Below are 114,631 nucleotides of genomic sequence, written 5' to 3'. Positions count from 1 at the left end.
TTTGAACTCACCCGCGAAGGCCCTCAGGCCCCGCCTGTCCTAAAAGACGGCTTTTCTAATTTCATCAATCATCGGGCGCCATTGGCGGCATGTTTGCCGGGTTGCGCGCTCCCTCAAGTTCAGGAGAGGCGTGCCCGGCGCGCCTTGTGCACGTTATGACGCGCAAGACAAAAGGCGTGGATTCAACCCGCGCCGTTCTCGCTTTCATGTTCCGGCATTGGCGCGGTTATCCGGGCTATGTCGCTACCATTTCGCTCGCGATGATGGCATCGACGCTGGCCGATGTGTTCATGCCGCTGTTCGCTGGGCGACTCGTCGACGCCATCGCGAATGGGGGAGCGGATCGTGAAGCCGCTCTTCATGCGGCGCTTGTCGCCTTCGCGGCGATGACGGCACTCGGCCTTGGCATGGTGACGGTCCGCCACATCGCGTTCAACACCATCATCGAGCTCTCCTTGCGCGTCATGGCCGAAGTCGCTCAGGAAGCTTTCGCGCGGGTGCAGCGGTTCTCCACCGATTGGCATGCCAACAGTTTTGCCGGCTCGACCGTGCGCAAGATCACGCGCGGCATGTGGGCGCTCGATCTCCTGCACGACACGATCCTGCTCGCGCTTCTGCCGTCCCTCGTCGTGCTGGCGGGTTCGATGGTTCTGCTTGGCCTGCACTGGCCCGTGATGGGGCTTGTCGTTGGGTTGGGAAGTGTCGTCTACATCGTCATGATCGCCCTGGTCTCGACGCTCTACGTTGCGCCAGCCGCGCGGCTTTCCAACGCATGGGACACCCGGGTCGGCGGAACGCTCGCGGACGCCATGAGCTGCAACGCGGTCGTGAAGGCATTTGGCGCGGAGGTGCGAGAAGATGAGCGCCTGCTGCATGTCCTGACCAGGTGGCGGCGGCGCACACGTCGCCTGTGGCGGCGCGGCACCCAAAATGGAACGCTCCAGATCGTTGCGCTCGTTCTCATCCGCGCGGCGATTGTCGGCACGGCCCTGTGGCTCTGGTGGCATGGCCGCGCGACGCCGGGCGATCTCACCTATGTGCTGACGACCTATTTCGTCATTCACGGGTATCTGCGCGATGTCGGCATGCACATCAACAACATGCGCCGCTCCGTGAACGACATGGAGGAACTGGTCGCGATGAATCGCGAGCCGGTGGACGTTGCGGATCGTCACGATGCGCAACCGATCCGCATCGGTGAGGGCGAGATTAGGTTCGAGCGCGTGCGCTTCCACTACGCGGGGCACACAAGCGCGCTTTATGATGATCTTTCGCTTACCGTCCGAGCGGGCGAGCGCGTGGGGCTCGTCGGTCCTTCGGGCTCCGGCAAGACGACGCTCGTCAAGCTCATCCAGCGTCTTTACGATGTGACGGGCGGGCGCATTCTCATTGATGGGCAGAACATCGCCGAGGCGCGGCAATCGTCCCTGCGGTCGCAGATCGCCATTGTGCAACAGGAGCCGGTGCTGTTCCATCGCACGCTCGCCGACAACATTGCCTATGGCCGCCCCGGCGCGTCGATGGCAGAGATCATGCGCGCGGCAGAACTCGCCAACGCGCACGACTTCATCATGCGTCTGCCGAAGGGCTATGCGACGCTGGTGGGCGAGCGGGGCGTCAAGCTCTCCGGCGGCGAGCGGCAGCGCGTAGCGATTGCGCGCGCGTTCCTGGCGGATGCACCCGTGCTCATTCTCGACGAGGCGACATCGGCGCTCGACTCGGAATCCGAGACGCTGATTCAGGAGGCGATGGAGCGTCTGATGGAAGGCCGCACCTCCATCGTCATCGCGCATCGGCTCTCGACCGTGCGTGCGCTCGACCGCATCCTGGTCTTCGATAACGGCAGCATCGTCGAGGAGGGAACGCACGCTAGCCTCTATCGCAAGGACGGCCTCTATCGGCGTCTATGCGATCATCAGGGCCTCGAATTCGCGCGGGTGAACGAGCCGGAGCCCGTGCTCTAGGGTGCGCATTGGATGGGAACGAGCGCGGGGGCGATGCCCGCGGCGAGATCGGCGGCGCGCTTTTGCGTCGCCGGCTCGGCCGCTTTCGCCGCAAGCGTTGGCGCGACATCGGTAAATTTTGCGGGGAGAAGCATCGGGTAGCGCGCGACAGGCATGATGCCGGCGATCCTGCGCCCATCGCTGGAGACATTGCCGACGAGGCCGATGAGTGAACCGGAAGGATCGAGCACCGGAGCACCGCTCGCACCTGGTTGAAGGGGGGCCGCGAGTGAGGCCTCGTCCAGGGCGCTCGCCGGGGTGGCGTTCAGGCTGATCTGTCCATTGTCCGAAGCGAAGGAAACGACGAGGAGAGAAGCACCCGCCATTGTGCTCCCCGCAGAGAGACTGGCCGGTGTGGCCTTGAGATTTTCGGCGAAGGTCAGCACCCACGGACCATTGCCGGCAACCTGCTGCGGCTTGAGGCCTCCCGCGCGCGGATCCTTGCAGGAGGCGAGGGGCGCGGCGGTGAGCACCTGCCGTGGTCCGATCGCGATGCCGGTGCCGATGAGGCTGCCGTTGTTCGCAGCCACGCTCTTGCCTTGTGCCGTAGGCGTGGGAGCAGGCGTTGCGCTTGATGCGGTTGCGGGGGAGGTCATCGGGAAGGGCGTGAACGAATTCGCGATGGCGACCACGAGCCGATCCACCTTCGGTGCAAGCGTCTTGTCGTAGCCGATGGAGAACGCGCGGATGCCGGAGGGGCTGGCGGCGTAGCGCGTGTAGAATTTCCCCGTCGGGGTTTCCCCGGCGATGACGAAGAAGTCGGGCCGTAACACCTTGTAGCTAAGGACGCGGCCTGGCGTCTGGATCGCGAGGTTGCGCTCGTAGAGCGATTGCAAGGTCTGGTCCGGTGGCGCGATGCGGGTGTCGAGGGTGATCTTGCCGTCGGCGCTTTGCCAGCGGCTGCCGCCATTGGCGTTCACATCCTGCTTTGGAAGAACTTGCGCGGGAACACCGATCCGCACGCCGCTTTTCGGGTCGTCAATGACGGAGAACCCGGCAATCGTGCGGGCCTGCTGCGCTGCCGCCAGCAGGGAAGTTCGGGCCGATGGCGTCAAGATTCCATTCGGAACCGTGTTGCCACGCTGCTGGTAGACCGCAAGAGCATCGAAGGTGCCTCGGCCAAAGGTTCCATCCGCCGCGCCGCTGTAGTCGCCGGTCCAGATCAGCGCTTCCTGAATGGCCTTGCGGTCGGCTTCCGGCAGGGCCTCGAACGCTGCGCGAGCAGCCTCGATGAGTGGGGCCGCGGCCGCGCGGGTCGCAGGGGGGGCGCCTTGGGCTAAAGCGCGAGAGGACGGTCCTGAAAGGCACAGGGCCGACACAATCGCGAGGGGAACGGAAAGGGTGTGCTTGCTGATGGCGCTCATCGGGCTCTCCCGGTTTTCGCCACTCTCCCAAACTCCAAGCCGTGATGCCAGGACTTTTCGGCCCCAACAAGCCTTGTAATGGCTTTGACACCCGCAAGAGCCCGTGACACATCACCGGCAATCATCCGATGTCTCGATCCGGGTCAGCGTCCGCAATGCGCATGCCGCACCTTCCCCGCCTTCCGCGCCTTCAGATCGTCGTTCGCCGGCGCGAGGCGGCCTTTGTCGTTCTTGCGGCACTTATCGGGGTGTTGGCGGGCCTTGCGGTCAGCGCGATGGGCTTTCTCACGCAACTCCTCCACAGCATCCTCTACGATGTGGGGCTGATGGATCGCCTGAGCGCGATCGGCGAGATCACCCGGGAACAGGCGCTTATCCCTGCCGTTGGTGGGCTTCTCGTGGGGTTGAGCGCGTGGCTCATCGCGCGCTTTCGCACGAGCCATCTTGTCGACCCCATCGAAGCCAATGCGCTGCATGGCGGGAGGCTCTCGCTCAGCGACAGCCTCATCGTCGCCGGTCAGACGATTCTCTCCAACGGGTTCGGCGCGTCGGTCGGCATGGAAGCCGGCTACACGCAAATGGGCTCGGGCATCGCCTCCCGCCTGGCGCGCCTGCTCAACCTGCGCCGCAACGATGTGCGTGTGCTTGTCGGCTGCGGCGCGGCGGGTGCGATTTCCGCAGCCTTCAATGCGCCCTTCACGGGGGCTTTCTACGGCTTCGAGCTGATCATCGGCGTCTATTCCATCGCGACCGTCGCGCCGGTGATGGCATCCGCGCTTGCCGCCATGCTCGTCACGCGCCTCCTCGGCACCGCGCCGAACATGATCGAGGTGCCGCCGATCCCCAATCTTTCCGCTGCCGACTACTTTCCGTTCCTCATTCTCGGCCTCGTCGCCGGCATTATGTCGGTGGGCATCATGCGTCTCGTCACGCTGGTTGAGAGAGGTTTTGCGACAACGCGCTGCCCGCCCGTCATCCGTCCCGCGCTCGGTGGTCTCGCCGTGGGCGCAATCGCGCTGTTCGTGCCACAGGTGCTTTCCGCCGGGCACGGTGCGTTGCATGTGGAACTCGAAGGCGGATCGACGCTTGCGGCCCTCGGTCTTCTGTTCGGCGCGAAGGTCGTGGCGGCAGCCTTGTCCCTCGGCTCGGGCTTTCGCGGCGGCCTCTTCTTCGCCTCCCTGTTCCTGGGGGTCCTGCTCGGCAAGATCTTCGCCATCGCGATGAACCCGGTCATGCCGCTCGCGGTCGACCTCACCGTGTCCGCCGTCGTGGGCATGGCCTCGCTCGCGGTCGGCATCGTCGGCGGGCCGCTGACCGTGACGTTCCTTGCCCTTGAGGCGACGGGCGATCTCACCATCAGCGGCATTGTGCTCACCGCTTCGATCATGGCCGCCATCTTCGTGCGCCAGACCTTCGGCTATTCCTTCTCCACCTGGCGCATGCATGTGCGGGGAGAAACCATCCGCAGTGCACAGGATGTGGGGTGGCTGCGCTCCCTCACCGTGGGCCGCATGATGCGCGGCGACGTGAAGACCGTTCCGGTGTCGCTCTCTCTTGCCGAATTCCGCAAGCGTTATCCCCTCGGCTCCGCGCAGCGGGTCGTCGCTGTCGATGAATCCGAGCGTTACGCGGGCATCGTCCTGGTGCCCGAGGCCTTCGCGCCGGAGGCGGATGCGAAAGCGAACATCGCCTCCATCCTACGTTACAAGGACGACATGCTGCTTCCGGCCATGAACGTGAAACATGCCGCGAGCATCTTCGACCAAACGCAGAGCGAAGAGCTGGCGGTTGTCGATAATCGCCTCAGCCGCAAGGTTGTGGGCCTGTTGACGGAAAGCCACCTGTTGCGCCGTTACAGCGAGGAGCTCGACAAGGCCCATCGCGGGGCTCTTGGCGAAGAACCTGCGGAGGAGTGAAGGCCGCACGCTCCCGTCCTGGTTCGTTTCCAACTCATTGTGATATGTTATATTGGATAATATGAATCCATCGGATCGCTAATGGTCCCGCATGGCAAGCAAAGGCAAGGAAGAGAGAAAAATGAAACGAGTGATTTCCTTCAGGGCGCTGATGCTTGGCACGACAATGGCGCTTGCAGTCGCCGGCTACGGCGTCTCGGCGGAGCTCAAGCCTTACCAGAAGGAAGCGCTGCAGCAATTGCAGACGGCCTTTGGAGGCATGTGGCCGATGGTGAAGAAGCAGTACGAGGAGGTCATCTCAACCGCGTCAGAAGCCGATGTGAAGGCCATTGTGAATGCGACCGTTCAGGCGCGCGCAAAGGCTGGTGCCGGCGGCCCGCAGGGCCAAGTGCCGGCGGAGGCGGACGATGCCGATGATGGCGACGACGGTGCCTATGAGAAAGCTCAAGCTGCTCGCGAGGATATCGAGCGACAAATCGACAAGCCCTTTGAGGCTTTCAGTGAAGCGGCGATCAAACTCGGCGTTGCACGCGGCATAACGATTGCCGATGTGACGCGCGAGATCTTTCAGGCCGAGAAGGGTTGCCGCCTCAAAGGCGTGAAGGACTATGTGAGCACTCCGTCCATCTTCCTCGACAGCAAGTCCCAGGTAAATGGAATTGCCGCCGTGAACGATGCGCGAAGCGCCCTGATGACCAGCGGAAAATACTACAAAATCACCTATCCCGCCGGTTCTCCGCCGGCGGTGAGCGCTCCCGTGGACAAGCTTATCCGCGACGCTGGCGAGGCGATCAAGGCTCTCAATGCGAAGTTCGGCGTCGTCTGTGCCGACATCAAGAAGCGCATGGACGCGATCCCCTACGGTGGCGGTGTCAATGTCAACAAGGCCATGGGTGCCCTCATCGCCGAGCGGGACGTCAAGGACCGTGCCTTGAGTGTCGAGGTAAAGACCGTTGTCGACGAGATGAACCGTAAGATTGCGGAGCTCGATGCGCCATTCTTCGAATGGGGATTGCGTCCCCTGAAGAACGCACAGCCACAGACGGGGCCCGTTACGAAATAGCGGGCGGTCTCAAAAGGGTCCGTTGCCTTGGTGCTCCGACTGTGCGGTGATAGATGAGATGACCACTGTCGCAGTTTTGGTGAGACCGATGATCCGTCATTTTTTGAGTGTGGCCCTTCTCGCTCTGGGGATCCTCTCAGCGGATCTGTCCGCGCAAGCCCAGGCGCAGAAAGCCTTTGTGCGTGAGGACCTGGCAAGCCAGGTGGTTCGCCTGGAGCAGGCCTTCAAGACAGAGAATTCCCAGGCCATCGCGGGCCGCAGCGCTGCTCAGCTGCGGGCTGAAGGGAGTGCGAACCTCTCTGCAGGTCAAGCACGCAACGCCATGAAGGCCTACATGGCTGCCGTCGGTGCAACCCCTTCCGATTGGGCAAACTGGATTGGCTTCGTCAAGGCGGCCCTGGCGATAGAGCCGAAGGATTGGAGCGAGCGCTACAAGCTGCGGGAGATGATGACCGCCGGCGCTTATGCCGCCTATCAGCGCGCGACGACGCCCGCCAACGAGGCGGCGGCGCTGGCGCTGCTCGGAGAGGTCTATGCCGCACAGGAGGCGTGGCGGCCTTCGCTCAACGCCTATGCCGCGAGCCTCAAGCTCAAGGACGATCCCGCCGTTCGCGACACTTATGAAACCCTGCGCGCCGAGCACGGCTTCCGTGTCACGGGCTTCAAGGTGGATTCCGATGCCGCCGCGCCGCGCGTGTGCTTCCAGTTCTCGGATCCGCTCGCGGCGGGCAAGGTCGATTTCACGCCCTTCGTGACGATGTCCTCGAATTCCGGCACCGCCGTTTCCGCCGAGGATCGACAGCTTTGCGTCGATGGGCTCAAGCACAGCGAGCGCTATTCCATCGTTCTGCGTCAGGGACTTCCGTCAGCGGTCGGGGAAACGTTGCTCAAGGCGGCGGATTACGAAATCTACGTGCGGGACCGCTCACCGCAGGCGCGCTTTACCGGGCGCAATTATGTGCTCCCCAGCACGGGGCAGGAGGGCATTCCGGTCGTCTCCGTGAACACCGCCAAGGTGGATGTCGAGGTCTACCGCATCGGCGATCGCAGCCTTCTGCCGACGATCCGCTCCGACGACTTTCTCTCGCAGCTCTCGCGCTATTCCGCTCGCCAGATCGCTACGGAGAAGGGCTTCAAGATCTGGAGCGGCACGCTCGACACGGCATCCGATCTCAATCGCGATGTGGTCACTGCCTTCCCTGTTCTCGAAGCCGCCGGAAAGCTCGAGCCTGGTGTCTATGTGATGACAGCGCGGCCTTACACCGGCCCCGCAAGCGATACGGTTTTGGGTTACGACGATAACTATTACGACAGCGTTTCCACGCAATGGTTCGTCGTGTCCGATCTCGGCCTGACGGCCTTTACCGGTCGCGGCGGCGTGCAGGTTTTCGTGCGCTCGCTTGCCAGTGCCGATCCGCTGGCCGATGTCGAGATCCGCCTTGTCGCGCGCAACAACGAAATTCTCGCGACGAAGAAAACCGACAAGAGCGGTGTCGCGGTGTTCGATCCTGGCCTTGCGCGCGGCGAGGGTGGTCTCGCGCCGGGGCTTGTCGTTGCGACGGCGAGTGCGGATTACGGCTTCCTCGATTTGGGTTCGGCGGCGTTCGACTTGACGGATCGCGGCGTCAAAGGCCGCGAGATCACGAGCGCCGTCGATGCCTATCTTTACACGGAACGCGGTGTCTATCGCACGGGCGAGACGGTGGCGCTGACGGCCCTGCTGCGCGATGCGAAGGGCGTTGCCGTGCCGGGCGTGCCACTCACCCTTGTCTTCCATCGCCCGGATGGCGTCGAATATCGTCGCGTCTCGGTGGAGGATCAGGGGCTTGGCGGGCGCGCCTTCTCGCTGCCGATCCTCCCCGGCTCCATGCGCGGCACGTGGCGGGTTTCGGCCTATACGGACCCGAAGGGCTCCGCTGTCGGCGAAGCGAGCTTCCTCGTTGAAGATTATGTGCCCGAACGGCTGGAGGTGAACCTGACGCCGAAGATCGAGGCACTGCATCCCGGCCAGCCTGCGCCCATCGATCTTTCGGCACGCTATCTCTATGGCGCGCCGGGTTCGGGGCTCGATGTCACCGGCGAGGTTGCCGTTGTCGAAGCGCAGAACAGCGGCATCAAGGGGCTCGATGGTTTTTCCATTGGTCTCGACGATGAGAGCATCGAGGCGTCCTCCGTCGAAATCGAAGAACCCGCGACGACGGATGCGCAAGGCCGTGCGAGCCTGCAGATCCCGATCCAGGACGTCGCCGCGCCACGTCCGACGGCGGCGCGCATCACCTTGCGCGTTGCCGAACCCGGTGGGCGCGCGGTGGAGCGCAGCGTCACATTGCCGATCCTGCCGAAAGGCCCGGTCGTCGGCGTGCGCAAGACCTTCGACAATCTTGCCGAGGGTGCGAACGCGACCTTCGATGTGGTCATTGCCGATCCTGACGGGAAACGGCTTGCGAAAGCAGGCGTAACCTGGAGCCTCGTCAAGATCGAGCAGCGCTATCAATGGTACAATTCCGACGGGCGCTGGAGCTACGAGCCGGTGAAAAACACACGGCGCGTGGCGAGCGCTACGCTCGATGTGAAAGCGGACGCGCCGTCGCGCATTTCCGCCCCGGTGGACTGGGGCAGCTACCGGCTCGATGTGAATGCGCCGGGGTTGAGCGATACCGCCCAGACGAGCGTTTCCTTCACGGTCGGCTGGTCCGGCGCGGCAACGGCGACGCGTCCGGATCTTCTCGACATGACGCTCGACAAGGCGAGCTATCGCGCCGGCGACACCATGCAGGTGCGGCTCAACCCGCGCTTTGCCGGCAAGGCGACATTGGCTGTGGTGAGCGACAAGGTTCATGATATCCGCGTCGTCGATGTCGCGGCATCCGGAACGGATGTGAGCGTTCCTGTGCGCGCCGAATGGGGTCCGGGCGCTTATCTCGTCGCGCTTGCCCATCGCCCGCTCGATCAGGCGGCGAAGCGCATGCCGGGCCGCGCGCTCGGAACCGCATGGTTCGAGATTGATCGCGATGCGCGTGCTCTCGAGGTGAATCTCAACGCGCCGGACAAGATCAGGCCGCGCGGCACGCTGAAACTTCCGGTGAAGGTCGCGGGGTTGAAAGCGGGCGAAGAAGCGCGCATCACGGTGGCGGCGGTCGATGTCGGCATTCTCAACCTCACCCGCTACGAAGCGCCGAACCCAGCCTCATACTTCTTCGGGCAGAAACAGCTCTCGTCCGAGATCCGCGATCTTTATGCCTATCTCATCGACGGCATGCAGGGCACGCGCGGCGCAATCCGCTCCGGCGGCGACATGGAGCCCAAAGCCCTCGACGGCATTCCCCCGACACAGGAGCCCCTCGCGCGCTATTCCGGCGTGGTGAAGGTGGAGGCCGATGGCAGCGCCAATATCGAATTCGACATTCCGGCTTTCAACGGCACCGCGCGCGTCATGGCGGTGGCCTGGACGAAGGACCGCGTCGGCAGCGCGTCCGCCGATGTCATCATCCGCGATCCGGTCGTGCTGACGGGAACGCTCCCGCGCTTCCTTTCCGTCGGCGATCGTTCGCGGTTCTTCGTGCAGCTCGACAATGTGGAGGGGCCCGCCGGAAACTACACGGTGGATCTCGATATCCGCGGCCCCATCGTCGTTCCTGCCGATGCGCTGCGTTCCACCATCAGGCTCGATGCGAAAGCGAAGGGCAGCATCGCAATTCCCGTCACGGCGGGAGGAGGGGGCCTCGCTCAGGTCGAGGCGATCTTGCGAGGGCCTGATCTGGAAGTGGCGCAGAGCTTCAAGGTGGCGGTTCAGCCGGGGACCGGAGCTCTCGCGCGCCGCACGATCCGCCCGCTAGAGCCGGGTGCGAGCCTTTCCCTGTCGAGCGATCTCGTGAGCGACATCCTCAATGGCACCGGAGCGGTGTCCATTTCCGTCTCGCCCCTCGCCAGTCTCGACGTGCCGGGGCTGCTGCACTCGCTCGACCGTTATCCGTATGGCTGCACGGAGCAGACCGTGAGCCGCGCTCTGCCGCTTCTTTATGTCAACAAGCTCGCGGAGGAGGAAAGCCTTTCGCTGGATGACAAGGCCGACGAGCGCGTGCGCGGAGCCATCGAAAGAATCCTCGCGCGTCAGTCGTCCAACGGATCGTTCGGCCTGTGGTCGGTCGGCGGTGACGATATGTGGCTCGATGCCTATGCGACCGACTTCCTGACGCGCGCCCGTGAGCGCGGCTTTGCCGTGCCGCCGGTTGCGTTCAACATCGCCCTCGACCGGCTGCGCAACTTCGTCGCGAACACCACGCAGATCGGAGAAAACGCGGAGAGCCTTGCCTATGCGGCATATGTGCTCGCCCGTAACGGGCGTCCTGTCATGGGCGACTTGCGCTATCTCGCGGACACCAAGATCGACGACTTCAAATCGCCTCTGGCGCGCGGGCAGATCGCCGCCGCGCTGGCGCTTCTCGGCGACCGAGGCCGCGCGCAGAAGATCTTTACGTCGGCCGTGGATCGCCTGAAGGGCGACCGCGATACCGGCAATTTCCGCGCCGATTATGGTTCTCGCCTGCGTGACGGCGCCGGCCTTCTCACGCTGGCCTACGAGACGGACAACGTGCCCGCCGTCATTCAACCGGTGGCACAGGTCATCGATGCGGAGCGCGGAACGCGCCGCACGAGCACGCAGGAAGAGGCGTGGCTGGTTCTCGCCGCGCAGGCCGTTGCGCGGCAGGCCGATGCGATGGCGCTCACCGTGGATGGCGCGGCGCATAAGGGCGCGCTCTATCGCTCCTATCGCGATGCCGCCTTGCAGCGCGGCGCCGTCACCATCGTCAATGCGGGGCAGGAACCCGTTCAAGCTGTCATCACCGTCACGGGCAATGCCATCGAACCGGAGCCTGCGGTGTCGCGCGGCTACACGATCGAGCGCAGCTATTACAAGCTCGATGGCACGCAGATGCAGCCGTCTCAAGTGAAGCAGAACGAGCGCATGGTGGTCGTTCTGAAAGTCACGGAGGCGCAGGCGCGGCAGGCGCGTGTTCTTCTCGTCGATCGCCTTCCCGCGGGCTTCGAGATCGACAACCCGAAACTCGTCGACAGCGACAGTGTCGCCGGCCTCTCCTGGCTCAAGCGGGATGTGGAACCCGCGCACACGGAATACCGCGACGACCGTTTCGTAGCTGCTTACGACCGCGAGCCGAGCCAACCGGCGTTCTTCACCGTGGCCTACATGGTGCGCGCGGTCTCGCCGGGGCGCTATGTGCATCCACCGGCGCAGGTGGAAGACATGTATCGGCCTGAGCGCTACGGCCGCACCGCCTATGGCGAGGCCGAGGTGACGGCGGCAAGGCCGTGATGGGCACGCGCGGCACAGGCGCGCGACGCCGCGTTCTCGCAGCCCTCGCCGTATGCGCCGTTCTTGTTCCCGCTGTCGCGCTGTGGCGCTTCGTCGATGGTTTGGGACCTCTGGACGTCACTCTTACCGAAACGCGCTCGACGGTTGTTCTCGACCGCAGCGGAAAACTCCTGCGGCCCTTCGTGACGGGCGAGGGGCGATGGCGTTTGCCCATCGAGACGGACGATGTGGACCCGCGCTATCTCGCCATACTCAAGGCTTATGAGGATGCCCGGTTCGAGCATCATTCCGGCATCGATGCCCTGGCCTTTTTGCGCGCGGCGGCGCAACTCGTCACCCATCGGCAAGTAGTGTCCGGCGCATCGACCCTGACGATGCAGGTGGCGCGCCTTCTCGAACCGCGGGAGGAGCGCACGCTTTCTGCGAAGCTGCGGCAGGCCGTGCGCGCCGTGCAGCTGGAGCGCCGTTTCTCGAAAGATGAGATCCTGCGTCTTTACCTCACGCTTGCCCCTTATGGCGGAAATCTCGAAGGCGTTCGCGCGGCGAGCCTTTCCTATTTCGACCGTGAACCGAAGCGCCTGACCTTTGCCGAAGCGGCATTACTCGTCGCGTTGCCGCAATCGCCGGAAACGAGACGCCCTGACCGCTTTCCTGAAGCTGCGCGCAAAGCGCGCGACCGCGTGCTCGAGCGCGCCCGCGAGCGCGGCGTGATTACGGCCGCGGAGGCGGAAGTCGCCAGGGCGGAGCGCGTTCCCAAGGCTCGTCATGCCTTTCCGATGCTGGCCGCCCACGCGGCAGAGCAGGCGGCTTTGAGGCGCCCTTCCGAAACCATTCAACGCCTTGCCATCGATGGACGGCTGCAGGCGAGTCTTGAGCAACTCGCGCGGGAGCGCGCCGAGCGCATCGGTCCCAAGATCTCGCTCGCCATTCTCGTCATCGACAACGCCACCGGCGAAGTGCGCGCGCAGGTGGGCAGCCCCGATCCCATGAACAGGGAGCGCGCGGGCGCCATCGACATGACGCAGGCCATGCGCTCGCCGGGGTCGGCGCTCAAGCCTTTCATCTACGCGCTGGCCTTCGAGAGCGGGCTTGCTCATCCCGAAACGCTCGTGGACGACAGGCCCTCGCGTTATGGCGCGTATCAGCCGGAGAATTTCGATCTCGCCTTTCAGGGCACCGTCACGGCGCGCAAGGCCTTGCAGCTTTCCCTCAACCTGCCGGCGGTCGAACTTCTCAACGGTGTCGGGCCCGCTCGCCTTCTCGCGCGGCTGCGGGAGGCCGATACGGCAATCGCGATGCCGAAGGAGGCCGCGCCCGGCCTTGCCATCGGCCTCGGCGGCCTTGGCATCACGCTCACCGATCTCACGCGCCTTTACGCGGGGCTTGCACGGGGCGGCTCCATGCCGACCCTCGTGCGCAATTTAGGTGAGCGCGCGTCCGATGCCGCCGAGCGGCGCATCGCCGATCCTGTCGCGGCCTGGTACATCTTCGATATCCTGCGCGGCGCACCTCCACCGGAGAACGCGCTCGCCGGGCGCCTCGCCTTCAAGACCGGCACGTCCTATGGCTACCGCGATGCCTGGGCGGTGGGGTACGACAAACACTTCACCATCGGCGTGTGGGTCGGCCGCCCGGATGGCAGCGCCGTGCCGGGACTCGTCGGGCGTCTCGTGGCCGCGCCCATTCTGTTCGATGCCTATGGTAGGTTGGGGCAGGAGCCGGAAGCCCTCGCCGTTCCGCCTTTCGCGCTTCAGGCCTCCACTGCGGCCCTCCCACCGCCCTTGCGCCATGTGCGTCAGGACGTGCCGAAGACAATCGCCTCGACGGTTCAGGCGCCTCTCAAGATCGCCTTTCCACTGGATGGTTCGCGCGTCGATCTTGGACTCTCGCGAGTGAGCGAAGAGCGAAACGCGCTTCAGTTGAAAGCCTCCGGCGGCGTGCCGCCTCTGACCTGGATGGTCGATGGCGCACCTGTGGTGATGGCCGTTCTTCGCCGTGAAGCCGCATGGCAGCCGGAAGGGGCCGGCTTTCTGAGACTCTCCGTCATCGACGCCCGAGGCGCAACGGATAGCGTTCTGGTGAGGATCGAATAGCCTGACGCATATACTGTGGGGGTTCTATTGCCTGGACGATGAAGTGCGAAATAGTATCCCGCCACGAACGTCGATACGGATGTCGGCGCGAATTGCGAAACGAGTAAGGAGCCTTTGGCATGAAAACAGGTCTGGAAGGACGGCGCGCCCTCGTCTTGGGCGCGAGCAAGGGCTTGGGCTTCGGCATTGCGCGCGGACTGGCGGAAGAAGGCGCGCGCGTGGCAGTCGCCAGTCGGACGCTCGAGGGCTCGAAGGCCGCCGCCGACAAGATTGGCCACAACGCGCTCGCCTATGCCTGCGACACCGGCAAATCGGCGGATGTGGATGCGCTTGCAGCAGATGCGATGACAGGGCTGGGTGGAATCGACATTCTCGTTCTCAACAGCGGCGGACCGCCGCCCAGCAAGGCGCAAGGCGTATCATCCGAGCAGTGGCGCACGTCGTTCGAGGCCATGTTCGTCAATCTCGTGCGCTTGGCGGATCATCTCCTGCCCGGCATGATCGAGCGCAAGTTCGGCCGCATCATTTCGGTGATCTCATCCGGGGTCATCCAGCCCATTCCGAACCTTGCCATTTCCAACGCCATCCGCCCCGCTCTCGTCGGGTGGGGCAAGACCCTCGCGTCGGAAGTCGCGTCCTCGGGCGTGACCGTCAATGCCATCGCCCCGGGGCGCATCGCGACGGACAGGCTCAAGCAGCTCGACGCCGCCAATGCGGAACGCACGAAACGGGATATTGCCGAGGTTCAGGCGGCGGCTCTCGCAGCCATTCCGGCGGGCCGCTATGGTGACATCGACGAGTTCGCCGCCGCCGCCGTGTTCCTCGCCAGCGACAAGGCCTCCTTCATGACGGGCTCGATCCTGCGGGTCGATGGCGGGCAGATCTCGGCGACCTGAGGCTGAGAGCCCGGAATTTTGCGGCCTCTTGCGGGCATGTTATTGATGGGCGCGCGTGGCCAGACCTCGCGCCCCTTTTTCGATGTAACGGCTTGGATATTGGAGATGCCTCCGATTGCCTTGAGCAGAACGCCTTTCTTCGCCATGGCCCGCACGGGGGTGTGTCGTGAAGCAAAGTGACGGCTCGGGCCGGCTCTGGAGCCTGCAGGCTGTCGTTGCGATTGTCTTCACCGTCATCGTTCTTGCGATTTCCGGCAGTCTGATCGGGTTCAACCATGCGCAGCTGACGAAGCTGACATTGCGGGATGCGGAGGAAGACTTCCGCCGGATCGTGGACAATGTCAGGGGAGAGGTTTCCGGCGGCTTCCGCATCGCGGGTTCGGTTTTGGACACCATTTCGCTGACCGTCGATCCGAACCAGCCTCTCGACGCTCTGGCGCCGCGGCTTCTCACCATTCTCACCGACCTCGAAAGGTCCTTGCCCGCAGCGGTGGGTCTTTTCGTCGGGCGTGGGGATGGGTCGCATGTCTTGGTGCAAAGCCTTTCAGGGGGCATTCCGCCCGAGATCGGAAAGCCCGTAGCAGGCGCCGCCTACGCCTATAAGCTCGTCGAGCAACAACCAGCAGGAGCAATCGCGCGCTGGATCGTGGTCGACAGAACGGGGCACGAATTGCAGCGCATTCCGCCCCAGCCCACGACATTCGACCCGCGCCAGCGCCCCTGGTACGAGCCGAGCGTGGCAAGCGACGGATCAATCGTGACACCACCCTACCGGTTCGCCAGTGTGCCGGAAGCCGGCATTACGATGGCGCACCGGGCCGAGCAGAGGGACGATGCGGTGTTCGGCATCGACATGACTCTGGCAAGTCTCGATCAATATCTCGAAAGGCTCCGCTTTCCGCCCGAGTTGGAGTTGTTGATCTTCGACGACACGGGCACGTTGATCGCTCACCCGCACGGTAATTCCTATCGGCAGATCCTGCAGGCCGACAAAGAGGCGAGGCTGCTCAAGGTCACGGATCTTAATGCGCCGCTCCTGCGCAGCATGTATGCCAATTTCCAGGGACTCGGCGGGCGTGTAGAGAACGTTTCGTTCGATGTCGGTGACCAGAATTACTTCGGCCGCACGGAGCGTGTGGGCGATGGTTTCGGCAATCTCTTCATCAGTCTTGCCGTTCCTTATGAAACGTTGCTGGGGCCCGCCGAGCAGCTGCGCTCGCAACTTCTTCTCATCAGCGCGGCTTCCGTCGCGCTTGCCCTTCTCGTCGTCGTTCTCACGGCGCGGCGGCTTTCAAGGCCGCTCCAGGTCGCGGCGGAGGACATTCGCCGGATCATGCGTTTCGAGTTCGGCCATCCCGCAAGGCCGCAGCCGCGCGTCTTCGAAATTCAGCAACTGAGGCGCGCCATCGACACGCTTGAACTCGCGCTGAGCACGTTCATGCGCTATGTCCCGCGCGCATTGGTGCAGGGCATCATCGGGCGCACGTTCTCGTCCGAACTTGGTGGCAAGCGCCAGCCGATCACCGTTCTGTTCTCGGACATCGCCGGGTTTACGACGCTTGCGGAAGAGCTCGATCCCGAGGATGTGATGATGCGGACATCGCGCTACTTCAGCGATGTCGGCAGTGAGCTTTTGCGCTCGGGCGCGACCATCGACAAATACATCGGCGACAGCATCATGGCGTTCTGGAACGCGCCTGAGGAACGAGAGGACCATGTGTCCCTCGGGTGCCTCGGCGCGCTTCGCGCAGCCCGCAGGCTTGACCGGTTGAACGAGCAGTTCATCGCCGAAGGAAGCCTGCCCATGCGGACGCGCTTCGGCCTTCATACGGGAGAGGCGGTCGTCGGTAATGTCGGTTCCGTCGACCGCGTGAACTACACGGCGCTCGGTCACACGGTGAACATGGCGTCCCGGCTGGAGAAGCTGAACAAGCGATACGGCACCATCATCCTGGTGAGCGAGACGGTGCGCGCCGCTGCGGGCGAACACTATGTGTTCCGCTTCGTCGACAACGTCGTGCCGGAAGGCGCACACAAGGCGATGGCCGTATTCGAGCTTCTCGGCGTAGCGCATGAGGGCGAGCCGGAGCTTCAGCCTTCCGATGAACGCCTGCGCACCTTGAAGGCATGGGAGGCAGCGTGTGCGAGCTACGATTCCGGCGATCTGGAGAAAGCCGCCGCGCAGCTCGATGCCCTGATCGAGAGCGCGCCCGACGATCTTCTGTTCAGGATTTACCTGGAACGGTGCCGCGCCACTCTGCGCGAAGAGGAAAAGCGCTCTTGACGGGAGTGTGCAAGGCGCGCCAATCCTGCCTGTAACACGTCAACATCCATCGGGCGCCATGACCGCGACTTACATCGATACTTTCTACAAGCGTACACTTAGCGGTGCGGAGAACTATCCTGCCGCGCAGGGGCGCATGGCGGCGGATGTGTGCATCGTCGGCGGTGGATTCGCTGGCGTGACGGCGGCGCTCAATCTGGTGCGGGCAGGCCGGTCGGTTGTTCTTCTTGAAGCGCAGCGCATCGCCTGGGGTGCTTCCGGCCGCAATGGCGGTTTCGTCTCGGCGGGCTACGCCACGTCGTTGTCCGCCATCGAGCGCATGGCGGGGAAGGCGAGGGCGAAGGATCTCTTTCGCCTGTCGATGGAAGGTGTCGAGCTCATCCGCGCCAACATCGCCGACCTCAGGCTTGACGACGCGGCCCCCGTGCCGGGCATCATCAAGGCCGTGCGCTACAATCCCGGCGATGCCTTGTGGAAAGCGCGCGAGCGCATGGAGCGCGAATTCGGCCTCAAGCAGCGCCACCTGCCGCGCGAGGAAATCCGCGGCATTCTGCGTTCGCCCAAGTATCATGAGGCTCTTCTCGACGAAGACGCATTCCACTTTCACCCTCTCAATTACACGCAGGGCCTTGCCCGTGAAGCCGCGCGCCTGGGCGTGAAGATCTTCGAGGGATCGCCTGTGATCTCCGTCGATCTCGACGCTCCGAAAAAGTGCATCAGAACGGCGCAGGCGGAAGTTGAGGCCGAGCATGTCCTGTTCGCGACGGGCGGCTACACGGGCGGCGTTCTGCCTGCGTTGAAGCGCTCCTACCTTCCCATCGCCACGTATGTGCTGCTGACGGAGGAAGCGCCGGATCTCGTGCAATCGGCTATCGGCACTTCCGCCGCCGTGCTCGATGATCGCAGGGCCGGGGATTATTACCGCACCGTCGATGGTGGAAAACGCATTCTCTGGGGCGGGCGTATCACGACCCGCACGACGGATCCGCGCGACATCGCCGCCCTTCTTGAGCACGAGATGAAGACGACTTACCCGCAGCTCGCCGGGTTGAAGACGGAAGTCGCCTGGTCGGGTCTCATGTCCTACGCGCGGCATCTCATGCCGCAGATCGGGCAGCTCACGCCGGGGGTGTGGTACTGCACGGCCTTCGGCGGGCACGGCACGAACACCACCACCATCGGCGGAACGGTGATCGCCGAGGGAATTCTGGGGGAAAGCGACCGTTATCGCCTGTTCGAACCCTTCGGCCTTACGTGGAGCGGCGGCCCCTTCGGCCGCGCTGCCGCGCAACTGACCTACTGGTCCTACCAGATTGCGGATTACGCGCGGGAGTTCCGCTCCCGCTAGGGCATGATCAGAACAAGTGGAAACCGGGTGTTGCCCGGGTCAGCTAGTGGATCGCTATCAGAAATTGGTCAGAACTGAGCCAGGTAAAAATCCCGAGGGAGAGCCCCGCGAGAATGAGCGCGGTGGCGACGAGCAGGCGATTATCGATCTCCGAATCCGGCCTGCCCGATCGGCTGGCGCTGTAGCTGGCGCGAAAGGCTGAATATTTCGAGCTCATGATCATCCGTCCCGGCTTGAGGGAGCTTGAAGCCTAGTTCTTTACGAAAGAAGGGAAGTGCCCTGGCGCACGGGGCTGTCTTTCGCCATTGCCGGTTGGCTGCGCGGTCATGGCCCTGTTGAGGGCGGGGTTGCCCCAAACGCATGCGGATTGTATTGCGCGCCAGACCACACGGGATGTGACGATGAACGAGATCTGGGCTGCCTTTCTGAATTCCTGGCGCGGGATCCGTGTCGCCGCCGCCACGGAACGGGCCGTGAGGCAGGAGTTCATCCTGCTCGCCATTGCCGTCCCCCTCTCGTTCCTGATTGGGACGACGGCCTGGGTCCGGGTGGCGCTCGTGAGCACGATCCTCCTGCTCCTCGTTGCCGAATTCCTCAACACCGCGGTCGAAAAGCTCTGCGACCACGTCAACCCCGACCACCACCCCGCCATCGGCCGCGTGAAGGACTTCGGCTCCGCTGCCGTCTTCTGCGCCCTCGTGATCGCGGGACTCGTCTGGGGCACGGCTCTCTTTGAGCGGGTGGGTGTCCTCTAAGGCGCGTCAAAACGCAGCCGGGTAAACGGGCCAGTTTTCTCAAAGACCGGGAAGAAGCTGATTTTCAGGAAATGGTGTGCCAGAGAGGATTGATCTCTCGGCGTTTCCTAACGTGAAGTTCAAGGTAGCGACCGGGTTTGTCGATCTCGGTAAGGACGCTATCACGGCACTAGCGATGGCGGTCGCCTCACACGTTCAGGCCTGCTTCGCAAAGGAAGCTGGCGTTCTGGCCGCCATCGACTCCGATGGCAGTTGATGTTGCCTTTGAGGAGATCTGATTACCCTGCGAGATATCGACCTTCAGCGCCAACGGGGCTGAAGAACGTCTCATGGTATCGGTTGTATCCGTGAATATCCTTCCAGGTCGTCATCCACTTGCGCATCTCGGCAACCTGATCGGGGATCCACGGTTCGCGCAAAAGCGGCTGCTGGTCGGGGTTAAGGAGATCCAGGCCAGCAGATGCCCCCTTGTGAAGGAAGGTGAACCAGGCGAGGCCCATCGCAACCAAGGCCGCCGAATAGCGGTTCTCATTTCGGGCGATCTCATCGGCGAGAACGGCGCACCGGTCTTCAAAGCTCATACCATCGGAGCGACATTGCTTGAGGACGTGGCGCGGCGGGCGCTCTCGAAGGAACTGCACTCGCGACCCCTCCTGATCGCAGATGAAGTCGGAGTATGGCCGCAAGGCGTTCGCAGTCCAGTGGACCCAAGGAAGCCATGCATGATTGTAATCCTGATGGATGACAATCGCTCCGCTCTTTAGGGTTCGTGAGAGGAAGTTGTCGAGGATGAAGTCGTTGAGGTCTACGGTTTTTGCGACGTCAATGAAGAGGATCTCGAGATCGCGTCCCTCGTACTTCTGCTCTAGGAGGTCACCAGCGTAAGTTCTGACGAGATGACTATGTTGGCCGACGTTCGCTTCATAGAGATCGAGGACGGAATCGCCCGGGCGCTTCGTGTCTCCAATAAGGTCTTCGGTATACGGGTCCTGAGGGCAGACGAACATATCGAACGAATGGATGATCCTTCGCCCGAAGGGGCCGCGAGGATTATCGGCAAGGCCCTGAGCCAGTGACACTGTCGAACCGCCAAGGAAACATCCGAGATCGGCGATATCACCTCGCCCCGTATAGGCGCGAGATGCGAACCAATGGAGCATCCGGCGCTCATATTCGCTCAACATGGTCGGAACATTGGGGTTGAAGGACCTGGAGGGCTCTTCAGTATGCCAACGATGCGCCCGAAGGTCGCCCACAGAGATCCCTTCTGGCTTCGTAAAGAGGGACCGGATTTTCTGAAGCATTGAGGGTCGCCACCTAAAATTGCGGCATCTAAGTAGCAAATCCCTAGCGTAGTTGTGAAGGCCAGCGCCTCGACTCGCCCAGTGGTGATGGCATGATCACCGTAACAATCGCGGATGATTTCGCGTCTGTGCGCCGCCTCATTCAGGGGCGAAGCGTCTCGACGATATCGACCTTCCGCACACCGGCCATCGGATCGGCGTCGGCGAGGATGAAATCCATGCTTTTATGGATTTGGAGTGCCGGTGGCGATACGGGCAGAGGCAAGCTTATTGGGGCGGACAGGCGCTCGGCAGAGAGGCGCGGCTATGCGCGTTCACGGGCCGCTAAAATTCTTACTTTCCAAAGAAAAATGGTGCTGCCAGAGAGGATTGAACTCTCGACCTCTCCCTTACCAAGGGAGTGCTCTACCACTGAGCTACGGCAGCGCGCTTTGTTTCGAAGCGGGCCGGTTAGTGCCACAGGGTGGCGGCCGGCGCAAGTTTGAAAGTGAAAAATATTGGGTGTTTCGTGGCTTGGGGCCGAAAGGGGGTCCCAAGCCCCCGTTTCCCGGTCAGGCGGCTTGTGTCCCTGCGTCCGATTCGGCTTGCCGTTGCGGATTCAAGGGAAGCTTGAGCGTAGTCCACACCTCCACCAGCGCCTTGGTGAGCGCGGCGATATGCGCCTCCGAGTGGAGTGGGGTGGGGGTGATCCGCAGGCGCTCGGTGCCGCGCGGCACCGTGGGGTAGTTGATCGGCTGGATGTAGATGCCGTGGACGTCCAGAAGCCGGTCGGACGCGGCCTTGCAGGCCTCCGCATTGCCCACCATCACCGGAACGATATGGGTTTCGGTCGCGAGCACCGGCAGGCCGGCGCGGGCCAGCGCCGCCTTGGTGCGGGCGACCTGGAGGTGCTGCCGGGTGCGCTCCTCGGAAGATGCCTTGAGATGGCGCACCGAGGCGGTGGCGGCGGCCGCGACCGCCGGGGGCAGGGCGGTGGTGAAGATGAAGCCAGGCGCGAAGCTGCGCACGGCATCGATGACGGCGCGGGAGGCCGTGATATAGCCGCCCATGACGCCGAAAGCCTTGCCCAGCGTGCCCTCGATCACGTCGACCCGGTGCATCGCCTCCTCGCGCTCGGCGATGCCGCCGCCGCGCGGGCCGTACATGCCGACCGCGTGGACCTCGTCCAGATAGGTCATGGCGTTGTAGCGCTCGGCGAGGTCGCAGATCGCATGGATTGGGGAAACATCCCCATCCATCGAATAGACGCTCTCGAAAACGATGAGCTTCGGCCTGTCGCCGGCGGTCTGAAGCAGCTCTTCGAGGTGGGCGAGGTCGTTGTGGCGGAAAATCGTCTTCTCGCAGCCGGACTGGCGCACGCCCTCGATCATGGAATTGTGGTTGAGGGCGTCCGAGAGAATGAGGCAGTTCGGAATGAGCTTCGCGATGGTCGCGATGCCGGTCTGATTCGAGACGTAGCCGGAGGTGAAGACGAGGCCCGCCTCCTTGCCGTGAAGGTCGGCCAGCTCGGCCTCCAGCTCCACGATGGGGTGGCTGTTGCCGGAAATGTTGCGGGTGCCGCCCGCGCCCGTGCCGGCGCGCCAGGCGGTTTCGACCATCGCCCGCATCACGCCTTTGTTCTGCCCCATGCCGAGGTAATCGTTGGAGCACCACACGGTGATGTCGCGGGGGCCTTGAGGGCTGTGCCAGGTCGCGGAAGGAAAGCGGCCTGCCTGCCTCTCGATATCGGCAAAAACGCGATAACGCCTTTCTTCCTTGAGGCGATCGAGAGCGGAGGCAAAGAAGTCTTGATAGTCCATCATCTCACCGGATGCGGTAACGCAACGCCCCGGGAAAATAGGGAGCCGCGCCAGGATCGGCATTGATCTCGGTCAAAGCCTGCGACACTGATTAAGCGGGTTGAGGCCCGTTTGCGAAGCCTTTATCTGAAAAGGCGACGATGGGTCGCGTGAAACATGTCTGACGGAAAATCGCAAGAAAAAGCCGACCGCCTGAAGGCGGCTTTGAAAGAGAATCTTAAGCGTCGCAAGGCTCAAGCTCGTGGCCGGCAGGCCGTGAAGCCGGAGGCTGCGGACGGGCCGGAGCCGAAGCGGACGGACGACAAGCCTGCGTGACTTTTATTTCATGAGGCCGCACGCGGCCCATTGCTGCAAGGGACATTTCATGGATCGCATTCGCATTCGTGGTGGGGCGCCTCTCAACGGCACGATTCCGATCTCCGGCGCCAAGAACGCGGCGCTGCCCCTGATGATCGCGAGTCTGCTCACCGAGGAAACGCTGGAGCTCGGCAACGTGCCGCGCCTTGCCGACATTTCCTCGCTCCTGCGGATTTTGAGCAATTTCGGCGTCGATCACATGATCGCGGGCCGCCGTCCGGGCGAAACCTCGGAGACGGGGCAGACCATCCGCCTCACCGCCCGCTCGGTCATTGATACCTGCGCGCCTTATGAGCTGGTCTCGACCATGCGGGCGAGTTTCTGGGTCATCGCCCCCCTCGTTGCCCGCCTCGGCGAGGCGCGGGTGTCGATGCCCGGCGGCTGCGCCATCGGCACGCGGCCGGTCGATCTTCTCATCATGGCGCTGGAAAAGCTCGGTGCGGAGATCGAAATCGACGGCGGCTATGTGGTTGCAAAGGCTCCCAAGGGGCTCACCGGCGCGACCATTGAGTTCCCGAAGGTGACCGTCGGCGGCACCCATGTGGCGCTCATGGCGGCGACCCTTGCCAAGGGCACGACCGTCATCAAGAACGCCGCCCGCGAGCCGGAGGTGGTGGATCTTGCTGATTGCCTCATCAAGATGGGCGCGAAGATCCGCGGCGCGGGCGAGAGCGAGATCGTCGTGGAGGGCGTGGAGCGCCTGCACGGCGCGTCCCACGACGTCCTGCCCGACCGGATCGAGACAGGCACCTACGCGATGGCGGTCGCCATGACGGGGGGCGATGTCACGCTGGAGAATACCCGGCCCGAACTTTTGGCATTCGCCCTCGACGTGCTGAAACAAGCCGGGGCGGAAATCACCTCTACGGACAACTCGATCCGCGTCCGCCGCAACGGCAACGGCATCAAGGCCGTGGATATGACGACGGACCCGTTCCCCGGCTTCCCGACCGACTTGCAGGCGCAGTTCATGGCCCTGATGACCAAGGCCAGCGGTACCTCGCGCATCCGCGAGACGATTTTCGAGAACCGGTTCATGCATGTGCAGGAGCTGGCCCGCCTCGGCGCGAAGATCCGCCTCGACGGCGACAGCGCCTATGTGGAGGGTGTTCCGACTCTCAAGGGTGCGCCGGTCATGGCGACAGACCTTCGCGCGTCGGTGTCGCTGGTCATCGCGGGCCTTGCCGCCGAGGGCGAAACCACGATCAACCGGGTCTACCATCTGGACCGGGGCTTCGAGGCGCTCGAGGCCAAGCTCGTGCGCTGCGGGGCCGAGATCGAGCGCATCAAGGGATAAAGAGATCGGAGGCTCCAACGCCTCCGATCTTTTTCAGGATCAATAGCCGATCGCGCCACGCTTCGTGCCGAAGCCGGGGATGTCGCAGCGGCAGGGCGTGTTGCGCGGGAAATATTGCGGATATTCGCAGCTTCCGCGCGAGGTGACGCACACATTACCCATCTGACGGCGCTGCTGCTGCTGCCTCCAGCGTTGACCGGGCGGCGGTCCCCATCCGGGTTGAGGCGGGGGAGGCGGCCTCCAGCCGGGCGGTGGCGGAGGCGGGCGGTTCCAGCCGGGGCCGGGGCCGTAATAGGGATCGTAGTATTGAGCAAAGCTCGGGCCCGCGAGCGCCACGAGGGCGAAGAGGGCCAGGGCGAGGTGTTTCATCGACTTTTTTCTCCAGACGTAGCCATGATGCGGTTTGAAAGGTGAACCTTCCGTGAGCGCAAAGGTTGCGCTAGCCGCAAGCCGTCTCTAGGTAGCTCTCAAAGCTCAAGAAGAGGTTGCCGCCCGATGGATCTCTTGAAACTCGTCGCTCTCGATCCGGAAGATCTCACGGTCGTCTCGGCCTATCTTCAGGATGCCCTCATCCGCGTCGGCGATATGGCCTACCTTCCCGGCGAGCGGCGCTTTGCTGTTCTCGCCAAGCGGTTCGCCTGGGAGGAGGGCTCGAAGGCCCCGCCGCAGCGCCGCCTCGCGGGCCTGCATTTCGAGCGCGTAAAGGCCGTGCGCCTGCGCGGCATCGACCCCAGAAACCAGGATGCGGTGCTCAATCTTCTTGCCATCTCCTTCGAGGAGAAGGATACGCCATCCGGAACCGCGACTTTGATTTTCGCCGATGGCGGTGCGATTCAGGTCGATGTGGAGTGCATCGAGATGCAGATGAAGGACATGGGCCCCGTCTGGGCGGCCGAGAGCCGCCCCTCGCACGGCGACACATCGGCGGAGCGCTCCTGATGGCGCAGCGGCTCGATGCCCGGGACGCCGGGTTCCCGAAAGCCTTCGCGGATCTTCTGTCGGCCAAGCGCGAAGTGTCGGAGGACGTGGACCAGGCGGTCCGCACAATCATCGAGGATGTGGTCGCGCGGGGCGATGAGGCCCTCATCGATTACACGCGCCGCTTCGACGCTCTCGATTTGACGCCGCAGACCCTGCGCATCTCTGATGAGGAGATCGACGCCGCCGAGGCGCAATGCGCGAAGGAGGAGCTTGATGCTCTCCGGCTCGCGAAGGAGCGCATCGAGGTCTATCACCGCGCCCAGCGCCCGCAGGATTCCCTCACCACGGACGCGCTCGGCGTCACGCTCGGCTGGCGCTGGACGGCGCTTGAATCGGTCGGCATCTACGTGCCGGGCGGACGGGCGAGCTATCCCTCTTCCGTTCTCATGAATGCGGTTCCGGCGAAGGTCGCTGGCGTGCCGCGCATCGCGATGGCGGTGCCGACCCCGCGCGGCGAGACGAACCCGCTCGTGCTCGTCGCCGCGCGGCTGGCCGGTGTCGATGAGATCGTGCGCGTTGGCGGCGCGCAGGCCGTCGCCGCTCTCGCCTATGGTACTGAGGTCGTGCAGTCGGTGGCCAAGATCGTCGGCCCCGGCAACGCCTATGTGGCCGCCGCCAAGCGCCGGGTGTTCGGGCAGGTCGGCATCGACATGATCGCCGGGCCCTCCGAAGTGCTCGTCGTTGCTGATCGTCATGCGAATCCCGATTGGATCGCCGCCGATCTTCTGGCGCAGGCCGAGCACGATCCGGTGGCGCAGGCGATCCTGATCACGGATAGCGCGAGCCTTGCCGACGCGGTTGAGAAAGCCGTGGCGCGCCAGCTCACGACGCTGCCGAAGGCCGAGATCGCCGGTGCGAGCTGGCGCGATTATGGCGCGATCATTCTGGTTGAAAAACTGGACGATGCGATTTCCCTCATCGATCGCCTCGCGCCGGAGCATCTCGAGATCGAAACCGAGAACGCGGAGGCTCTTGCCGCAAAGGTCCGCAATGCGGGCGCGATCTTTCTCGGTAGCCATACGCCGGAAGCCATCGGCGATTATGTCGGCGGCCCGAACCATGTTCTGCCGACCGCGCGTTCCGCACGGTTCTCGTCCGGCCTCGGCGTGCTTGACTTCATGAAGCGAACCTCGATCCTGAAATGCGATGCGAATGCGCTGCGCGCGATCGGCCCCGCCGCCATCGCGCTGGGGCGTTCGGAGGGTCTCGAAGGTCATGCGCGATCCGTGGCGATCCGCCTGAACATGTGACGGATGGGAGCGGGGATGGCGAGCGGAGGAAAGGAACGGTGCCGTCTTGTCGCCGTCACGCTCGATGAGGGCTCCATCGGTCGCGGCAATCCCGACCAGGAGCATGAGCGCGCCATCGCCATTTACGACATCATCGAAGAGAACTCCTTCGCGCTGCCGAACTATGAAGGCGGGCCTTATGCGCTGCATATCGCGCTGATCGAGAAGCGGCTTTGCTTCGAGGTGCGCACGCAAGGCGGCGAAACGCTCGTCACGCATCATCTGTCGCTCACGCCGCTTCGCAGGGTGATCCGCGATTACGAGATGATCTGCGACAGCTACTACAAGGCCATCCGCTCCGGCTCACCCTCGCAGATCGAGGCCATCGACATGGGGCGGCGCGGCCTGCACAACGAGGCGGCGGATCTTCTGATGAAGCGTCTTGAAGGCAAGATCGTTGTCGATTTCGACACGGCCCGTCGCATCTTCACGCTCATCTTCGCATTGCACTGGCGGGGTTGACGCTTGGACGTAGCGCAGAGCCCGAAAAAGATACATTCGGTGCTGTTCGTATGCGCCATGAACGCGGTTCGCTCCCCTATGGCCGAAGCCATCGCGCGTTACTACTTCGGCAAGTCGTTCTATGTGCAGTCGGCGGGCGTGCGCAAAAGCGAAACAGATCCGTTCGCGGTTCAGGTGCTCGACGAGATCGGCATCGATGCCTCGAAGCACAAGCCGCGCACACTTGAAGAACTGGAGGAGTGGGAGGGGCTCAACTTCGACCTCATCATCTCCCTCTCACCGGAAGCGCACCACGCTGCTCTCGAGCTGACGCGCACGCTCGCGGCGGATGTCGAATACTGGCCGACGCCCGATCCGACACTCGTGCAAGGCTCGCGCGAGCAGATGCTCGAGGCCTATCGCCAGGTGCGCGACGGCCTCGCTGGACGCATCAAGCAGCGGCTGGCGCCCGCTTTAGAAACCTAGTGCTCTGAGAATCGTCAGCGTGCCAAGGCCGGCGGCGAGGCCCGCGAGCTCCTTGCGGGTGAACGCCATGACGATGATCGTCGCCGCGATGCCGATGAACGCGGTCGGCCCCTTGTCGATGAGGATCGGCAGGATCGTTGCAAGAATGATGGAGCCGGGCAGGGCGCGCAGACCTCGCTCGATCCGGGGCGTGATCGTCACGCGCGTCATCACGAGCGCCCCCGCGATGCGGCACAGGAAAGTCGCGACCGTCATGGCTGCGATGGCGATCGTGCCGCCCCAGGGACCCGCGATGAATTGTTCCACGCCGCTCATTCGATCAGCATCCCCGCGATGACGCCGGAGACAGCGCCGAGAATGAGGTAAAGATAGCCCGGCACGAAGGCATGGACGAGAAGGGCGACGGCGCCCGCAACCAGCCAGGGCAGGGCGGGCTTTGCGCCCTTCCAGAGCGGCACCAGCATGGAGCCGAAGAACACCGGCATCACGAGATCGAGCCCGAAACGCTCGGGCGCGGGCACGAGTGCTCCGGCGAAATAGCCGGCGACAGTCGCCACGAACCACACGATCCACAAAAGCACGCTCAGCCCGAACAGAACGCCGACATCGCGGCCGCCTTCCTGGTGATAGTGCGTGCCGATGAGCCAGGTGGCTTCCGTGACGAGAAAGAGATTGATAGCCGAACGCCAGAGAGGCTCCTTCGCGAGCCAGGGCTGCAGCGCCGCGCCGAGGAGGATCATGCGCGCATTCACCACCGCCGTGACCGCCATGAGCGTCAAAAGCGTGCTGAGCGTCCACGACACCTGCCACATGCCGAGGGAGACCATCTGCGAGGCTCCGGCATAGACGAAGCCGCTGAGGCCCATTGCCTGCGTCAGAGGCAGCCCCTTCTGCGAGGCGGCGGTGCCGAAGGCCATTGCGAAGACGATGTAGCCCGGAAAGACGGGCAGGGCCATCTTCGCCCCAAGGCGGCAGCCGGCGAGTGTGAAGTGACTTCGGGAGGGTGCGGACATGACGGCTTTCTGCCGATCCGCACCCTTTCCGTCAACGATGTCCGCGCTCATACTTTCGCGCGGGCGGTCAGGCGCTGGCGCCTTCCTTGCCCTTGCGCGAGAGAACCCACCCGCCGACGATGACCAGGGCCGCGCCGATGACGGCGGCGCTGTAGAGCACCTGCGGAACGGGCTTCAGGTCGAGCGGCGGATGACCGGGATCCGGCATCACGAATTGCGGGAAGTTGCCGGAGAGCCAGCCAAGCACCACCGGGTCCGTCACGATCATCTCGGCGGCGATGTAGCCGAGGAGAGCAGCACCCGCCCACACGAGGAGGGGGAACCGCGTCAGAAGATTCGTGATGACCGAGGCGCCGGCCATGATGAGCGGGATCGAGAGCAGAAGACCGAAAATGAAGAGTTCCGGGTGTCCGCGCGAGGCGGCGGCGATGGCCACCACGTTGTCGAGGCTCATCACGGCGTCGGCGATGGCGATGGTGCGCACGGCCTTCCACAGGCTGTCGCTGGCCTTCACTTCGTGCCCTTCCTCCTCTTCGCCGCCGATCAGCTTCAGCGCGATCCAGAACAGCAGAAGGCCGCCGATGATGCGCAGGTAAGGAACGCCGAGAAGGTAGGAGATGATCAGCGCGAAAACGATGCGCAGGGCGACCGCCGTGCCCGCGCCCAGCATGATGCCGAGCTTGCGCTGGTTCTGCGGCAGCGAGCGGCAGGCCATCGCGATGACGACCGCATTGTCGCCCGAGAGCAGAATGTCGATCCAGACGACCTGAAGCAGCGAGACGAGGAACGTCGTCGAGAGAATATAGTCCATCAGTCTTGCCTTGGCATTCAGGTGGGATCGGGCGATGCGGCTGCTTAGGTATACATCGGTTTCGCGGATTCAACCGTGAAATCGGGATTTCCCTTGGATAAGGCACAAAAAAGACCGGGATTGGACAAAGGTCTTAGTCGCTAAGCCTATGTTTTTCCTCAACCTCCCTTGAAAACGCGAGCCGGTTGATTGATCCCGGGCGACAGCTTGGGCACAATTTTTACGGTTGCAACAAGGCGTGGTCCACGCGCCGGTCGGGAGGATGCCGATGTCTCATTCGCATGAGCGCCCCAAAGAACAGGAGCGGCGCGGCTTCGTCCGAGGTGCGCAGGATTTCGCGGGCGGCATCTTCCTGCTTCTGCTGGCGGCGCTCGGCCTGTGGCTGATGCGGGGCCTGCCGCAGGGGCGCCTCAGCGCAATGGGGCCGGCCATGCTGCCGGACTGGCTGTCCATCGGCGTCGGCCTTTGCGGCGTGGCGCTTCTGGTCAACGGCCTCCTCAAGCACGGAGCAGCGCTCGAGCGGTGGAGCCTGCGCGGTCCGGTCTTCATCATTCTGGCCATCCTCGCATTCGCGGCGACCATCCGCCCCTTGAGCCTTGGGGGATTTTCGCTGCCTGGCCTCGGCATGATCGTCGCCGGGCCCCTGGCTATCTTGATCGGAGGCTGCGCTACGCCCGAGGCGCGCCTGCGTGAACTCGTCATTCTCTCCTTGAGCCTCACGCCGTTCTGCATGCTGCTCTTCGGCGACATGCTGAACCTGCCGATCCCGGTTTTCCCGCAGGCGCTCACGGGGCTCTTTCCCGCAGGCTGGTCGCAGAAGGACATTCTGCGCGCCTGCTCGGCCATCATGGCCGCTGCGGCGCTTATCATGTTTCTCACCGGCCGCCGCCGGCACACCACGAAGGTCGATGTGGCCATCGAGACGGAGCAGGGCTGATGAGCGATCTGGTTTCAAACTTAAGCCTTGGTTTCGGCGTCGCGCTGTCGCTGCAGAATCTCGGCCTCGCATTCCTCGGCTGCCTTGTCGGCACGCTGATCGGCGTTCTGCCCGGCGTCGGCCCCATCGCCACCATCGCCATGCTTTTGCCGATCACCTTCGGGCTCGATCCGGTGGGCGCGCTCATCATGCTCGCAGGCATCTATTACGGCGCGCAGTATGGCGGTTCGACCACGGCGATCCTCGTCAACATTCCCGGTGAAGCGACGTCGGTGGTGACGACCCTCGACGGCCACCAGATGGCGCGGCAGGGGCGCGCGGGCGTGGCGCTCGGTATTGCCGCCATCGGCTCGTTCTTCGCCGGTACGGTCGCGACATTGGTCATCGCGGCGCTCGGTGCGCCGCTCACCAGGCTCGCGTTGATCTTCGGCCCAGCTGAGTATTTCTCGCTGATGGTCATGGGTCTCGTCTTCGCGGTCGTGCTCGCGCGCGGTTCGATCCTGAAAGCGGTGGCGATGATCCTCGTGGGCGTGCTGCTCTCGACCGTCGGCACCGATCTCGAAACCGGTGAAGAGCGCATGACCTTCGGTCTGCCGTTCCTCTCCGATGGCATCGATTTCGCTGTCCTCGCGATGGGCATTTTCGGCATTGCCGAAATTCTGCGCAATCTCGACCAGACCGAGACCCGCGACGTGGTGCGCCAGGCCATCGGCCGCCTTCTGCCGAACCGGGACGACTTCAAGCAGTCCTATGCTTCGGTTCTTCGCGGCACCGTGATCGGCTCGATCCTCGGCATCCTGCCCGGCAACGGCGCGGTGCTCGGGCCGTTTGCTTCCTATACGGTGGAAAAGAAACTCGCGAAGGACCCGAGCCGCTTCGGGCGCGGCGCCATCGAGGGCGTGGCGGGCCCTGAATCCGCGAACAACGCCGGCGCGCAGACGTCCTTCATCCCGCTTCTCACCCTCGGCATTCCACCGAATGCCGTGATGGCGCTGATGGTCGGAGCCATGACGATTCACGGCATCGTGCCGGGCCCGCAGGTAATGACGCGCAACCCCAACCTGTTCTGGGGTATGATCGCTTCCATGTGGGTCGGCAACCTCATGCTGCTGATCATCAACCTGCCGCTCATCGGCATGTGGGTGCGTCTCCTGAAGGTGCCTTACCGCCTGATGTTCCCGGCGATCCTGATGTTCTGCTGCATCGGCATCTACTCCATCAATTCGCTGCCGACGGACGTGGTGTTCATCGGCCTCTTCGGCCTCGTCGGCTACCTTCTCATCACGCTCGGCTTCGAGCCTGCGCCGATGCTGCTCGGCTTCGTGCTCGGCAAGCTGATGGAGGAGAACCTGCGCCGCGCGCTCATCCTCTCGCGCGGTTCGCTCTCCACCTTCATCGAGCGGCCCGTCAGCGCGGGTCTGCTCGCCGTCGCCATCGTCCTGCTCGTGCTTGCGCTTCTGCCGTCCGTGCGGAAGGGCAGGGACGAGGTCTTCACGGAGTAACTCGCCGCATCGTCGGAGAGCGCAAGCGTAACGAATTTTCCAGGGAGAGAACCATGAAGAAGCTAGCAATCGCACTCGCCGCCGGCCTCGGCCTCGCCGCAACGGGCGCTCAGGCACAAGGCGCGTATCCGCAGCGCCCGATCACCATGATCGTACCCTTCGCGGCGGGCGGCCCGACGGACGTCGTCGCCCGCATCGTCGGCGATCACATGTCCCGCACTCTCGGCCAGCAGATCGTCATCGAGAACGTGGCGGGCGCGGGCGGCACCACCGGCATCACCCGCGCGGCGCAGGCCCAACCCGACGGCTACACCATCATGATGGGCCACATGGGCACCCACGGCGCGGCCCCGGCGCTCTATCCCAACCTGAAGTACGATCCGACCAAGGACTTCGCGCCTATCGGGCTCGCGGCGGGAACCCCCATCGTGATCGTCGCCAAGAAGGACTTCCCGGCGAACGACCTCAAGGGCTTCCTCGATTACATGAAGGCCAACGGCGAGAAGGTGAACATGGCCCATGCGGGCGTGGGCTCCGTCTCCCACATGACCGGCATCTTCTTCAACTCGGTCATCAAGGCGAAGCCCACGATGGTTGCCTATCGCGGCACCGGCCCGGCTCTCAACGACCTGATGGCCAACACGGTCGATTACATGACCGACCAGATCGTCAACGTCGCCCCGCAGATCCTGGGCGGCAACATCAAGGCTTTCGCCATCGCGACCCCCGAGCGCTCGCCCGCCCTGCCGAACGTGCCGACCACGAAGGAAGCCGGCCTCGACGGTTTCGAGGTCAGCGCCTGGAACGCCGCCTTCGCGCCCAAGGGCACCTCGCCCGAGATCGTGGCCAAGCTCAACGACGCCCTCGTGAAGGCGCTCGACGACGAGGGCACCCGCAAGCGCCTCCTCGACCTTGGCGGTGTGATTCCGGTGAAGGCCGAGCGCACGCCGGAGTCCCTGCAGAAGCTCGTCGAGAGCGAGGTCGCCCGCTGGACCCCGGTTCTCAAGGCCGCCGGAGCCACGGCGGAATAAGGCTTTTCCAGCCTTTTCCTCAGGAACGGCGGGCCGCCCGGCCCGCCGTTCGCTTTTGAGGATACGAGACGATAAACAAGCCTTGAAATTGATCGCACAGGCGATTACACCCTGCCCGGCGTGCAGCCGTAGCTCAGTTGGTTAGAGCACCAGATTGTGGATCTGGGGGTCCCCCGTTCGAGCCGGGGCGGCTGTACCATTTACGCCGTAAGGGTTTGGGGCCATCCAAGCGCCTCCTTTGTTTGGCCCGTTTTGCAGAATCCCTGCGCTTCTCCTCTCCATCTTCCAAATACCGGCGCGCGAAATAGAGCGTGTCGCGAGCTTATTGATCCAGGACCACTCGCGCGTGTCCGGTGATCGCTGCTTGGGCAGAGGTGTGCGCACCCTCCGGATATCGCTCGGCTTTCGCTCCACTAATAGTTGTGGATAGATTACCAAAGGTCATGCTTGGGCATTGGGACCTTATTCCACGAACGCGGCCGATATGAGACGCTAGAAAGCTAGACGATTAGCTTTCCCTTCTGCCTAAGGAGGCTGCAATGCGTTTGTCGTTCTATCGATTTGCCCACAATTTACTAAGCCGACTTCAGTTTTTGAAAGGGTCCTCATCTTTCAAGGATTCTTCTTTCAATCCCAAACAACCTTATGGTCAGGGGGAGATCCCTGCAGATAACATTGCGTCTTCTATAGCCGCCCCTGCTTCAATCCTTCCCGGTGGTGGGCCGGAAGTTCCTCGAGCCGGGGAAGATACCACTCCGATAGGTCCCGGCATTCTCCAGGGGCCGATAACCACGGCCAGCCCGCAAGCGAGGTTGCAGGCCCTTGCCGTAGCGACGGCCTCGAATCCGATCGTCATCGAAAACCAGAAACTCGGAAACTCGGTGAACGAATGGGGGATCGAGGGGGCGGGAGATGCGAACATCGAGGGATTCGCCACCGAGATCAGCATTAATCGCGGGCAAAGGGTCAACTTCAAGATCAATACGGACTCGACCGACTATCGGGTCGATATTTACCGCCTCGGTTATTATGGCGGCCTCGGCGCCCGAAAAATCACGACGCTCCTGCACACGGGCCTCCAGACACAACCGATCCCGCAGCCAGACAGCGCCACGGGCGCGATGGATGCCGGCAACTGGGCCGTGTCGACGTTCTGGGACATTCCAGCGGATCAGGTGTCGGGCATATACATCGCCAAGCTCGTTCGGCAGGACGCTGTACCCGGTGCAAATCACATCCCGTTCATCGTTCGCGATGACAGCAGCACCAGCGACATCATCTTCCAGACGTCCGACACCACATGGCATGCCTACAATCCCTGGGGCGGGGCGAATTTTTACGGCGGAAACGGCCCCGGAACCGGCTACCCCGGGGGAGGGCGCGCCTTCGCGGTCAGCTACAATCGCCCGATTACGACGCGCGGCGGCGGTCTTCTGTCCGGCCCCCAGGATTTCATTTTCAGCGTCGAGTTTCCGGCGCTCATGTGGCTCGAAAGGAACGGCTATGACGTGTCGTACATGGCCGGCGTGGATACCGATCGCTTCGGCAGCTTGCTGACTAACCACAAGATCTTCCTGTCGGTCGGCCACGACGAATATTGGTCAGGCCCGCAACGCGCCAATGTCGAAGCAGCGCGCGATGCGGGTGTGCATCTCGCGTTCTGGAGCGGCAACGAGGTTTATTGGAGAACCAGATGGGCGCCGAGCTTCAGCGCCGATAACACGCCTTACCGCACGCTGATCTGCTATAAGGAAACCTGGGCGAACGGCGACATCGATCCGAGCAACCAGTGGACGGGAACTTTCCGCGATCCCCGATACCTGTCGCCGAATGCGCAAGGAGCCGGCCAGCCGGAGAACGCGCTCACGGGAACCATCTTTCAGGTCGATTCCTATCGTCGCGATGTACTCACTATCGGTTCCGAATTCGCCAACTTACGATTCTGGCGCAATACGAGCATCGCCAGTCTGCAGCCGGGGCAGTCGGTGACTTTGCCTTTGGGCTATCTTGGCTACGAGTGGGACGAGTCGCCCGATAACGGCTTCAGACCGGCGGGGCTCATCATGCTTTCCGCGACGACGATACCGGTCGCTGAGTATCTGCTCGATTTCGGCAATACGGTCGGCAACGGGACCGCGACCCATCACCTGACATTGTATCGCGCCGCGAGCGGCGCCTTGGTGTTCGGCGCTGGAACGGTCTATTGGGCCTGGGGGCTCGACGACAATCACGATCTCGAGCCGGCCCCTGTGGATGCCAACGTCAAACAGGCCATGGTCAACCTGTTCGCCGACATGGGCGTTCAACCCGCCACCCTTGAAGCGGGGCTCGTTGCGGCAACGCAATCGACGGATACCATAAAGCCGGTCTCGACAATCACATCTCCAAGCGCCGGTTCCTCGTTCGCCGTGGGCCAGGCGGTCACGATCACCGGCACGGCTTCCGATACTGGAGGCGGTGTCGTTGCTGCCGTCGATGTGTCGACGGATTCCGGCGTAACCTGGCATCGAGCGACAGGCCGAGCCAACTGGAGCTATACCTGGACACCGCTGACGTCCGGCACCTTCACGATCAAGACAAGGGCCGTGGACGACAGCGTCAATATCGAGGTTCCGGGAGCAGGGCTGACTGTCACAGTCTCCGGTTCCAGTCTGACATCCTTGTTCCCCACCACGGCGATACCCGACAGGCCCACGGTTTTGGACAACCCGGTCGAAGTCGGCATGAAATTCCAGGTGTCGATTGCGGGGGCAATCGCCGGCATCCGTTTCTACAGGGGAGGGAACCCAGGCATTCAAACCGGCTCTCTCTGGTCGAGCACGGGTACGCTGTTAGGAACGGTGACGTTTACCGGCGAGACGGTGAACGGATGGCAGATGGGGTTGTTCTCCACGCCCATATCGGTCTCGCCTGGTACGACATATGTCGTCTCGTACTTCGCGAGCGCGGGCTATTATGCGAACACTGCAAACTATTTCACGACCGCGATCACGAATGGTTCTGTGACCGCGCCCTCCAGCGCCTCCGCAGGCGGCAATGGCGTCTATGTCTACGGATCGTCCAGCACGTTCCCGACCAATTCCTATCAGGCTGCGAATTATTGGGTCGATGTGCTGTTCGCGCCTTCCGGTGCCGGGGCCAATCAGCCGCCGACGGCCAACAACGACACCGGCTTCATCACGACCCAGGATCAGCCTCTCACGATTGCCGCGGCAATGCTCCTTGCCAACGATACCGATCCTGACGGTGATCCCTTGGTCGTCACGAGCGTCAGCGCGCCCACCCATGGTTCGGTCGTGTTCAACAACGTCTCGAACATTGTCACGTTCACGCCAGCGACGGGGTATCTCGGGCAGGCCGGTTTTACCTACACCATCAGCGATGGCCGTGGCGGCACCTCCTCGGCGAATGTCGGCATCACCGTCATTCCGGTTTCCGCCAGCCTGTTCTCACCCTCGGCGACGCCGGCGATCTTGTCCGATCCTGATGTCAGCGCAGTTGAGCTCGGGATGAAGTTCCAGGCATCTGCCGCGGGAACGGTCATCGGTATCAGGTTCTACAAAGGCACCGGTGATATAGGCACGCATCAGGGCCACCTGTGGGCGGAGAACGGAACGCTTCTCGCGACCGCGACCTTTGCGAATGAGACGGTGAGCGGATGGCAGACGGCTTTGCTCGCGAGCCCCGTCACGCTGACGCCCGGAACAACCTATGTGGTTTCCTATCACAGCAATGGCCACTACGCCGCGACACCCAACTATTTCACGGCAGCGATCACGAATGGCCCGCTCAGCGCGCCATCGAGCGCCTCTGCGGGCGGAAACGGCGTCTACGCCTATGGAGCGTCCGGTTCGTTCCCGGCCAATGCCTATCAGGCGACGAACTATTGGGTCGACGTGCTGTTCACGGCGTCGGGCGGCGCGCTCAACCAACTCCAAACAAGCCGGGAAAATGCGGCGAGCGAAGGGGCATCTTTCATGACGGAGGCAGAACTGGCTTTCAACAAACCTGATCAATAGGTCGCTCTCAGGGCGAAGTACTTATAAAGTGAAGAGCTTTTCGAGCTGTTCGAAAGGCTCTTCACTTGAGAAACAGGGGAGGAGACCACAGTATTCCGGCGAAATCACCGGCGGCATAGCCGGGAGGGGCGGCATCTCTATCTTTGCCTTGGATTTGCCCGACTTTCCGTCTATATAACCTCCATCGACTTTGGCCGGACAACTGGGCCGCTACGCCTTTCGCTGACTTGAAGGCGCACGTGCTGACTTCTCTTCCAACTTCGACATTTCCTGCGGGCTCGCGCGTTGCGGGTCCGCTTCAACGTGCATGCGATGCAGTGAAAGGACTACCCGATGATTACGGGCACCGTGAAATTCTACAACGAGACCAAGGGTTACGGCTTCATTCAGCCTGACAACGGCGAGAAGGACGTGTTCGTCCACGCCACCGCTCTGGAGCGCGCCGGCATCCGCAGCCTTCGCGAGGGCCAGAAGGTCTCGTTCGACACGCAGGAAGACCGTCGCACCGGCAAGGTCGCCGTCGGCAACATTCAGGCCGAATAAGGCCACCTTTTGCGCGGCGGTACGCTGCGCTTTCGTACGGGGGGCCGCGTCTTTCGGGTGCGGCCCTCTTCCATTCGCAAGATCTGCGAGAAACTGCGTCTCATGGGCGCCATTGGAGAATAGTCATGTTCGCTTTCAGAAAGGCCACTCCCGCCAAGTCCGTCATGTTCGCCGTCAGCTTCGATGACGGGCGCACGGCGTATTTCGTGGTGCCGAACCATGGGGGCCCAAGCGAAGACTATCTCGTTCTTGCGATTGCGAAGGAGCAGCAGGAGGCCGGTCAACTCCCCGAAGGCCACATCACGAGCGTCCGCCGCGTGCGCTGAAGAATTTTTTCAAATCAGGGATGCCGCTTCACGCTGATGGTGCGGATGGGCTGCCTCGCCGGTGACGAAAAGCCCCCAAGGCCACAGGTGCAAAGTTTGCGGGATGTGCTATAATCCCTCTCCATTCATGAAGACTCTGTGGTGTAACACGCCGTTTCGGCCATTCGCATCAGGTGCGGACGGTGCGCGGCCTATCATTCGGTAAGGACATATTTTGCAGGTACTCGTTCGCGACAACAATGTTGAGCAGGCGCTCAGGGTTCTCAAGAAGAAGATGCAGCGCGAAGGCGTTTTCCGTGAGATGAAGCAGCGGAAGTCTTATGAGAAGCCCTCGGAAAAGCGCGCTCGCGAGAAGGGCGAGGCTGTCCGCCGTGCCCGCAAGCAGGCCCGCAAGCAGGCCATTCGCGAGGGCCTGATCGCCGCACCCAAGCCGAAGCCCCGCTTCGCCGGCGGCCCCCGCCGCCCGGCTTCCCCGAGCGCCCCGCCGCGTTCGGAAGGCTAACGGATTTAAGATTTCAGAACGCCGGGCCAGTGCCCGGCGTTTCTTTTTGGGCGGCAAGGCCGGTGGCTAAGTAAGTCTTGGGGCCGCACAGCCCGCCTAGCGATGGCAATGACGGTCACCGGTTTTCCGGTTTGTGTGACATCCATTCCTGTCCAGCCCTCCCCCGTGCGCTAAGGCCTGCGACAGGGTGAGAAGCGAGAGAAGTGCTGCAAGGGCCAGTTTCATCACGTGCGGGTCCTTCGGGCTGGATGAGCCTATCATCTAGCAGTAGCCGTCTTTCAGTTTAATTCTACTTTAGGTTGTTTTGTCTCTATCCAGCATGGGCCGCGGTGCCGGGAAGCGCTGGCGACGGCGCGGTCTGATCGCAGAAACAAGAAAAGGCCCGGTGCGAAACACCGGGCCTTTCTCGATAGGGTCTCGAAGGAGGCTATTAGTCGAACTTGTAGTTCAGGCCAGCGCGCACGACGCCGAATTCGGCATCGCGACGGCCCGAGTACACGCCGCCGAGAGCATAGTTGCTCTTGGTGTCGAGGTTCACGTAGAGGCCTTCGACCTTGGCGGTGACGTTGTTGGTGAAGGCGTATTCGACGCCAGCGCCGAGGGTGTAGCCGCCATTGGCGTCGCGGTTGCGGCGATAGCCGAGGAGCGCATCGGAGCTCGAGTTGCCGCCAATGTCGCCGTAAGCGAAACCGCCGGTGCCGTAAACGAGGGCGCGGTCGAAGGCGACGCCGGCGCGGGCGCGGATGGTGCCGAAGTAGCCGTTCGAGTCACCGCGGTAGTAGATCGGGCCGTAGTAGCCGCCCTTGTTGCCGACCGAAGCGTACTGCAGGTCCGTCTCGGCGCCGATCACGAACATGCCGATCTGGTAGTTGTAGCCAACCTGGCCGCCGCCCGTGAAGCCGCCGGTCTTGCCGCTGCCGACATAACCGAAGGCCGGGTCGTAATGACGGCTCGTGCCGGCGTTCCAGCCGTAACCAGCGTTCAAGCCGGCGTAGAAGCCGGTCCAGGTGAAGGCCGGGACGGCGTTGTACACCGGAGCCGGAGCGCGGCGCGACGGGAGGTCGGCGGCGTTGGCCGAGGAAGCGGCAATGACGATGGCGGCGGTGCCGGCGAGCAATCCGAGAAGGGAGGTACGCATAACGATTCTTCCGTACTTGATATTGAATTTCACGAGGCAGTTGTCTGCCCGCTGCGATCGGATACTTAAGTTCGCGAACAAAATAACACAATGCGTAAGTTTATCTCTCTCGGACTCGTGCTTTACGAAGTATGAATACTTAACGAGCCGTTTACCATAACCCATCGGATAAAGTTGCATTGCCGTCCTGGCCGTGCGTCTATCCGCGCGCTTGTTCAGCCCACGAACTGAAAGCAAGCAACGAGGACACTTGGCCCTGCCCGAAAAGGCAGGGCCTTTTCTTTTGGGCCTCTTGTCCCTTCGTGGGCACTGGCATCTTGCGCGGCTCCGCGTGGCGCTATACGCGCTGCAGGCGTGCTTGCGCACAGCAGCAGATACTGGAAATCAAAACCATAGTGCCGAACGAAATCGCCCAGGCTCATCGTCTTGCCGAAAAACTCGACGCGAGGCTTCTCGCGGCGGCGAGCGCGACCGCCGTCCTGCAGGCCTGGTGCGAGGAGTTCGGAATTGGTGAAGGTGCGGTGATCGCGCGATGCTCCAGTCGCATTCCGTCCGCCGACGATGAAATGTTCGCCGATGAATGGCTCGGCGTCGGGGCGGAGCCGCGCTCCTACCGGAAGGTGCGTCTGATGCGGGGAGGGGTGGTGCTGTCGGACGCGGAGAACTGGTTTCTCCCCCAGCGCCTCACCGCCGACATGAGGGCAGCACTGGCGGAGACGGAGACGCCCTTCGGGACCGTCGTCAAGGCGCTCAAGCCGACGCGCGAGACGATCCTGTCGCGGATCTGCTTTTCTCCGGATGAAAAGGCCCTGCCGGACGTGATCCTCGAGCACCGGGCATTGCTGCGGGATGGCGCGGGGGCTCCGCTCGCGGTAGTCAGGGAGCACTACCGGGCCACGCTGCTGCGGACCCGGTAGCCGCTCTTTTCAACAAGCTCTAGCGGAAGCGGTCCGTCCAGATGGACTGGATGGGGCGGACGCTATGGTCGAGCCAGGTCTTCGCGGTTTCCGCGACATCCTTCCAGTGCGTGGCCGCCGTCTCATAGACATGCCGGACACCGCCCGCCTGGACGCGAAGAGCTTCCGAGACGGAGGGCGCGCTCAGGGTGGAGCGCCACAGATCGAAAGCTGCCTCGTTCTGAGCACGAAACGCGGCGAGCACCTTGTCGTTCACGGCAAGGGCGCCGCTCGTGGTCGCGTTTGCGGCTTCCTTCAGGGCGAGGCGCAGGGCCTCGCCGGATTGCTCGATGGCGGGTTTGTGGGCGGCGGCGACTTTCGGTGCTGCCTTGGAGGACTTGGCGAGCTTGGAGGGCTTGGCGAGAGGTTCTTCGGTCTTCGCTTTGGGCTTGGCCTCCTTCGCGACAATCTTCGTCTTGGCTGCCGCCTTCGGAGCAGGCTTCGGCTTGAGCGGGAGAGGAACAGGAGGGGCCGGCTCCACGGCTACCGGCTTCTGGGCGACAGGGGCCGCCGTGGAGACGGTGACCGGTTCCGGGGGCAGGGCGCTCTTGAGCGGGCTCGCCTTGGCGGCGATAGGCGCCTTCGGGCTTAGGCTAGGCTTTTTGGTTTCGGCCATGATCCTCTCCTGGCTGAAGACGGAGGCTTTCGCTTATTTCTTGGTGGCTTGCTTGATGGCGGATTGCGCCATGGCCCCGAGTTCCTTCACCTGCGTCTGCATGGCTTCGAGCTGGGTGCGGACGAACTCGGCCTGATGCTGGGCGGCCTCATTGATGTCCTTGGAGCGGACGAGCTTCTGGGCGAGATCGAACGCCGCCGCGATGTTCTGCTCGGCGTAGGCGAAGGTCTTTTGCGTCACGTCCTTCGCGCTGCTCTGGACGGTGCTGGCGGAACCTTCGAACGTCTCCGCCGTCTTCTGGGCGGCTCCAAGAAACCCGTCGATCGCCTTGCGGGCTTGTTCGACGCTCTTTTCCGCAAAGTCGCGCATCTCGGTGGGGATCTCGTAGCTTTTGGTCTTCTCGGACATGGAACTCTCCTTGCAGCGTAAGCATATTGTGCATTGCAATATTTGATTGTGCAATGCAAAAATTCAAGGCTTGGCCTTTCGATTAACCTTAGCAAGCGGTAAATATGGCAGAGATGCCGTCTGGACAGGCGCGCGGGCCAAGAATGGTCTAAAACCTCTGAAAGTTTTAATTGTGAGGCAGGTGGGGGCGGAGCCGTTCATGACGGATAGTCCGAACCGATATGAGAGCATGATCGCGCGGCTTTCCGCCGATCCCGCATTTGCGACCTTGGCGAAGGCGAATCCCGGCATTCTGGTCTGGGACGTTTTGGCGGAGCGCATCCTGTGGGCATCGAACGTGGCCGCGGGGCTGCGCAATGCGCTTGCCGATGCCGCAGGGCGGGTCGATCCCTCCCTGAAGGCGCGCGAGAGACTTAAAGCTCTTGCCTCCGGCCTTGCCCCGAGCCAGGGCATGCGGCTCGAGCGCCTTTGGCTCGATCCTGATCGCCTTGCCCCGCCGATCACCTGCGCCTGCCGGATGGCGACATCAGAAGGCGGTGAACCCGTGCTTGTCACGGCGATTATCGGTGCGCCGCCGAAGGGGCTCGAGGCTCCGCGCGAAGCCGAGGTCGCGCCGCCGCCAGTTGCCCCCGTCAGGGAAGTTGCCCCTGCACCCGTACGGCGGCAGGAGAAGATCCGCTTCGTCTGGCAGGCCGATGCTGAAACGCGCTTCATCCATGTTTCGCCGGAGCTGGCCGAGGTCGTCGGCCCCATGGCGGGAGACGTTCTGGGGCAGACCTGGGGCGAGGTTTCGCGATCCGTTGTCGAGGACCCCGAGGGCGTAATCGCCTCCCTCCTTGCCCGGCACGAAACCTGGAGCGGACGCTCGATCTTCTGGGCCGCCGATAACGGCACATCGCAGATCCCCGTCGATTGGGCCGGAATGCCTGTCTTCGGCGCGGACAAGACCCTCATCGGTTTTCGCGGTTTCGGCGTGCTGCATCCGGGTGCGGCGCGTGAGCGGCAGGGCGCGCCCGTGCGGAGCGAGCCTGAAGCGGTGCCGCCTGTTCCGGAACCGCAGGCCGTTGAGGCCGAGATCGAGGAGCCGCCTCCATCCGAGCCGGAGGAGGACAACTGGTTCGCCATCCTGCAACAGCAGGTCGCCGCCTCCCTGACCGACAACGCCATTCCTGAAACGACATCCGGTGCGCGTGCGTCGGGTACGTCCGTGGTGCCGCCGGCGCCGAACCGCCCGCAGCCCGAGGCGAGCGGCCTGTCGAATGCCGAGCGCAATGCATTCCGCGAGATTGCCCGCTCCCTTGGCGCGCGCATCGGGGAGGAGCGTGCGCCGGAGCCAGCCGCCCCGCCACCGGCGCCGGTCGCCGAGGCTCCGCAAGCGCCAGCGCCGGAAGCTGCGCAGCCGGAAGAGGCACCCGCGCCGCGTCCGCCGCTGGTCGATCCGGTTCTCGACCGTCTGCCCAGCGGCATTCTGGTGCATCGTGATGATGAGCTGCTGTTTGCCAATCGCGCGCTCCTCGAAATCGCGGGCTTCGCCGATGCTGATGAACTCGTCGCCGCAGGCGGGTTCTCCCGCTTGTTCAAAGGCGGAGCCGCGCAATTGCAGGCGAAGGAGGAGGGTGCGCCGCTTTCTCTCTCCAACCGTCACAATGAAAGCATCGCCGTCGATGTCCGCGTGACGCCGGTTGAATGGCAGGGCAAGCCTGCGAACCTTCTGCTCGTTCGCCGCATTGCCGAGCCGGATGCGCCGCAGCGCCTGCGCGCGGCGGAAATGGATCTGCAGGTCAAGGACGCGCGTGTTCGCGAGCTTGAATCGATCCTCGACACGGCGACGGACGGCGTGATCGCTCTCGACGAGACGGGCCGCATTCTCTCCATGAACCGCTCGGCGGAGGCTCTGTTCGGCTACGACCAACGCGAGGTGGTGGGTGATGCCATCACGGTTCTGCTCGCGCCCGAAAGCCACATCGTCGCGCTCGACTATCTTGAGGGCCTACGCACCTCCGGTGTCGCAAGCCTTCTCAATGACGGGCGCGAGGTGCTGGGCCGCGTGCGCCAGGGCGGAACCATTCCGCTCTTCATGACAATGGGTCACATCCATGACGGCCCGAACCGCAAATTTTGTGCCGTCCTGCGAGACATCACCGCCTTCAAGAAGGCGGAAGGCGAACTCGTCGCCGCCAAGCGCAACGCCGAGGAAGGCTCCGCGCAGAAGTCAGATCTTCTCGCGAAGATCAGCCATGAAATCCGCACGCCGCTCAACGCCATTATCGGCTTTGCCGAGGTGATGCTGGAAGAGCGCTTCGGTTCCATCGGCAACGAGCGTTACAAGGATTACCTCAAGGACGTTCACGCGTCCGGCGCGCATGTCATCTCGCTCGTCAACGATCTCCTCGATCTCGCGAAGATCGAGGCGGGGCGCATGGATTTGTCGTTTACGAGCGTCAACCTCAACGATCTGGTTTCCTCCTGCTGCGCGATGTTCCAGCCGCAGGCGGCGCGCGATCGTATCGTCATACGCACGAGCTTTGCGCCAAAACTTCCCGCCGTCGTCGCGGACGAACGCTCTCTCCGGCAGATCGTTCTCAACCTCGTGTCGAACGCGATCAAGTTCACCGATGCGGGCGGGCAGGTGATCCTCTCCACGGCGTTGACGGATCGCGGCGAGGTCGCCTTCCGTGTGCGCGATACGGGTATCGGCATGACCGATGCCGAGATCGAAGCCGCCCTTGAACCCTTCCGCCAGATCGCGACGGCGCACAGCCGCGGCGGAACGGGCCTCGGTCTGCCGCTGACCAAGGCGCTGGTGGAAGCCAATCGCGGTGCGCTGCAGATTTCCAGCAACCCGAACGAAGGCACTCTGGTCGAAGTGATCTTCCCGCCCACCCGCGTGCTGGCGGAATGACAAAGCATGATCAGAACAAGTGGAAACCGGTTGTTCGCCCGGATCATGCGGCAAATATAAAGAATCTAAAGATTGATCGTATTCATGATCAATCTTTAGGAGTTTGACCTTTGCTGTGTTTGTGCTCGAATTTGCGCACGACACCGAAGGAACCCCATGTCGACCTATCGTCTCGATAAGCTTTTGTCTCCGCGCTCGGTCGCCGTCATCGGCGCGAGCCCGCGCGAGGGTTCCGTCGGGCTGACCTTCCTGCGCAACCTTCGGGAGGGCGGCTTCGAGGGCGCGATCTATCCGGTCAATCCGCGCCACAAGGAGATCGACGGCAAGCCGTGCTTTGAGAAAGTCTCGCGCCTGCCGGAGGTGCCGGATCTCGTCATCATCGCCGTTCCGCCGGAAAAGGTGCCCGATCTCGTGGATGAGGCGGGCCGCACGGGAGCTGCCGCCGCCATCGTCGCAACCGCAGGCATGAGCTATGGCCCCGGCAGCCTCGCGGATCGCGCCCGCATCGCCGCCCGCAAGTATGGCATGCGCCTGCTCGGCCCCAATTGCATCGGCGTGATCGCTCCGCGCGCACGGTTGAATGCGAGCTTTGCCTCGCGCAGCGTGAAGGCCGGCGATCTTGCGTTGATCTCGCAATCGGGCACGGTCGCAGGGGCTATCGTCGAATGGGCGGGACATCGCCGCATCGGCTTTTCGGCGATGGTGTCGCTCGGCGACAAGGTCGACGTGGACTTCAGCGATTGCATGGACTACTTCGCGGCCGACTCGGCGACACGCGCGATCCTTCTCTACATCGAGTCCATTACGGATGCGCGAAAGTTCATGTCCGCCGCGCGAGCCGCCGCACGCACCAAGCCGGTCGTCGTCATAAAATCCGGCCGCCATGCGCTTGGCGCGAAGGCTGCTGCCACGCATACCGGCGCGCTTGCGGGAGAAGATGCGGTTTATGACGCCGCCTTCCGCCGCGCCGGGTTGCTGCGCGTGCTCGATCTCGACCAGCTTTTCGCTGCCGCCGAAACGCTCGGGCGGCAGAAGCCGTTTCCCGGCAATCGCCTCGCCATTCTCACCAATGGCGGCGGCATCGGCGTTCTCGCAGTCGACCGTCTCATTGATCTCGGCGGCCGCCTTGCCGAGATTTCCGACGAGACGATGACGAAACTCGATGCGATCCTCCCCGCATCGTGGTCGCACGCGAACCCTGTCGACATCGTGGGCGATGCGGATGCCGCACGCTTCGCACACGCGCTCGAGGCACTGCTGGCGGACCCGGAGAACGATGCCATTCTCGTTCTCAACGTGCCGATGGCGCTGGCCGGAGCATCGCAGGCAGCGGAAGCGATTGCGGATGTCGTCAAGAAAGATCGCGCGAAGAGCTATCGCAAGAAGCCGGTCTTCACCGCATGGCTGAGCGAGGATGAAGCCTCCTCGCGCATTTTCGAAGCGGCACAGATTCCGCACTACACCACCGAGGCTGATGCCGTGCGCGGCTTCCTGCAACTCGTCCGTTACCGCGATGCGCAGAGCGAACTGATGGAAACGCCCGACGACCTGCCCCACGATTTCGCGCCCGATGTGGTGGGCGCGCGGGCGGTCGTCGAGAAGGCCATTGCCGAGGGGCGAACGTGGCTAGACCCTCTTGAGATCAACACACTTCTCAGCGCCTACGACGTTCCCTTTGCATCACTCACGCTTGCGAAAACGGCGGAAGAGGCCGTCGAGGCCGCCCGTCCCATTCTGGCCGAGGCGGGAGCGGTCGCTCTCAAGATTCTCTCACCGGACATTCTGCACAAGACGGATATCGGAGGCGTCAAGCTCGATCTCACGACGGAAGCGGCGGTGATGAGCGCGGCGTCAGACATTCTCGATCGCGCTGCGCGCCTTCGCCCGGATGCGCGGGTTACGGGCATGATCGTGCAGCCGATGATCCGGCGTCCCAAAGCGCGCGAACTCATTGCCGGTCTCGCCGATGATCCGTCCTTCGGTTCCGTCATCGTGTTCGGGCGCGGCGGCACCGCCGTCGAAGTCATCAACGACAAGGCGCTCGCGTTGCCGCCGCTTGACTTGAAACTGGCGGACGACCTGATTGCGCGAACGCGCGTCTCGCGCATCCTGAAAGCTTATCGCGATGTGCCTGCGGCTGACGAGACGGCGGTGGCGCTCGTTCTTGTAAAGCTCGCGCAGCTCGCCGCCGACATTCCCGAAATTCGCGAACTCGATATCAACCCGCTTCTGGCAGACCAGGACGGTGTGATTGCCGTCGACGCCCACGCTGTAGTGGCTCCGCTTGCGCCCAACGAACGAAAGGGGCATCCGCGCTTCGCGGTGCGGTCTTATCCCAAGGAGTGGGAACGCCGCTTCTCGTTGCGCGACGGGCGGCGCATCTTCGTGCGTCCGGTGCGCCCGGAGGATGAGGGTGAGTTCCTGCGGTTCTTCCAGCAGATCACGCCGGAGGATTTGCGCCTGCGCTTCTTCGCGCCCGTGCGCGATTTCAACCACGCCTTCCTGGCGCGTCTCACGCAGATCGATTACGCCCGCGCCATCGCCTTCGTCGCCTTCGACAACGCCACCGGCGACATGATGGGCGCGGTGCGCCTTCTTGCCGACGCCAATCACGAGACGGGCGAATACGCCATTCTCCTGCGTTCCGATCTCAAGGGCATCGGCCTCGGCTGGGAGCTGATGCGCCTCATGATCGAGTGGGCGAAGGTGGAAGGGTTGCATGAGGTGGAAGGGCAGGTGCTGCGTGAAAACACCGCCATGCTCGACATGTGCCGCAAACTCGGCTTTGCGATCCGCAACGATCCCAACGACCACGATCTTCTCATCGTGACGCTGCCAATCTCGGCCATCGATGAGACGGCGCTGCAGCCATCATAGAGTCTGGATCGGCCTCTAAGGGAGCGGCTTCGTCAAAAGCGAGCGAAAGGATTCGGCGGAGACATCCTCCGCCTTATCTGCTTTCCAGGCGATATCGGAGATACGCCAGCCTTTGGCTGTCTTTGCAAGCTGGTAGGTGATCTTCATCGGCGCACCGAAATTATTGAACGCCGCGATGACCTCAGCCCGCTCGAGGCCGTTCTCCGTCACGGCGATGTCAAGTTTCGAAATCTCGAAATCCTGCCCGCCGACGAAGGGATCGAAATCGATGCGCCCGACTTCACCGTCGGATTCGCGTATGTCTTTCAGAATGAGCTGTGCAAGGCTCTGATCGAAGTAGCGTGACGCTTTAGGCGAACGCCAGTCGAGGCCGTTGGCATTGTCGCCTGAATAGGCCTTGTAGATTGAAGCAAGAAATTGCTTGGCGCTCGGCTCTGCCGCGAATGCCGGCGCTGTCAGCAGAAAGAGTCCCGCAAGAGTCAGAAGACCGGGCTTCAGCCACGCAAGGGGGAATGCGGTGCGCATGGGATCTCTTTCGGGTGCGGTGATTGATACTGGAGGGCCTGCCGCGTGGCGGCGACCTTATTGGTCGTCCTTCACGCCGCCGACATGTTTCTGCGCGTAGAGCTGGACGCCGAGCTGCTCGATGAGGTTGAGCTGCGTTTCCAGAAAGTCGATGTGGCCTTCTTCATCGGCCATCAGTTCCTCGAAGAGGTTCTTTGAAACACGGTCGCCGACGCTCTCGCAGTATTGGGCGGCTTCAAGATAAAGCGTGCGCGCGTCATATTCGGCGGCGAGGTCGCATTCGAGAATCTCTTTCACCGTCTGGCCAATGCGCAAGGGATCGAGCACCTGCAGATTGGCGAAGCCGTCGAGAAACAGAATGCGCTCGATGAAGCGATCTGCGTGGTGCATCTCCTCGATGGATTCCTTGCGCCACGCCTTCGCGAGATCCTTGTAGCCCCAATTGTCGAGAACGCGGAAATGCAGCCAGTATTGGTTGACGGCCGTCAGCTCGCTGCGAAGCCCCAGGTTCAGATAATCGATAACCTTCGGGTCGCCCTTCATCGCTGCCTCTTTTGTCCATCGTCCTTAAGCGGCGGCATTATCCAGGACAGCTCCTCGCCGGACAAGATGCTTTATCGTATCAGGCGGCGTCGCTCGTGAGTTTGCAGCAGCCGCGCGTGCACAGGCTCGGCTGTTCCGCTGAGGCCGCATTGAGGGCTTCATCCATGAGCGCGCGGATCGTCCGCACGCAACGTCCGCATTGCGGACTGCAGCCCAGGCATCGGTAGACCTGGGCCGGCGTGCGTGGGCAATCGGGACCAGGGTTCAGACAGGCTTTGACATCGCCGTCCGAGAGGACGTTGCAGGAGCAGACAATCATCGGGATAGTTTAGAAGTGTTAAAAACAGTAGCCTTTTCATAGACTTAATGTGCTTCTTGTCTTTGGCCAAGCCACCGCTGCTGCGCCCCGATGTCGCGCTGGCATGACCGCCTGTGAGGGAATGTCAGGGCAGCCGCTTGAACAGGCCCGGATAGTCGAGCACGAAACCGTCCTCATCAACGGGAAGGTCGGCGGTAAAGCCGCTTGTCAGGGACTGGAAGCGGTAGGCCCTTTCGCCGAGCGCGGTGTAACGCTGATGCGCGAGGGAGACGCTGAGTTCCGGCACCGTGACGTAGCAGAGGCGGACCTCGCTGCTGTCCCCCGCTTGCAGGCCGAGCCGGCGGATCGGCAATGTGTTGGTGAGGGGCGAGGCTTCGATATCGATGTCGATGCAGCCTTGAAGGTCCGCCCGTTCCGCACCGTTCACATGCCATGTTCCCTTGCCATTGCTTTCAAGGTGCAGGCGATGGCCGGACGTCGTCTTGAGGCGCGCTTCGCGCAGGCGCCACTCGGAATCGACGCGCAGGCGATAGGCGAGGGCGAATTTCGTCTCATCCTTCCGGCCGATCACGACACCCGCAAAATCGATGCCGCCATCCGCCGGAGAAACGTCGACATGCTCCATCCCGGCCTCGGCGCTTTCCCACGCGGACCAGCGGATGGTGCGAAAGATGAAGTTCGAGGACATTTTTGGCGATCAGGCTAGTCGCGTACGATGACGACATGCACCCGGCGCGGACCGTGCGCGCCCAGCAGCAGGGTCTGCTCGATGTCGCCCGAACGTGAGGGGCCGGTGATCCAGTTCACCGTGCGTGGCATGCTGCCCTTGCCGAAGGTGAAGCGAACCTTCGACCAGACGGCCTCATAATCCCCTGCGATGTCCTTGGCGGACACCACGATGATGTGGTTGTCGGGGAGGAAGTTCAGCGTCGAGGGGTTTTCTGGCCCCGAGATCATCACGAGCGAACCGGTTTCGGCAACACCGCCATAAGCATGGCTGACGGCGTTGAGGTCTTTGCCGGCACTCGGCCCGTGCGAGATTTCGAGCGAGGTTTCTCCCCAGGGCATCGCCTTCAGGCGCAAGTCCGCGCCCATGCGCAAGGTGGCGGGCAGGTTGTGATCGCGCAAAAAGGACGCGACGGATTGCGGCACGTCGGCGGGCGAGGAAACTTCCGTCACCGTGGCAAGCGAGCTTTCAACCTGCGCCTTGAACAGCGCGATCCGCTCCTCGCCGGAGACCTGCCCGCGTGCGGGGATGAGCCCCTTCGGCGCGCGCTCGAGGCGTTCTTCCGCGATCTGCGTGCGGATCGTCTCGCGGCCTGTTACACCGAGCGAGCGGCGGATGTTGCTGAGAATGTCGTCGCGGGCGCTCATGCTGCCATCCTCTTACGCATTGTTGCCGCGCTCGCGCTTCCAGCGCGCCTGGAACGTTTCGCCCTGCGGCGCCGGGAAGTCACGGCTCTTGGTCCATCCCTTCGCGAGAGGGAGCCAGTTGAAGCGGCCCTTGCTGCGACCCGCCCATCCCAGGCTTGCCATCGCGGCGCGGGTGACGAGGCGGTAGAGCGCGGGGCGCTTTGCGAAGAAGCCCCAGAACGCGAGGCCCGAACGAAATGTCGCCGGCGACAGATGGTGCTCGAACTCGCGGTCGCGCCAATGGCGCATGAGCTTGGGCAGCGGAATGCGAACCGGGCACACGCTCTCGCAACGCCCGCAGAAAGTGGAGGCGTTGGGCAGATGCCCGGCCTGATCGACGCCGATCAGGGACGGCGTTAACACCGCGCCCATCGGGCCGGGATACACCCAGCCATAAGCGTGTCCGCCGACGGCGTGATAGATCGGGCAATGGTTCATGCACGCGCCGCAGCGGATGCAGCGCAGCATCTCCTCGAAGCTCGTGCCGAGCATGGCGGAGCGGCCATTGTCGATGAGGACGACGTGATAATTCTCAGGCCCGTCCGCATCGCTGGAGCGGCGCGGGCCAGTCGAGAACGTGGTGTAGACCGACATTTCCTGACCCGTCGCCGAGCGCGCGAGCACACGCAGGATCTGGCTCACGTCCTCAAGCGTCGGCACTACCTTTTCGATGGAGGCCAGAACGATGTGAGTCTTCGGCAGGATCTGCGTGAGATCGCCGTTGCCTTCGTTCGTCACGATGACGGAGGTGCCGGTTTCCGCGACGAGAAAGTTCGCGCCCGTGATGCCGACATCCGCCGCGAGGAAACGCTCGCGCAGCACCGTGCGCGCTTCGGTGAGAAGCTGCACGGGTTGGGAAAGATCGCGGTTCGGATCGAGGTCCTTGTGAACGCGGCGGAAGTCCTGCTCCACTTGGCTTGCGTTGAGATGCACCGCCGGCGCGATGATGTGGCTCGGCAATTCGTGCCGGAGCTGGATGATGTACTCGCCGAGATCGGTCTCGATGGGTGTGACGCCGTTCGCTTCCAGATGCTCGTTGATGCCGATTTCCTCGGCGATCATCGACTTGCCCTTGGTGACGGTACGTGCGTTCGCCTCGCGGCAGAGGGAGAGGACGATGGCGCGCGCTTCCTCGGCATCGCGGGCAAAGTGCACCTGCCCGCCGGAGGCCTTCACCTTCGCCTCATAGGCTTCGAGATAAAGATCGAGATGGCGAAGGGTGTGGTTCTTGATGTCCCGCGCGGAATCGCGCAACGCCTCGAACTCGGGCAGGTTCTCGACGGCCTTGCGGCGCTTGTCGATAAAGCCCTGCTTCACGTTGCCCAAGGCGCGCTGAAGTTGCGTGTCGCTTAAGGCGCGCGCGGCGTTCTCCTTGAATTGCGGGGACGTGGAATGAACGCTCATCGGATCGTCCTCATGTCGCAGCTTGCGGCTTCGCCGCGCCGATAGGCGGCTCGTCCGTCATGCCGGCGAGCACTTCGGCCACATGACGCACGGCGACAGGCTTGCCGTCGCGGGTGAGCTTGCCCGCCATGTTCATCAGGCAGCCGAGATCGCCGGCGAGAAGAGTCGGCGCGCCGGTCGCCTCGATGTTCTTTTCCTTCGCCTCGACGATGGCCGCGGAAATGTCGCCGTACTTCACGGCGAAGGTTCCGCCGAACCCGCAGCAGACATCGCTGTCGGTCATCTCGACAAGTGTGAGCCCCTGCACGGATGAGAGAAGCGTGCGCGGCTGGCTCTTGACGCCAAGCTCGCGCAAGCCAGAGCAGGAGTCGTGATAGGTGACCTCGCCCTCGAAAGCAGCGCCCACCTTCGTGACGCCGAGAACATCGACGAGGAAGCTCGTCAGCTCATAGGTGCGGGCGGCAAGCTCCTCGGCCTTGGGACGCCAGTTCGGATCGTCGTCGAAGAGTTCCGGATAATGGGCTTTGATCATCCCCGCGCAGGAGCCCGAGGGCGCGACCACATAATCGTAGCCACGAAAGGCCTCGATCACCTGTTCCGCAATGGCCCGCGTCGTGGCACGGTCCCCGGAATTGAAAGCTGGCTGTCCGCAACAGGTCTGCGACGGCGCCTCGACGCGGCAGCCGGCATCCTCAAGCAGTTTCACGGCAGCAAAGCCGATGGAGGGCCGCATCAGATCGACCAGGCAGGTCACGAAAAGGCCGATGCGGAGGTCTCTGGGTTCTTGCCGAGACTTTGAGGTCGAGTCCTGTGTCACTCTTGAAGTTCCTGGCTGTCGCGGAGGGTTCGCCGTGCTTTTATGGAGCTTTCTTGCCGGAGGCATCGAACTGCTTGAGATAGGCGAGGAGATCGTTGACCTTCTTCTCGTCCTTGATCCCGGCATAGATCATCTTCGTCCCAGGAATCTTCTTGCGCGGGTCCTGGATGTATTCGCGGAAGGTCGCCTCGTCCCAGGTCAAATGGGAGTTCTTGTTGGCGTCGGAATAAGTATAGTTCTCATAAGTCCCGGCGGGCCGACCGATGATCCCGTTGAGCACCGGGCCGACGGCGTTCTTGGCCCCTTCGCCGATCTGGTGACAGGCCTTGCATTGAGTGAAGACCTTCTCGCCGGCCTCTGCGTCCTGCGCCTGGGCAGATCCCAAGCCTGCCAGAACGAGGGCGGCTGAAAGGAGGAAAAGACGCATGATACTAGGCTCCTGAAAGCTGGATGAAGAAACTATCTTAGAGATATTCCACAGTGTTGGAAAAGCCAACGCGAAGGCGCTAGAACCTCCGTCGGAGAGGCGGGCGCGGGAAAAGAGCCGGGCCGGGCCTTAAGGAGACGTCATGGGAATCGCATTTCCGCAGCCGGATCAGGCCATTCTTGCGCGCCGCGAGGAAATCCTGGCCGGCCTTGCCCGGCTTGTCGCTCCGGAAGCGCTGATCGTCACTGAGGACGAGCGCCGGGCCTTCGAGACGGACGGGCTGACGGCCTATCGCCAGATGCCGCTTGCCGTTGTGCTGCCTTCCACCACGGCGGAAGTCTCGGCCGTGATGCGGTTTTGCCATGAGAACGGCGTCAAGGTCGTGCCGCGCGGGGCGGGCACCTCTCTGTGCGGGGGGGCCATTCCGCAGCAGGATGCCATCGTGCTCGGCATCGCCAAGATGAACCGGGTGCTGCATATCGATTTCGCCAACCGCACGGCCCGGGTCGAAGCCGGCATCACCAATCTCGCCATCAGCCAGGCGGTCGCCTATGAGGGCTTCTTCTATGCCCCCGACCCGTCGAGCCAGTTGGCCTGCACCATTGCCGGCAACATCGCCATGAATTCCGGCGGCGCGCATTGCCTCAAGTATGGGGTGACGACCAACAACCTGCTCGGCGTGACGATGGTGCTGCTCGACGGCACGGTGGTGACTCTCGGAGGGGAACACCTCGACAGTGCAGGCTACGATCTTCTTGGCCTCATCACCGGCTCGGAAGGGCAGCTCGGCATCGTGACCGAGGCGGTGGTGCGAATTTTACGCGCGGCGGAAGGAGCGCGCCCCGCGCTTCTCGGTTTCGACAGCGTGGAGGATGCCGGGGCCTGCGTCGCCGCCATCATCGGCGCGGGCATCATTCCCGTCGCGCTGGAGTACATGGACCGCCCCGCAATCAAGATCTGTGAAGCCTTCGCCCATGCGGGCTATCCGCTCGACGTGGAGGCCATGCTGATCGTGGAGGTTGAGGGATCGGACGCCGAAATCGACGACATGCTCCGCCGCATCGTCGCCATCGCAGAGCCCTTCAAGCCAAAGACCGTCAAGGTCTCGCAATCGGAAGCGGAAAGCGCCGCGATCTGGAAGGGGCGCAAGTCCGCCTTTGGCGCGACGGGCCGCGTGGCGGATTACATCTGCATGGATGGCACGATCCCGACCGGCCAGTTGCCGCAGGTGCTCAAGCGTATCGATGAGATCGCCAAGGCGCATGGGCTCGGCGTCGCCAACGTGTTCCATGCGGGCGATGGAAACCTGCATCCGCTCGTGATGTTCGACACCTCGAAACCGGGCGAGATGGAGAAGGCCGAGATCGTCGGCGAGGAAATCCTCAAGCTTTGCGTCGAGGTCGGCGGCTGCCTCACCGGCGAGCACGGCGTGGGCATCGAGAAACGGGACCTGATGACCTTCCAGTTCAACGAGGCCGACCTCGTGCAGCAGATGCGCGTGCGCGGCGTGTTCGATCCGCTGTGGCTGCTCAATCCTGCGAAAGTGTTTCCCCTTCAGGGGAGGCTTGCGGCGTGACGATCTTTACTCCTCGCGACGAAAACGACGCGGCGACCATCATTGCCGATGCGTTCGGCAAGAAAACGACGCTCAGTGTTTTCGGCAGGAACACCAAGGCGGCGCTTGGACGCCCGATCACGACAGATGCGAGCCTGTCCACGGCGGGCCTTACCGGCATCACGCTTTATGAACCGGCTGAACTCGTCATCTCGGCCCGCAGCGGCGCGCCTGTCTCCGAAGTCGTCGCGGCGCTTGCCCAGAACGGACAGGAATTGTCCTTCGAACCGATGGACTATGGTCCGCTGCTTGGTGTCGGAGGAGAGCCGACGATTGGCGCGGTCGCCGCTCTCAACCTTTCCGGGCCGCGGCGCATCATGGCAGGCGCGGCGCGCGACAGCCTGATCGGCGTGCGTTTCGTCAACGGGCGCGGCGAGGTCGTGAAATCCGGCGGGCGTGTCATGAAGAACGTCACGGGGCTCGATCTCGTGAAGCTGATGGCGAACTCCTGGGGCACGCTCGGCGTTCTCACGGAAGTGACCTTCAAGGTTCTGCCGAAGCATGAGCGCATGGCGACGCTCGTGCTGCGCGGGCTCGATGACAGGCACGCCATCGACGCTATGTCGAGCGCGCTCGGATCGCCTTTCGACGTGACCGGCGCGGCGCATCTTCCGGCCCCCGATCTGCAGGGCGCGCGCACGTTGATCCGCCTCGAAGGTTTTTCGGTTTCGGTCGATTACCGCCTCACCGAAATGCGGCGTCTGCTCAAACGCTTCGGTACTGGGGATATTCTGGAAGGCAAAGCGGCTGAAGCCCTGTGGGCCTCCGTGCGCGATGCGACGGTCCTTGGCGATCATGACGAGCGCGCGATCTGGCGCGTTTCGAGCGGGCCGACGCGTGGACCGGATGTCGCTGCCCATCTCGCCAAGGCACGCGATGCGCGCTGGTTCTACGATTGGGGCGGCGGCCTCGTCTGGATCTCGACGCCTGCGAGCGGCGATGCGGGCGCCGCGATCATCCGCGAGGCGACGCGGGAATTCGGTGGGCACGCGACGCTCGTGAAAGCGCCGGAAGCGCTCCGCGCGAGCATCGATGTGCTGGAGCCGCAGAGCGATGCCGTGATGGCGCTCTCGCGCGGCATCAAGACATCGTTCGATCCTGCGGGGATTCTCAATCCCGGCCGCATGTATGCGGGGATCTGACATGGCGGGTGCTGCTGTCGCTGTGAAGGCACAAGGCAAGTACGATTGGAAGTGGATTGCGATCTTTGGCGCTATCGCACTTGGCTTCGTCGCGCTCACCGCGTTTATCCTTCTCTCGATGGGCCGCGTGCCGATCTGCAAATGCGGTGAGGTCAAGCTCTGGCACGGCGTGGTAAAGAGTTCCGAGAATTCCCAGCACCTCACCGACTGGTACACGTTCTCGCATGTCATCCACGGCTTCCTGTTCTACGCCGGCGCATGGCTGCTCGGGCGTGTGACGGGGCGTCCGCTGCCGCTCGGCATTGCATTTCTGCTCGCGGTCGGAATCGAATGCGCGTGGGAGCTTGCCGAGAACACCAACACGGTGATCGAGCGTTATCGCGCGACGAACATTGCGCTGGATTATTTCGGCGACAGCGTCATCAACTCGGTGTCCGACATCTTTGCGATGATGCTCGGCTTCTGGCTGGCGTGGCTCTGGCCCGTCTGGCTCACCGTGCTCACCATTATCGTGATGGAGGTCGGGGTTGCTTATGCGATCCGCGATAATCTCCTTCTCAACATCATCATGCTGCTTCACCCGGTCGAGGCGATCAACCGGTGGCAGGCGGGAGGCTGAACGGCCCATGCAGACCAATTTCACGCCCGATCAATTAAAGGACGCCACGATGGCGAGTTCGGAGAAAATTCTCCGCACCTGCGTCCATTGCGGCTTCTGCACGGCGACCTGCCCGACCTATCTGCTGCTTGGCGACGAACTCGATTCACCGCGCGGGCGCATCTACCTCATCAAGGACATGCTGGAGGGCGGAAAGCCCGCGACGCCGGAAGTGGTCAAGCACATCGACCGTTGCCTCTCCTGCCTGTCCTGCATGACGACCTGTCCCTCGGGCGTGCACTACATGCACCTCGTCGACCACGCGCGCGCCTATATCGAGCAGACCTACGCGCGCCCTTGGCACGATCGCCTGCTGCGTGGGGTTCTGGCGCAGATCCTGCCTTATCCGAACCGCTTCCGCTTCGCGATTGCCCTTGCCTTGTTGGCAAAGCCCTTCAAGGGCGCGCTCGGCGCGCTGCCTCTGTTCGGGCGGCGGCTGCAGGCGATGGTCGACCTCGCGCCCTCGCGCGTTCCTTCCCGCTCGGCTCATGACGCGCCGGGAACTTTCAAAGCGCAAGGCTCCCGCCGGGGCCGCGTCGCCATTCTTTCCGGCTGCGCCCAGCCGGTGCTGAAGCCCGGCTTCAACGAGGCCGCTATCCGCCTTCTCAACCGGCATGGAATCGAGGTGGTGCAGCCTAAAGGCGAGGGGTGCTGCGGGGCGCTCGTTCATCACATGGGCCGCGACGAGGAGAGCCACTCTTTCGCCAAGCGCAACATCGACGCCTGGATCGCCGAGATGGATGGGGAAGGGCTGGACGCCATCATCATCACCGCCTCCGGCTGCGGCACGACGATCAAGGATTACGGCTTCATGTTCCGGGAGGACCCGAACTACGCGGAGAAGGCCGCGCGGGTGTCTGCCCTCGCCAAGGACATCACGGAATACGTCTCCACCCTCAAGCTGATGGCTCCCGTGCGCGAGGCGGACCTTGTCGTCGCCTATCACTCAGCCTGCTCCATGCAGCACGGGCAGCAAATCCGCACCGAACCCAAGACCCTCCTCAAACAGGCAGGTTTTGTGGTGAAGGACGTTCCCGAAGGGCACATCTGCTGCGGCTCGGCGGGGACCTACAATCTGCTCCAGCCGGAGATTGCCGAGAAGCTGCGGGAACGGAAGGTCGCCAATATCGAGCGGGTCCAGCCCGACCTGATCGCCACCGGCAACATCGGCTGCATGACCCAGATCGGTAAAGGAACCGGCCTTCCCATCGTCCATACGGTCGAGCTTCTGGACTGGGCGACCGGCGGCCCCCTGCCGGAAGCTCTTGAAGAAAAAGGATTTTCAAGCCGCTTCCCGGCCGCGTTAACCATAGCTGCCGAGTAAGCCTGCGACATTGCGGCTTAAGGAAATTTTGTTTCCCCAAAGCCCCGCTCTCGGCTAAAAGGGAACCCAAAGTTTCAATTTTCATGCGCCAAGGGGCGGAGCCTATGACATCCGGTTGGACGTCTTTCAAAAACCGTTTCGGCAAGAAGCCCGAGGAGGGCGGTGCGACCATTGCGCCGGACCAGGGCGTCGCGTCCAACGCCGCCGTTGCCGTTCAGGAAAAGGCCGAGCCCGCACTCGCGCGTCCGGACGGCGCACTCGACAGCATCGGCCAGAAGAACGAGCTGATCCGCGTCCGCTTCTCGAACCTGAGCGACCGGCTGGAAGAAATCCGCAGCCTCAAGGAGGACTTCGCGCTTCTCACCGAGCCGATCTTCGACCTGATCACGAGCTACCCGCAATTGCAGTCCCGCCTGCTCGAGACCGAGGCGGTCCTGCGGCAGGAGACGGACAACACGGTCAGCCTGCGCCGCGAGGTCTCCGAACTCACGACGTCTCATGCCCGCATGACGGACGATCTGTCGGCGACCGTCTCGCAGCTCCGCAAGGCCGAGGCCAAGGTGCGCGAGCAGGAATCCGCCATCGAGGATCTGCGCCTGTCCGTGAAGGACAAGGAAGCGATCGGCGCCGACCTCGAGAACCAGCTTCTCATCGAGACCGAACGCGCCCGCACCATTACGGAAGAAAACCAGGCCCTGCGGCTTGAAGCGCAGGAGGCGGACCAGACGGTCGCCCGCGCCGAGCGCGAGTTGATCGAGGTTCGCGAGCGCAGCAGCCTGCTCGACCACGAGGTCAAGCGCCTGCAGAAAGTCGCCGAGGAGCAGAACTATCGCCTGTCGAGCCTTTCCAACCGTTACAGCGAGTCGGAAACTCAGCTCGAGAGCACCCGTGCCCGCGCCTCCGAGCTCGAGACGAAGCTCATGGGCGAGCAGGTCACGCGCCAGCGCCTCGAGACGCAGCTCGATTCCGAGCGCTCGGCTCACCAGACCGATATCTCGGCCCTCGACATGAAGATCGAAGGCCTGAACTCGCGCCTTGCCGCGACTGACAAGATCCTGGCTCATACCCGCGATCAGCTCCGCGACAAGAACGAGGCCCTGCGTTCCGTCGAGCGTGGTCTGAAAGAGACCACCATCGAGAAGAACACGGTGGAGCGCCGCCTCGAAGCGACGCAGCAGGAAGTCGAGCGTCAGGTCGCCATGGTCAACGAGCTGCAGCGTTCGCGCATCGAGCTGCAGGAGCGCGTCGAGATGCTCAACAAGGCCATCGCGGCCAAGGACTTCCAGATCGAAAGCTCCGACAACAAGCTCTCGAACCTGTCCGAGCGCAGCGACCAGATGACCAAGCGCTTCGAGCAGGAGCGCAACACCCTCGAATCCGCCAACCGCCGCCTGACGGAAGAGTTGCAGAACGAGAAGGCGGAACGCTCGCTCATTCAGGGCGCGCTTGAAATCTCCCGCGAGAGCCGCGTGAAGATTCAGAAGAAGTACGTCACGCTGCGCAAGAACACCCGCCTCGATGCGACGGAGGACGATGGCTCCTTGATCGAAGAAGAAGAGGCGGATTCCAACGTGCGGCGGATCAAGTCTTCGGACAAGGAATAAGCCGAACCCAAGAGCCCCGCCGCGAGCGGGGCTTTTTCGTTGGGGCGTGCCGGCCTGTTTCTGCGGCGTTAAGGGATTTTCTGTGACTTCGACTTCGGCGCTTTTCGACCCGGCGACGTTCCGCGCGCAGCTGCAATCGACGCTCGACGGGTATGCGCAGGCTTTCCGCATCGATGCGGAGGTTCATTCTCTCCTGCGCCGACAGCTCGCGCAGGGAGACGATCTGCATTCACGCAAGACCTATCCCGGGCATGTCACCACGTCGGCCATTATCTTGAATGAAACCGGGACGAAGACGCTTCTCATCCATCACCGTTCCCTGAACCGCTGGCTTCAACCCGGCGGACATTACGAAGTGCCGGAAACGTTGAGCGCATCCGCGTTGCGTGAGGCGCTGGAGGAAACGGGGCTTAAGGGTTTGAGAGTCGATCCGTGGCATGCGGCATCGCAGCTTCCGGTCGATGTCGACTCTCACGTCATCCCCGCGCGCCCCGCGAAGGGCGAGCCGGAGCATGTCCATCACGATTTTCGTTACATCGTGCGGGCCGACGAGGCATCCGCGATGCGCCCTGATTTCGCTGAGGTACAAGGAGCCGCGTGGCACGATCTCTCAGCGCTGGAGGCCATAGCCCCGCAAACGCTGCTCAACCTCGTCAGGTTGCGGACTTCTTGATTGTCCCTAACATCGGCGCATGAGCTGGCGCACAGGCTCATGTCAGCCCGAACTGACGAAGAAGACGACCATCGAGAACCTGATCGCACCACCAGACCGCGCCTGCATGCAAAGCGATCAACGCGATGTAGGAAGCAAGGGCAGCGGCGTTGCCTGAAAGGGTCATTACTTTCATCGCAGGCGGCCGCTTTGGAGCCGCGCTCCAGGCAACGGCTGCCATGATGACAATGACCAGGAACGATTGCGAGCGCATGTACAGTGCGAGCGCCGCGCCGCCCAGGATCAACAGTCCTGACACGCCGAACCACGCCTTGTCCCCGAGCGGCTTCAGCAGAGTCTGAACGAGCCGCCCGCCATCGAGAGGAGGCACGGGGAGGAGATTGAACATGTTGACGAAAAGGGAAACGAAGCCGGCACTCAGCCACAGGGCGTCGTCTGTTGCAGCGAAAACACCAAGGCAGGCGAGGGGAGGGAGCAATCCGAAGGCAGGCCCCATCAAGATCACCTCCGAAGCCTCGGCATCCGAGACATAGCTGCGGTTGCCGATGGCGATGCCTCCGAAAAAGGGGATGAGATAAAAGCGGGCCTGGTGCCCATGCCGCCGCAGCGCCCACACATGTCCATACTCATGCACGATGATCGTACCCAGCACGGCAAGGCCGATGCTGAAGCCGAGCAGGTAGGTCATGGCCGCAAGAGAGAGAGCCGCGAGAATGACCTGCTTGAGAAGATCGCGCTTCTGGTCGCCGGTCTTTGATGCATTGGCGCCGGGCTTTGTGTTCCCGCGTTCCCTGGCGAGGTAGCCGCGCACGAGGCGCGCTACACTTCCCACAAGCATGGGATAGTTCAGGCGCGGAATGAAGCCCGTCGCAATGTCGGCGCGCTCGACCGTGTAGGACAGTTGGACTTGCGTGCCTTCCGGTACGGGCTGCAGGAAAAGGCGCGTGTAAAGAAGATCGCCCGGCTTTGAGGCTCCCCTCCAGCGATAGACGGCAACACACTCCTCACGCATCGGCGCTTCGGAGGCGATGAGGCGGGAGTAGCATTCATGGCCGCTTTCAAAGCGCGAAACGGCTTCCTTCTCGTACTCATTGCTCCATTCGGTCGAAAGAAGCGTCGGGATCCACTGCTTGGGGCGCCCCGGCGTCATGCTCAAAAGCTCCCACGCTTCCTCGATGGGGACATCCAGCACGAACTGCCCCGAATAATGCTGGCGGCGGCGGTTGACGAACAGGACATAGCCAAGCAGGGCAAGCACCAGCATGACGGCTATGAGAATATCAGGATCGGGCATATCGCGGCAGACCTCGGCGGGAGGGCGTCTTCATACCCGAACGTTGTAACAAACAAAACAGGTAAGGCCGGAGCCGCCGCCCCCTGGCAATCGCCTCCGCCATTCCCATCTTGAGGGGCGGCCGGATTTCAAAGGAGATTGCGCCATGAACGATCAGGAGCGCGAGGTCATCGCCGATATTTTCCGGCGTCTCGAGCAGGTAGCGAACCAGCCCCGCGATCCGGAGGCCGAGCGGTTCATCGCCGACAAGGTGCGCCAGCAGCCTTATGCGACCTATGCCCTCGCGCAGGCGGTTTATGTGCAGGAACAGGCCCTTGGAAACCTGACGGCGGAAAACGAGCAACTTCGTGCTGCGCTCGATGAGGCACAGGCTCGGCCGCAGCAGCAGGGCGGCTTCCTGTCGGGCTTGTTCGGCGGCGGCGCGCAGCGTGCGCCCGAGCCGGCTTATCGGCAATCCGTGCCCCAGGCCTCGCCGTGGGGCAGGCCGCAGGCTCAAGCGGAGTATGGCTCGCAGCAGGGCGGCCCATGGGGTGGCGCGATGCGGCCCCCGGTTGGAGGCGGTTTTCTTCAGTCCGCGCTGGGCACCGCGGCGGGCGTTGCGGGCGGCATGATGATCGCCAATGCTTTGTCGCACGCCTTCGGCGGCGCCGGTCAGTCCCTCCAGTCCGCTCTGGACAAGCCGGGCCTCGCTGATCTTGGGGGGGCGAAGGAAACCCAAGGTGGCGAGACGGGACATGCCGGCATTACGGATTCGCTCTACCAGAACGCCAGCCAGGACGAAGAGGAAAGCTACGACGACGATTTCGGCGGTAGCGACGATGGGTGGGCTTAAGCGCCGCGCTTCTCCCCGCTGTCCACATTGACCTCACAATGCCCGCCATCGGCGGGCATTGTCGTTAACGGCATCAAGATTGAAATTGTTGACACTTGCAACCTTGCGTAAATATACACCTCTATGAATAGACGGGGTTTTTTGATTGTGTATTTCATTGCATGGAGTTGTTCATATAGCTATATTAATGAATAGGAGCTTGTGATATACTAAATCATACAAGAAAAGAGTTTCCGTTTTATTGTATATTTGTTCCCCGAGCGTTCGGGTATTGCTGAAACAATATCCAAAAAAGCCAGCGCTTACGGTACGAAAGACGAACGAGGGGCCCCGGGTATTCCGGTCCAATGTCCTGCCCGAAGTTCAGCCGCTGCTGTCTGATACCTCTGCCACCGTGAACGTCAGATCACGACCACCGAAGCCCCCACGGGGACGCGGTTGTAGAGATCGATCACATCCCGATTGAGCATGCGGATGCAACCTGACGAGACGGCGTGGCCGATCGTGTCCGGCTCGTTGGTGCCGTGGATGCGGTAGAGGGTGGAGCCGAGATAGAGCGCTCGTGCGCCGAGCGGATTGTCGATCCCGCCTTCCATGTGGGTTGGCAGGTCGGGGCGGCGCTTCAGCATCTCCCTGGGCGGATACCAATCCGGCCATTCGCGCTTCGCGCTCACGGTTTTTCGCCCCGCCCATTCGAAGCCGGGGCGTCCAACGCCGATCCCGTAGCGGATCGCCCGCCCGCCTTCCTGCACGAGGTAGAGGTAACGGGAGGGCGTATGGATGATGATGGTGCCGGGAGACTCGTTGCCGCGATAGCTGACCGTCTGACGCTGATATTGCGGCGTGATCGCATAATCGGGCGACACCGCATCGAAGCCGTTGTCCCGTTCGGGCAAGGTGGCGATGGTCGTGTTGACCGGAATGGCCGGGCGCGGCGTCACGGGTGAATCGTAAGGATATCCCACTAACGGGTCGACGGGTTGTTGCGGGTAGGGGCGTGCGATTGCGGCGGGGCGCGGCACACGCGCATAACCATTCACATAGCGCGGGTCCCCATAGCCTCGCGGCTGGGCGCTGGGCACGACGAGATTGCCATAGATGTCGCGCTGCGGGCCGTAAGCTCCATACGGATATTGCTGCGCGAAAGCGGAGGGGGCGACCAGCGAAAAGAGAAGAAGGGCGGAGGAGGAAAGCAGCGCGCGCATCGGAGCACCTTTCGAATTTTGCTCGAAATCTCCTCGAAGGCTGCGATTTTTGCTCCGGAGAACCGTGAAACGGGAAAATGCGCTACCGATTTCGTCATTTTCCGGTCAATGGACGCCAAACTCCGGATGCCGACGCAACGCACATACTGTAAGAGCAACCTTCGCTCATCGCGGGTTCCAGCCTGGAACCGGCACTCAGGATAACGTCGAGACCTCCCATGCAGTTCGGTCCCATCGCCCGGATGGCGGCATCCATCGCACTTCTCTCTTTCATGGATGCAATCATCAAAGGCATGCACGCGTCATACCCGACGCTGCAGATCGTGTTTCTGCGCTTTGCCTGCGGGAGTGTCGTTGCGACCTGCGTTCTCGCCGCCATGCGCCCGGGCTTCCCATCCCGCGAGACGGTGATTGCCAACGCCACGCGCTCGGTGATCGCGGTCGTGACCGCCATGTCGTTCTTCTATGCCCTCGGCAAGCTGCCTCTGGCGGAAACGCTCGTCCTCTCGTTCCTCGCGCCGATGTTCATCGCCTTCCTCGGCCTCGTCCTGTTGCGGGAGCGAGTCGATGGACGCATCGTCGGCGCGCTGGCCGTGGGCTTTGCCGGCACGCTCATCGTCGTGTTCGGCCAGACCGGTGAGGCGAACGCGGCGCGCTCCTGGGAGGGCGTGGCGGCCGCGCTTCTCTCGGCGGTCACTTACGCCTTCAGCGTCGTGCTGCTGCGCCAGCGGGCGCAGCGCGACAAGTTCATCCATATCGTCTTTTTCCAGACCGTCGGGCCGATGATCCTGTCCGCGCCCTTCGCCTTCTATGTCTGGCAGCCGCTGCACTGGCCCGATCTCGGCTGGTTCCTTGCGATGGGTGCGCTCGGCGTCTCGGGCCATATCCTGATGGCGAGCGCCTACGCCAAGGCGCCGGCCGCCCGCCTCGCGCCCCTGGAATACACGGCGCTGATCTGGGCGGCGCTCGTCGGCTACGGCGTGTTCAGCGAGATTCCAAGCTGGGCGACGATGGGCGGCGGGGCCCTCATCGTCGTGGCGACCATCATCACATCGCGGCGCTAAATAGCTCATAAGAAAGAGATAATTTCCGCCGCGCCGGGAAGGGCAGTTTTTCGTTCATCCTCTTCGCCCCAAAGCCTTGACTCACCAGGGGGGGCTCCTTATCTCGCGGCAGGGGTTAGCACTCGCCTTGTGACAGTGCTAACACGTCAGGGAACTGGACACGGCCATGGGTGGCCGTGCCATTTGTCAAAGAGGAAATTTCATGAAATTCCGTCCGCTGCACGACCGCGTCGTCGTCCGTCGCCTGGATAGCGAAGAGAAGACGAAGGGCGGCATCATCATTCCGGATACCGCCAAGGAGAAGCCGCAAGAGGGCGAAATCGTCGCCGTCGGCTCCGGCGCTCGCGACGAGAACGGCAAGCTCGTTCCCCTCGACGTCAAGAAGGGTGACCGCGTCCTGTTCGGCAAGTGGTCCGGCACGGAAGTGAAGCTCGATGGCCAGGATCTCCTCATCATGAAGGAATCCGACATCATGGGCGTGATCGGCAAGTAACCGCCGTCTTCAACACCACTCCAGGAACTCGACCATCCCGCGACAAGCGCCCGGCGCATCGCACGGATGAGAAAGACTGAAAAAGGATAAAGCCAATGGCTGCTAAAGACGTGAAATTCGGCGGCGAAGCCCGCGAAAAGATGCTCCGCGGCGTCGACATTCTTGCCGATGCGGTGAAGGTCACCCTCGGCCCGAAGGGCCGCAATGTTGTGATCGAGAAGTCCTTCGGCGCTCCGCGCATCACGAAGGACGGCGTGACCGTCGCCAAGGAAATCGAGCTCGCCGACAAGTTCGAGAACATGGGCGCGCAGATGGTCCGTGAGGTCGCCTCGAAGACCAACGACCTCGCCGGTGACGGCACCACCACCGCGACGGTTCTGGCTCAGGCCATCGTCCGCGAGGGCGCCAAGGCGGTTGCCGCCGGCATGAACCCGATGGACCTGAAGCGCGGCATCGATCTCGCCGCCTCTGAGGCCGTCAAGGACATCCAGGCGCGCGCCAAGAAGGTGAAGTCGTCGGATGAGGTCGCCCAGGTCGGCACCATCTCCGCCAACGGCGACAAGGACATCGGCGAGATGATCGCCCATGCCATGCAGAAGGTCGGCAACGAGGGTGTCATCACCGTCGAGGAAGCCAAGACCGCCGAGACCGAGCTCGACGTTGTCGAAGGCATGCAGTTCGACCGCGGCTACCTCTCCCCGTATTTCATCACGAACGCGGAGAAGATGGTTGCCGAGCTCGAGGACCCCTACATCCTCATTCACGAGAAGAAGCTCTCCTCGCTCCAGTCCATGCTCCCGATCCTCGAGGCCGTGGTGCAGACGGGCAAGCCGCTCCTCATCATCGCTGAGGACGTTGAAGGTGAGGCTCTCGCGACCCTCGTCGTCAACAAGCTGCGTGGCGGCCTCAAGATCGCAGCGGTCAAGGCTCCGGGCTTCGGTGACCGCCGCAAGGCCATGCTCGAGGACATCGCGATCCTCACCGCCGGTCAGACGATCTCCGAAGATCTCGGCATCAAGCTCGAGAGCGTGACCCTCAACATGCTGGGCCGCGCCAAGCGCGTCCGCATCGAGAAGGAAAACACCACGATCATCGACGGCGCCGGCAAGAAGAAGGACATCGAGGCCCGCGTCAATCAGATCAAGGCTCAGATCGAAGAGACCTCTTCGGACTACGACCGCGAGAAGCTCCAGGAGCGTCTTGCCAAGCTCGCTGGCGGCGTCGCGGTGATCCGCGTCGGCGGCGCGACGGAAGTCGAAGTCAAGGAGAAGAAGGATCGCGTCGACGATGCTCTCAATGCGACCCGCGCGGCTGTCGAAGAAGGCATCGTTCCCGGCGGCGGCACGGCTCTCTTGCGCGCCAAGGCTGCGGTTTCGAAGCTCAAGACCGACAACGCCGACGTGAAGGCAGGCATCAACATCGTCCTGCGTGCGCTTGAGGCTCCGATCCGTCAGATCGCCGAGAACGCGGGCGTCGAAGGCTCGATCGTTGTTGGCAAGATCAACGACAACAGCTCGTCGCAGACCTTTGGCTTCAACGCCCAGACCGAAGAGTTCGTGGACATGCTGAAGGCTGGTATCGTCGATCCGGCGAAGGTCGTCCGCACGGCTCTGCAGGATGCAGCTTCGGTAGCCGGGCTCCTGGTCACGACCGAAGCGATGGTCGCCGAGCTTCCGAGGAAGGAAGCGGCTCCGGCAATGCCGGGCGGCGGCATGGGCGGCATGGACTTCTAAGAAGTCCAGGCGCTATAGCCTGAAGAATAAAGAAGCCCCGGAGGAAACTCCGGGGCTTTTTGTCGTTCTGCGCAAGGTATAGTTGCGAAATTACATAATATGTTATAACAAAGCATAACTATGTGGGGGAAGTTATGCCTGTTTATGTAATCGATCCGTCTCGTCCAGTGCCGCCCAAATACGGGGATCTCGAGAACGCTTTCGAGCTCTATGAGGGCGATACGTTAGTTCTCGCCGAGGGTGCCGAGCTTGTTGCCTATGGCAGGTGGGCCTGGGGAATCTGGGGGCACGACTTTAACAACACCCTGCTTATCAACGGACGTGTTCATAGCGAGCATGGGTACGGCATCGTGCTCCATGGCACCATCATCATCGGTGCGACGGGAACCGTCCACGGCGGGGAAGACGGTATATACACGGGCCCTGATCCCGATTCCAGCAGGCCTAGTGTCCTGACCAATGCCGGTACTATCGAAGCAGTCCTTTACGGCATCACGCTTGGCGGTGGCTACAGCATCATCAATAATTCCGGCCAGATTGTCGGCGGAGCAGGCATTCAGGACGAGAGCTGGTCTGAGTTCGGCTCTCTTGTGCTTAACAATACAGGGCTTATCCGAGGTGAGTATACGGCGATCTATGGAAATCGTCTTGGCGAGAACGTCATCACCAATAAAGGGCGGCTCGAAGGTCGCGTTTTTCTAGGCGATGCCAATGACATCTATGATGGGCGCGGAGGGACCCTAACGGGCGATCTTTATCTGGGCAGAGGCGACGATGTTGCTTATGGCGGCGATGGCTCGGAAACGGTTTTCGTAGGTTTGGGCGAGGACTTTTTTGATGGTGGCGCGGGCATAGACACCCTGCTTCTGAGCTATGATTGGGCTGGCATTAACGACAAGCATGCCGTCGATCTGAGGATCACCGATAAGCAGGTTGTCGGCGCAGGCAGTCAAATGACACTGCGGAATGTCGAGAATCTTGTCGGTGGTGACGCCGATGATCGCTTCATCGGCAATGATGCCGCAAACACCCTCATCGGTAACGGCGGCAACGATACTCTCGATGGCTATGATGGCGATGACCTGCTGAGCGGTGGAGCGGGCAATGATCTCCTCGTTGGCGGCGCAGGCTCTGACACAGCGGTGTTCACCGGCAAGTTCTCTGATTACACCATCACTGTTGTCGCTGGAGCCGGAATAAAGATCACCGACAATCGGACTTCAGGTGATGGTGCCGACTATCTCGGTGGCGTGGAGTTCGCGCTCTTCAGCGACCGGATTTATACGCTCCCGCCTGTGCCGCCGGTTGGGCCGGTTACGCCGAGCAAGCCTGCCGAGACGCCCGCCACACCCACAACGACGGATACGCCGCCGGTAAAAACAATGGCCAAGAACCTCACGTTCAAAGGCGGTAAAAAGGCGGATACGTTCGTCGGCGGCAAGGGGCACGACCTTCTGAACGGCGGCTTGGGCAATGATCGGCTGACTGGTGACGAAGGGCAGGACACGTTCGTGTTCAACAGCAAGCTCGGTTCCAAGAACGTGGATCGGATCACGGATTTCACGCACGCCGATGACTCGATTAAATTGTCGAAGGCGATCTTCAGCAAGCTACAGAAAGGCATTCTCTCGAAGGATGCGTTCTGGGTCGGCGCAAAAGCTCACGACAAGAGCGACCGCATCATCTTCGACGATAAGACGGGCGCCCTGTATTACGATGCGGACGGCACGGGCAAGAAATATGGCGCGATCAAGTTCGCGCAGCTGGAGGCAAAGACGCTGCTGGAGGCGAATGACTTTTTCATCGTTTGACGGCTGCGATCTCTCGTGATGCTCAGCAAAAAGGCCCCGGAGCGATCCGGGGCCTTTTTATTTCACATGCTCTTCGACTTTCATCGCATGTCCGATGATCTCGCGATCATGATCGCTGATGGGGAAAAGACCGAAGCGGAAATTGTAGCCCCAGTTTTTCACGCCCATCGTGAACGCGAGCTTGTCGAGAAGCAGCTCTATTGGCGCATCGGAGGCTTCAAGCCACGCGACGTCTTTGCGGAAGGGCCGGAAGTTCTCTCCCATCTCGACCTGATAAGGATCACCCTCGCGGACATGGCCGATAGCTGTGAAGGCTTGCAGCTTGTCCTTTCCGCCGAATGTCTTGGTCGGCGAATAATAAATCACGCAATCGCCGGAACGGATGCGCCGCAGGGGCGCTGCCTTGCCGTGGCAGACTTGCATGAAGCCACCTTCACGCCCCCGGCGGACGTGCTCCGCCGAGGCCACCGCGATCCACGCGCCGGTCACGACGCTAACGGCGAATAGATGCGCAGGCGGTGTCCGTCCGGATCGAGAGCCACGAAGGTCAAGCCGAAATCCAGCTCGGTCGGGGCCTGCGCGATCTCAAGTCCCCGATTGACCCAATCGGCGTGGCGCGCGCGGACGGCATTTTCATTGTCGAGAGCGCAGACCAGTTCACCGCCGCCGCCCGTCACGACGGCCGCAGGCTTTACATGGTGGCGTGACCATAACCCCAACCGAGAGCCCGACTTCATCACGAACATGGCGAAGGTCGGCGAGGCTTCGACAGGTACCAGATCAAGAAGGTCGGCATAGAACGCAGCGCTACGCTCGGGGTTGTCGACGTAAAGAAGGGTGAAATTGAAGTCGGACATGAGGTGTTCTCCCGTTGAGGAGAGATCCATATCTTCGCGCAGTGTCAGTTTCTGGCAGGAGCCTTACACGCGCGGTTCGATACCCTCCGCCACGCGCCATTCCTTCAAGAGCGCAAGCCGCCTGCGCGGATAGCGTGTGTCGCTCAAGGTCAGGGCCGAGATGCGGTCGGTTCTGAAATGCCGAAAGCCGCTTCTGAGTTCGCACCATGCGACGACGACGCGAACCTGATCGAAAAAGCCGATGGCGAACGGCCACACGGTGCGCTTTGTTTCTGATGTGTTGCGGTCCGCATAGAGGATCTCCATCTTGCGCTCTGCGCGGATCGCCTTGCGGATGGTTGCGAGATCGGTGTCGCCGCCCGCAATCGGGCGGCCTGGTCCGACGAGCAGTGTAGAAGCGTCAGCATCCTCGCGAAGGGCGGCCGGAAGAACGGCGGTGATCTTCGTCAACGCTTCGTGTGCGGCAGCGGCGAGATGGTGATCGCCCCGCTCCGCAACCCAGCGCGAACCGAGAACAAGCGCCTCGATTTCTTCGTGAGAGAACATCAGCGGCGGCAGCATGAAGCCGGGGCGCAGCACGTAGCCGATGCCCGCTTCGCCTTCGATCATGGCCCCTTGCGCTTGCAGGCTCTGGATGTCGCGGTAAAGGGTGCGGATGCTGATGCCGAGTTCCCGCGCGAGATCTTGGCCGCGCACCGGATGACGATGGCGGCGCAGGATTTGAAGGAGATCGAGCAGGCGCTTGGCGCGCGACATGGCTTTACATCTCCTGGCGTTGCTGAGGCATGATTGTCACGTCAAACTCTGGCGCGCCAGGCCTCGTAGCCGCGCGCGAGCATGTAGCTGACAAAGATCAATACGGCGAGAATGCCGTCCACAAGGGCGACCGCCTGCGCCTGCGCGTGCGAGAGCCCAACAACGAACGTGGCGACGATGACCATGCCCGCCTTGTGCAGGAAGGCCAGCTCCCACAAGCCGGGTACGCGGCGCGGATAAACAGCGAGCAGCAGAAACAATCCGGCAAAGACAAGGAAGCCGAGGCTGCGCCACGCTTCCGGAAGGGCCCTGTCCGGTTCGAAATGGCCGATCGAGGCGATCGATGATGCAAAGGCCACGATCGCGGCGACGCCGCAGAGCCCCATGATGACCGCCGCGACACGTTCAGCCCTGGTTCTCATGGCATGCTCCTTGAAGGTTTCCGCAAGATCGCTCCGTCTTCATTTCTACAGCGCGGAACCGTTTTGAACAGTAGCGCGGTTTTCCGACGTCGTTGCCCGGGGCCCTGCCGTTTACTGGAACTGATGGCCTTGCGACGCCGTTGCCTCAGGCGAATAGCTTCGCTTGCAAAAGGGGCCGCACATGACCGATCTCGAGCCTCGCCGGGGAACGCCTGATCCCATCTTGAGCGAAGAGGAGTTTCGCGCACGCTTTTTTCTGCAGTTTCAGGATCAGGCCTTTGACGCTCTGAAGGTCGAACTCGACCGGATCGCGGCGGCCGCGTGGGACGCCTATCATCAATATCGAAAGAGCCCACGGACACGAAAGGCGGGGCCGGGTTTTGCCGATCCCGATTTTGCACTTGCCAACGATTGGCTTCGCGCACGCGAGGCAATCATGGAGGCGCAACGGCGCCACGACGATCCGGCGAGCCCTTCACGCATTCTTCTGATCTGCGCCTCCACCCGCAGCGAGCACACGTGCCCGGGCGAAATGTCGAAAAGCTATCGTCTGGCGGAATTGGCGCATGACGTTCTTGCTGGCGACAGCATGGAGGTCGAGGTTCTCGAACTCAGCCGCCTCGCATCGGAATATGGCCGCCGCATCTACCCCTGCAAGGCTTGCTTCTCCACCTCCGCGGCGCTCTGCAACTGGCCTTGCTCCTGCTATCCCAATTACGCCTTGGGCCAGACGCAGGATTGGATGAACGAGATTTATCCGAAATGGGTTGAAGCCCACGGCATCATGATCGTCACGCCGGTGAACTGGTACTACGGGTCTTCATCATTGAAGCTGATGATAGACCGGCTGGTCTGTGCCGATGGCGGCAACCCGGACCCGACGCGCACACACGGCAAGAATGCAAAGCGCGCGAAGGAAATCGAGATGGAGGGATGGGACTACCCCCGGCATCTTGCGGGGCGATCTTTCGCGGTGGTGGCCCACGGCGATGCGGAGGGCGTGGAGAACGTTCGCCGCATCCTTTCCGACTGGCTTCGCTCCATGGAGCTTGTCTCTGCCGGACCGGTGGCGGAACTTGATCGCTATATTGGCTATTGGAAGCCCTATGCGACAAGCCACGCGGATCTCGATGCCGATATCGCGATACAGGAGGAAGTGCGCAATGCGGCCCGCGCCTTGCGGGAGGCTGTGATTGCGCAACGCGCGGGGAACTATCCCGCAATCGGGCATGACTTGAAGGCGCCCCGCGAGAAGTGAGCGCTGCTTCAATAAGCGCGGAAGCGGATTTCGGCAGGCCCGAAATCCGCTCCCTGTCATCTCAGGCAGTCCAAGACCTTATTAAGCGGCCTGCGGCAGCAGACCTTCGGCGGCGAGCGCCTCACGGACCTTCGGACGGGCGCTGACACGCTCGAGGAATGCCTTGATGTTAGCGAACGGCGTAATGTCGATGCCGAGGAAGTTGACCCAATTCACGACGGTGAAGAGATAGGCGTCGGCGACCGTGAACTGCGATCCCATCAGATAAGGTGTCTTCGCGAGAACCTCATCGAGATAGGCGAAGCGCTGTGCGAGCTTGTCCTTCGCGCCCTGCTTGGCTGCATCGGGAGTGGCCGGGTTCCACAAGGGAGAGAAACCCTTGTGAACTTCCGAGCTGATGAAGGTGAGCCATTCCTGCAGACGGTAGCGCGGCAAGGTGCCGTTCGCGGGAACGAGCTGTGCCGCCGGGCTGCTGTCGCCGAGGTACTGCACGAGGACACCCACTTCGGTCATCACGTCGCCATCGGGCAGCGACAGGGCAGGGACATAACCCTTTTTATTGACCGTCTTGAAGTCGACGCCCGATTCAGTCTTGCTCGTGGCGAGATCGACCTTTTCGAGGCTGATGGGAAGGTCCGCCTCGCGCGCGACGATGTGGACGGCGAGCGAGCAGGCGCCGGGAGCATAGTAGAGCTTCATGGAAAGTCTCCTTTGGATTGAGATCAGGCGGCGTGACGAAGGGATGAGGCGGAGCCGAAGGGCAGGGGACGGGACGGGCTCAGAGCATGAGCGCCGTCACCCAGAAGCGCCTGAGCGACCGACAGGACGATCAGGTAAAGGGGATATTCCCAACCGCCGCCATTGGCGCTGAACACCCAGCCGTTGCCGGCATGAACGCTGAACGCGCCGAGCAGGATCGGAATGAGTGCGAGGGCGACCCAGCGGCTCTGCACACCGAGGATGAGCAGGATGCCGCCGATCATTTCGGCAAAGAAGGTGAAGTAGGCAAGCCAGCCCGGCAGGCCGATGGACTGAAAGTACTGCGCCGTTCCGGCCAGCGTGAAGGTCATCAGCTTCAGCAGGACGCTGTGAGCGAGGTACATGACACCGAGGGACACCCGCAGAAGAAGGGCGGCATAAGCGGTGTTGGAAGGGGTCGTCGAAGGCACCGTGAAAACTCCATGCATGTGCATTGGTGTTTGGACTATAAATAGGCTTGCGTTCGAATGTCAAATTTGATGCAATTGCATATGAACTGAAGAAGGTTTGCCGAAATGCAAGAGCCCTCGGAATCTGTCGTCAAGGCATGGGCGCGCTTGATCCGTGCGGGGCGGGAGGTTGCTGCCAGCATCGAGAACGGTCTGAAGGAGGCAGGCTTTCCCCCTCTCTCCTGGTATGACGTATTGCTGGAGTTGCGCCGTGAGAAGGATGGCCGTGTCACGCCGCGCGAACTCGAAACACGCATCCTGTTCGAGCAATACAATCTTTCGCGCCTTCTCGACCGCATGGAAACGGAAGGGCTTGTCCGTCGCGTGCCCTATCCTGGCGACAAGCGTCGCCAGCTCATCGAGATCACGCCGGAGGGCCGTGCGCTGCAACAGCGAATGTGGAAATCCTACGGTGCCGCTATCGAGCGCTTTGTCGGCGCAAAACTTGCCGATGGGGAGGCCGAGCAATTGGGCACACTTTTGTCGAAGCTTATGGAGACACAGGATGTGGGGAATTGCGGCGGTTGCTCGTGACGTTGCCACTCCGCTGAGAAAGAAAAAAGCCCCGGATGGTTGCCGGGGCTTTTCGTTGCTTATTTTTGATCACGCTTGCGCTTTTCATCGACGCGGCGCTTGTTCTTCTTGCCGGGGCCGGAAAACTTCCCGCCTTTGTCGCCTTCCCCGCGACCCTCTCTGGGGGCCTCGCTTTTCGCTGCATCCTTGAAGCCGCCGCCCTTGAAGCCAGCGCCCTTGAAGCCCTCGCCTTTGCGCGGGCCACCCTTCGGCTTCCACTTCTTGCCTTCATGGGAGGCGCCTTTGGCGAACTCAGCCGGCTCGATGCGGATGTCCTCATCGTTGGCCTTGCGCACGGCGGCGGCGAAGCGCGGCGCGAAGGATTTGGCGATCTGGAACTTCGTCTCGCGGTCGTAGATCTTGATCGAGCCGACTTCCTTCTTCGTCACATGGCCGAGGCGGCAGATGATGGGCAAAAGCCAGCGCGGATCGGCATTGTGGTTGTGCCCGACGCCCATGCGGAACCAGACCATGTCTTCCGATCCGCCATGATCCGCCGCATCCGACGGGCCACGCCGCTCGCGCGGTCCGCCGCGTTCGCGCTCAGCCTGCCGCTCGCGCTTGTCCTTGCGGTTGCGCGGCTCACGCTCACGCTCGGTGCCCGCATCGAACATCTCTTCAGGCGCGGGAAGGCGCGCCCGGTGAAAGCGGACCAGAGCGGAGGCAATCTCTTCCGCCGAGCGCTCCGCGAGAAGCGCGCGCGCCATGACGAGATCGTCTTCCGACGGTTCCTCGACGACACTCAATTCCTTCAGCAACCGCTCCTGGTCACCCTTACGGATTTCGTCGGCGGAAGGCGGCCCGCCCCAGGTCACGTCGACGCCGGCGGAATCCACCAGGCGCTCGGCCTTGCGGCGGCGCGTATAGGGCACGAGCATCACGCAGACGCCCTTGCGGCCCGCGCGGCCGGTGCGCCCACTGCGGTGCAGGAGCGTCTCGTGATCGTTCGGCAGATCGGCGTGAACGACGAGGCCGAGATCGGGCAGGTCGATGCCGCGCGCGGCAACGTCGGTCGCCACGCAAACCCGCGCGCGTCCGTCGCGGAGCGATTGCAGTGCGTTGCTGCGCTCGTTCTGCGTCAGCTCGCCGGAAAGGGCGACCGCCGCAAAGCCACGTTCGATCAGGCTCGCCGTCAGGTGTCGCACCATCTCGCGCGTGGAGCAGAACACCATCGCGCCGCGCGCTTCAAAGAAGCGCAGCACGTTCACGACCGCATGTTCGATCTCGTTGGGAGCGATGCGAACCGCGCGATATTCGATATCGCCGTGCGGCTGGTTCTGCACCAGCGTGTCGATGCGCAGGGCGTCCTTTTGATAGCGCTTGGCAAGCGCCGCGATGTTACGCGGGATCGTCGCCGAGAACAGCAGCGTCCGCCGGTCTTCAGGCGTCGCATCGAGAATGAACTCGAGGTCCTCGCGAAAGCCGAGATCGAGCATCTCGTCCGCTTCGTCGAGAACGACGGCGCGCAATTTCGAGGTGTCGAGCCGGCCGCGCTCCAGATGGTCGCGCAGGCGACCCGGCGTGCCGACGACGATGTGGCATCCGTCGGCCAGTGCGCGCTGTTCGCGCCGCACGTCCATGCCGCCGACGCAGGATGCAACCCGCGCTCCGGCAGGGCCGTAGAGCCAGATCAGCTCGCGGTTGACCTGCAGGGCCAATTCGCGCGTCGGCGCGATGATGAGAGCCAAGGGTTCCCCCGGAGGCGGCAGCCTCTCCGCATCGCCAAGGAGCGTCGAGCCGAGGGCGAGCCCGTAGGCGACCGTCTTGCCCGAGCCGGTCTGAGCCGAGACGAGAAGATCCCGTTCCGCGGCATCGGCCTGAAGGATCGCGGCCTGAACTGGGGTGGGCTCTTTGTAGCCTTTGTCCGCGAGGGCGCGCTCAAGGCTGGGATTGGCTTTCGGAAAGGGCATCTCTGTCGCGGCTGGGCCGCTCCTCAAAGCGTGGCATCAAGCGGCCACGCCCAAATAAAAAGAGAGAGCGGATGCGCCGATAAGGTCAGCGCTGGTCCGCTCTGGCAATGGGATCGGTTTCGATGAGGATTCCGGCCCGGTCAGGCGTCATCGCCCATTTCGTCGATTTCGACAAGGAAAACGACGTCGATCCCGTCATCGCCGTCCTCGTCCTCTTCTTCCTCTTCCTCGAATTCCTCATCGCTATCGAGGATATCGTCGAAGGCTTCGATCTCATCTTCCAACGAGCGGCGGACCTTCAGGGCGGCGGAGCCGTCCCAGAGGGGCTTGTTCTCGCTCCTGAACGAGACGAGATCGTCCTTGAAACCCTCGCTCGTGAAGAGCTCCTGGGCTTGATCCTCATCGGCATTGGTCACGGCAATCGCCTTGCCGGCAATTTCGAGTGTGAACATGGCTTTTCCTTCCGGGCCTCGGCACCCAAAGCAATATAGTGTCGAGGGGGCCTTATAGCCTGCTTTGAGGAAAGACCAGACGCCTCGGCCCATAAATTGCGTTCGGTTTAGGGCCGGACCGGCAGAAAATTATGGAAAACCCTGGATTTTCGGCAACGCCCTCGTTTCCGATTTGCTGGTAGGGGCGCGATTTGGCCGCGATCTCTGCAGGATTCCGGCAAAGGCGGCGCTAAACCACGAAGAAGTTGTCGTGCGTCAGCTTGGCTTTGTTTTTCAGGATTGCGATCTGAACCGCCTTGGCGCCACCCGTGCCGTCCGCATCGTAGTACAAAGCGCGCTTGGCGCTGTTGTAGATGATGCGGTCACTCGCATCATGCGCGGTGGTGCCGATCCAGAAAGCGTCCTCGGACAAGGCTGTAGGGGCATTGAAGCTGCCACTTCGGCCAAGAGCCCTGAAGATGGCATTGTCGAGCCAAATCACATCACTCGCGACATCGAAGTCGGCGATAGTGTCGAGGCTGCTCTTCCCACGGTCGCTCGGGGCACTGTTGAAGACGAAGATGTCCGAGCCCCCTCCGCCGCGGAGCACATCCTTGCCCGCTCCGCCGAAAAGCTTGTCGCTGCCTGCGCCGCCGCTGAGCGTATCGGCGCCGAGGCCGCCTTTCAGCGTGTTGTCGGCGCTGTTGCCGATGAGCGAGTCGGAGCCGTTGCCGCCGATCGCGGTTTCGATGATGGTGTCGGGACCGATGGAAACAGTCTTGCGCGTGGTCGTGCCGTCACCGAAGGTGATCGTCTTGCTCAGCGTGCTGAACTTGCCGGGACGCAGATCGATGACGCAGCTCGCATTGCCGACATAGGTAATGGTGTCGTTGCCGCTCGCATCGTCGATGGTCTGCCAGTACTTCTGACTGGATTTGAACGTGTATTTCGTGTTCCCGGCGTTGGACTGGGGATTGCGCCCATAAAGATACTGGATGGCGACGAGGTCGAGATACATCGGCGTCGTGGGGTAGTAGTCGGCCGTGCCCATGTCACCGGGCTTCACTGAATAGCTCATCACGGTGTGGAGGTTGCTGTCATAGGCCTTTGACGCAACCGAGGCATTGTTGTCGCTCGACTCGAACGGATGCTTGAGCCCGAGAGCGTGGCCAATCTCATGGATGAGGGTCAGATAGTCATAGCTGCCGGGGGTTACATCTTCCTTGGCCGAATTCCAGTTGGGGCCCATCCAGACATCGCCCGAGGACGTCGAGGCGGATGGATAATAAGCGTAGGCATACGCATCGATTTTCATCTCGCTCACTTTGGTGAAGCGGATCTCGCCGACGGTGAAGGCGTCATCGGCAACGCGTGATAAACTGACGCCGGAGACATCGCCCCAGGCTTTCAGGGCTTGAGCGGCGCGGCTGGTTTCCGTCGAGCTGAAGGCGACCCAGTCGTCCCACTCGGAAAAGTAGGAATAGGGGGAGGAGTAATAAGCGCTCCCTTTCGGCACGCTCCAGGTGAGCGAAACGGCGGTAGCATCCTCGGACGAACCCCATTTGTAACCCTGAATCAGACTCTTCGCCGGCCCGAGAGAAGAAAGGCCAGGCGAGATCCGAACCACGCCAACGCTGTTCACAAAAGGGGTCGCCATGGACCAGTTACTCCGACTGCGCTTCACCGGACGGCGAGGGGCGGCAAGGGTGGCAAGAGAACGACACTATAATGCCAAGTATAATGTTGTGATATAACTCAATAGTGCTCTGTGCTGCAGAACACAAAAAAGGCCGGCCCCGAAGGGCCGGCCAGTGTTTTCCCAGAGGACGGGGAAAAGCAATTACCAACCCGTCAGGACCGCGCCCTTGAACTTCTCCTCGACGAACTTCTTCACCTCGGGAGAGTGATAGGACTCGACGAGAACCTTAACCCAGGGCTTGTCCTTGTCCTCGGCGCGCACGGCGATGATGTTGACGTAAGGACCCTTCGGGTTCTCGCGGGTCAGCGCATCCTTCACCGGGTCGAGACCGGCCTGGGTGGCGTAGTTGGTGTTGATGACGGCGGCGTCCACGTCATCGAGAACGCGCGGCGCCTGGGCGGCGTCGATCTCGACGAACTTCAGCTTCTTGGCGTTCTCGGTGATGTCGAGCACGGTCGGCTTGAAGCCGACGCCGTCCTTCAGCTTGATGAGGCCCTTATCCTGCAGCAGCAGCAGCGCGCGGCCACCATTGGTCGGATCGTTCGGGATCGCGAAAGTCGCGCCAGCCGGGATCGCGTCGAAGGCCTTGTGCTTCTTCGAGTAGATGCCGATCGGGAAGTTCACGGTGAAGGCGACGGTCTCGATCTTGTAGCCGCGATCGGCCTTCTGGTTGTCGAGGTAGGGCTGATGCTGGAACGAGTTCGCTTCCAGCTCACCGGAGGCGAGGGCCGCGTTCGGCACCACGTAGTCGGAGAACTCGACGATCTTGATGTCGAGGCCCTTCTGCGCGGCGATGGGCTTCACGGCTTCGAGGATCTGTGCATGCGGGCCGGGGGTCGCGCCGATGCGGATGGTCTGCGTCTGCGCGGCGGCGGGGAGGGCTGCCAGGGAGAGAAGGGCGGCAAGGCCCAGCTTCTTCAGGGACATCGAATTGCTCCTTGAGTGATGTCTTTGATTCAGGCGTGACGGATGCGTTTGTTGAGGCGGCGCGCGAGCCGGTCGCCGAGGCTTTGCACGGCTTGCACGAGAATGATGAGAACGACCACGACGGCGAGCATCATCTCGGGCATGAAGCGTTGATAGCCGTAGCGGATTCCAAGATCGCCAAGGCCGCCGCCGCCGACCGCGCCGACCATCGCCGAGTAACCGATGAGCGACACGGCGGCGAGGGTGAGGCCGAGCACGATGCCGGGCAGCGCTTCGGGGATGAGAACTTTCAGAACGATCTGCAGCGGGCTCGCTCCAAAGGCGCGCGCGGCCTCGATGAGGCCTTGATCGACCTCGCGGATCGCGCCTTCGATGAGGCGGGCGATGAACGGCGTTGCCGCCACCGTCAGCGGCACGATGGCCGCGTTGGTGCCGATGGACGTGCCGGCGATCAGGCGCGTGAACGGGATGATCGCGACAACGAGGATGATGAAGGGCGTTGAGCGCGCGGCATTGACGATGACGCCGAGAACGCTGTTCACCCACGGCGCAGCGAAGAGTTCGCCTTTTCCGCTGGTGGCGAGAAACACGCCGAGAGGCAACCCGAAAAGCGTGCCGAGCACGCCGGAGATCGCGACCATCAGAAGCGTTTCGCCGGTGGCGGCAAGAATGAGGCGAATGATCTCAGGAGACATGGCCGAGAACCTCCGTATCGAGATCGTGCTTGTTCAGAAAATCGAGGGTCTTCGTCAGCGACGCCTGCGGTACGCCGACGACGAGCGTGCCGCAGGGGCGGCCTGCGATCTCATCCACGCTGCCCGCGAGAATGTTGGTTTCGATATTGAGATCGCGCGCAAGACGCGCGAGCACCGGGTCCGTCGCATGCGGCCCGCGAAAGCCGATGCGGATCACCGCCTGGCTGCCGGGAGACGCTTCGGCGCGAAGCCGCTCAGCGACATAAGGGGGAAGCGCGCGGCCGGTTTCATCCGCGAGGAAGGTGCGCGTCACCTCATGCTGCGGACGCGTGAACACGTCGAACACGTCGCCCTGCTCGACGATGCGGCCGCCATCGATCACCGCCACTTCGCGCGCGATGGATCGGATCACCGCCATCTCGTGCGTGATGAGAAGAATGGTCAGGCCGAGCTCCGCGTTGATGCGTGAGAGAAGATCGAGGATCGAGCGCGTCGTTTCCGGATCAAGCGCAGAGGTCGCCTCATCAGAGAGGAGCACTTTCGGCTTCGTCGCGAGCGCGCGCGCGATGCCGACGCGCTGCTTCTGGCCGCCGGACAATTCGGACGGATAACGGTCGCGCTTGTCGGCGAGGCCGACGAGGGCGAGCAACTCATCGACACGCGCGCGGATCGCGGCCTTGTCGTAGCCCGCGACCTCGAGCGGCAGGGCGACATTCTCGGCTGCCGTGCGCGAGGACAAGAGATTGAAGTGTTGGAAGATCATGCCGATGGAGCGGCGCGCGTGCCGCAGCGCGCTCTCCGGCAGGGCCGCGATGTCGGCGCCGTCCACAATCACGCGGCCCGAGGTCGGCTTCTCCAGCCCGTTGACGAGGCGGATCAGCGTCGACTTGCCAGCGCCGGAGCGGCCGATGACCCCGAGAACCGAGCCCTGCGGCACGGCGAGGTTAATGCCGTCCAGAGCCGGAACGGGTGTGCCGTCGCGGCTCGCATAGGCCTTCGAAACGCCCTCCAGCCGCACGATGGCTTCCGCTGGAACCAACCGTTGCAACCCAGGATCGCTCAAATTTCCGAGCTGTGCGTTCATACTCCGCCGCTTTCCTTTCGCAGACGCGAAGAAATGGACAAAAACGTTCTCTATGTCAATATTTTTCGTTCTTTAAATCGGATTGCGCGTTTTTAAGAACGATTTTCCCTTAAACTTCCGTAAGAGAGGAAATTGTCCTCAATCTTGCCACGAGGCTGTCGCCTGCCTCTCTGAAGCCTGTGGTTTGGCGCCGCTCCGAGAGGAAAACGGATTCCCACCCCTCAAGGTCATGCTCTAAACAGGCACAGCAACGTCTTTTCCCAAGGGGTGCCACTTCCATGTTCCTGGCCAGCCTCATCTCGGCAATCGCCGGCTTCGGCCTTCTTGCCCTGCGCCTTGGCGGCGCATCGTTCTCGATCCTGTTGCCGGTGGCGATGCTGGGGCTTGCCCTGGCGCTGTTCCTGTCACGGGGCATGGCGAAATACTTGCGGGTGTTCCTCCTGGTGCTTGCGGGCGCGGAGGTGCTGCTCGCCCTGCTCATTCTCGCCGATACGTTCGGCGTCGTGCCGGAGGGGCTGGATGGTTATGTTCCGCCCGCTTCCATGCCGGTCGGCGCGACGATCTTCGCCTTCGTCATTTTCGGCGTGTCCCGCATCAAAGTGATCCGCACCATCATGCGGATCGCCGACCGCTATTTCGACTCCACGACGGCGAGCGAGATCCGCATTCCGTTGATCGGAACCGTGCGCGCCACGGAAGGCACCATCGGCTGCGCGCTGCTTGCGTTTCTCATCGTCATCAATCTGTTCCAGGTCGCTCTGAACGTGCGCCTCAACTTCTTCGGGCGCGATATGTTCAATGCGCTGCAGGAGAAGAATGCTGGCGCGTTCTGGTATCAGCTCTTCGGCGTGTTCGTGCCGCTCGCGAGCGTGTTCATCACCACGGCTCTCGTCGAGGTCGTCTCGCAATATGTGCTGCGCATCCGCTGGCGTACATTTCTCAACGGCCTCTATGTCCGCGAGTGGTTGAGCGGCGGCACGCATTACCGCATGCAGCTCGTCGGGCGTGAGGCGGATAACCCCGATCAGCGCATCGCGGACGACCTGCGCGGCTATATCGATCAGACCTATACCTTGTCGGTCGGGCTTTTGAATCAATCGGCGACGCTCGTCTCGTTCATCGCCATTCTCTGGTCCCTGTCCAGCGGCTTCACTTTTCCTGGTACTGATTGGCCGGTGCCGGGCCTGCTCGTGTGGGTGTGCATTCTCTATGCGGTTCTCGGAACATGGCTCACGCATGTCATCGGCCGTCCGCTCATTGCTCTCTACTTCCAGCAGGAGAGGGTGGAGGCCGATTATCGCTTCTCGCTCGCGCGCCTGCGTGAATATACGGAGCAGGTCGCTCTTCTCGACGGCGAGCGTGCGGAGCAGGAGGCGTTGCGCAACCGCTTCAACATGATCGTGCGCAACTTCATGCAGATCGTGCGGCGTGTCATGCGGCTGAACATCTTTCAGTCGGCCTATGGGCAGGCCAATGTGGTGGTTCCCTATATTCTGACCGCGCCTTACTTCTTCATCGGCAAGATCACGCTCGGCCAGATGCAGCAGACGGTCGGCGCGTTCTCGAGTGTGCAGGGCGCGCTCGATTTCTTCATCACGTCGTATTCCACCATCGCGAACTATAAGGCCGTGATCGACCGTCTCACCACGTTCGAGGCGGCGCTCCAGGCGGTGCAGCATCGTGGGGTTGCGGGCGAGCACGTTGCACTCGAAACCTCGCCGAACGGCGATCTCGGTGTGGAGAAGCTGGAAGTGTCGCTGCCGGATGGGCGGCCGCTCATGCGCGCTGACAAGGTCGCATTCCGGCAGGGCGAGACGACGCTGCTGACCGGGCCGTCGGGCTCGGGCAAGTCCACGTTGTTCCGCGCCATCTCCGGCATCTGGCCCTTCGGCCACGGGCGCATTCTCGTGCCCGAGGGGCAGACGATGATGCTGTTGCCGCAGCGGCCCTACATCCCGATGGGCTCGTTGCGCGCCGCCGTGGCCTATCCCGGTACAGCCGATGCCTATAGCGATGCCGCCATCAAGGAAGCGCTCAAGGCGGCGAAGCTTCCGGCGCTGGTCGACAGGCTGGATGAGGAGCGCTCCTGGGCGCAGAGTCTGTCGCTCGGCGAGCAGCAACGCCTCGCCGTGGCACGCGCCCTTCTCGCCAAGCCCGACTGGCTACTCCTCGACGAGGCGACGGCGGCGCTCGATGAGCCGACGGAAGCCGAGATCTACAACATGCTGAAGGAGCGTCTGCCGCGCACGACAATCGTCTCCATCGGCCACCGTTCGACGCTGACGGCCTTCCATGACCGGCGCATCGACATGCAGCCGATGGCGGATGGGCTCTTCGCTCCCGTGGAAAAGCGCGCGCCTGAACTGGCGTGACGCACGCTGACGGTTCGATCAACAGCCAACAAAAAAAGGGACGCCGGCTGGCGTCCCTTTTTCGTTCAAACTCGGGAGCCTCAGAGCATCCGCTCGAAGCGCAACTCGCCGGATTGGGTCTGGATCACCAGGGTTGCCCCCTGGATGTCCCACTGGCCGGAGGAGCGCAGGGCGACGAAGAAGGCGTGCTCGCTCTCCATCAGCCCCTTGTCGCAGGACTTCTTGGTGATGGCGAGAGGGCCGACGGCCAGGTTTTGCTCGCGCAGCGGGTAGGCCGTCGCGGCGTAGGTGTTGCAGCCGCCGAAGCCACGGGCGCGCAATTGATCGTCAAGGCTGAAGCTCGGCCGGTCGCCCGTGAAGGTCTTGCCGTTCAGGCTGGTCGCGAGCCAGGAGGAGCCGAGCGGGAAAATCTTGGCCCTCTGTCCGGGCCTTGAAACCTTGTTTTCGAGCTGGCGTGCCGGGCCAGCCTCGCGGCCGATCGGGGCCTGCTGGGCAAAAGCCGCCGGAGTCACAGCCAGGGTGGCAAGGAGCGCGGTCAGTCGAAGCGCGTTCATCAGGAACCTCATCGTCGAAAAGCGTCGGGACCATAAGGGGATGCGCGCCCGGAGGCAACGCCCCACGGCATCCCGGCCAGATCCGATGTTTCAATATTCAACCTGAAGGCAGGATGAAAAGCTGTGTTCAAGAGCACTCTCAGGCGCGTGCCAGGCAGCGCAGGAGCTTCTCGGACAGGGCGTTGGTGCTCCGGAACAGGTAGTCGAAGGTGCTCACCGAGATGTCCTGTGCATCGAGCGCCTGCAGCCCGGCGACGACCTCGAACACCGTTCCGGCCTTGCAGTGCACAACCACTTCGCGTCCCTGCGGCAGGCCGTAGGGCAGGCTCGCGCCAAGATTTTGCATGAGCGCGCTGAGGCCGGAAACCTGATTGGGGTGAAGCGAGGCACGGACCTCACGGCTCGTGCGGGCCTCTTCCTCGGCGGCGATCCGGGTCAGTACCGCCGTCGCGGCGGCGCGGGCGCGGTCCGTCCAGGGAGCCTTGAGGGAGGCGACGAGGTTCGCCTCCGAGCGCAGCATCACGCCATCGTCCAAAATCTTCAGGGCGTTGGCGGCGAGCGTCGTGCCGGTGGTGGTGATATCGACGATCAGCTCCGCCGATCCGGCCCCCGGCGCGCCTTCGGTCGCGCCAAGGCTCTCGACGATCAGGTAATCGGCGATGCCGTGATTGGCGAAGAAGCGGCGGGTCAGGTTCACGTATTTCGTGGCGACGCGCATCTTGCGGCCGTGGCGGGCGCGAAGGTCTGCAGCGACCTCGTCGAGATCGGCCATCGTGCGCACGTCGATCCAGGCCTGCGGCACGGCAACGACCACGTTTGCGTTGCCGAAGCCGAGGGGCGTCAGAAGCTCGACGGTGCTGTCCGCATCCGCGATCTGCTCGCGAACCAGGTCCTCGCCGGTGATGCCGAGATGCACCGTGCCGCTCGCCAACTGACTGACGATCTCGGAGGCCGAAAGGAAGGCGACCTCCACATCCGGCACGCCCGCGAGGGTGCCGCGATAATCGCGCGCCCCGCGCGACTGCGTGAAGACAAGGCCCGCACGGGCGAAGAACGCGGCGGCGTTCTCCTGCAGGCGGCCCTTGGAGGGGACGGCGAGAATGAGGGGAGCGGTCATGTCAGGGTCTCCCCGCGATACGATCGAGCCAGAAGGAACAGCCCACGGCGGGAATCGCCTCCGCTGCGCCGAGGTGCTGGAGCAGCCGGTCGTAGCGGCCACCACCGACGACGGGCTTGCCGTCCTCCCGGCGCGGGTCCTGGATCTCGAAGATGAAGCCTGTGTAGTAGTCGAGGTTGCGGGCGAAGGTCGCCGCGAAGTGGAAACGGCTCACGTCGAGCCCGCGCGCCGCCATGAAGCCGGTACGCTCCTCGAAGGCGGCGAGGGCGGCGGAAAGATCGAGCCCCGCCTGATCGGCAAGGGCGCGGATGGCAGCTGCCGCCTGGTCCGGATCGCCCTTGATGGCGAGATAGCGCTCAAGCACGCCGCGCGCCTCTTCCGACAGGCCAGAGCGGTTTCCGGCACGGGCGAGGAAGCGTTCGGCGATTTCGCCGGCGCTGCGCCCGCCGACCTTGGCGATGCCCGCAATCGAGAGAATGTCTTCCACGAAGGCCTTGGCCGCCTGCGGGGCCTGCCCCTCGATGGCTGCGAGAAGGCCCGCATATTCCGTCTGCGCCTGTCCCTCGGGCTCGCTCAAGGAGCCGAGCCCCTGGCCCGAGACGATGGCGCGGATCACCCGCCGCTTGGCCGCGGGCGAGACGCCGAGGGCGTCAATGAGATCGTTCAGGAGCCCCATGTCGCCCAGGCGGACCTTGCTGCCGGCGAGGCCTAACTGGTCGATGCCCTCCAGCGCGAGGCCGAGCACTTCGGCATCGGCGGCGGTGGCGTCGGTACGCCCGATGGACTCGATGCCGGCCTGCATGAACTCGCCGGTCTCACCGGGGCGCATGCGGAAAACCGGGCCGCCATAGCTGTAGCCGCGCGGGGTCGCGCCATGTTCGGCAAGATGCTGAAGACAAACGGGGATCGTGTATTCCGGGCGCAGGCAAAGCTCGTGGCCCGCCGCGTCCTGCGTCACGAACATGCGCCGTCGGATATCCTCCCCCGAAAGATCGATGAAGGTATTGGCCGGTTGCAGCACGGGCGGCTCGATGCGCGCATAACCCTCGCGCTCGAATAGCGCGATCAGCGCGATTGTGGCTTCGGTCTCCGTCACTGGCTTCGCCCTTCGTCCGGCAAATGGCGCCGTCTTGCTCTTATGGCGAGGGCCCTCGAGCCTTCGCCGGCCACTGCTCTAGCAATGCAGGGCGCGGAAGGCGACCGTTTTCAGTTGAAAAAGTGAACGTCAGGACTCGCCTGGGTCGTCCGCCCCCACGGGCGACAGGACCGGCGCCGCAGGGGCGGGCGCGGGCAGGCCGGAGGCCCAGGCCAGGGCGGCCTCCCGCTCGTTCTTGCCGAAGACACGGATTTCGACGTGAGGGATGAGATGGCTTTCCAGCCGCACGATGGCCCGCAGCCATTCCTTGTCGGTCATGACGGCGGCGCGGTGAAAGCGCCCCCACTCGCCGAGCTTGCTCAGGCCGTAGCGGAGATCCTTCACGAAGGCTTCCGCCGTCATGTCGGTGAAATCCATCATGTCCGCGTAAAGGCCGATCCGCGCCTCGCGATCCAGCGCGCTTTCCACCATGCCGGTCGCCCGGTCGATGTCGTCTCCGGTGATCGTTCCGGAGACGCGAAGGGCGACGACGTGAGCGGCTGAAGGCAACTGGTCGATCATGGGATGCCTATGCCGGGGCCGGACGTGCCGTGAAGCGACGTCTTCTTCGAGGTCTTGCGCTTGCTGTGGTTGGAGGCGAGGTGGGCGTATTGCGGGCTTGAAGTCCCTTGGGCCCTGCGTGCGGGCGCTTCGGCACCTTCCTCATTCTCGCCCATGAGGGCAGTGGGCAGGAGATGGCGCGCGGCATCCGCCACGACACTGGCGACAGCGCCCGACGCTGTCTTGGCCGCCTTGCCTCCCGCTTTGGCGCCCTTCTTCGCCCCCTTCTTGCCCGCCTTCTTGGTGCGGCTCGCGTGGGTGAGGGCTGCCGCCGCTGCGGCCGCCGCCGCGATGAGGGCATCGGCGAGGATCTCGCGGCCGAGGTCGGATTTCAGCAAGTCCTTGACCGGGGCGAAGTTGCGCAGGGGCTTGGGCAACTTCGAGGCCTTCAGCCCCTTGCCGGTTGTGGCCTTGTCGGCCTTCTTAGCCTTGCTGGGGGCCTTTTTCGTCTTCGCCTTCGCCATGGTCGTCTCCTGATGGTCAAGCTTCAGGGACAACCCGCTGGGCGCTGAAAGGGTTCCAGCTTGTCGAGCCAGCTAAGCGAAATGTCGCGCCAGAACGTCCTTCACGGCATCGACGAGCTTGTCTTCCGTCACCGAGAACTGGGCGGGGCGGGCGGCCTTCCACTCGGCGTTGGAGGCGATGGCCTCCGCCGCCTTGGCGCCCTCGATCAGGTCCTTGATCTCCACCTCGCCGCGCTCGCGCTCGTTGGAGCCTTGAATGATGACGCAGGGGCTCTGGCGCTTGTCGGCGTATTTCATCTGCGCCTTCATGCCGGAGGAGCCGAGGTAAAGCTCGGCCCGGATGCCCGCCTTGCGAAGCGTGGAGACCATGCGCTGGTAGGCGGCGATCTGGTCCTTGTCCATGACGAGAACCACCACCGGGCCGGGCTTGTCATTTCCGGAAACGATGGGGCTCTTCACCATCTGAAGCGCGGAGAGCAGGCGCGACACGCCGATGGAGAAGCCGGTCGCGGGCACGGGCTCGGGGCGGAAGCGGCCCACAAGGCCATCATAGCGCCCGCCGCCGCCGACCGAGCCGAAGCGCACGGGGCGTCCGTCCTCGTCCTGCACCTGGAAGGTCAGGTCCGCCTCGTAGACGGGGCCGGTGTAGTATTCGAGGCCGCGCACGACGGAAGGGTCGATCATCACGCGGGCTTCATAGCCAGCTTCCGCGATAAGGGCGGCGATTTCGGCGAGCTCGTTCGCGCCTTCCTCGCCCCGCGCCGAGCCCCTGACGACCTGACGGAGATTGGCGATGGTGTCGGCGTTGGTGTCGCCCTTCGCTTCCGTGAAGGCGAGGACGCGCGCGATGTCGGCGGGCTCGAGCCCCGCGCCTTTCGTGAAGTCGCCGCTCTCGTCCTTGCGGCCAGGGCCGAGGAGGAGCTTCACGCCCTCGGGGCCGAGACGGTCCAGCTTGTCGATGGCGCGCAGCACCACGAGGCGTTGGCCCGCATGCTCCTCACCGCCGAGGCCGATGGCTTCGAGAACGCCGTCGAGGACCTTGCGGTTGTTGATCTTGATGACGAACTGGCCGGAGAGCCCGAGATTGTCGAGCGTGTCCGCCGCCATCATGCAGATCTCCGCATCCGCCGCGACGGAGGCCGCGCCGACCGTGTCGGCGTCGAACTGCATGAACTGGCGGAAACGGCCCGGTCCCGGCTTTTCGTTGCGGAAAACCCAGCCGGCGCGATAGCTGCGATAAGGCTTCGGCAGGGCGTCGAAGTTCTCGGCGACATAGCGCGCCAGCGGCGCGGTCAGGTCGTAGCGCAGCGAGAGCCACTGCTCGTCATCGTCCTGAAACGAGAACACGCCCTCGTTCGGGCGGTCCTGATCGGGCAGGAACTTGCCCAGCGCGTCGGTGTACTCGACGAAGGAGGTCTCGACCCCCTCGAAGCCGTAAAGCTCATAAGTCTCGCGGATCTTGGCGAGCATCTTCTCGGTCGCGGCGAGATCGGCAGGACCGCGATCGGCGAAGCCGCGCGGCGCGCGAGCCTTGATTTTGTCGGCTTTGGACATGGGGCAGGACGTATCGGTTTGTAAGAAAACGTGTCGCGTCCTAACCCGCGATGGTTGGCAGGGCAAGGGTTGTTGCTATTTTCGCAACACCACCCGTCATCCCGGACGAAGCGCAGCGCAGATCCGGGATCGTTCTCAGGATACATCACCGTCATCCCCGCGGCGGCGGGGCTCCTCCCACACTCTCCGCGTTTTTGGATTCCCGCCTATGCGGGAATGACAGTGGAGGTTCAATCGCTGCTTCTTGCTTGCGATCCCGGATCGGCTGGGCCGTCCGGGATGACGCGCGTGTCATCGAGAGCCTTAGGCCACCGCCCTGATCGTCTTGCCGAGCTTGTCGACGATTTCGCCGATCTGCTCCTCGGTGATGACGAGGGGCGGGGAGAGGGCGATGGTGTCGCCGGTGATGCGCATCATCAGGCCGAACTCGTTGAAGGCCCGGTCCATCGCCTCATAAGCGCGGCGGCCGATGCCCTCCGGCCTCGAGGCGAGGTCGATGGCGCCGACGAGGCCGATGGTGCGGATGTCGAGCACGTTCGGCAGGCCTTTGAGCGAATGGATCGCGTCCGCCCAGATGTTCTCGAGCGACTTCGCGCGCTCGAAGAGCTTCTCGTCGCGGTAGATGTCCTGCGCCGCAAGAGCCGCCGCGCAGGCGAGGGGGTGGCCGGAATAGGTATAGCCGTGGAACAGCTCGATGGCGTTCTCCGGCCCCTTCATGAAGGCGTCGTAGATACCCTTGCGGACGAGCACGCCGCCCATCGGCACAGTGCCGGAATTCACACCCTTGGCGAAGGTGATCATGTCCGGGATCACGCCGTAGCGCTCGGCGGCGAAGGCGGTGCCGAGGCGGCCGAAGCCGGAAATGACCTCGTCGAAAATCAGGAGCAGGCCGTATTTGTCGCAGATCTCGCGCAGGCGCTGGAGATAGCCCTTGGGCGGCGGCAGAACGCCCGTCGAGCCCGCCATCGGCTCCACGATCACGGCGGCGATGGTCGAGGCGTCGTGCAGGGCGACGATGCGCTCCAGCTCGTCGGCGAGGTGCGCGCCCCATTCGGGCTCCCCGCGCGAAAAGGCCTGCTCGGCGCGGTTATAGGTGTGCGGCAGGTGGTCGACGCCGGCGAGCAGCGAGCCGAAGAACTTGCGGTTGGAGACGATGCCGCCCACCGAAATGCCGCCAAAGCCCACGCCATGATAGCCGCGCTCGCGGCCAATCAGGCGCGTGCGGCTGCCCTGGCCCGTGACGTTCCAATAGGCGAGCGCGATCTTCAGCGCCGTATCGACAGCCTCCGAGCCGGAATTGCAGAAGAACACATGGTCAAGATCGCCGGGGGCGAGCTGGGCGATCCGCGAGGCGAGGGCGAAGCCGCCCGCATGGCCGAACTGGAAAGCCGGGGAATAATCGAGCTCGGCAGCCTGGGCCTGAATGGCGGCGGTGATTTCGTCGCGGTTGTGGCCCGCATTGCAGCACCAGAGGCCGGCCGCGCCATCGATCACCTGCCGCCCGTCCGGGGTGTGGTAGTACATGCCCTTGGCGCCCGAGACCATGCGGGGGCTTGCCTTGAAGGAGCGGTTGGCGGTGAACGGCAGCCACCAGGCCTCCAGATCGTTGGGCGCGAGGAGGTCGTTGGCGGCTTTCGGGCTTGCAGTCATGATGATCGATGTCCTGGAATGGTTCGGGCGGGCTCGAGGTGCCACCTTGAGCGGCACGTTAACAGGGGCAATGCGGCGGCAAAAGGGTCTCGAACGACGCTCTGGCCTTCGCTTGGTTCAGGGCCGTTTTTGTTGACTTGAGGCGCGCAAGCGCCTACCCGCCGGAGCCGAACCATTGCGAGAGACCATGTCCGCGTTTCAAGATCTCATTCTCGTCGAAGGCATCCAGCCCTTTTCCGGGCGCTACGATCTCATCCTGTGCGATGTCTGGGGCGTTCTGCACAACGGCGTTGCGGCCTATACGGCCGCGGGCGATGCGTTGACGCGGTTTCGCGCCAACGGCGGACGGGTCGTGCTGGTCTCCAATGCGCCGCGCCCCGGCGCATCGGTTGGCGCGCAGCTTGACGGTTTCGGCGTGCCGCACTCTGCATATGACGCCATCGTCACCTCGGGCGATCTGACGCGGCTCGCCATCGAGGCGCGGGTGGATCAGGTGGTGCACCATATCGGCCCTGCCCGCGATATGCCGATGTATCAGGGGCTCGACACGCGCTTCGGCACTATTGCGGAAGCCGAGTATGTCGTCTGCTCCGGCTTCGAGAACGACGAGCTTGAAACCGTCGAGACCTATCGCGAGCGGCTCGAGGCGATGAAGGCGCGCGATCTTCTGATGATCTGCGCCAACCCCGATCTCATCGTGGAGCGTGGCAACACAATCGTTCCTTGCGCGGGTGCGCTCGGCGTCGCGTATGAGGCGATCGGCGGCAAAGTCTATTACGCGGGCAAGCCGCACGAGCCGATCTATGAACGCGCGCTGGCCGTCGCTGCGGAATTGCGTGGGAGCGTCATCGCGAAGGAGCGGGTGCTCGCCGTGGGCGACGCCATCCGCACGGACATTGCGGGAGCTTCCGGTTTCGGTATCGACTCCCTTCTCATCGCGCGCGGCATTCACGCGGCGGAGCTTGGCCTTCATCACGGGCCACTCGTCTCGCAGCATGTGCAGGACTGGATTGATCGTCAGCCGGTCAAGCCGCTCGCCGTGACCGACGCGCTTGCCTGGGCCGCTTGACCCTCAGGCCGACATTCGACAGGGTCGCGCCCGGAAAAACATCCTGATCCCATGCCCGCAACCGTTCCTCCAAAGGCTGCCTTCATCGTCTGCCGCGACGGCGATGCCGTGCCGCCGGCATTGACGGGAGCTGTTGCCGCCATCGGCAATTTCGATGGGGTTCATCGCGGGCACCGCTCGCTGATCGAGCGCACGATGCAGGGGGATCGTCCGAGCGCGGTGGTGACGTTCGAGCCGCATCCGCGCCTGTTCTTCCAGCCGGACAAGCCGCATTTCTGTCTCACACCCGAGCCGGTGAAGCTCGCGATCCTGCAGCGCATCGGGCTCGACGGTGTCTTCATCCGTCGTTTCGACCGTGCGCTCGCCTCGCTCTCAGCGGCGAATTTCGTCGATCTCCTGGCGAACGAACTGAAGCTCTCGGGCGTCGTCGTCGGGCATGATTTTCATTTCGGGCGAGGGCGCGAAGGCAATCCCACGGTCATGGCCGAGCTTTGCCGCGAACGCGGGCTCGACTGCATCGTCATGCCCGCCATCGGCGAGGGTGGAGAGCCTGTCTCTTCGAGCGCCATCCGCACCGCCCTTGAACAGGGTGACGTGGAAAAGGCCAACCGGCTTCTGGGCTATCGCTGGTTCGTGCGCGCGGAAGTGCGCCACGGAGACAAACGGGGCCGCGATCTCGGTTACCCCACAGCCAACATGCGCCTTCCCGACAATTGCGGCTTGCGCCACGGCATCTACGCGGTACGCGCGGCGACGGCGAAAGGCGTCTTCGACGGCGTCGCCAGCTTCGGGCGGCGCCCGACATTCGACAACGGCGCGCCGCTTCTCGAAACCTTCCTGTTTGATTTCAGCGGCGATCTTTACGGCCAGATCCTCGACGTGGAGTTCCTCGGCTTTCTGCGTGGTGAGGAGAAGTTCGAGAGCATCGAAGCGTTGATCGTGCAGATGGATCGTGACTCGGTTGAAGCAAAACGGATCATCGCCGCTGACGAGACGCCGTCGATGATCGGATAACATCGTTATTCCGATTTAAGCTCTCGGGTTCCGCTTTCACGGCCTAGTGAAACTTCTCCTTCAAAGCCTGCGCTGCAGCCGCATAGCCGCCCATAGCGCCATCCACGAAATGGATGTGGTCGCTGCGCGTGGCTGAAGGGACGAAGCAGGTCATGAGCGCTGTGGCCTGCCGGTGCAGGCCAAATCGGACAATGCCTTGCCGCTCCGCTTTTGTAAGCAGATCCTCAAGCCGGTCCGCGAGGCGCGGCGTGCAATCGAGCGTCATGCGCAGGCCGTCGTCGAATTTGCGAAAGTCCGTGTTGTCGACAAGCTGGCGGCGATAGCGGGCCGGATCGAACGCGCCGATTTTCACCCCGAGTTTGAAGACCGCCATTGAAGCGAAAATCCGCAACAACAGCAGAGCCCGTCCAATGAAGGACGACGCGCCTTGTGTCTTTGCCTCGATCTCGAAACCGACTGGAGGCCAGCGGAAGGCGGGGATGTGTGAGGGATAGGGCCGCGCGGCCTCCGCGCCGTTCTCGGCCAGGGCCAGCACATCCTCGATCGTCCGCTCGAATGCCGCCTCGTCTTTGGTGGCGGGAACAACGATGACGGACAGAATGACACCGCGTTGAGCCCTGATCTCATCGAACCGGCAAGACAGGCCCGTGAGATCCGGCCGCGCGCCATGCGGCCCCGGCGGGACGGCGAAGGCGCCGGCCTTCATTTTCCGTTCGGCCAGGGCGAGGCCGCCACCGGTGAACATGGCGTAGGACACATCCGGTGAGGCGGCGAACCGCGCGACGCGAATGTCGGCCCCCTCGGATCGCAGGGCCGCGACGGTTACGAGGGCGACCCGCAAGTCGAGCCCGAAATCGTCCCGCACCCAGGCGGCGATCCTGGCGAGGATCTCGCGGGCGAGCCCGGCTTTCTCCGGGGGCAGGGCGAAGCTTGCGCCGTCACCCCCGAAGACAAAGGGAAAGTCGCTGTCCTTCAGGGCATTGGCGACAGCCACGATGACGGCGGCGGCAGCGGTGTTGACCACCTTGTAGCGCCCCGCCGCGATAGCCTCGGTCGAGCGTACGATATCGGACAGCCCGATCACCCAATCGTCAGGCAGGGGCGCATAAATGGAGGGATCGGTCAGCCGCGCGAAACGGTCGAAGACGGGAAGAGCGCCATAAAACCCGGTGCCTCCTGCCTTCGCTCTCGTGATTGTCGCCGCGGTCATGAAACCGTTCCGGCGCTTCAGGTCGCGGGCTTGCCTTCCGGCGCGCCCCGGCCGAGCAGATCGGGCAGGGGATCGCCCTCGGCGATGAAGCGCATGGAGGCGGAATTCATGCAGTAGCGTTCGCCGGTCGGCGGCGGGCCGTCATTGAAGACGTGGCCGAGATGCCCCTCGCAGCGGGCGCAGCGGATCTCGGTGCGGGTCATGCCGTAGCTGGTGTCGCGCACGAAGGCGATGTGGGCGCGGTCGATGGGGTCGAAAAAGCTCGGCCAGCCGGTGCCGGATTCGAACTTGGCTCCGGAACGGAAGAACGGCAGGCCGCAGAGCCGGCAGACATAGGTGCCGACCTCCTTGGCCGCGTTGAAAACGCCGCAAAAGGGCTGCTCCGTGCCGTGGTCGAGCAGAATCCGGCGCTCCTCGTCGTCAAGGTCGGCGACCAGGTGCTGGAATTGCTCGCGGGTCGGCGGGGTGAGGTCGAACCCGGCCTGGGAGCGGTGTCCTGTGAGGGAAGGGGAGGAGGTCATGGTGCTCTCGTTCAAGCTGATCCGCGAATTTCAAGCCTCATCGTCGGGTGGGATCGGGGCTTTTTCAAGGGGCGTTTCTTCCTCCGGCGGCGCTTTATTCTCGCTCTCGACGCTGCTAAAAGGCTCGCCATGCTCATGGATTTTCAGGCATTGCGCGGGTTTGCCGCCCGCATTTCGCGAATTATCGGCCCGGCCCTCGCCTGACAGCGATGGTCCGGGATCCAGCCGCTTCGCCTTTAACCAATGCCCGATGTGCCGCGCAGGATGCGGGCCATCCAAGATTGAACGATTGTCATGACCGATAAGACGCAAGCCGCCGCACGCGACTATTCCGAGACGCTTTTCCTGCCGCAGACCGAGTTCCCCATGCGGGCGGGCCTGCCGCAGCGGGAGCCGCTTCTCCTGCAGCGCTGGAACGAGATGCAGCTCTATGAGCGCCTGCGCCAGACCCAGAAGGGCCGCGACCGCTTCGTGCTTCACGACGGCCCTCCCTACGCCAACGGTCACATCCATATCGGCCATGCCCTCAACAAGATCCTCAAGGATCTCGTCGTGCGTTCGCAAGGCATGCTCGGCTTCGACTCCAACTACGTACCGGGCTGGGACTGCCACGGTCTGCCGATCGAGTGGAAGATCGAGGAGGAATATCGCGCCAAGGGCAAGAACAAGGACGACGTGTCGATCGTCGAATTCCGCCGCGAGTGCCGCGCCTTCGCCGAGAAATGGATCGACGTGCAGCGCGAGGAGTTCAAGCGCCTCGGCGTCGAGGGCGATTGGACGAACCCGTACCTGACGATGTCCTATGACGCGGAAGCGCAGATTGCCCGCGAGATCATAAAGTTTGCTGTGAGCGACCAGCTCTATCGCGGCTCGAAGCCTGTGATGTGGTCCTCCGTGGAAAAGACGGCGCTCGCGGAAGCGGAGGTTGAGTATCACGAGAAGACTTCCACCACGATCTGGGTGAAGTTCCCGGTGGTGAAGACCCTCGACGGCGATCTTGACGGCGCGTCCGTCGTGATCTGGACGACGACGCCCTGGACCATCCCCGCCAACCGCGCCGTCGCCTACGGTCCGGACGTCGCTTATGGCCTCTACAAGGTCACGGAAGCCGCTGCCGACAACTGGGCGAAGGTGGGCGATCGCCTGATCCTCGCCGACAAGCTCGCCGCCGATGTGTTCACCGCTGCGCGCGTTACAGGTTATGAGCGCGTCAAGGATGTGCTGCCGGTGATGATCGAGCGTTGCGCGCATCCTTTCCGCGCCATCGAAGGCGGCAACGGCTATTGGGATTTCGATGTTCCGATGCTGCCCGCCGACTACGTGACCGACGATGCCGGCACGGGCTTCGTGCACACGGCTCCCGGACACGGCGCGGACGACTACGTCACCTATCTCAAGCACCGCGCGGTGTTCGAGGCTTGCGGCATGAAGGAAGTGCCGCACACGGTTTCTCCGGACTCGTCCTACTTCCCCAACATTCCGCTCTTTGCGGGCGAGCGCATCTATGACGACAAGGGCAAGGATGCCGGCGCTAACGAGGCGGTCATCAAGAAGCTCGTCGAGGTCGGCGCGCTGATCGCGCGCGGGCGTCTCAAGCACCAGTATCCGCATTCCTGGCGCTCGAAGGGGCCACTGATCTTCCGCAACACGCCGCAATGGTTCATCGCGATGGACAAGCCGCTGAACGGCGAGGGCGACACGCTGCGCCAGCGCTCGTTGCATGGCATCGAGAACGTGCAGTGGGTTCCGGCCTCCGGCGAGAACCGCATCAACGGCATGATCGAGAACCGTCCCGATTGGGTCGTGTCGCGCCAGCGCGCGTGGGGCGTGCCGATCGCGGTCTTCGTCAAGAAGGGCACCAACGAGATCCTCAAGGACGAGCGCGTCAACACCGCCATCGCGGATGCCTTCGAGAAGGAAGGCGCGGATGCGTGGTATGCCGATGACGGCTCGCGCTTCCTGAAAGCGGGCGGCTACGATGGGGCCGACTTCGAGAAGATCAACGACATTCTCGACGTGTGGTTCGATTCAGGCTGCACGCACGCCTTCGCGCTGGAAAAGCGCCCTGACCTGCAGGTGAAGCGCAAGGTCGACGGCGGCCCCGACAAGGTGATGTATCTCGAAGGGTCGGATCAGCATCGCGGCTGGTTCCACTCGTCGCTTCTGGAAAGCTGCGGCACGCGCGGGCGCCCGCCTTACGACGTTGTGGTGACGCACGGCTTCACCCTCGACGAGAACGGCCGCAAGATGTCGAAGTCGCTCGGCAACACCGTCGCCCCGCAGGACATCATCCGTGAATCCGGCGCGGACATTCTGCGCCTGTGGACCGCTTCTGTCGATTACTGGGACGATCAGCGCATCGGCCCGGAAATCATCAAGACGACGGCCGAGACCTATCGCAAGCTGCGCAACACGATCCGCTGGATGCTCGGCTCGCTGCATCACTTCCGCGAAACCGACAAGGTTGCCGTTGCTGAGATGCCGGAGCTCGAGCGCTTCGTGCTTCATCGCCTCGCCGAGCTCGATGGAGAGATCCGCGAGGCTTATGGTTCTTATGACTACAAGCGTGTGATCGCGCTCTTGAATTCGTTCATGACCACGGACCTCTCGGCGTTCTATTTCGACGTTCGCAAGGACACGCTCTATTGCGACCCCATCTCCAGCAAGGCGCGCAAGAGCGCGCTGACGGTCATCGACCAGACCTTCCGCTGTGTGACGGTCTGGATCGCGCCGATCCTCGCCTTCACGGCGGAGGAGGCGTGGCTTGCGCGCTATCCGAACGCTGAATCCGTGCATCTCGAAACCTTCCCCGAAGTGCCCGCCGCATGGCGCAACGAAGTGCTGGCTGAACGCTGGTCGAAGATCCGTCGCGTGCGCCGCGTCGTGACGGGCGCTCTTGAAATCGAGCGCGCGCAAAAGCGCATCGGCGCGAGCCTCGAGGCCGCGCCTGTGGTGCACATCGCCGATGCGGATCTGCTGCAGGCGGTGCAGGGTCTCGATCTCGCGGAGATCTGCATCACTTCGGGCATCACGGTCGTTCAGGGCGAAGGCCCGGCGGACGCCTTCCGGTTGGATGAGGTGAAGGGCGTTGCCGTCGTGCCGTCTCTCGCCGAGGGCAGGAAGTGCGCCCGCTCCTGGAAGGTATCGCCCGATGTCGGCTCCGATGCCGATTATCCGGACGTGACGCCGCGCGATGCCGAAGCGCTGCGCGAGTGGGACCGGGCGAGGGCCGCGGCATGAGCGAAACACCTGTCGTCAACAAAACTCCCGCCGTGAACAAAACCCCTGCCGCGAAGCAGAAGCGCCTCCCGTCCTTTTGGGAGCGCATCACGGCGGCGCATCTCGGCTTTGCCGCCGTGATCCTGACTTTCGTTCTCGATCAGGTCACGAAGCTCTATACCCTGTTCGTTGTCGATCTTCCCGTGAACGAGCCCATCGTGCTCGGGCCCTTCGTCAACCTCATCGTGGTCTGGAACAGGGGCATCTCCTACGGCCTGTTCCAGCAGAAGTCGGATCTCGGGCGCTGGTTTCTGATCGTGGTGTCCATCGTGGCGGCCATCGGCCTCATGGTCTGGATCCGCCGCGCCTCGGGCCGGCTGCTGGCGGTGTCGCTCGGCTTGATCGCCGGCGGGGCTGTCGGCAATGTCATCGACAGGCTGGCCTATGGTGCGGTGTTCGATTTTATCCAGCTTCACGTAGGATCATATTCCTGGTACGTCTTCAACGTGGCGGATGCCGCCATCGTTGCAGGCGTCGTCGGACTGCTTTATGACTCTTTTCTGTTGGAGAAGCGCCGTAAACGGTAGTTCAACGCAGGAAAGCGTTCGTCTGCCATATGTTCGCCAGAATAGGACATCAGGCGTTCCAGTCGATTTGTTTTGAGAACCAAGTGGTGGTGCCATGAAGGCTTTGAAACTCTTTGCTTGCGCGAGCGCCGTTGCGCTCCTCGCTGCCTCGGGCGCAATGGCCGAGGAGGGCGTGGCCATGAAGAGCCTTCTGGGCAGCATCGGCATCATCCCCAAGGAAAAGCCCCCGATCAATTATCATGAGCGGGCCCCGCTGGTTCTGCCACCGAAGATGGATCTGCGTCCGCCGGTGCCGGGGAACAATGCCGAAGCCAATGCCAACTGGCCGAAGGACCCTGACGTGATCGCCGCCCGCAAGGCCGCCGCGGACGCCAGGACGCCCTGGACGGAAACGGAACTCTACAAGAGCAGCCAGGGCAAGCGCCTTTCCGTCGAGGAAATGCGCAAGTACCGCAACCCGAACAACTATGTTCGTGGGACCGACGCGCCCGAGCCCACGGGCCGCCAGGCCGACAGGAGCGTCATGAGCCCTGATGAGCTGCGCTCCTTCGCCAAGAAGGATGAGGATCTGCAGCTCGCGAACGGTGGGCTCGAGCGCCGCTACCTGAGCGATCCGCCGGCCCCGCTCCTGAAGGCTGCGAACGGCGCGCCGCTGAAGGCGTCTGTTGATCCGAAGCCGGTTGTCGATCCGGATAGCCCGCTCGGCTTCATCATGCAGCAGAACCAGTAACACTGCGTCCCTGACGCGGTCGGCTGGCCGGCTTTTTTCCCGCAAGCGAAGATCGTGTCGCACCTTCAAGGGGTGCTGCTCCGCTTGCGTGTTTTCGAAAAGACTTTAAGTCCCGTAGGAAATTCCTACGGATTTACCCGCATACTTAAGGTTTATAACGATGGATGCAGCCGCGAAGCTTGAATTGCGTACCGACGCCCCCTCCAAGGGGCGCGCGGAAGGCGGCGGCCCGGAAGTCTCCTCCTTCGCCCTCGACAACGGCCTCGACGTCGTTGTCATCCCAGATCACCGCGTTCCGGTGGCGACCCACATGGTGTGGTATCGCAACGGCTCGGCGGATGATCCGCTGGGGCAATCGGGCATCGCCCACTTTCTCGAACACCTGATGTTCAAGGGCACCGAGAAGCATCCGGCGGGTGAATTCTCGAAGATCGTCTCTGCCCTCGGCGGCCAGGAGAACGCCTTCACCTCCTTCGACTACACCGCCTATTTCCAGCGCACCGCCCGCGAGAACCTCAAGACCATGATGGAGTTCGAGGCGGACCGCATGTCCAACCTCGTGCTGGACGAATCCGTCATCGGCCCTGAGCGAGACGTCGTTCTCGAAGAACGCCGCATGCGTGTGGAGACCGATCCGGCCTCGCAGCTCTCTGAGGCCATGGCGGCATCGCTCTTTCTGCATCATCCGTATGGCATTCCGATCATCGGCTGGATGCACGAGATCGAGAAGCTCGATCGCACCCATGCGCTCGATTACTACAATCGTTTCTACACGCCGGAGAACGCCATTCTCGTCGTTGCCGGCGATGTGACGGTGGATGACGTGCGCCGCCTTGCGGATGACACCTATGGCCGTGTCGCGCCGCGTGGCGCGCGGCCCGTGCGCTTTCGCCCGCGCGAGCCGGAGCCGGTCGCGGCGCGTCACATCACCGTGTCCGATCCCAAGGTGGAGCAGCCGACGCTGCAGCGCCTCTATCTCGTTCCCTCTGCGGGCACGGCGGAAGGGCGCGATTGTTTCTCGCTCGATCTTCTGGCCGAGGTGATCGGCGGCGGGCCGACCTCCTATCTCTACCGCAAGCTCGTTCTGGAGCGCGGCCTCGCGGTGAATGCCGGCGCGTGGTACATGGCCTCCGCGATGGAGGAAACGCGCTTCTGCGTTTACGCGGTTCCCGCCCAAGGCGTTTCCCTCGAGCAACTCGAAGCCGCTGTCGATGAAACGCTGAAGCACGCGGTTGCCGAGGCGCTCGACTTCGATGCCATCGAGCGCGCCAAGACGCGTCTTGTCGCCGAGTCGATCTATTCCACCGACAGCCAATCCTCGCTCGCGCGCATCTACGGTTCGGCCCTCGCCATCGGCGAAACCATCGAGGATGTGCGCCGCTGGCCGATTGAGATCGAAGCCGTACTCAAGGACGATCTCGCCTCTGTCGCCGAGCGCTTTCTGCTGCCGCGCCGCTCCGTCACCGGCTATCTGAAGCCGGTCGCGTAACGAGCGCATATTGTACGGGATCTCCATGACCGCTTCCGTCGAAACCATATCCGCGTCTCCAACCAAAGTGACGGCGCTGACGACCCCCGCTGGGGTCGAGGTCTGGCATGTCGAATCCGATGTCGTGCCGCTGATCGCCGTCGCCTTCACCTTCGAAGGCGGCTCCGCGCACGACCCTGTGAACAAGCCCGGCGTCGCTCAGATGCTCTCGCGCCTTCTCGATGAGGGTGCGGGCGAATACGATTCAGACGCGTTTCAGGAACGTCTCGCGGCGCACGCCATCGAGCTTTCGTTCAACGCGGGTAACGATGCCCTCGGCGGTTCGTTGAAGACGCTTGTGAAGCACGCGGATGAGGCGTTCGAGCTGTTGCGCCTGGCGCTCATGGAGCCGCGCTTCGATCAGGAAGCCATCGAGCGCGTTCGCGCGCAGAGCATCGCGGGCCTGCGTTACCAGCAGAACGATCCCGGCGTGATGGCAACCCGTCGCTTCTTCGAGGAAGGCTTCCCCGGCCATCCTTACGGCCGTCCGACGGGCGGCACCATCGAGAGCGTGACGGCGATCACCCGCGATGATCTCATCGCCATGCACCGCGCCATCATCGCGCGCGGGCGTGTGAAGATCGCGGTTGTCGGCGCCATCGATGCGGAGCGCCTGACACATCTTCTCGACAAGGTCTTCGGCGATTTGCCTGAGGCGAAGCCGCTGACGATCATCGAACCGGCGGTTCTGCAAAATCGCGGTGAGCGTTTCATCGTCGATCTCGACGTGCCGCAATCGGTCATTCGCTTCGGCACCACGGGCATCGCCTGGCGCGATCCTGATTTCGTTCCGGCTTACGTGTTGAACCACATTCTCGGCGGCGGCGCGTTCACGTCGCGCCTGTTTCAGGAAGTGCGCGAGAAGCGCGGCCTTGCCTACAGCGTCGGCTCTTCGCTCGTGAGCTATCGTGCCGCCGCGATGACGTGGGGCTATACCGCGACGAAGAACGAGCGTGTCGGCGAATGTCTCGACGTGATCACCGATGAGATGCTCGCATTGAAGGGCAAGGGTCCCTCTGACGACGAGCTGCAGAAGGCGAAGGATTACCTCGTCGGCTCCTATGCGCTCGGCTTCGACACTTCGACGAAGATCGCCCACACCCTCGTGCAGATCGCCTTCGAGGGGCTCGGCATCGACTACATCGCCCGCCGCAACTCCCTCGTCAAAGCCGTCACGCAGGACGATATCCGCCAGGCCGCGGACCGCATCATCGGCGACGGCAAGCTCCTGACCGTCATCGCGGGGCGGCCGACGGGGCTTTAAGAGGTCTCGGAGCGGGCGGGCCTAGCCCCGCGCCCTCCGCTGGCTTAATGTCATGCTCCCATTTTTCGAATCGGAGCATTTCATGCCCCTGCAGCAATCCATCGATCTGGCGCTGGCTTCCAATATCGGCGAAGGCGGGCTGCCTCGGACGGCTTTGGACGCCGCCCTGGTCGCCGTCGGCACGGGCATGAAGCGGCTGGCGGAACAGGATGCGACGGGCACGCTGCCTCTCCTGCACATGCCGCGCACGACGGAGGATCTCGAATCCATCCGCGAGGCGGCGGCGTGGCTCCGGCGGGATGCGACGGACGTTGTTTTTCTCGGCACCGGCGGCTCGAGCCTCGGCGGCCAGACGCTGGCACAGCTGAAGGACTACGCGGTGCCCGGCGTCGGGCGCTTCGCGGACGGGCCGCGCGTGCACTTCCTCGACAACCTCGACCCCATCACCTTCGACCACATTCTCCATCGCCTGCCTTTGTCCTCGACGCGCTTCGTCGCCATTTCAAAGTCGGGCGGCACGGGCGAGACGCTGATGCAGACCATCGCGGTGCTCAGCGCGCTTGAGAAGGCGGGCCTCAAGGCGCAGCCGGGCGAGGTGTTCCTTGGCCTGTCGGAGCCACGAAAGGCCGGGGGCAAGAATGCGCTCCGTGACCTTTTGGAGCCGGAGGGCGTGCGCTTCCTCGAGCATCACACCGGCATTGGCGGGCGCTATTCGGTGCTCACCAATGTGGGGCTTCTCCCCGCCGCGGTGCTCGGCCTCGACATCGCTGCGATCCGCCAGGGCGCGTCTGATGCCTATGAACCCTTCCGTGCGGGCCGCGCCGCTGCCGATGCGCCCGCCGCCGTAGGCGCCGCGCTCAATGTCGCGATGGCGCTCGAAGACAGAAACATCACCGTCACGATGGCCTATGCGGACCGTCTCGAGCGCTTCACCCGCTGGTGGGTGCAGCTCTGGGCCGAGAGTGTGGGCAAGGACGGCAAGGGCTCGCAGCCCGTCGCCGCCATCGGCCCCGTCGATCAGCACAGCCAGCTGCAGCTTTATCTCGCGGGTCCTAACGACAAGCTCTTCACCATCATGACCACGGGCGTCGCGGGTCATGGACCGCTGATCGACGAGAAGCTGGCGCAGCGCGCGGGCGAGCCGGGCTTTGCCGGCAAGCGCATCGGCGATCTCGTCGCCGCGCAGGGCCGCGCGACGGCGGACACGCTCGCGAAGAACAGCCGCCCGACCCGCCGCATCCATATCGAGAAACTCGACGAGCGCGCGCTCGGCGAATTGCTCATGCACTTCATGCTGGAGACGATCCTCGCCGGCTACGCGCTCGGGGTCGATCCGTTCGATCAGCCCGCGGTGGAAGAGGGCAAGATCCTGGCGAAGAAGTATCTCGCTCAGGCGAACTAGAAAGCGGCGCTCGCATGTCTGTTCGCCGCCTCGATCCAATCCTTGTCGACCGCATTGCCGCGGGCGAGGTGGTGGAGCGTCCCGCCGCCGCCGTGAAGGAATTGGTCGAGAACGCCATCGATGCGGGCGCGACCTCCATCGAGGTGACGGTTGAGGGCGGCGGCCGCCGCCTCATCCGCGTCGTCGATGACGGGCACGGCATGACTCCAGAGGATCTGGGGCTTGCCGTCGAGCGGCATGCGACATCCAAAATTCCCGATGGCGATCTCTTCGCCATTCAGACGCTGGGCTTTCGCGGCGAGGCCTTGCCTTCCATCGGCGCAGTGGCGCGACTTTCCATCACCACACGCACGGCGGATGCCGAGACGGGTTCGTCCATCGTCGTGGAGGCCGGCGAGAGGGGCCCCGTGCGGCCTGCCTCCGCGCCGAAAGGCACGCGCATCGAGGTGACCGATCTCTTCGCCGCGACGCCCGCACGTCTGAAGTTTCTGAAGAGCGACCGTTCGGAAGCACAGGCGGTAGCGGAAATCATTAAGCGCCTCGCCGTCGCGCATCCCGAGATCCGCTTCACGCTTGCGGGCGAGCATCTGACCGCGCTCACCTATCCGCCCGAGCCGGAGGGCGAACTCGGCGCGCTGCGCCGCCTGTCGCGTGTGTTGGGCTCCGAGTTCAACGACAACGCCATGCCCATCGACGTGGCGCGCGAGGGTGTGCACTTGCACGGCTTCGCGAGCCTGCCGACATTCCATCGCGGCGCGTCCACCCATGTGCATTTCGTCGTCAACGGCAGGCCCGTGCGCGACAAGCTGTTGCTCGGCGCGGTGCGCGGAGCCTATGCCGATGTGATGGCCTCCGACCGTCATCCGGTGCTTGCGCTGATGATCGATCTCGATCCGGGTGCAGTGGACGTGAACGTGCATCCGGCGAAGACTGAAGTGCGCTTCCGCGATCCGAATTTCGTGCGCGGTTTCGTTGTCGCTGCGATCAAGGAAGCGATCACCCGTTTCGGTTTCCGCTCCGCGACGACGGGCGGCACGCGCACGTTGGAGAACCTGCGCCCGCAAGGAGCGCCGCTGCCCTCGCGCGGCTATTCATCGGCAGTGCATTTCCGTCCCGCGCCGATCCGTCCGGCGGATGCGTTTTCCGGCTGGCAGGCTCCGCTCGATCAAGGGCCGCGCACAGCGGGGCTGGCGGAAACGCAGAGTCTGTTGCCCGACATCGCAATGCCTTCCGCCGACAGCCGCGCAACGCTCGCCGAGCTGGATCCGTTCGCGGAGGAAGCGCCGCTCGGCGCGGCGCGCGCGCAGATCCACGGCACCTACATCGTCGCGCAGACGCAGGACGGCATCGTGATCGTCGATCAGCACGCGGCGCATGAGCGCCTCGTCTATGAGCGTTTGAAGCGCGAACGCGCGGCGTCAGGCATCGCGCGCCAGATGCTGCTCATTCCGGAGGTGGTGGATCTCGATCCAGTGGATGCTGACCGTGTTCTGGCGGAAGCCGCGACCCTGGAAAGTCTCGGCCTCGTCGTCGAAGGCTTTGGCCCCGGCGCGCTCCTCGTGCGTGAGGTGCCCTCGGCTCTTGCCGGAGGACGCATCAAGGCGCTGGTGCAGGATGTCGCCGATGCGCTTTCTGAGTGGGGGCAGGGCGCAAGTCCGCTGGAAGAGCGCCTCGACGCCGTCCTCTCCCGCATGTCCTGCCACGGCTCCGTGCGCGCCGGACGGCGGCTCAAGCCGGAAGAGATGAATGCGCTCCTGCGCGAAATGGAAACGACACCGCTCTCAGGCCAATGCAACCATGGCCGTCCCACTTACGTTGAACTGAAGCTCGCGGATATCGAACGGCTGTTCGGACGGCGGTGAAGAAAGAGTGCGGAGCAGGACGTAAGGTCCTGTTCGATCATGGAGGTGTCACGCCTCTACAAGGCCGCTAGCTTCGTGCATGAAATACGCCGCCGCCTTTATCCTCGCGCTCGTTCTTGCCGTCGTCGTAAGCGATCCCGCTCACGCGCATCGTCCTTATTATTCTCAGGTTGAAAAGATACGCTTGCCCGATGGACAGATCGGCGAGGTGAGGCTGCTTCATGGGGATGGCGTTATTGTCACCGATCCGGTGAGGCCAATCCTCGTCGATGGAAAAGGGCGGCTTATCGCGCGCGGGCCGAAGTTCTATTCGCTTGTTGTTTCCTGCGATGCCGAACGTCACTGCATCATTGTCGATCTCTGGTCGGTCAGCACACTTACATTGGACCCTGCGTCCTTCCGTGAGGGAGCAGAACAATCCACCGCGCAACCGCGCGATAGAACAGATGACTGGGCCTTGGAGGGGGAGGTTGAAGACTGGGGGTTCTCCGTCCGCGAGGCGACGTCGAGCGAGTTCTGGTCTGCGACTCTCGCGCAAGCCACCATGCACATCCCGTTCTTTCTCGTGCTCACGGGCCTTGCTGCGGCAGGAGCGGCGATCTTCGTCGTGCCGCTGCGTCTCAGTTCTCCATCAGTCGTGTGCCTTTGGGTCGCGCGGGCATTCTTCCTGATCGCCGGACTCGTGATTTATTGCTTGTTTGCAGGCTTGAGTTTCATGTTCGCGATGTTCGCAGGGCTTTCCGCCCATCTCTGGCTTTTGTCACTCCTGCTCGGAACTTTTGGTCTCTGGATTAGCGTGTGGGGTGTCAGGAAATCCGCGCGCAAGGTCGCAGTTCCGGAGAGCCGCAGAACAGCAGGCTCGACGTAAAGCCTGTCTAAAGTCGGGCCGCCGCTATTCCTTCTCGCGCTCCGCTGCCGCCGCGCGCTTGGCGACGATGGCGTTGTCGGCGCGGAGTAGTTCGCCGATCTTCACCGCCGTGTCGAAGGTCACGAGGCGGTTGACGCGGACCCAGGCCATGTCGGGCGCGCTGGCGCTCGCCTTCATCTCGAAGGCGGGCTTGTGGTGATCGAGGCTCTGTTCGAGATGATTGGGGATCAGGTCCTCGGCGGCGACGCCGAGCGCGGCGGCCAGGCGGTTCAGGCTCAAGGGGGTCGGCAGGGAGCGGCCGTTGATGTAGGTCGAAACGCTGTCGCGCTGCAGGCCGGCCTGTCGCGCGAGCTCGCTCTGATGCCAGCCCTTGTCCGCCATCAGCTTGCGTAGGCGCTTGCCGAATTCGTGCTTCGTCAGGACCTTCGGCGTCAGTTTTCCGGGCTGCTTGTCCATTTTTATCGACTTTGTCTTTCGCACCATCTGGAAGCCCCCCGTGCGCTCGCCGTTCGACGACCTCTACTCTCATGTGTTGGATGAATAAAGTCTCACGATGGGAAGGGATGCGAATTCAGATCCCTTCCGAAACGTCAACTCGCTCGATTTTCATCCGACAGTTTCTACCGACAATCCGCTGCCGTGAAGTGTCACCTCGCACGTCATGCCGATCTTGAACCAAGTGAAGATTAGGATTGGGAAATGTGCCTTCTTCGTGGCCGAAAGGCCGTCCCTTGTGGAACATTCTTCCGTGTCGTTTTTGTCGGTCGTCTTGTTGTCGACCTTCGTGCATCAGACAAACGGATGCAACTCCGCCGGAAGGGGTAGCAACGCTATCTAATAATGGCATCGGCAGATGGGCGAGCCTCAGGGCCGGGGCAGTGGCTCCGGCTACGGGCCAGGGCGATAGCGGGCGAACACGACGCTCGTTTCCCCGTAGTCGCGCCGTTCGATTTCCTCAAAGCCTTCCGGCATGGAAAATTCGGCCCCTTGCGCCTCTTCGACGATGATGAGGGCATCAGGGGTCAGCCAGCCACCTTCGGCGCAGGACATCAGGGCCTTGGGCGCAAGGTCCTTGCCATAGGGCGGATCGCAGAAAACGAGGGAGAAGGGCGCGTTGGGGGCAGCCTCGCCCATGCGCGTGGCATCGCGGCGGAAAAGGCGCGTCGCGCCGCCGACGCCTAAGGCCTCGACATTCTCACGGATCAGGCCGCGCGCTTCCGCGCCCTCGTCGACGAGGAGCGCGAAGGCGGCGCCGCGCGAAAGGGCTTCCAGCCCCATCGCGCCTGTGCCGGCGAACAGGTCCATGACGCGCGCGCCGGAGATCGGGTCGTCATAGCCGTGCTGGAGAATGTTGAAGAGCGATTCGCGCAGACGGTCCGACGTCGGACGGATCGCGTCCGATTTCGGGCCCGCGAGCGAGCGCCCGCGCCAACGTCCTCCGACGATCCTCAACGTTCAATCCTCACGGGCGGCGGCCTTTGGGGCCACCCTTCGGGCCGCCCTTGAAGCCGCCTCCAGAACCGCCGCGCGGACCGCCCTTGAAGCCGCCACGGCCACCGCCGCCGGGGCTGCCGCGCGAGGGCCGGTCACCGCCACGGGGCGGGCCGCGACGCGGACGCTCGTCATCGCCACGGCCACGGAACGGCTTGTCGCCATCTCGGCTGCGGAAGGGACGATCACCCTCGGGACGGGGCTTGCGCGGGCGTTCCTCATCGCCACGGGCGCGGAAGGGACGTTCGCCAGCCGGACGGCGCGGGCGCTCCTCGTCGCGACGCGGACGGCTGAAGCCTTCCTCGCGGCTGCGGCGCGGCGCTTCGCCCCGTTCCTCGCGGCGACGGGGACGATCCTCGCCTCCCGGCGTAAAACGGCCAGAGCGGCGCGGTTCACGGGCGGGGGCCTCGTCCTTCGGCGAGCTTACAAGCCGCTCCACCATGACCTTGCGGCCTTCCGACTGGATGGCCCCGACCCGTTCGCGCTTGCGCTCGGCGGTGGCCGCGCGGGCCTCCTTCGGGTCTGCGCCACGGCGCGGCATCTTCTTGCGCGGAGCTTCCTCTTCGTCCGCGCGCCAAATGCTCGTCTTCGGCTCAAGGCGGGAAGGACGTTTGCGGTCCGTCTCGGGGGCCTCTTCATCGCGGCCACGGCCACGGAACGGGCGCTCGCCTTCATCACGGCGGCGCGGACGATCCGCATGACGGTCGTCACGTTCGAAGCGGCCTCCGCGCTCTGCGCGCTCCCGGTGTTCCGCCTTCTTCGGCGAGCCGAAGGGGGCGATGGGCTCGCGCACGGGGCTTTCGAAATCGACCCCCGCCTCAGCGGCGAGCGCCGCGCCGAGCTGGTCCCTCAGCACCTTGGTCTTCACCTCTTCGACAAGGCCGTCCTCCAGATCGCCGAGCTGGAACGGGCCGAAGGAGAGGCGGATCAGGCGGTTCACCTGCAGGCCGAGATGCTCGAGAATCCGCTTCACTTCGCGGTTCTTGCCCTCGCGCAGGCCGAGGGTGATCCACACGTTGTCGCCCTGCACCCGGTCGAGGCGAGCATCAACGGGGCCGTATTCCATGTCGTCAACGGTCACGCCGTCGCGCAGGCGGTCGAGATCGGCCTGGGTCACGTCGCCATGCGCGCGCACCTTGTAACGGCGCAGCCACCCGGTGTCGGGATGGGCGATGACACGGGCAAGGCCGCCATCGTTGGTGAGAAGCAAAAGCCCCTCGGTGTTGATGTCGAGCCGACCGACGGCCACCACGCGCGGCATGTCCTCCGGCAGGCTGTCGAACACGGTCGGGCGGCCTTCCGGGTCGCGGGCGGTGGTCACGAGGCCGCGCGGCTTGTGGAACAGCCACAGGCGGGTGCGCTCCTTCATCGGCAGCGGCTCGCCGTCGACGGTGATCTTGTCGGCAAGCGTCACGTTGATGGCAGGGGAGGTGAGAACCTCGCCGTTGAGGGTCACACGGCCTTCCGCGATCAGTGCCTCCGCATCCCGGCGCGAGGCGACGCCCGCGCGAGCGATGACCTTGGCGATCCGCTCCTCGACGGGCTCCTGCGGCGCGACTTGAACCTCCACATGCTCCTCACGGGCGCGGTGCGGGCGGTCTTCCCGGTTGCGGTCGAAACGGCGCGGGCGCTCCTCGCCGCCACGACCACGGAAGGGACGGTCCCCGTCCTCCCGGCGCGGGCGGAAGCTGCGCTCGCCCTCTTCGCGCTTGACCCAGGGCTTGCTGTCACTTCCCTCGCGCGGCTTGCGCGGGCGGTCATCGCCTCCCCGTGTGTGGAACGGCTTGTCGCCGCCTTCACGGGGGCGGCGGGGCCGCTCGTCATTATCGCGGCTGCGGAAAGGCTTATCCCCGCCCTCACGCGGCTTGCGGGGGCGCTCGTCCCCTCCACGCGCGCGGAAGGGCTTATCGCCGCCTTCGCGGGGCTTGCGGAAGGGCTTGTCGCCGGAGGTGCGGCTGCGGTCGGAGCGTCCCGGAGAACGACCCTTGCGATCATTGTCATTGCTGTCGGTCATGCAGGCCTGATAGCAGAGGAAAGCAACAGAAGCGAGGCCCATGCATAACGCCGGTCCCACCAAGTTCGATCCGATGGCGGCCGCCTTCGACGAGGCCCGCGCCGCAGCCGCGCGCGGGGAGGTGCCGGTGGGGGCGGTCATCGTGAAGGATGGCGTCCTCATCGCTGCTGACGGCAACCGCCCGCGCGAGCTCAACGATCCGTCGGCCCATGCGGAAATGCTCGCCATCCGCCGCGCCTGCGAGGCGCTTTCGGACGAGCGGCTGACCAGCTGCGACCTCTATGTGACGCTGGAGCCCTGCACCATGTGCGCGGCGGCAATCTCGTTCGCCCGCATCCGCCGGGTCTACTTCGCGGCCTACGATCCCAAGGGCGGGGCGGTGGAAAACGGCGTGCGCTTCTTCCAGCAGCCGACCTGCCACCACGCACCGGAGACCTATGGCGGGATTCGGGAGAGCGAAGCGGCGGGGCTACTGAAGGGCTTTTTCGAAGACAGGCGGTGATCGGCAGCGCCGCGAGATTTGCGCGGCGCGCTACTGCCGTCAGACGATGAAGAAGTCCTTGTAGGTCAGGAGTGGGTACTTCTTCGAGAAGGTCGCGATCTGGTACGCGGCTTTGGAGCCGGTGCCGTCGGCATCGTAATAGAGAATGCCCTTCTTCGAGTCGTAGATGATCCGGTCGCTCGCATCGTGCGCTTTGGAGCCGACCCAGAACGCATCCTTCGACAGCTTGGCGGGCTTGGCGGCGGAGCCCTTCTTTCCAAGCGCCTTGAAGACGGCGTTCTCCAGCCAGATGGAGTCGTCCTTCACGTTGAAGTCGATGATCTTGTCGACGTTCGGGTTCTTCTTGCTGACGGCGCTGTCGAACACGAAGATGTCCTTGCCGGAGCCGCCCGTCATCGTATCGCGGCCATCGCCGCCATAGAGCGTGTCGTTCCCGGCCTCGCCGAAGATGGCGTCATTTCCGGCGGCGCCCTTCAGCACGTCGTTTCCGGCGCCGCCGAAGAGGATGTCGGCCTCCGCGCTGCCGACGTGAAAATCATCGCCGGGGGTTCCGACCCATTCTCCACCCGATGACGAAGGATTATCGGGCGTAACGCTGCCCGCGACGCCATAGAGCTGGGTCATCAGCTTGAAGCCTGACGAGTCCTGGTTCATCCAGCTCACGGCGTAATTACCGTCGGCGAGCGCGATGATCGAGGGAGCCCATTGATCGCCCGCGGTCGATGCCCCTACTGGCGTCACATCGGCGATGAGCGTGCCGTCCGCCGCGCAGGCCGCGACATACACGTTGTCATCGCCACTGACATCGAGCTTGAACGCGATGGCGAAACCGCCACTCGAGAGCGCGGTGATGACCGGCGTATCTTCCAGCGTGCCCGCCGGCTTGTTGAACGTGATCTGGTCACCGACCGCCGCCCCCGCAGAGTCGAAGACCTGTGCGTGAATGACATGCGTTCCACCATTGCCGTTGTCCTCCCACGCCGCAACGAACGTGTCGGCGCCGATAGGGGCGACGGAGGGATGGACATTGGTGAAGCCGGCAATCTCATCGACCACGACGCCGGGGGGGGACTCCACGCCAGGGGCCCAGATATAGGCGACGAGGCCGGTATTGAAGCCGTTGGGCCGCGCTTCGAAATAGGCGCTGGTGCCGTTGCCCGACACAGCCATGCTGTTCGAAGGAGCAGCGCCAAAGCCGCGATAGAACGTGTCAACATAGTCCCACCCGCCGATCACCTCGCGAACGACGGAACCGACACGAAGCGCCTCGCCTTCGTAGGTGCCCTCGTAAAGAACCGAAAAGCTGCCGTCGGCGAGAGCGAAAATGTGCGAGTTGGCCTGCGATCCGACGCTGACCGGCCCAAGCGGCAGAGGGTCGCCGACCACGTTGTGGTTGGCGTCGAGCGCCTGGCCCCGGATGAGGCGGCCGTCGTTGGTGCTCGCCGTCCAGGACACGATCGTGCGCCCATCGGTGAGAGTGGCCGCAGCGACTTCGGTGAAGTCGGACTCCGCTGCCGACGCGATGGTGAACTTGCTCTTGAGCGTCGTTCCGTCGGGCCTGAAAACCTGGCCGAAGACCGTGCCGACGCGGCTCTCATTCACCTCCGTCCAGACGGCGAGGAAATTGCCGTCGTTCAACAGGGTCAGGTGCCCGCTGCTCGCGAATGCGCTGAAGTTCTGATAGCTCGGAAGGGATGCCATGTGCTTGATTTTCGAGAAACGATATATCTGCATTGTCGGCTTAGGGCCGTTTCGCTTTCGACACAAGCGATGGTTGAGCAGGCATCAGGGCTTGCAGTTGCGGCGCGTGTCATATCGCACGCGCGGGTGTTGAAAACCTCTCGTCAGGCTCCCTCGTTCGCTATCAGGAAGTTCCTCAAGGCCTCCAGCGTTGCGCCGGGGTTCTCCTCCGCGAGAAAATGCCCCGACGAGACGCCGACCCCTTCGATCTTCGGCGCGAAGCTCTGCCGCCACACGTCGAGCGGGTGCAGCCCGTGGCCGACAGGTCCGCTGACGAGATAGAAGTCGCTCCAGATGAGCTGAACGGGGCACCGGATGATGTTCTTCGCGGCAAGGTCGGCTTCGTCCGCCTCGCTGTCGCGGGTCGCTCCGGCGCGGTAATCTTCACAGAAGGCATGAATGCGAGAGGGCTCGTTGCAGCTCTCGTGATAGGACTTGAGCGCGCGCGGATCGAAAGGCTTCAGATCCCCGGCCGCCGACCAGCTTTTCAAAAGCCCCTCGAAATAGGGCAGGGGATCGCGGCCGATTTCCTGTTCCGGCTTCGGATAGGGCTCCGAAAGATAGGCCCAGTGTGTCGCCGGAACCTTTCCCGCTTTCATCTGCGCCCACATGTAGGAGGTTGGCAGAATGTCCAGAAGCGAGAGGCGTTCCACGCGCCCGGGATGATCGAGAGCAAGCCTGTAGGCAACGCGCGCGCCGCGATCATGCCCTGCTATCGCGAACCGGACATGGCCGAGCGCTTCCATGACGGTAATGACATCGCGCCCCATCGCGCGCTTCGAATAAGTCTCATGGGCCGCATCGCCCCTCGGCGCGGAGGACCATCCGTAACCGCGCAGATCCATGCAGACGACGCTGTGGGTCTCCGCAAGCGCCGGTGCGAGGTGATGCCACATCACATGCGTTTCGGGAAAACCGTGCAACAGTACGAGCGGTGGTCCATTTCCTTTCGAGCGCACGAAGATGCGCCCGACCTCTGCGTCGATCCAATGGGATTCGAAATCGGGGAAAAGATCGTCGTTCATCGGCTGCCCTCTCTCCCATTGGGAAATAAGGCAATCGCCCGCGTTGTCAGCCCCGCTCGCGTTCGATCGCCCGCCAACCGATGTCGGATCGGCAGAAACCCTCGGGCCAATCGATCTTTTCAACCGCCTCGTAGGCGCGCCGTTGCGCCTCGGCGACATTCCGCCCGAGCGCGGTGACGTTGAGAACGCGGCCACCATTGGCGAGAATGCGCTCGCCGTCCTGCTTCGTGCCCGCGTGGAAGACGAGTACGTCCGGCAAGGCTTGCGCATCCGCGATACCGCGAATTTCCGTGCCTTTCTCGACAGCGCCGGGATAGCCCTTGGCTGCCATCACGACGGTCAGCGCCGTGTCGTCCGACCAGCGCAGCGAGATCGTGTTCAGAACGCCGTCGCAGGCGGCAATGAGCGCCGTCACGAGATCGGACTTGAGGCGCGGCAGCAGCACCTGCGTTTCCGGATCGCCGAAGCGCGCGTTGTATTCGATGAGCTGCGGCCCGTCCTTCGTCAGCATCAGACCGGCATAGAGAATGCCCGTATAGGGCGTGCCGCGCGCCCGCATGCCCGCGAGCGTCGGCGCGATGATCTCGCGCATCACGCGGTCCTGGAGTTCGGACGTCAGCACGGCTGCAGGCGAATAGGCGCCCATGCCGCCCGTGTTCGGCCCCTTATCGCCGTCGAAGACGCGCTTGTGGTCCTGCGCGGTGCCGAAGGGGATGGCCGTCGTGCCATCGCACAAAGCGAAGAAGCTGGCTTCCTCGCCTTCGAGAAAGGCTTCGATCACCACTTCCGCGCCCGCCTCGCCGAGGCCGCCGCCGAACATCATGTCGATGGCCTCTTCCGCCTCCGCCAATGTCATGGCGACCACGACGCCCTTGCCCGCGGCAAGGCCGTCGGCCTTGATGACGATGGGCGCGCCGGATTGGTGGATATAGGTCTTCGCCGTTCCCGGTTCCGTAAAGCGGCGGTAGGCGGCGGTGGGAATGCTAAATTCCGCGCACAGGTCCTTGGTGAAGGCTTTCGAGCCTTCGAGCTGTGCAGCGGCTTTGCTGGGCCCGAACGCCTTGATGCTCGCCGCTTGCAGGTCGTCCACGAGCCCCGCGACCAACGGAGCCTCCGGTCCGACCATCACGAGGCCGATGGCATGGGCGCGGCAGAAGGCGACGACGGCTGCATGGTCCGTCACATCGAGGGGAACGTTCTCCCCAAGCTGCGCCGTGCCGGGATTGCCGGGGGCGATGAAAAGCTTGTCGCAGAGGGGGCTCGCCGAAAGGCTCCAGGCCAAGGCGTGCTCGCGGCCGCCGGAACCGATGAGAAGAATGTTCATGCGCGCGCTCTCCTACCTGCTGGCTTGGCTCATACCGCCAGAAGTCGCCTTCGCCTACCCCCCGGAACGCTCGATGTCGCGATCCGAAGGGTTGCGAAAGGGGAGGCGAGGGCAAAAGCAGCCGTCAGATGACGAAGAACTCGCCGGCGGTCATCTTCAGTCCCTTCTTCAGCGTGGCGATCTCGACAGCCTTGCCCGGGCCCGAGCCGTCGGCATCGTAATAGAGAATGCCCTTCTTGGCGTTGAAGATGAGGTAGTCGTTCTTGTCCTGCGCCTTGCTGCCGATGGTGAAGTAATCGGGCTTCAGCTTGCCCGGCTTGGCCAGGGTGCCCTTGCCGAGTTTCGTGAAGATCGCATTGTCGAGATAGATACTGTCGCTCTTCACGTCATAATCCGTGATCGTATCGAAATTCGTCTTCTTGTTCGGTCTTGTATCGAACACGAAGGCGTCCTTGCCCGCGCCTCCGGTGAGAATGTCGTTCCCAAGGCCGCCTCCGAGGGTGTCCTTTCCGGCGCCGCCGATGATCACATCGTTGTCGCCCGTACCGAGGGTGAACTCGGGCGACATGTCGGACACGTCGATCTTGAGCGTCTTTTCGACACTCAGATTGCCCTGGTCTGTGACCTTGACCCTGATTTCATGAAAGCGCGCCTGCTCGTAGTCCAGCTTGACGCCGTTCTTCACGACGATCTTGTCGCCCTTCAAGGCAAAGCGACCACCTGCATCGTCGAGCAGCGTGTAGAAGAACGTGTCGCCGGGAGTATCTGTTGCGGACAACGTTCCCACTTCCGCGCCTGTCGCGGAAAGTTCCTTGATGCTCAGGCGCGAGAGCGAGATGTCGCTGGGCGCCTCGTTCGGGACGCTCTCGTCAACCTCCTTCAGGGTGATCGTGACGTTTTGGGTGACGGAGGCGCCGTGATTGTCGGTGACGGTGATCTTGATGGTGTGGGAGGTGGCGGTCTCGTAATCGAGCACGGCACCGGCCTTGAGGCGCAGCTCGTTGCCGACGATCTCGAACTTGCCGCTGAGATCCTCGGCGAGGGCATAGGTGAAGGTGTCGCCGGTGTCGGGATCGACGCCGGTCAGGGTGGCGATGAGGCCGGTGATGCCTTCATCGACGGTATCGCGGGAGAGGGTGACGCCGGTCGGGGCACGGTTCTCGGCAATATCTCTGACCGAGATCGTGACCGTCTTGATCTGAATGGCGCCCTTCGCATCGACGGCCATGATGGTGATGTCGTGCGACATGCCATCGGCGGCCTCATAGTCGAGGAGACTGCCATTCGCTACGCGGATCTGTGTGCCGACGATCTTGAAGCGACCGCCCGCGTTGTCGATAAGTGCATAGGTGACGGCGTCCCCATCCGGATCGAATACGCTCAGATTTCCGACGACCGTACCGTTGGCTGCGTTTTCATTGACAACGAGTTCTCCCGCGGGCCCTGTTCCAGTGACGGAAACGGTCGGAACTTCGTTGACGTCGCGAATGCCGATCGTAATGGTCTGCGGTGCGCTCACGCCGCCCTTGCCGTCCGACGCGATGATCCTGAGCGTGAAATACTTCTCTCCGTCGGGAAGCGCCTCATAATCGACCACGGCCCCCGGGGCGAGCTTGATCTGCTTGGTTTTGTTGTCGATGACGAAAAGGCCGCCAGCATCGCCGCCTGGGGCAAAGGCATAGGTCAGCGTGTCGCCATCCGCATCCGTGGCGCTCAGGACGCCGATGAACGTGTTGTGATCGGAATTTTCGTTGATCGTTGCACTGGTTGTTCCGTTCAGCGTCACGTTCGCTGGCGCACGGTTCTCGTCAACGTCGCCGACGTGGATGGTGACGGACTTGGTGACGGAGGCGCCGTGGTTGTCGGTGACGGTGATCTTGATGGTGTGGGAGGTGGCGGTCTCGTAATCGAGCACGGCGCCGGCCTTGAGGCGCAGCTCGTTGCCGACGATCTCGAACTTGCCGCTGGGATCCTCGGCGAGGGCGTAGGTGAAGGTGTCGCCGGTATCGGGATCGACGCCGGTCAGGGTGGCGATGAGGCCGGTGGTGCCTTCATCGACGGTGTCGCGGGAGAGGGTGACGCCAATCGGGGCGCGGTTCTCATCGACGTCGCCGACATGGATGGTGACGGACTTGGTGACGGAGGCGCCGTGGTTGTCGGTGACGGTGATCTTGATGGTGTGGGAGGTGGCGGTCTCGTAATCGAGCACGGCGCCGGCCTTGAGGCGCAGCTCGTTGCCGACGATCTCGAACTTGCCGCTGAGGTCCTCGGCGAGGGCGTAGGTGAAGGTGTCGCCGGTGTCGGGATCGACGCCGGTCAGGGTGGCGATGAGGCCGGTGGTGCCTTCATCGACGGTATCGCGGGAGAGGGTGACGCCGGTCGGCGCACGGTTCTCGTCAACATCGCCGACATGGATGGTGACGGACTTGGTGACGGAGGCGCCGTGGTTGTCGGTGACGGTGATCTTGATGGTGTGGGAGGTCGCGGTCTCGTAGTCGAGCACGGCGCCGGCCTTGAGGCGCAGCTCGTTGCCGACGATCTCGAACTTG

General features: G+C 63.2%; 100 protein-coding genes and 2 tRNA genes. 51 read left to right on the top strand and 51 right to left on the bottom strand.

All coding sequences use genetic code 11. From position 1 onward, the window contains the following. The first annotated feature begins 155 nt into the window (after positions 1-155). Positions 156-1,964, top strand: coding sequence for an ABC transporter ATP-binding protein (locus DQW91_RS11365; protein ID WP_112663759.1), 1,809 nt, complete (start codon positions 156-158; stop codon positions 1,962-1,964). Here DQW91_RS11365 and DQW91_RS11360 read toward each other — a convergent pair. Continuing rightward, positions 1,961-3,367: a peptidoglycan-binding protein gene (locus DQW91_RS11360; protein ID WP_112663758.1), complete on the bottom strand. Its 1,407-nt coding sequence runs from the start codon at positions 3,365-3,367 to the stop codon at positions 1,961-1,963. The two genes, DQW91_RS11365 and DQW91_RS11360, sit on opposite strands and share 4 nt — an antisense overlap. A gap of 161 nt (positions 3,368-3,528) precedes the next feature. Here DQW91_RS11360 and DQW91_RS11355 point away from each other — a divergent pair, with 161 nt between their 5' ends. The 7 genes from DQW91_RS11355 (at position 3,529) to DQW91_RS11325 (ending at position 18,299) form a co-directional block, all read left to right on the top strand. Continuing rightward, positions 3,529-5,283: a chloride channel protein gene (locus DQW91_RS11355; protein WP_112663915.1), complete on the top strand. Its 1,755-nt coding sequence runs from the start codon at positions 3,529-3,531 to the stop codon at positions 5,281-5,283. A 121-nt stretch (positions 5,284-5,404) separates the two neighbouring features. Beyond that, entirely contained in the window at positions 5,405-6,346 is a 942-nt protein-coding gene (locus tag DQW91_RS11350; protein ID WP_112663757.1) for a hypothetical protein, read from the top strand. 88 nt (positions 6,347-6,434) lie between these two features. Continuing rightward, a complete protein-coding gene (locus tag DQW91_RS11345) occupies positions 6,435-11,678 on the top strand; it encodes an alpha-2-macroglobulin family protein (protein WP_112663756.1) in 5,244 nt (1,747 codons plus the stop codon). Then, positions 11,678-13,771, top strand: a complete 2,094-nt coding sequence (gene pbpC / locus DQW91_RS11340; RefSeq protein WP_112663755.1) for a penicillin-binding protein 1C — start codon at positions 11,678-11,680, stop codon at positions 13,769-13,771. Before DQW91_RS11345 ends, pbpC begins: the two co-directional genes overlap by 1 nt. A 119-nt stretch (positions 13,772-13,890) precedes the next feature. After that, positions 13,891-14,667 carry an SDR family oxidoreductase gene (locus tag DQW91_RS11335; RefSeq protein ID WP_112663754.1) on the top strand — a complete coding sequence of 259 codons (777 nt, stop codon included), beginning with the start codon at positions 13,891-13,893 and terminating at the stop codon, positions 14,665-14,667. 166 nt (positions 14,668-14,833) lie between these two features. Next, positions 14,834-16,951, top strand: a complete 2,118-nt coding sequence (locus DQW91_RS11330; RefSeq protein WP_112663753.1) for an adenylate/guanylate cyclase domain-containing protein — start codon at positions 14,834-14,836, stop codon at positions 16,949-16,951. Between the two features lie 58 nt (positions 16,952-17,009). Continuing rightward, on the top strand, positions 17,010-18,299 hold the full coding sequence (locus tag DQW91_RS11325; RefSeq protein ID WP_112663752.1) for an NAD(P)/FAD-dependent oxidoreductase: 1,290 nt from the start codon (positions 17,010-17,012) through the stop codon (positions 18,297-18,299). A 43-nt stretch (positions 18,300-18,342) separates the two neighbouring features. Here the strand turns inward: DQW91_RS11325 and DQW91_RS11320 are convergent, their stop codons facing one another. Continuing rightward, positions 18,343-18,516: a hypothetical protein gene (locus DQW91_RS11320; RefSeq protein ID WP_157961428.1), complete on the bottom strand. Its 174-nt coding sequence runs from the start codon at positions 18,514-18,516 to the stop codon at positions 18,343-18,345. A 184-nt stretch (positions 18,517-18,700) separates the two neighbouring features. Here DQW91_RS11320 and DQW91_RS11315 point away from each other — a divergent pair, with 184 nt between their 5' ends. Further along, positions 18,701-19,054 carry a diacylglycerol kinase gene (locus DQW91_RS11315; RefSeq protein ID WP_112663914.1) on the top strand — a complete coding sequence of 118 codons (354 nt, stop codon included), beginning with the start codon at positions 18,701-18,703 and terminating at the stop codon, positions 19,052-19,054. A 76-nt stretch (positions 19,055-19,130) separates the two neighbouring features. After that, complete coding sequence (locus DQW91_RS11310; RefSeq protein ID WP_112663750.1) at positions 19,131-19,310, top strand: DUF4376 domain-containing protein; 180 nt, start codon at positions 19,131-19,133, stop codon at positions 19,308-19,310. A gap of 22 nt (positions 19,311-19,332) precedes the next feature. On the opposite strand, the gene DQW91_RS11305 is transcribed toward DQW91_RS11310, so the two are convergent. From DQW91_RS11305 to hemA, 3 genes are all read right to left on the bottom strand, one after another. Beyond that, positions 19,333-20,358, bottom strand: a complete 1,026-nt coding sequence (locus tag DQW91_RS11305) for a class I SAM-dependent methyltransferase (protein WP_157961427.1) — start codon at positions 20,356-20,358, stop codon at positions 19,333-19,335. A gap of 351 nt (positions 20,359-20,709) precedes the next feature. Continuing rightward, positions 20,710-20,784: transfer RNA gene (locus DQW91_RS11300), tRNA-Thr, on the bottom strand. A gap of 125 nt (positions 20,785-20,909) precedes the next feature. Next, complete coding sequence (gene hemA, locus DQW91_RS11295; RefSeq protein WP_112663913.1) at positions 20,910-22,157, bottom strand: 5-aminolevulinate synthase; 1,248 nt, start codon at positions 22,155-22,157, stop codon at positions 20,910-20,912. Between the two features lie 364 nt (positions 22,158-22,521). Here hemA and murA point away from each other — a divergent pair, with 364 nt between their 5' ends. Continuing rightward, entirely contained in the window at positions 22,522-23,811 is a 1,290-nt protein-coding gene (gene murA / locus DQW91_RS11290; RefSeq protein ID WP_112663748.1) for a UDP-N-acetylglucosamine 1-carboxyvinyltransferase, read from the top strand. Positions 23,812-23,850: 39 nt separating this feature from the next. On the opposite strand, the gene DQW91_RS11285 is transcribed toward murA, so the two are convergent. Then, a complete protein-coding gene (locus DQW91_RS11285) occupies positions 23,851-24,180 on the bottom strand; it encodes a hypothetical protein (protein WP_112663747.1) in 330 nt (109 codons plus the stop codon). A gap of 126 nt (positions 24,181-24,306) precedes the next feature. Here DQW91_RS11285 and DQW91_RS11280 point away from each other — a divergent pair, with 126 nt between their 5' ends. From DQW91_RS11280 to DQW91_RS11265, 4 genes are read left to right on the top strand one after another with little or no spacing between them, the layout of a single operon-like run. Continuing rightward, positions 24,307-24,750, top strand: a complete 444-nt coding sequence (locus DQW91_RS11280; RefSeq protein ID WP_112663746.1) for a DUF2948 family protein — start codon at positions 24,307-24,309, stop codon at positions 24,748-24,750. Further along, the gene (hisD, locus tag DQW91_RS11275; protein WP_112663745.1) at positions 24,750-26,042 is read left to right on the top strand and encodes a histidinol dehydrogenase; all 1,293 of its coding nucleotides are present in this window, start codon (positions 24,750-24,752) and stop codon (positions 26,040-26,042) included. The genes DQW91_RS11280 and hisD overlap by 1 nt, the downstream gene beginning before the upstream one ends. Positions 26,043-26,057: 15 nt before the next feature. Next, a complete protein-coding gene (locus DQW91_RS11270; protein ID WP_112663744.1) occupies positions 26,058-26,543 on the top strand; it encodes a UPF0262 family protein in 486 nt (161 codons plus the stop codon). A 30-nt stretch (positions 26,544-26,573) separates the two neighbouring features. Further along, positions 26,574-27,008 carry an arsenate-mycothiol transferase ArsC gene (locus tag DQW91_RS11265; RefSeq protein WP_112663912.1) on the top strand — a complete coding sequence of 145 codons (435 nt, stop codon included), beginning with the start codon at positions 26,574-26,576 and terminating at the stop codon, positions 27,006-27,008. On the opposite strand, the gene DQW91_RS11260 is transcribed toward DQW91_RS11265, so the two are convergent. From DQW91_RS11260 to DQW91_RS11250, 3 genes are all read right to left on the bottom strand, one after another. Continuing rightward, entirely contained in the window at positions 26,997-27,323 is a 327-nt protein-coding gene (locus DQW91_RS11260) for an AzlD family protein (protein WP_112663743.1), read from the bottom strand. The genes DQW91_RS11265 and DQW91_RS11260 overlap by 12 nt on opposite strands. Next, positions 27,320-28,021 (bottom strand): AzlC family ABC transporter permease, encoded by a 702-nt coding sequence (locus DQW91_RS11255; protein ID WP_112663911.1) that lies wholly within the window; start codon positions 28,019-28,021, stop codon positions 27,320-27,322. The genes DQW91_RS11260 and DQW91_RS11255 overlap by 4 nt, the downstream gene beginning before the upstream one ends. A 67-nt stretch (positions 28,022-28,088) precedes the next feature. Beyond that, on the bottom strand, positions 28,089-28,832 hold the full coding sequence (locus DQW91_RS11250; RefSeq protein ID WP_112663742.1) for a TerC family protein: 744 nt from the start codon (positions 28,830-28,832) through the stop codon (positions 28,089-28,091). 268 nt (positions 28,833-29,100) lie between these two features. Between DQW91_RS11250 and DQW91_RS11245 the strand changes: the two genes are divergently transcribed. From DQW91_RS11245 to rpsU, 8 genes are all read left to right on the top strand, one after another. Then, on the top strand, positions 29,101-29,769 hold the full coding sequence (locus tag DQW91_RS11245; protein WP_112663910.1) for a tripartite tricarboxylate transporter TctB family protein: 669 nt from the start codon (positions 29,101-29,103) through the stop codon (positions 29,767-29,769). Then, positions 29,769-31,271: a tripartite tricarboxylate transporter permease gene (locus DQW91_RS11240; protein WP_112663741.1), complete on the top strand. Its 1,503-nt coding sequence runs from the start codon at positions 29,769-29,771 to the stop codon at positions 31,269-31,271. Before DQW91_RS11245 ends, DQW91_RS11240 begins: the two co-directional genes overlap by 1 nt. A gap of 53 nt (positions 31,272-31,324) precedes the next feature. After that, entirely contained in the window at positions 31,325-32,302 is a 978-nt protein-coding gene (locus tag DQW91_RS11235; RefSeq protein ID WP_112663740.1) for a tripartite tricarboxylate transporter substrate-binding protein, read from the top strand. A gap of 122 nt (positions 32,303-32,424) precedes the next feature. After that, positions 32,425-32,501: transfer RNA gene (locus tag DQW91_RS11230), tRNA-His, on the top strand. A gap of 613 nt (positions 32,502-33,114) precedes the next feature. Beyond that, positions 33,115-36,321, top strand: coding sequence for a N,N-dimethylformamidase beta subunit family domain-containing protein (locus DQW91_RS11225; RefSeq protein WP_245410990.1), 3,207 nt, complete (start codon positions 33,115-33,117; stop codon positions 36,319-36,321). Positions 36,322-36,654: 333 nt separating this feature from the next. Beyond that, a complete protein-coding gene (locus tag DQW91_RS11220) occupies positions 36,655-36,864 on the top strand; it encodes a cold-shock protein (protein ID WP_112663738.1) in 210 nt (69 codons plus the stop codon). 125 nt (positions 36,865-36,989) lie between these two features. Then, positions 36,990-37,190: a hypothetical protein gene (locus DQW91_RS11215; RefSeq protein ID WP_112663737.1), complete on the top strand. Its 201-nt coding sequence runs from the start codon at positions 36,990-36,992 to the stop codon at positions 37,188-37,190. Between the two features lie 214 nt (positions 37,191-37,404). Next, positions 37,405-37,692, top strand: coding sequence for a 30S ribosomal protein S21 (gene rpsU, locus DQW91_RS11210; RefSeq protein WP_112663736.1), 288 nt, complete (start codon positions 37,405-37,407; stop codon positions 37,690-37,692). 96 nt (positions 37,693-37,788) lie between these two features. Here rpsU and DQW91_RS17310 read toward each other — a convergent pair whose 3' ends face one another. Together DQW91_RS17310 and DQW91_RS11200 are read right to left on the bottom strand one after the other, a co-directional pair. Next, positions 37,789-37,917 carry a YHYH domain-containing protein gene (locus tag DQW91_RS17310; protein WP_112663909.1) on the bottom strand — a complete coding sequence of 43 codons (129 nt, stop codon included), beginning with the start codon at positions 37,915-37,917 and terminating at the stop codon, positions 37,789-37,791. A gap of 205 nt (positions 37,918-38,122) precedes the next feature. Further along, positions 38,123-38,830: an outer membrane protein gene (locus tag DQW91_RS11200; protein ID WP_112663735.1), complete on the bottom strand. Its 708-nt coding sequence runs from the start codon at positions 38,828-38,830 to the stop codon at positions 38,123-38,125. A 395-nt stretch (positions 38,831-39,225) separates the two neighbouring features. Here DQW91_RS11200 and DQW91_RS11195 point away from each other — a divergent pair, with 395 nt between their 5' ends. After that, a complete protein-coding gene (locus tag DQW91_RS11195; protein ID WP_157961426.1) occupies positions 39,226-39,747 on the top strand; it encodes a hypothetical protein in 522 nt (173 codons plus the stop codon). A 19-nt stretch (positions 39,748-39,766) separates the two neighbouring features. Here DQW91_RS11195 and DQW91_RS11190 read toward each other — a convergent pair whose 3' ends face one another. Beyond that, the gene (locus tag DQW91_RS11190) at positions 39,767-40,402 is read right to left on the bottom strand and encodes a phasin family protein (RefSeq protein ID WP_112663733.1); all 636 of its coding nucleotides are present in this window, start codon (positions 40,400-40,402) and stop codon (positions 39,767-39,769) included. Between the two features lie 33 nt (positions 40,403-40,435). Continuing rightward, a complete protein-coding gene (locus DQW91_RS11185) occupies positions 40,436-40,810 on the bottom strand; it encodes a phasin (protein ID WP_112663732.1) in 375 nt (124 codons plus the stop codon). 199 nt (positions 40,811-41,009) lie between these two features. Between DQW91_RS11185 and DQW91_RS11180 the strand changes: the two genes are divergently transcribed. Together DQW91_RS11180 and DQW91_RS11175 are read left to right on the top strand one after the other, a co-directional pair. After that, positions 41,010-43,712 carry a PAS domain-containing sensor histidine kinase gene (locus DQW91_RS11180; RefSeq protein WP_112663731.1) on the top strand — a complete coding sequence of 901 codons (2,703 nt, stop codon included), beginning with the start codon at positions 41,010-41,012 and terminating at the stop codon, positions 43,710-43,712. Between the two features lie 156 nt (positions 43,713-43,868). Next, the gene (locus DQW91_RS11175; protein WP_112663730.1) at positions 43,869-46,589 is read left to right on the top strand and encodes a bifunctional acetate--CoA ligase family protein/GNAT family N-acetyltransferase; all 2,721 of its coding nucleotides are present in this window, start codon (positions 43,869-43,871) and stop codon (positions 46,587-46,589) included. 15 nt (positions 46,590-46,604) lie between these two features. Here the strand turns inward: DQW91_RS11175 and DQW91_RS11170 are convergent, their stop codons facing one another. The 8 genes from DQW91_RS11170 to DQW91_RS11135 all read right to left on the bottom strand — a co-directional run bounded on the left by DQW91_RS11170 (position 46,605) and on the right by DQW91_RS11135 (position 52,037). Then, entirely contained in the window at positions 46,605-47,114 is a 510-nt protein-coding gene (locus tag DQW91_RS11170) for a DUF3828 domain-containing protein (protein ID WP_112663729.1), read from the bottom strand. A 57-nt stretch (positions 47,115-47,171) separates the two neighbouring features. After that, positions 47,172-47,657 carry a bacterioferritin gene (gene bfr, locus DQW91_RS11165; protein ID WP_112663728.1) on the bottom strand — a complete coding sequence of 162 codons (486 nt, stop codon included), beginning with the start codon at positions 47,655-47,657 and terminating at the stop codon, positions 47,172-47,174. Positions 47,658-47,736: 79 nt separating this feature from the next. Beyond that, positions 47,737-47,976 carry a (2Fe-2S)-binding protein gene (locus DQW91_RS11160; RefSeq protein WP_112663727.1) on the bottom strand — a complete coding sequence of 80 codons (240 nt, stop codon included), beginning with the start codon at positions 47,974-47,976 and terminating at the stop codon, positions 47,737-47,739. 124 nt (positions 47,977-48,100) lie between these two features. Beyond that, complete coding sequence (locus tag DQW91_RS11155) at positions 48,101-48,664, bottom strand: putative glycolipid-binding domain-containing protein (protein ID WP_112663726.1); 564 nt, start codon at positions 48,662-48,664, stop codon at positions 48,101-48,103. A gap of 14 nt (positions 48,665-48,678) precedes the next feature. Further along, positions 48,679-49,350 carry a LutC/YkgG family protein gene (locus DQW91_RS11150; RefSeq protein ID WP_112663725.1) on the bottom strand — a complete coding sequence of 224 codons (672 nt, stop codon included), beginning with the start codon at positions 49,348-49,350 and terminating at the stop codon, positions 48,679-48,681. A 12-nt stretch (positions 49,351-49,362) separates the two neighbouring features. Beyond that, entirely contained in the window at positions 49,363-50,793 is a 1,431-nt protein-coding gene (locus tag DQW91_RS11145) for a LutB/LldF family L-lactate oxidation iron-sulfur protein (protein WP_112663724.1), read from the bottom strand. Positions 50,794-50,803: 10 nt separating this feature from the next. Further along, positions 50,804-51,610, bottom strand: coding sequence for a (Fe-S)-binding protein (locus DQW91_RS11140; RefSeq protein ID WP_281024027.1), 807 nt, complete (start codon positions 51,608-51,610; stop codon positions 50,804-50,806). Between the two features lie 40 nt (positions 51,611-51,650). Next, positions 51,651-52,037: a c-type cytochrome gene (locus tag DQW91_RS11135; protein ID WP_112663722.1), complete on the bottom strand. Its 387-nt coding sequence runs from the start codon at positions 52,035-52,037 to the stop codon at positions 51,651-51,653. A 142-nt stretch (positions 52,038-52,179) separates the two neighbouring features. On the opposite strand from DQW91_RS11135, the gene DQW91_RS11130 reads away from it, so the two are divergent. The 6 genes from DQW91_RS11130 to DQW91_RS11105 all read left to right on the top strand — a co-directional run bounded on the left by DQW91_RS11130 (position 52,180) and on the right by DQW91_RS11105 (position 59,053). After that, positions 52,180-53,613: an FAD-linked oxidase C-terminal domain-containing protein gene (locus DQW91_RS11130; RefSeq protein ID WP_112663721.1), complete on the top strand. Its 1,434-nt coding sequence runs from the start codon at positions 52,180-52,182 to the stop codon at positions 53,611-53,613. Continuing rightward, the gene (locus DQW91_RS11125) at positions 53,610-54,794 is read left to right on the top strand and encodes an FAD-binding protein (RefSeq protein WP_112663720.1); all 1,185 of its coding nucleotides are present in this window, start codon (positions 53,610-53,612) and stop codon (positions 54,792-54,794) included. The genes DQW91_RS11130 and DQW91_RS11125 overlap by 4 nt, the downstream gene beginning before the upstream one ends. Before the next feature lies 1 nt (position 54,795). Further along, entirely contained in the window at positions 54,796-55,413 is a 618-nt protein-coding gene (locus DQW91_RS11120) for a DUF2585 family protein (RefSeq protein WP_112663719.1), read from the top strand. 7 nt (positions 55,414-55,420) lie between these two features. Then, positions 55,421-56,776, top strand: a complete 1,356-nt coding sequence (gene glcF, locus DQW91_RS11115; protein WP_112663718.1) for a glycolate oxidase subunit GlcF — start codon at positions 55,421-55,423, stop codon at positions 56,774-56,776. 104 nt (positions 56,777-56,880) lie between these two features. Then, positions 56,881-58,380: a chromosome partitioning protein ParA gene (locus DQW91_RS11110; RefSeq protein WP_112663717.1), complete on the top strand. Its 1,500-nt coding sequence runs from the start codon at positions 56,881-56,883 to the stop codon at positions 58,378-58,380. A gap of 82 nt (positions 58,381-58,462) precedes the next feature. Further along, positions 58,463-59,053: an NUDIX hydrolase gene (locus DQW91_RS11105; protein WP_157961425.1), complete on the top strand. Its 591-nt coding sequence runs from the start codon at positions 58,463-58,465 to the stop codon at positions 59,051-59,053. Positions 59,054-59,090: 37 nt separating this feature from the next. On the opposite strand, the gene DQW91_RS11100 is transcribed toward DQW91_RS11105, so the two are convergent. Continuing rightward, a complete protein-coding gene (locus tag DQW91_RS11100; protein ID WP_112663715.1) occupies positions 59,091-60,347 on the bottom strand; it encodes a site-2 protease family protein in 1,257 nt (418 codons plus the stop codon). 145 nt (positions 60,348-60,492) lie between these two features. Here DQW91_RS11100 and DQW91_RS11095 point away from each other — a divergent pair, with 145 nt between their 5' ends. Beyond that, a complete protein-coding gene (locus tag DQW91_RS11095) occupies positions 60,493-61,179 on the top strand; it encodes a DUF2076 domain-containing protein (protein ID WP_112663714.1) in 687 nt (228 codons plus the stop codon). 401 nt (positions 61,180-61,580) lie between these two features. Here DQW91_RS11095 and DQW91_RS11090 read toward each other — a convergent pair whose 3' ends face one another. Beyond that, a complete protein-coding gene (locus DQW91_RS11090; protein WP_112663713.1) occupies positions 61,581-62,384 on the bottom strand; it encodes a L,D-transpeptidase in 804 nt (267 codons plus the stop codon). A 218-nt stretch (positions 62,385-62,602) separates the two neighbouring features. Here DQW91_RS11090 and DQW91_RS11085 point away from each other — a divergent pair, with 218 nt between their 5' ends. The 4 genes from DQW91_RS11085 (at position 62,603) to DQW91_RS17225 (ending at position 67,485) form a co-directional block, all read left to right on the top strand. Further along, complete coding sequence (locus DQW91_RS11085; RefSeq protein ID WP_112663712.1) at positions 62,603-63,448, top strand: DMT family transporter; 846 nt, start codon at positions 62,603-62,605, stop codon at positions 63,446-63,448. 202 nt (positions 63,449-63,650) lie between these two features. Then, positions 63,651-63,941, top strand: a complete 291-nt coding sequence (gene groES / locus DQW91_RS11080; protein WP_112663711.1) for a co-chaperone GroES — start codon at positions 63,651-63,653, stop codon at positions 63,939-63,941. 95 nt (positions 63,942-64,036) lie between these two features. Continuing rightward, positions 64,037-65,674 carry a chaperonin GroEL gene (gene groL / locus DQW91_RS11075; protein WP_112663710.1) on the top strand — a complete coding sequence of 546 codons (1,638 nt, stop codon included), beginning with the start codon at positions 64,037-64,039 and terminating at the stop codon, positions 65,672-65,674. 134 nt (positions 65,675-65,808) lie between these two features. After that, on the top strand, positions 65,809-67,485 hold the full coding sequence (locus DQW91_RS17225; protein ID WP_157961424.1) for a calcium-binding protein: 1,677 nt from the start codon (positions 65,809-65,811) through the stop codon (positions 67,483-67,485). A gap of 57 nt (positions 67,486-67,542) precedes the next feature. On the opposite strand, the gene DQW91_RS11065 is transcribed toward DQW91_RS17225, so the two are convergent. The 4 genes from DQW91_RS11065 to DQW91_RS11050 all read right to left on the bottom strand — a co-directional run bounded on the left by DQW91_RS11065 (position 67,543) and on the right by DQW91_RS11050 (position 69,520). Continuing rightward, entirely contained in the window at positions 67,543-67,974 is a 432-nt protein-coding gene (locus DQW91_RS11065; RefSeq protein WP_112663708.1) for an EVE domain-containing protein, read from the bottom strand. Next, complete coding sequence (locus DQW91_RS11060) at positions 67,971-68,342, bottom strand: VOC family protein (protein ID WP_112663908.1); 372 nt, start codon at positions 68,340-68,342, stop codon at positions 67,971-67,973. The genes DQW91_RS11065 and DQW91_RS11060 overlap by 4 nt, the downstream gene beginning before the upstream one ends. Positions 68,343-68,405: 63 nt before the next feature. After that, entirely contained in the window at positions 68,406-69,098 is a 693-nt protein-coding gene (locus DQW91_RS11055) for a helix-turn-helix transcriptional regulator (protein WP_112663707.1), read from the bottom strand. Between the two features lie 41 nt (positions 69,099-69,139). Beyond that, positions 69,140-69,520 (bottom strand): hypothetical protein, encoded by a 381-nt coding sequence (locus DQW91_RS11050; RefSeq protein WP_112663706.1) that lies wholly within the window; start codon positions 69,518-69,520, stop codon positions 69,140-69,142. A 181-nt stretch (positions 69,521-69,701) separates the two neighbouring features. Between DQW91_RS11050 and DQW91_RS11045 the strand changes: the two genes are divergently transcribed. Further along, a complete protein-coding gene (locus tag DQW91_RS11045) occupies positions 69,702-70,778 on the top strand; it encodes a flavodoxin family protein (protein ID WP_112663705.1) in 1,077 nt (358 codons plus the stop codon). 81 nt (positions 70,779-70,859) lie between these two features. On the opposite strand, the gene gstA is transcribed toward DQW91_RS11045, so the two are convergent. Further along, a complete protein-coding gene (gene gstA / locus DQW91_RS11040; RefSeq protein ID WP_112663704.1) occupies positions 70,860-71,477 on the bottom strand; it encodes a glutathione transferase GstA in 618 nt (205 codons plus the stop codon). 23 nt (positions 71,478-71,500) lie between these two features. After that, complete coding sequence (locus tag DQW91_RS11035; RefSeq protein WP_198411848.1) at positions 71,501-71,965, bottom strand: DoxX family protein; 465 nt, start codon at positions 71,963-71,965, stop codon at positions 71,501-71,503. 87 nt (positions 71,966-72,052) lie between these two features. Between DQW91_RS11035 and DQW91_RS11030 the strand changes: the two genes are divergently transcribed. Next, a complete protein-coding gene (locus DQW91_RS11030) occupies positions 72,053-72,520 on the top strand; it encodes a MarR family winged helix-turn-helix transcriptional regulator (RefSeq protein ID WP_112663702.1) in 468 nt (155 codons plus the stop codon). A 59-nt stretch (positions 72,521-72,579) separates the two neighbouring features. Here the strand turns inward: DQW91_RS11030 and DQW91_RS11025 are convergent, their stop codons facing one another. From DQW91_RS11025 to DQW91_RS11000, 6 genes are all read right to left on the bottom strand, one after another. Continuing rightward, on the bottom strand, positions 72,580-74,469 hold the full coding sequence (locus DQW91_RS11025; protein ID WP_112663701.1) for a DEAD/DEAH box helicase: 1,890 nt from the start codon (positions 74,467-74,469) through the stop codon (positions 72,580-72,582). Positions 74,470-74,609: 140 nt separating this feature from the next. Beyond that, on the bottom strand, positions 74,610-74,921 hold the full coding sequence (locus DQW91_RS11020; protein WP_112663700.1) for a hypothetical protein: 312 nt from the start codon (positions 74,919-74,921) through the stop codon (positions 74,610-74,612). Between the two features lie 229 nt (positions 74,922-75,150). Beyond that, complete coding sequence (locus DQW91_RS11015; protein ID WP_112663699.1) at positions 75,151-76,557, bottom strand: M10 family metallopeptidase; 1,407 nt, start codon at positions 76,555-76,557, stop codon at positions 75,151-75,153. A 183-nt stretch (positions 76,558-76,740) separates the two neighbouring features. Next, positions 76,741-77,526, bottom strand: coding sequence for a MetQ/NlpA family ABC transporter substrate-binding protein (locus DQW91_RS11010; RefSeq protein WP_112663698.1), 786 nt, complete (start codon positions 77,524-77,526; stop codon positions 76,741-76,743). Positions 77,527-77,555: 29 nt separating this feature from the next. Next, on the bottom strand, positions 77,556-78,221 hold the full coding sequence (locus DQW91_RS11005; RefSeq protein ID WP_112663697.1) for a methionine ABC transporter permease: 666 nt from the start codon (positions 78,219-78,221) through the stop codon (positions 77,556-77,558). Then, positions 78,211-79,305 (bottom strand): methionine ABC transporter ATP-binding protein, encoded by a 1,095-nt coding sequence (locus DQW91_RS11000; RefSeq protein ID WP_112663696.1) that lies wholly within the window; start codon positions 79,303-79,305, stop codon positions 78,211-78,213. The genes DQW91_RS11005 and DQW91_RS11000 overlap by 11 nt, the downstream gene beginning before the upstream one ends. A gap of 278 nt (positions 79,306-79,583) precedes the next feature. On the opposite strand from DQW91_RS11000, the gene DQW91_RS10995 reads away from it, so the two are divergent. Continuing rightward, positions 79,584-81,677 (top strand): ABC transporter ATP-binding protein/permease, encoded by a 2,094-nt coding sequence (locus DQW91_RS10995; RefSeq protein WP_112663695.1) that lies wholly within the window; start codon positions 79,584-79,586, stop codon positions 81,675-81,677. An 80-nt stretch (positions 81,678-81,757) separates the two neighbouring features. Here DQW91_RS10995 and DQW91_RS10990 read toward each other — a convergent pair whose 3' ends face one another. The 7 genes from DQW91_RS10990 to aptA form a co-directional block, all read right to left on the bottom strand. Next, a complete protein-coding gene (locus DQW91_RS10990; protein ID WP_245410989.1) occupies positions 81,758-82,231 on the bottom strand; it encodes an META domain-containing protein in 474 nt (157 codons plus the stop codon). A 139-nt stretch (positions 82,232-82,370) separates the two neighbouring features. Continuing rightward, a complete protein-coding gene (gene hisG / locus DQW91_RS10985) occupies positions 82,371-83,348 on the bottom strand; it encodes an ATP phosphoribosyltransferase (RefSeq protein ID WP_112663693.1) in 978 nt (325 codons plus the stop codon). Position 83,349: 1 nt separating this feature from the next. Next, positions 83,350-84,444 carry an ATP phosphoribosyltransferase regulatory subunit gene (locus DQW91_RS10980; RefSeq protein WP_112663692.1) on the bottom strand — a complete coding sequence of 365 codons (1,095 nt, stop codon included), beginning with the start codon at positions 84,442-84,444 and terminating at the stop codon, positions 83,350-83,352. 129 nt (positions 84,445-84,573) lie between these two features. Next, positions 84,574-85,005 (bottom strand): SpoIIAA family protein, encoded by a 432-nt coding sequence (locus DQW91_RS10975; protein WP_112663691.1) that lies wholly within the window; start codon positions 85,003-85,005, stop codon positions 84,574-84,576. Next, positions 85,002-85,508 carry a hypothetical protein gene (locus tag DQW91_RS10970; RefSeq protein ID WP_157961423.1) on the bottom strand — a complete coding sequence of 169 codons (507 nt, stop codon included), beginning with the start codon at positions 85,506-85,508 and terminating at the stop codon, positions 85,002-85,004. Before DQW91_RS10970 ends, DQW91_RS10975 begins: the two co-directional genes overlap by 4 nt. 72 nt (positions 85,509-85,580) lie before the next feature. Continuing rightward, on the bottom strand, positions 85,581-87,062 hold the full coding sequence (gene hisS, locus DQW91_RS10965) for a histidine--tRNA ligase (protein WP_112663689.1): 1,482 nt from the start codon (positions 87,060-87,062) through the stop codon (positions 85,581-85,583). Positions 87,063-87,365: 303 nt separating this feature from the next. Then, complete coding sequence (aptA, locus tag DQW91_RS10960) at positions 87,366-88,712, bottom strand: omega-aminotransferase AptA (RefSeq protein ID WP_112663688.1); 1,347 nt, start codon at positions 88,710-88,712, stop codon at positions 87,366-87,368. A gap of 187 nt (positions 88,713-88,899) precedes the next feature. Here aptA and DQW91_RS10955 point away from each other — a divergent pair, with 187 nt between their 5' ends. Further along, a complete protein-coding gene (locus DQW91_RS10955) occupies positions 88,900-89,781 on the top strand; it encodes a TIGR01459 family HAD-type hydrolase (RefSeq protein ID WP_112663687.1) in 882 nt (293 codons plus the stop codon). Positions 89,782-89,832: 51 nt separating this feature from the next. Then, positions 89,833-90,795, top strand: coding sequence for a bifunctional riboflavin kinase/FAD synthetase (locus DQW91_RS10950; RefSeq protein ID WP_112663686.1), 963 nt, complete (start codon positions 89,833-89,835; stop codon positions 90,793-90,795). Positions 90,796-90,838: 43 nt separating this feature from the next. Here DQW91_RS10950 and DQW91_RS10945 read toward each other — a convergent pair whose 3' ends face one another. After that, the gene (locus tag DQW91_RS10945) at positions 90,839-92,005 is read right to left on the bottom strand and encodes a DUF3095 domain-containing protein (protein WP_112663685.1); all 1,167 of its coding nucleotides are present in this window, start codon (positions 92,003-92,005) and stop codon (positions 90,839-90,841) included. Between the two features lie 17 nt (positions 92,006-92,022). Further along, positions 92,023-92,526, bottom strand: coding sequence for a peptide-methionine (R)-S-oxide reductase MsrB (gene msrB / locus DQW91_RS10940; protein ID WP_112663684.1), 504 nt, complete (start codon positions 92,524-92,526; stop codon positions 92,023-92,025). Between the two features lie 294 nt (positions 92,527-92,820). Between msrB and ileS the strand changes: the two genes are divergently transcribed. The 8 genes from ileS to DQW91_RS10900 all read left to right on the top strand — a co-directional run bounded on the left by ileS (position 92,821) and on the right by DQW91_RS10900 (position 103,986). Further along, positions 92,821-95,766 (top strand): isoleucine--tRNA ligase, encoded by a 2,946-nt coding sequence (gene ileS / locus DQW91_RS10935; RefSeq protein WP_112663683.1) that lies wholly within the window; start codon positions 92,821-92,823, stop codon positions 95,764-95,766. Between the two features lie 86 nt (positions 95,767-95,852). After that, positions 95,853-96,332 (top strand): signal peptidase II, encoded by a 480-nt coding sequence (lspA, locus tag DQW91_RS10930; RefSeq protein WP_425373396.1) that lies wholly within the window; start codon positions 95,853-95,855, stop codon positions 96,330-96,332. Between the two features lie 178 nt (positions 96,333-96,510). Further along, complete coding sequence (locus DQW91_RS10925; protein ID WP_157961421.1) at positions 96,511-97,062, top strand: hypothetical protein; 552 nt, start codon at positions 96,511-96,513, stop codon at positions 97,060-97,062. A gap of 160 nt (positions 97,063-97,222) precedes the next feature. Beyond that, positions 97,223-98,551, top strand: coding sequence for a M16 family metallopeptidase (locus DQW91_RS10920; protein WP_112663681.1), 1,329 nt, complete (start codon positions 97,223-97,225; stop codon positions 98,549-98,551). Between the two features lie 25 nt (positions 98,552-98,576). After that, positions 98,577-99,854, top strand: a complete 1,278-nt coding sequence (locus DQW91_RS10915; protein WP_112663906.1) for a M16 family metallopeptidase — start codon at positions 98,577-98,579, stop codon at positions 99,852-99,854. 82 nt (positions 99,855-99,936) lie between these two features. Beyond that, complete coding sequence (locus tag DQW91_RS10910) at positions 99,937-101,256, top strand: glucose-6-phosphate isomerase (RefSeq protein ID WP_112663905.1); 1,320 nt, start codon at positions 99,937-99,939, stop codon at positions 101,254-101,256. A gap of 14 nt (positions 101,257-101,270) precedes the next feature. Further along, complete coding sequence (gene mutL / locus DQW91_RS10905) at positions 101,271-103,118, top strand: DNA mismatch repair endonuclease MutL (RefSeq protein ID WP_112663680.1); 1,848 nt, start codon at positions 101,271-101,273, stop codon at positions 103,116-103,118. A gap of 79 nt (positions 103,119-103,197) precedes the next feature. Continuing rightward, complete coding sequence (locus DQW91_RS10900; RefSeq protein WP_112663679.1) at positions 103,198-103,986, top strand: condensation domain-containing protein; 789 nt, start codon at positions 103,198-103,200, stop codon at positions 103,984-103,986. Positions 103,987-104,010: 24 nt separating this feature from the next. Here the strand turns inward: DQW91_RS10900 and DQW91_RS10895 are convergent, their stop codons facing one another. The 3 genes from DQW91_RS10895 to DQW91_RS10885 all read right to left on the bottom strand — a co-directional run bounded on the left by DQW91_RS10895 (position 104,011) and on the right by DQW91_RS10885 (position 107,047). After that, positions 104,011-104,442, bottom strand: a complete 432-nt coding sequence (locus tag DQW91_RS10895) for a helix-turn-helix domain-containing protein (RefSeq protein WP_157961420.1) — start codon at positions 104,440-104,442, stop codon at positions 104,011-104,013. Between the two features lie 432 nt (positions 104,443-104,874). Further along, complete coding sequence (rsmD, locus tag DQW91_RS10890; RefSeq protein ID WP_112663677.1) at positions 104,875-105,438, bottom strand: 16S rRNA (guanine(966)-N(2))-methyltransferase RsmD; 564 nt, start codon at positions 105,436-105,438, stop codon at positions 104,875-104,877. Positions 105,439-105,448: 10 nt separating this feature from the next. Beyond that, the gene (locus DQW91_RS10885) at positions 105,449-107,047 is read right to left on the bottom strand and encodes a pseudouridine synthase (RefSeq protein WP_245411010.1); all 1,599 of its coding nucleotides are present in this window, start codon (positions 107,045-107,047) and stop codon (positions 105,449-105,451) included. Positions 107,048-107,531: 484 nt separating this feature from the next. Between DQW91_RS10885 and DQW91_RS10880 the strand changes: the two genes are divergently transcribed. Next, positions 107,532-107,993: a nucleoside deaminase gene (locus tag DQW91_RS10880; RefSeq protein ID WP_112663676.1), complete on the top strand. Its 462-nt coding sequence runs from the start codon at positions 107,532-107,534 to the stop codon at positions 107,991-107,993. A gap of 39 nt (positions 107,994-108,032) precedes the next feature. Here DQW91_RS10880 and DQW91_RS10875 read toward each other — a convergent pair whose 3' ends face one another. From DQW91_RS10875 to DQW91_RS10860, 4 genes are all read right to left on the bottom strand, one after another. Further along, positions 108,033-109,694 (bottom strand): calcium-binding protein, encoded by a 1,662-nt coding sequence (locus DQW91_RS10875; RefSeq protein ID WP_157961419.1) that lies wholly within the window; start codon positions 109,692-109,694, stop codon positions 108,033-108,035. Positions 109,695-109,837: 143 nt separating this feature from the next. Next, the gene (locus DQW91_RS10870; RefSeq protein ID WP_112663674.1) at positions 109,838-110,758 is read right to left on the bottom strand and encodes an alpha/beta hydrolase; all 921 of its coding nucleotides are present in this window, start codon (positions 110,756-110,758) and stop codon (positions 109,838-109,840) included. 46 nt (positions 110,759-110,804) lie between these two features. Further along, the gene (gene purD, locus DQW91_RS10865; RefSeq protein WP_112663673.1) at positions 110,805-112,082 is read right to left on the bottom strand and encodes a phosphoribosylamine--glycine ligase; all 1,278 of its coding nucleotides are present in this window, start codon (positions 112,080-112,082) and stop codon (positions 110,805-110,807) included. A 124-nt stretch (positions 112,083-112,206) separates the two neighbouring features. Next, a partial coding sequence (locus tag DQW91_RS10860; protein ID WP_198411847.1) for a cadherin domain-containing protein occupies positions 112,207-114,631 on the bottom strand: 2,425 nt, incomplete at its 5' end.

Source organism: Microvirga flavescens, assembly GCF_003290125.1.
In the GTDB taxonomy this organism is placed as follows: Bacteria; Pseudomonadota; Alphaproteobacteria; order Rhizobiales; family Beijerinckiaceae; genus Microvirga; species Microvirga flavescens.
This window is presented reverse-complemented; position numbering and strand designations above follow the sequence as displayed.

Excerpts from the sequence above, each read along its gene's own strand:
- DQW91_RS11365 (WP_112663759.1), top strand. The coding sequence starts at position 156 with ATGACGCGCAAGACAAAAGGCGTGGATTCAACCCGCGCCGTTCTCGCT.
- DQW91_RS11360 (WP_112663758.1), bottom strand. The coding sequence starts at position 3,367 with ATGAGCGCCATCAGCAAGCACACCCTTTCCGTTCCCCTCGCGATTGTG.
- DQW91_RS11355 (WP_112663915.1), top strand. The coding sequence starts at position 3,529 with ATGCCGCACCTTCCCCGCCTTCCGCGCCTTCAGATCGTCGTTCGCCGG.
- DQW91_RS11350 (WP_112663757.1), top strand. The coding sequence starts at position 5,405 with ATGAAACGAGTGATTTCCTTCAGGGCGCTGATGCTTGGCACGACAATG.
- DQW91_RS11345 (WP_112663756.1), top strand. The coding sequence starts at position 6,435 with ATGATCCGTCATTTTTTGAGTGTGGCCCTTCTCGCTCTGGGGATCCTC.
- pbpC (WP_112663755.1), top strand. The coding sequence starts at position 11,678 with ATGGGCACGCGCGGCACAGGCGCGCGACGCCGCGTTCTCGCAGCCCTC.
- DQW91_RS11335 (WP_112663754.1), top strand. The coding sequence starts at position 13,891 with ATGAAAACAGGTCTGGAAGGACGGCGCGCCCTCGTCTTGGGCGCGAGC.
- DQW91_RS11325 (WP_112663752.1), top strand. The coding sequence starts at position 17,010 with ATGACCGCGACTTACATCGATACTTTCTACAAGCGTACACTTAGCGGT.
- DQW91_RS11320 (WP_157961428.1), bottom strand. The coding sequence starts at position 18,516 with ATGAGCTCGAAATATTCAGCCTTTCGCGCCAGCTACAGCGCCAGCCGA.
- DQW91_RS11315 (WP_112663914.1), top strand. The coding sequence starts at position 18,701 with ATGAACGAGATCTGGGCTGCCTTTCTGAATTCCTGGCGCGGGATCCGT.
- DQW91_RS11305 (WP_157961427.1), bottom strand. The coding sequence starts at position 20,358 with ATGCTTCAGAAAATCCGGTCCCTCTTTACGAAGCCAGAAGGGATCTCT.
- hemA (WP_112663913.1), bottom strand. The coding sequence starts at position 22,157 with ATGGACTATCAAGACTTCTTTGCCTCCGCTCTCGATCGCCTCAAGGAA.
- murA (WP_112663748.1), top strand. The coding sequence starts at position 22,522 with ATGGATCGCATTCGCATTCGTGGTGGGGCGCCTCTCAACGGCACGATT.
- DQW91_RS11285 (WP_112663747.1), bottom strand. The coding sequence starts at position 24,180 with ATGAAACACCTCGCCCTGGCCCTCTTCGCCCTCGTGGCGCTCGCGGGC.
- DQW91_RS11280 (WP_112663746.1), top strand. The coding sequence starts at position 24,307 with ATGGATCTCTTGAAACTCGTCGCTCTCGATCCGGAAGATCTCACGGTC.
- hisD (WP_112663745.1), top strand. The coding sequence starts at position 24,750 with ATGGCGCAGCGGCTCGATGCCCGGGACGCCGGGTTCCCGAAAGCCTTC.
- DQW91_RS11270 (WP_112663744.1), top strand. The coding sequence starts at position 26,058 with ATGGCGAGCGGAGGAAAGGAACGGTGCCGTCTTGTCGCCGTCACGCTC.
- DQW91_RS11260 (WP_112663743.1), bottom strand. The coding sequence starts at position 27,323 with ATGAGCGGCGTGGAACAATTCATCGCGGGTCCCTGGGGCGGCACGATC.
- DQW91_RS11255 (WP_112663911.1), bottom strand. The coding sequence starts at position 28,021 with ATGTCCGCACCCTCCCGAAGTCACTTCACACTCGCCGGCTGCCGCCTT.
- DQW91_RS11250 (WP_112663742.1), bottom strand. The coding sequence starts at position 28,832 with ATGGACTATATTCTCTCGACGACGTTCCTCGTCTCGCTGCTTCAGGTC.
- DQW91_RS11245 (WP_112663910.1), top strand. The coding sequence starts at position 29,101 with ATGTCTCATTCGCATGAGCGCCCCAAAGAACAGGAGCGGCGCGGCTTC.
- DQW91_RS11240 (WP_112663741.1), top strand. The coding sequence starts at position 29,769 with ATGAGCGATCTGGTTTCAAACTTAAGCCTTGGTTTCGGCGTCGCGCTG.
- DQW91_RS11235 (WP_112663740.1), top strand. The coding sequence starts at position 31,325 with ATGAAGAAGCTAGCAATCGCACTCGCCGCCGGCCTCGGCCTCGCCGCA.
- DQW91_RS11220 (WP_112663738.1), top strand. The coding sequence starts at position 36,655 with ATGATTACGGGCACCGTGAAATTCTACAACGAGACCAAGGGTTACGGC.
- DQW91_RS11215 (WP_112663737.1), top strand. The coding sequence starts at position 36,990 with ATGTTCGCTTTCAGAAAGGCCACTCCCGCCAAGTCCGTCATGTTCGCC.
- DQW91_RS17310 (WP_112663909.1), bottom strand. The coding sequence starts at position 37,917 with ATGAAACTGGCCCTTGCAGCACTTCTCTCGCTTCTCACCCTGTCGCAG.
- DQW91_RS11200 (WP_112663735.1), bottom strand. The coding sequence starts at position 38,830 with ATGCGTACCTCCCTTCTCGGATTGCTCGCCGGCACCGCCGCCATCGTC.
- DQW91_RS11190 (WP_112663733.1), bottom strand. The coding sequence starts at position 40,402 with ATGGCCGAAACCAAAAAGCCTAGCCTAAGCCCGAAGGCGCCTATCGCC.
- DQW91_RS11185 (WP_112663732.1), bottom strand. The coding sequence starts at position 40,810 with ATGTCCGAGAAGACCAAAAGCTACGAGATCCCCACCGAGATGCGCGAC.
- DQW91_RS11180 (WP_112663731.1), top strand. The coding sequence starts at position 41,010 with ATGACGGATAGTCCGAACCGATATGAGAGCATGATCGCGCGGCTTTCC.
- DQW91_RS11175 (WP_112663730.1), top strand. The coding sequence starts at position 43,869 with ATGTCGACCTATCGTCTCGATAAGCTTTTGTCTCCGCGCTCGGTCGCC.
- DQW91_RS11170 (WP_112663729.1), bottom strand. The coding sequence starts at position 47,114 with ATGCGCACCGCATTCCCCCTTGCGTGGCTGAAGCCCGGTCTTCTGACT.
- bfr (WP_112663728.1), bottom strand. The coding sequence starts at position 47,657 with ATGAAGGGCGACCCGAAGGTTATCGATTATCTGAACCTGGGGCTTCGC.
- DQW91_RS11160 (WP_112663727.1), bottom strand. The coding sequence starts at position 47,976 with ATGATTGTCTGCTCCTGCAACGTCCTCTCGGACGGCGATGTCAAAGCC.
- DQW91_RS11155 (WP_112663726.1), bottom strand. The coding sequence starts at position 48,664 with ATGTCCTCGAACTTCATCTTTCGCACCATCCGCTGGTCCGCGTGGGAA.
- DQW91_RS11150 (WP_112663725.1), bottom strand. The coding sequence starts at position 49,350 with ATGAGCGCCCGCGACGACATTCTCAGCAACATCCGCCGCTCGCTCGGT.
- DQW91_RS11145 (WP_112663724.1), bottom strand. The coding sequence starts at position 50,793 with ATGAGCGTTCATTCCACGTCCCCGCAATTCAAGGAGAACGCCGCGCGC.
- DQW91_RS11135 (WP_112663722.1), bottom strand. The coding sequence starts at position 52,037 with ATGCGTCTTTTCCTCCTTTCAGCCGCCCTCGTTCTGGCAGGCTTGGGA.
- DQW91_RS11130 (WP_112663721.1), top strand. The coding sequence starts at position 52,180 with ATGGGAATCGCATTTCCGCAGCCGGATCAGGCCATTCTTGCGCGCCGC.
- DQW91_RS11120 (WP_112663719.1), top strand. The coding sequence starts at position 54,796 with ATGGCGGGTGCTGCTGTCGCTGTGAAGGCACAAGGCAAGTACGATTGG.
- glcF (WP_112663718.1), top strand. The coding sequence starts at position 55,421 with ATGCAGACCAATTTCACGCCCGATCAATTAAAGGACGCCACGATGGCG.
- DQW91_RS11110 (WP_112663717.1), top strand. The coding sequence starts at position 56,881 with ATGACATCCGGTTGGACGTCTTTCAAAAACCGTTTCGGCAAGAAGCCC.
- DQW91_RS11100 (WP_112663715.1), bottom strand. The coding sequence starts at position 60,347 with ATGCCCGATCCTGATATTCTCATAGCCGTCATGCTGGTGCTTGCCCTG.
- DQW91_RS11095 (WP_112663714.1), top strand. The coding sequence starts at position 60,493 with ATGAACGATCAGGAGCGCGAGGTCATCGCCGATATTTTCCGGCGTCTC.
- DQW91_RS11090 (WP_112663713.1), bottom strand. The coding sequence starts at position 62,384 with ATGCGCGCGCTGCTTTCCTCCTCCGCCCTTCTTCTCTTTTCGCTGGTC.
- DQW91_RS11085 (WP_112663712.1), top strand. The coding sequence starts at position 62,603 with ATGCAGTTCGGTCCCATCGCCCGGATGGCGGCATCCATCGCACTTCTC.
- groES (WP_112663711.1), top strand. The coding sequence starts at position 63,651 with ATGAAATTCCGTCCGCTGCACGACCGCGTCGTCGTCCGTCGCCTGGAT.
- groL (WP_112663710.1), top strand. The coding sequence starts at position 64,037 with ATGGCTGCTAAAGACGTGAAATTCGGCGGCGAAGCCCGCGAAAAGATG.
- DQW91_RS17225 (WP_157961424.1), top strand. The coding sequence starts at position 65,809 with ATGCCTGTTTATGTAATCGATCCGTCTCGTCCAGTGCCGCCCAAATAC.
- DQW91_RS11060 (WP_112663908.1), bottom strand. The coding sequence starts at position 68,342 with ATGTCCGACTTCAATTTCACCCTTCTTTACGTCGACAACCCCGAGCGT.
- DQW91_RS11055 (WP_112663707.1), bottom strand. The coding sequence starts at position 69,098 with ATGTCGCGCGCCAAGCGCCTGCTCGATCTCCTTCAAATCCTGCGCCGC.
- DQW91_RS11050 (WP_112663706.1), bottom strand. The coding sequence starts at position 69,520 with ATGAGAACCAGGGCTGAACGTGTCGCGGCGGTCATCATGGGGCTCTGC.
- DQW91_RS11045 (WP_112663705.1), top strand. The coding sequence starts at position 69,702 with ATGACCGATCTCGAGCCTCGCCGGGGAACGCCTGATCCCATCTTGAGC.
- gstA (WP_112663704.1), bottom strand. The coding sequence starts at position 71,477 with ATGAAGCTCTACTATGCTCCCGGCGCCTGCTCGCTCGCCGTCCACATC.
- DQW91_RS11035 (WP_198411848.1), bottom strand. The coding sequence starts at position 71,965 with ATGCATGGAGTTTTCACGGTGCCTTCGACGACCCCTTCCAACACCGCT.
- DQW91_RS11030 (WP_112663702.1), top strand. The coding sequence starts at position 72,053 with ATGCAAGAGCCCTCGGAATCTGTCGTCAAGGCATGGGCGCGCTTGATC.
- DQW91_RS11025 (WP_112663701.1), bottom strand. The coding sequence starts at position 74,469 with ATGCCCTTTCCGAAAGCCAATCCCAGCCTTGAGCGCGCCCTCGCGGAC.
- DQW91_RS11020 (WP_112663700.1), bottom strand. The coding sequence starts at position 74,921 with ATGTTCACACTCGAAATTGCCGGCAAGGCGATTGCCGTGACCAATGCC.
- DQW91_RS11015 (WP_112663699.1), bottom strand. The coding sequence starts at position 76,557 with ATGGCGACCCCTTTTGTGAACAGCGTTGGCGTGGTTCGGATCTCGCCT.
- DQW91_RS11010 (WP_112663698.1), bottom strand. The coding sequence starts at position 77,526 with ATGTCCCTGAAGAAGCTGGGCCTTGCCGCCCTTCTCTCCCTGGCAGCC.
- DQW91_RS11005 (WP_112663697.1), bottom strand. The coding sequence starts at position 78,221 with ATGTCTCCTGAGATCATTCGCCTCATTCTTGCCGCCACCGGCGAAACG.
- DQW91_RS11000 (WP_112663696.1), bottom strand. The coding sequence starts at position 79,305 with ATGAACGCACAGCTCGGAAATTTGAGCGATCCTGGGTTGCAACGGTTG.
- DQW91_RS10995 (WP_112663695.1), top strand. The coding sequence starts at position 79,584 with ATGTTCCTGGCCAGCCTCATCTCGGCAATCGCCGGCTTCGGCCTTCTT.
- DQW91_RS10990 (WP_245410989.1), bottom strand. The coding sequence starts at position 82,231 with ATGAACGCGCTTCGACTGACCGCGCTCCTTGCCACCCTGGCTGTGACT.
- hisG (WP_112663693.1), bottom strand. The coding sequence starts at position 83,348 with ATGACCGCTCCCCTCATTCTCGCCGTCCCCTCCAAGGGCCGCCTGCAG.
- DQW91_RS10975 (WP_112663691.1), bottom strand. The coding sequence starts at position 85,005 with ATGATCGACCAGTTGCCTTCAGCCGCTCACGTCGTCGCCCTTCGCGTC.
- DQW91_RS10970 (WP_157961423.1), bottom strand. The coding sequence starts at position 85,508 with ATGGCGAAGGCGAAGACGAAAAAGGCCCCCAGCAAGGCTAAGAAGGCC.
- hisS (WP_112663689.1), bottom strand. The coding sequence starts at position 87,062 with ATGTCCAAAGCCGACAAAATCAAGGCTCGCGCGCCGCGCGGCTTCGCC.
- aptA (WP_112663688.1), bottom strand. The coding sequence starts at position 88,712 with ATGACTGCAAGCCCGAAAGCCGCCAACGACCTCCTCGCGCCCAACGAT.
- DQW91_RS10955 (WP_112663687.1), top strand. The coding sequence starts at position 88,900 with ATGTCCGCGTTTCAAGATCTCATTCTCGTCGAAGGCATCCAGCCCTTT.
- DQW91_RS10950 (WP_112663686.1), top strand. The coding sequence starts at position 89,833 with ATGCCCGCAACCGTTCCTCCAAAGGCTGCCTTCATCGTCTGCCGCGAC.
- DQW91_RS10945 (WP_112663685.1), bottom strand. The coding sequence starts at position 92,005 with ATGACCGCGGCGACAATCACGAGAGCGAAGGCAGGAGGCACCGGGTTT.
- msrB (WP_112663684.1), bottom strand. The coding sequence starts at position 92,526 with ATGACCTCCTCCCCTTCCCTCACAGGACACCGCTCCCAGGCCGGGTTC.
- ileS (WP_112663683.1), top strand. The coding sequence starts at position 92,821 with ATGACCGATAAGACGCAAGCCGCCGCACGCGACTATTCCGAGACGCTT.
- DQW91_RS10925 (WP_157961421.1), top strand. The coding sequence starts at position 96,511 with ATGAAGAGCCTTCTGGGCAGCATCGGCATCATCCCCAAGGAAAAGCCC.
- DQW91_RS10920 (WP_112663681.1), top strand. The coding sequence starts at position 97,223 with ATGGATGCAGCCGCGAAGCTTGAATTGCGTACCGACGCCCCCTCCAAG.
- DQW91_RS10915 (WP_112663906.1), top strand. The coding sequence starts at position 98,577 with ATGACCGCTTCCGTCGAAACCATATCCGCGTCTCCAACCAAAGTGACG.
- DQW91_RS10910 (WP_112663905.1), top strand. The coding sequence starts at position 99,937 with ATGCCCCTGCAGCAATCCATCGATCTGGCGCTGGCTTCCAATATCGGC.
- mutL (WP_112663680.1), top strand. The coding sequence starts at position 101,271 with ATGTCTGTTCGCCGCCTCGATCCAATCCTTGTCGACCGCATTGCCGCG.
- DQW91_RS10900 (WP_112663679.1), top strand. The coding sequence starts at position 103,198 with ATGAAATACGCCGCCGCCTTTATCCTCGCGCTCGTTCTTGCCGTCGTC.
- DQW91_RS10895 (WP_157961420.1), bottom strand. The coding sequence starts at position 104,442 with ATGGACAAGCAGCCCGGAAAACTGACGCCGAAGGTCCTGACGAAGCAC.
- DQW91_RS10880 (WP_112663676.1), top strand. The coding sequence starts at position 107,532 with ATGCATAACGCCGGTCCCACCAAGTTCGATCCGATGGCGGCCGCCTTC.
- DQW91_RS10875 (WP_157961419.1), bottom strand. The coding sequence starts at position 109,694 with ATGGCATCCCTTCCGAGCTATCAGAACTTCAGCGCATTCGCGAGCAGC.
- DQW91_RS10870 (WP_112663674.1), bottom strand. The coding sequence starts at position 110,758 with ATGAACGACGATCTTTTCCCCGATTTCGAATCCCATTGGATCGACGCA.
- purD (WP_112663673.1), bottom strand. The coding sequence starts at position 112,082 with ATGAACATTCTTCTCATCGGTTCCGGCGGCCGCGAGCACGCCTTGGCC.